The sequence below is a fragment of the Nocardia sp. NPDC059240 genome, assembly GCF_042753865.1.
Taxonomy (GTDB): Bacteria; Actinomycetota; Actinomycetes; order Mycobacteriales; family Mycobacteriaceae; genus Nocardia.
Genome location: NZ_JBHZAC010000010.1, coordinates 280,568 through 392,033, shown reverse-complemented (window position 1 = coordinate 392,033; position 111,466 = coordinate 280,568). Strand labels below are relative to the sequence as shown.

The 111,466-nt window shown below is 67.8% G+C and carries 115 protein-coding genes (2 of these 115 cut by a window edge); 67 read left to right on the top strand and 48 right to left on the bottom strand.

All coding sequences use genetic code 11. From position 1 onward, the window contains the following. From uvrC to kstD, 10 genes are all read left to right on the top strand, one after another. A protein-coding gene (gene uvrC, locus ACFXHA_RS33915; RefSeq protein WP_379363406.1) for an excinuclease ABC subunit UvrC crosses the window boundary here: on the top strand, positions 1-1,799 show its 3' portion. The gene continues 202 nt to the left of window position 1, outside the view; only the last 1,799 of its 2,001 coding nucleotides appear in the window; the start codon falls outside the window, past its left edge; it ends in the stop codon at positions 1,797-1,799. 244 nt (positions 1,800-2,043) lie between these two features. Further along, positions 2,044-3,024, top strand: coding sequence for an RNase adapter RapZ (gene rapZ, locus ACFXHA_RS33910; RefSeq protein WP_379363404.1), 981 nt, complete (start codon positions 2,044-2,046; stop codon positions 3,022-3,024). Continuing rightward, entirely contained in the window at positions 3,021-4,079 is a 1,059-nt protein-coding gene (gene yvcK / locus ACFXHA_RS33905; protein WP_379363402.1) for a uridine diphosphate-N-acetylglucosamine-binding protein YvcK, read from the top strand. Before rapZ ends, yvcK begins: the two co-directional genes overlap by 4 nt. Next, the gene (gene whiA, locus ACFXHA_RS33900) at positions 4,070-5,053 is read left to right on the top strand and encodes a DNA-binding protein WhiA (protein ID WP_120736392.1); all 984 of its coding nucleotides are present in this window, start codon (positions 4,070-4,072) and stop codon (positions 5,051-5,053) included. The genes yvcK and whiA overlap by 10 nt, the downstream gene beginning before the upstream one ends. Positions 5,054-5,265: 212 nt before the next feature. Next, on the top strand, positions 5,266-6,282 hold the full coding sequence (gene gap / locus ACFXHA_RS33895; protein WP_379363400.1) for a type I glyceraldehyde-3-phosphate dehydrogenase: 1,017 nt from the start codon (positions 5,266-5,268) through the stop codon (positions 6,280-6,282). Positions 6,283-6,288: 6 nt separating this feature from the next. Then, positions 6,289-7,500 (top strand): phosphoglycerate kinase, encoded by a 1,212-nt coding sequence (locus ACFXHA_RS33890; protein ID WP_379363398.1) that lies wholly within the window; start codon positions 6,289-6,291, stop codon positions 7,498-7,500. Between the two features lie 3 nt (positions 7,501-7,503). Then, on the top strand, positions 7,504-8,289 hold the full coding sequence (gene tpiA, locus ACFXHA_RS33885; protein WP_379363396.1) for a triose-phosphate isomerase: 786 nt from the start codon (positions 7,504-7,506) through the stop codon (positions 8,287-8,289). A 71-nt stretch (positions 8,290-8,360) separates the two neighbouring features. Further along, positions 8,361-8,783: a nitroreductase family deazaflavin-dependent oxidoreductase gene (locus ACFXHA_RS33880; protein ID WP_379363394.1), complete on the top strand. Its 423-nt coding sequence runs from the start codon at positions 8,361-8,363 to the stop codon at positions 8,781-8,783. Between the two features lie 136 nt (positions 8,784-8,919). After that, positions 8,920-9,513 carry a TetR/AcrR family transcriptional regulator gene (locus ACFXHA_RS33875; protein WP_379363392.1) on the top strand — a complete coding sequence of 198 codons (594 nt, stop codon included), beginning with the start codon at positions 8,920-8,922 and terminating at the stop codon, positions 9,511-9,513. Positions 9,514-9,564: 51 nt separating this feature from the next. Further along, positions 9,565-11,241, top strand: coding sequence for a 3-oxosteroid 1-dehydrogenase (gene kstD / locus ACFXHA_RS33870; RefSeq protein WP_379363390.1), 1,677 nt, complete (start codon positions 9,565-9,567; stop codon positions 11,239-11,241). Between the two features lie 141 nt (positions 11,242-11,382). Here kstD and ACFXHA_RS33865 read toward each other — a convergent pair whose 3' ends face one another. Beyond that, positions 11,383-12,099 (bottom strand): SDR family oxidoreductase, encoded by a 717-nt coding sequence (locus ACFXHA_RS33865; protein ID WP_379363388.1) that lies wholly within the window; start codon positions 12,097-12,099, stop codon positions 11,383-11,385. 111 nt (positions 12,100-12,210) lie between these two features. Between ACFXHA_RS33865 and ACFXHA_RS33860 the strand changes: the two genes are divergently transcribed. Both ACFXHA_RS33860 and ACFXHA_RS33855 read left to right on the top strand, forming a co-directional pair. Further along, a complete protein-coding gene (locus ACFXHA_RS33860) occupies positions 12,211-13,065 on the top strand; it encodes a LysR family transcriptional regulator (protein WP_379363386.1) in 855 nt (284 codons plus the stop codon). Positions 13,066-13,144: 79 nt separating this feature from the next. After that, positions 13,145-14,263, top strand: coding sequence for a DUF5685 family protein (locus ACFXHA_RS33855; RefSeq protein ID WP_379363384.1), 1,119 nt, complete (start codon positions 13,145-13,147; stop codon positions 14,261-14,263). A 114-nt stretch (positions 14,264-14,377) separates the two neighbouring features. Here ACFXHA_RS33855 and ACFXHA_RS33850 read toward each other — a convergent pair whose 3' ends face one another. Continuing rightward, entirely contained in the window at positions 14,378-14,800 is a 423-nt protein-coding gene (locus ACFXHA_RS33850) for a hypothetical protein (RefSeq protein ID WP_379363382.1), read from the bottom strand. A gap of 152 nt (positions 14,801-14,952) precedes the next feature. Between ACFXHA_RS33850 and ACFXHA_RS33845 the strand changes: the two genes are divergently transcribed. From ACFXHA_RS33845 to ACFXHA_RS33825, 5 genes are all read left to right on the top strand, one after another. Beyond that, positions 14,953-17,307 carry a galactose oxidase-like domain-containing protein gene (locus tag ACFXHA_RS33845; RefSeq protein ID WP_379363380.1) on the top strand — a complete coding sequence of 785 codons (2,355 nt, stop codon included), beginning with the start codon at positions 14,953-14,955 and terminating at the stop codon, positions 17,305-17,307. 70 nt (positions 17,308-17,377) lie between these two features. Further along, on the top strand, positions 17,378-18,154 hold the full coding sequence (locus ACFXHA_RS33840; RefSeq protein ID WP_379363378.1) for an enoyl-CoA hydratase-related protein: 777 nt from the start codon (positions 17,378-17,380) through the stop codon (positions 18,152-18,154). A 162-nt stretch (positions 18,155-18,316) separates the two neighbouring features. Next, a complete protein-coding gene (locus ACFXHA_RS33835; RefSeq protein WP_379363376.1) occupies positions 18,317-18,805 on the top strand; it encodes a hypothetical protein in 489 nt (162 codons plus the stop codon). Between the two features lie 5 nt (positions 18,806-18,810). Beyond that, on the top strand, positions 18,811-19,926 hold the full coding sequence (locus ACFXHA_RS33830) for a sensor histidine kinase (protein WP_379363374.1): 1,116 nt from the start codon (positions 18,811-18,813) through the stop codon (positions 19,924-19,926). Further along, the gene (locus ACFXHA_RS33825; RefSeq protein ID WP_379363372.1) at positions 19,893-20,549 is read left to right on the top strand and encodes a response regulator; all 657 of its coding nucleotides are present in this window, start codon (positions 19,893-19,895) and stop codon (positions 20,547-20,549) included. The genes ACFXHA_RS33830 and ACFXHA_RS33825 overlap by 34 nt, the downstream gene beginning before the upstream one ends. A gap of 133 nt (positions 20,550-20,682) precedes the next feature. Here the strand turns inward: ACFXHA_RS33825 and ACFXHA_RS33820 are convergent, their stop codons facing one another. Continuing rightward, positions 20,683-21,507 carry a TIGR02452 family protein gene (locus tag ACFXHA_RS33820; protein ID WP_379363370.1) on the bottom strand — a complete coding sequence of 275 codons (825 nt, stop codon included), beginning with the start codon at positions 21,505-21,507 and terminating at the stop codon, positions 20,683-20,685. A gap of 119 nt (positions 21,508-21,626) precedes the next feature. Here ACFXHA_RS33820 and ACFXHA_RS33815 point away from each other — a divergent pair, with 119 nt between their 5' ends. The 5 genes from ACFXHA_RS33815 (at position 21,627) to ACFXHA_RS33795 (ending at position 25,668) form a co-directional block, all read left to right on the top strand. Then, a complete protein-coding gene (locus tag ACFXHA_RS33815) occupies positions 21,627-21,989 on the top strand; it encodes an ACT domain-containing protein (protein ID WP_379363368.1) in 363 nt (120 codons plus the stop codon). Positions 21,990-22,229: 240 nt separating this feature from the next. After that, entirely contained in the window at positions 22,230-22,604 is a 375-nt protein-coding gene (locus tag ACFXHA_RS33810; RefSeq protein WP_379363366.1) for a BlaI/MecI/CopY family transcriptional regulator, read from the top strand. A 131-nt stretch (positions 22,605-22,735) separates the two neighbouring features. Further along, positions 22,736-23,140: a hypothetical protein gene (locus ACFXHA_RS33805; RefSeq protein WP_379363364.1), complete on the top strand. Its 405-nt coding sequence runs from the start codon at positions 22,736-22,738 to the stop codon at positions 23,138-23,140. A gap of 129 nt (positions 23,141-23,269) precedes the next feature. Further along, positions 23,270-24,367 (top strand): PLP-dependent cysteine synthase family protein, encoded by a 1,098-nt coding sequence (locus ACFXHA_RS33800; RefSeq protein ID WP_379363468.1) that lies wholly within the window; start codon positions 23,270-23,272, stop codon positions 24,365-24,367. Continuing rightward, on the top strand, positions 24,364-25,668 hold the full coding sequence (locus tag ACFXHA_RS33795) for an MFS transporter (protein WP_379363362.1): 1,305 nt from the start codon (positions 24,364-24,366) through the stop codon (positions 25,666-25,668). Before ACFXHA_RS33800 ends, ACFXHA_RS33795 begins: the two co-directional genes overlap by 4 nt. Here ACFXHA_RS33795 and ACFXHA_RS33790 read toward each other — a convergent pair. From ACFXHA_RS33790 to ACFXHA_RS33780, 3 genes are all read right to left on the bottom strand, one after another. Beyond that, the gene (locus ACFXHA_RS33790) at positions 25,564-26,505 is read right to left on the bottom strand and encodes a M56 family metallopeptidase (protein WP_379363360.1); all 942 of its coding nucleotides are present in this window, start codon (positions 26,503-26,505) and stop codon (positions 25,564-25,566) included. The two genes, ACFXHA_RS33795 and ACFXHA_RS33790, sit on opposite strands and share 105 nt — an antisense overlap. 318 nt (positions 26,506-26,823) lie before the next feature. Continuing rightward, positions 26,824-29,022: a thiamine pyrophosphate-dependent enzyme gene (locus tag ACFXHA_RS33785; RefSeq protein WP_379363358.1), complete on the bottom strand. Its 2,199-nt coding sequence runs from the start codon at positions 29,020-29,022 to the stop codon at positions 26,824-26,826. A 161-nt stretch (positions 29,023-29,183) separates the two neighbouring features. Next, positions 29,184-29,738 (bottom strand): exonuclease domain-containing protein, encoded by a 555-nt coding sequence (locus ACFXHA_RS33780; RefSeq protein WP_379363356.1) that lies wholly within the window; start codon positions 29,736-29,738, stop codon positions 29,184-29,186. Positions 29,739-30,118: 380 nt separating this feature from the next. Between ACFXHA_RS33780 and ACFXHA_RS33775 the strand changes: the two genes are divergently transcribed. The 3 genes from ACFXHA_RS33775 to ACFXHA_RS33765 all read left to right on the top strand — a co-directional run bounded on the left by ACFXHA_RS33775 (position 30,119) and on the right by ACFXHA_RS33765 (position 32,160). Continuing rightward, entirely contained in the window at positions 30,119-31,249 is a 1,131-nt protein-coding gene (locus ACFXHA_RS33775; RefSeq protein WP_379363354.1) for a serine/threonine-protein kinase, read from the top strand. 101 nt (positions 31,250-31,350) lie between these two features. Then, positions 31,351-31,785, top strand: a complete 435-nt coding sequence (locus tag ACFXHA_RS33770) for a TIGR03667 family PPOX class F420-dependent oxidoreductase (RefSeq protein WP_379363352.1) — start codon at positions 31,351-31,353, stop codon at positions 31,783-31,785. 3 nt (positions 31,786-31,788) lie between these two features. Then, positions 31,789-32,160, top strand: a complete 372-nt coding sequence (locus ACFXHA_RS33765; RefSeq protein ID WP_379363350.1) for a VOC family protein — start codon at positions 31,789-31,791, stop codon at positions 32,158-32,160. A 6-nt stretch (positions 32,161-32,166) separates the two neighbouring features. Here the strand turns inward: ACFXHA_RS33765 and ACFXHA_RS33760 are convergent, their stop codons facing one another. Together ACFXHA_RS33760 and ACFXHA_RS33755 are read right to left on the bottom strand one after the other, a co-directional pair. Further along, entirely contained in the window at positions 32,167-32,943 is a 777-nt protein-coding gene (locus ACFXHA_RS33760; protein ID WP_379363348.1) for an META domain-containing protein, read from the bottom strand. Between the two features lie 19 nt (positions 32,944-32,962). Beyond that, positions 32,963-34,366 (bottom strand): lipase family protein, encoded by a 1,404-nt coding sequence (locus tag ACFXHA_RS33755; RefSeq protein WP_379363346.1) that lies wholly within the window; start codon positions 34,364-34,366, stop codon positions 32,963-32,965. Between the two features lie 170 nt (positions 34,367-34,536). Between ACFXHA_RS33755 and ACFXHA_RS33750 the strand changes: the two genes are divergently transcribed. Beyond that, positions 34,537-35,163 (top strand): TetR/AcrR family transcriptional regulator, encoded by a 627-nt coding sequence (locus ACFXHA_RS33750; protein ID WP_379363344.1) that lies wholly within the window; start codon positions 34,537-34,539, stop codon positions 35,161-35,163. A gap of 61 nt (positions 35,164-35,224) precedes the next feature. On the opposite strand, the gene ACFXHA_RS33745 is transcribed toward ACFXHA_RS33750, so the two are convergent. Next, positions 35,225-35,767 carry a DUF4442 domain-containing protein gene (locus ACFXHA_RS33745; protein ID WP_379363342.1) on the bottom strand — a complete coding sequence of 181 codons (543 nt, stop codon included), beginning with the start codon at positions 35,765-35,767 and terminating at the stop codon, positions 35,225-35,227. A 428-nt stretch (positions 35,768-36,195) separates the two neighbouring features. On the opposite strand from ACFXHA_RS33745, the gene ACFXHA_RS33740 reads away from it, so the two are divergent. Further along, complete coding sequence (locus ACFXHA_RS33740) at positions 36,196-37,776, top strand: AMP-binding protein (RefSeq protein ID WP_379363340.1); 1,581 nt, start codon at positions 36,196-36,198, stop codon at positions 37,774-37,776. On the opposite strand, the gene ACFXHA_RS33735 is transcribed toward ACFXHA_RS33740, so the two are convergent. From ACFXHA_RS33735 to ACFXHA_RS33725, 3 genes are read right to left on the bottom strand one after another with little or no spacing between them, the layout of a single operon-like run. Continuing rightward, positions 37,731-38,537, bottom strand: coding sequence for a hypothetical protein (locus tag ACFXHA_RS33735; protein ID WP_379363338.1), 807 nt, complete (start codon positions 38,535-38,537; stop codon positions 37,731-37,733). The genes ACFXHA_RS33740 and ACFXHA_RS33735 overlap by 46 nt on opposite strands. A gap of 55 nt (positions 38,538-38,592) precedes the next feature. Continuing rightward, the gene (locus ACFXHA_RS33730; protein WP_379363336.1) at positions 38,593-39,036 is read right to left on the bottom strand and encodes a hypothetical protein; all 444 of its coding nucleotides are present in this window, start codon (positions 39,034-39,036) and stop codon (positions 38,593-38,595) included. After that, positions 39,037-39,438: a hypothetical protein gene (locus tag ACFXHA_RS33725; protein ID WP_379363334.1), complete on the bottom strand. Its 402-nt coding sequence runs from the start codon at positions 39,436-39,438 to the stop codon at positions 39,037-39,039. A gap of 301 nt (positions 39,439-39,739) precedes the next feature. Between ACFXHA_RS33725 and ACFXHA_RS33720 the strand changes: the two genes are divergently transcribed. Together ACFXHA_RS33720 and secG are read left to right on the top strand one after the other, a co-directional pair. Further along, the gene (locus tag ACFXHA_RS33720) at positions 39,740-39,871 is read left to right on the top strand and encodes a hypothetical protein (RefSeq protein ID WP_379363332.1); all 132 of its coding nucleotides are present in this window, start codon (positions 39,740-39,742) and stop codon (positions 39,869-39,871) included. Between the two features lie 118 nt (positions 39,872-39,989). Continuing rightward, positions 39,990-40,223, top strand: coding sequence for a preprotein translocase subunit SecG (gene secG, locus ACFXHA_RS33715; RefSeq protein WP_120736413.1), 234 nt, complete (start codon positions 39,990-39,992; stop codon positions 40,221-40,223). Positions 40,224-40,368: 145 nt separating this feature from the next. Here secG and ACFXHA_RS33710 read toward each other — a convergent pair whose 3' ends face one another. After that, complete coding sequence (locus tag ACFXHA_RS33710; protein ID WP_379363330.1) at positions 40,369-40,710, bottom strand: ribbon-helix-helix protein, CopG family; 342 nt, start codon at positions 40,708-40,710, stop codon at positions 40,369-40,371. Next, positions 40,703-40,990 carry a hypothetical protein gene (locus ACFXHA_RS33705; protein WP_379363328.1) on the bottom strand — a complete coding sequence of 96 codons (288 nt, stop codon included), beginning with the start codon at positions 40,988-40,990 and terminating at the stop codon, positions 40,703-40,705. Before ACFXHA_RS33705 ends, ACFXHA_RS33710 begins: the two co-directional genes overlap by 8 nt. Before the next feature lie 148 nt (positions 40,991-41,138). On the opposite strand from ACFXHA_RS33705, the gene ACFXHA_RS33700 reads away from it, so the two are divergent. Then, positions 41,139-41,804 (top strand): DUF1361 domain-containing protein, encoded by a 666-nt coding sequence (locus tag ACFXHA_RS33700; protein ID WP_379363326.1) that lies wholly within the window; start codon positions 41,139-41,141, stop codon positions 41,802-41,804. Positions 41,805-41,823: 19 nt separating this feature from the next. On the opposite strand, the gene fadD8 is transcribed toward ACFXHA_RS33700, so the two are convergent. Genes fadD8 through ACFXHA_RS33685 form a run of 3 tightly spaced genes read right to left on the bottom strand, consistent with a single transcriptional unit; the run spans position 41,824 to position 45,569 of the window. Continuing rightward, positions 41,824-43,443: a fatty-acid--CoA ligase FadD8 gene (gene fadD8 / locus ACFXHA_RS33695; protein WP_379363324.1), complete on the bottom strand. Its 1,620-nt coding sequence runs from the start codon at positions 43,441-43,443 to the stop codon at positions 41,824-41,826. Positions 43,444-43,485: 42 nt separating this feature from the next. Beyond that, positions 43,486-44,679, bottom strand: coding sequence for a Nonspecific lipid-transfer protein (locus ACFXHA_RS33690; protein WP_379363323.1), 1,194 nt, complete (start codon positions 44,677-44,679; stop codon positions 43,486-43,488). A 41-nt stretch (positions 44,680-44,720) separates the two neighbouring features. After that, positions 44,721-45,569 carry an SDR family NAD(P)-dependent oxidoreductase gene (locus ACFXHA_RS33685; protein WP_379363321.1) on the bottom strand — a complete coding sequence of 283 codons (849 nt, stop codon included), beginning with the start codon at positions 45,567-45,569 and terminating at the stop codon, positions 44,721-44,723. A gap of 53 nt (positions 45,570-45,622) precedes the next feature. Between ACFXHA_RS33685 and ACFXHA_RS33680 the strand changes: the two genes are divergently transcribed. Continuing rightward, positions 45,623-46,594: an alpha/beta fold hydrolase gene (locus tag ACFXHA_RS33680; RefSeq protein ID WP_379363319.1), complete on the top strand. Its 972-nt coding sequence runs from the start codon at positions 45,623-45,625 to the stop codon at positions 46,592-46,594. A 60-nt stretch (positions 46,595-46,654) separates the two neighbouring features. On the opposite strand, the gene ACFXHA_RS33675 is transcribed toward ACFXHA_RS33680, so the two are convergent. Continuing rightward, on the bottom strand, positions 46,655-48,235 hold the full coding sequence (locus tag ACFXHA_RS33675) for a protein kinase (protein WP_379363317.1): 1,581 nt from the start codon (positions 48,233-48,235) through the stop codon (positions 46,655-46,657). A gap of 195 nt (positions 48,236-48,430) precedes the next feature. On the opposite strand from ACFXHA_RS33675, the gene ACFXHA_RS33670 reads away from it, so the two are divergent. Continuing rightward, positions 48,431-49,828: an amidase gene (locus ACFXHA_RS33670; RefSeq protein WP_379363315.1), complete on the top strand. Its 1,398-nt coding sequence runs from the start codon at positions 48,431-48,433 to the stop codon at positions 49,826-49,828. Here ACFXHA_RS33670 and ACFXHA_RS33665 read toward each other — a convergent pair. Both ACFXHA_RS33665 and ACFXHA_RS33660 read right to left on the bottom strand, forming a co-directional pair. Continuing rightward, the gene (locus tag ACFXHA_RS33665; protein ID WP_379363313.1) at positions 49,825-50,760 is read right to left on the bottom strand and encodes an alpha/beta hydrolase; all 936 of its coding nucleotides are present in this window, start codon (positions 50,758-50,760) and stop codon (positions 49,825-49,827) included. The two genes, ACFXHA_RS33670 and ACFXHA_RS33665, sit on opposite strands and share 4 nt — an antisense overlap. A gap of 150 nt (positions 50,761-50,910) precedes the next feature. Beyond that, on the bottom strand, positions 50,911-52,056 hold the full coding sequence (locus ACFXHA_RS33660; protein ID WP_379363311.1) for an FG-GAP repeat domain-containing protein: 1,146 nt from the start codon (positions 52,054-52,056) through the stop codon (positions 50,911-50,913). A 235-nt stretch (positions 52,057-52,291) separates the two neighbouring features. Between ACFXHA_RS33660 and ACFXHA_RS33655 the strand changes: the two genes are divergently transcribed. Continuing rightward, positions 52,292-52,702 carry a DUF732 domain-containing protein gene (locus ACFXHA_RS33655; protein ID WP_379363309.1) on the top strand — a complete coding sequence of 137 codons (411 nt, stop codon included), beginning with the start codon at positions 52,292-52,294 and terminating at the stop codon, positions 52,700-52,702. Here ACFXHA_RS33655 and ACFXHA_RS33650 read toward each other — a convergent pair. After that, entirely contained in the window at positions 52,699-53,862 is a 1,164-nt protein-coding gene (locus ACFXHA_RS33650) for a lactate 2-monooxygenase (protein WP_379363307.1), read from the bottom strand. The genes ACFXHA_RS33655 and ACFXHA_RS33650 overlap by 4 nt on opposite strands. Positions 53,863-53,931: 69 nt before the next feature. Between ACFXHA_RS33650 and ACFXHA_RS33645 the strand changes: the two genes are divergently transcribed. Further along, positions 53,932-54,969 carry an Lrp/AsnC family transcriptional regulator gene (locus ACFXHA_RS33645; RefSeq protein ID WP_379363305.1) on the top strand — a complete coding sequence of 346 codons (1,038 nt, stop codon included), beginning with the start codon at positions 53,932-53,934 and terminating at the stop codon, positions 54,967-54,969. A 17-nt stretch (positions 54,970-54,986) separates the two neighbouring features. Here ACFXHA_RS33645 and ACFXHA_RS33640 read toward each other — a convergent pair whose 3' ends face one another. The 6 genes from ACFXHA_RS33640 to tkt form a co-directional block, all read right to left on the bottom strand. Further along, complete coding sequence (locus tag ACFXHA_RS33640) at positions 54,987-55,781, bottom strand: hypothetical protein (RefSeq protein WP_379363303.1); 795 nt, start codon at positions 55,779-55,781, stop codon at positions 54,987-54,989. Positions 55,782-55,965: 184 nt separating this feature from the next. Continuing rightward, positions 55,966-56,700, bottom strand: coding sequence for a 6-phosphogluconolactonase (gene pgl, locus ACFXHA_RS33635; RefSeq protein WP_379363301.1), 735 nt, complete (start codon positions 56,698-56,700; stop codon positions 55,966-55,968). Beyond that, positions 56,693-57,601, bottom strand: a complete 909-nt coding sequence (opcA, locus tag ACFXHA_RS33630) for a glucose-6-phosphate dehydrogenase assembly protein OpcA (protein WP_379363466.1) — start codon at positions 57,599-57,601, stop codon at positions 56,693-56,695. The genes pgl and opcA overlap by 8 nt, the downstream gene beginning before the upstream one ends. Beyond that, on the bottom strand, positions 57,598-59,160 hold the full coding sequence (gene zwf, locus ACFXHA_RS33625) for a glucose-6-phosphate dehydrogenase (protein WP_379363299.1): 1,563 nt from the start codon (positions 59,158-59,160) through the stop codon (positions 57,598-57,600). The genes opcA and zwf overlap by 4 nt, the downstream gene beginning before the upstream one ends. Positions 59,161-59,162: 2 nt before the next feature. Beyond that, entirely contained in the window at positions 59,163-60,296 is a 1,134-nt protein-coding gene (gene tal / locus ACFXHA_RS33620) for a transaldolase (RefSeq protein ID WP_379363297.1), read from the bottom strand. A gap of 5 nt (positions 60,297-60,301) precedes the next feature. Beyond that, positions 60,302-62,443 (bottom strand): transketolase, encoded by a 2,142-nt coding sequence (gene tkt / locus ACFXHA_RS33615; protein WP_379363295.1) that lies wholly within the window; start codon positions 62,441-62,443, stop codon positions 60,302-60,304. Positions 62,444-62,820: 377 nt separating this feature from the next. Here tkt and ACFXHA_RS33610 point away from each other — a divergent pair, with 377 nt between their 5' ends. After that, positions 62,821-63,768, top strand: a complete 948-nt coding sequence (locus ACFXHA_RS33610; protein WP_379363464.1) for a heme o synthase — start codon at positions 62,821-62,823, stop codon at positions 63,766-63,768. Between the two features lie 95 nt (positions 63,769-63,863). Next, the gene (locus ACFXHA_RS33605; RefSeq protein ID WP_379363293.1) at positions 63,864-64,505 is read left to right on the top strand and encodes a dihydrofolate reductase family protein; all 642 of its coding nucleotides are present in this window, start codon (positions 63,864-63,866) and stop codon (positions 64,503-64,505) included. 79 nt (positions 64,506-64,584) lie between these two features. On the opposite strand, the gene ACFXHA_RS33600 is transcribed toward ACFXHA_RS33605, so the two are convergent. Both ACFXHA_RS33600 and ACFXHA_RS33595 read right to left on the bottom strand, forming a co-directional pair. After that, a complete protein-coding gene (locus ACFXHA_RS33600) occupies positions 64,585-65,097 on the bottom strand; it encodes a GNAT family N-acetyltransferase (protein WP_379363291.1) in 513 nt (170 codons plus the stop codon). A gap of 275 nt (positions 65,098-65,372) precedes the next feature. Next, the gene (locus ACFXHA_RS33595) at positions 65,373-66,245 is read right to left on the bottom strand and encodes an alpha/beta fold hydrolase (RefSeq protein ID WP_379363289.1); all 873 of its coding nucleotides are present in this window, start codon (positions 66,243-66,245) and stop codon (positions 65,373-65,375) included. Positions 66,246-66,333: 88 nt separating this feature from the next. On the opposite strand from ACFXHA_RS33595, the gene ACFXHA_RS33590 reads away from it, so the two are divergent. Beyond that, complete coding sequence (locus ACFXHA_RS33590) at positions 66,334-67,593, top strand: PQQ-binding-like beta-propeller repeat protein (protein ID WP_379363287.1); 1,260 nt, start codon at positions 66,334-66,336, stop codon at positions 67,591-67,593. Between the two features lie 17 nt (positions 67,594-67,610). On the opposite strand, the gene ACFXHA_RS33585 is transcribed toward ACFXHA_RS33590, so the two are convergent. Continuing rightward, entirely contained in the window at positions 67,611-68,999 is a 1,389-nt protein-coding gene (locus tag ACFXHA_RS33585) for a hypothetical protein (RefSeq protein ID WP_379363285.1), read from the bottom strand. A gap of 267 nt (positions 69,000-69,266) precedes the next feature. Then, a complete protein-coding gene (locus ACFXHA_RS33580) occupies positions 69,267-70,748 on the bottom strand; it encodes an FAD-dependent monooxygenase (RefSeq protein ID WP_379363283.1) in 1,482 nt (493 codons plus the stop codon). An 81-nt stretch (positions 70,749-70,829) separates the two neighbouring features. Between ACFXHA_RS33580 and ACFXHA_RS33575 the strand changes: the two genes are divergently transcribed. Next, positions 70,830-71,438 (top strand): TetR/AcrR family transcriptional regulator, encoded by a 609-nt coding sequence (locus ACFXHA_RS33575; RefSeq protein WP_379363281.1) that lies wholly within the window; start codon positions 70,830-70,832, stop codon positions 71,436-71,438. A 119-nt stretch (positions 71,439-71,557) separates the two neighbouring features. Here ACFXHA_RS33575 and ACFXHA_RS33570 read toward each other — a convergent pair whose 3' ends face one another. Beyond that, positions 71,558-72,523, bottom strand: coding sequence for a quinone oxidoreductase family protein (locus ACFXHA_RS33570; protein WP_379363279.1), 966 nt, complete (start codon positions 72,521-72,523; stop codon positions 71,558-71,560). A 107-nt stretch (positions 72,524-72,630) separates the two neighbouring features. On the opposite strand from ACFXHA_RS33570, the gene ACFXHA_RS33565 reads away from it, so the two are divergent. Then, positions 72,631-72,981 (top strand): hypothetical protein, encoded by a 351-nt coding sequence (locus ACFXHA_RS33565; RefSeq protein WP_379363277.1) that lies wholly within the window; start codon positions 72,631-72,633, stop codon positions 72,979-72,981. A 53-nt stretch (positions 72,982-73,034) separates the two neighbouring features. Then, positions 73,035-73,733 (top strand): GntR family transcriptional regulator, encoded by a 699-nt coding sequence (locus tag ACFXHA_RS33560; protein ID WP_379363275.1) that lies wholly within the window; start codon positions 73,035-73,037, stop codon positions 73,731-73,733. Positions 73,734-73,795: 62 nt separating this feature from the next. Here the strand turns inward: ACFXHA_RS33560 and ACFXHA_RS33555 are convergent, their stop codons facing one another. Together ACFXHA_RS33555 and ACFXHA_RS33550 are read right to left on the bottom strand one after the other, a co-directional pair. Then, positions 73,796-74,245 (bottom strand): PTS glucose transporter subunit IIA, encoded by a 450-nt coding sequence (locus tag ACFXHA_RS33555; protein WP_379363274.1) that lies wholly within the window; start codon positions 74,243-74,245, stop codon positions 73,796-73,798. A 5-nt stretch (positions 74,246-74,250) separates the two neighbouring features. Further along, complete coding sequence (locus ACFXHA_RS33550) at positions 74,251-74,481, bottom strand: glucose PTS transporter subunit EIIB (protein ID WP_379363273.1); 231 nt, start codon at positions 74,479-74,481, stop codon at positions 74,251-74,253. 127 nt (positions 74,482-74,608) lie between these two features. On the opposite strand from ACFXHA_RS33550, the gene ACFXHA_RS33545 reads away from it, so the two are divergent. From ACFXHA_RS33545 to nagB, 5 genes are read left to right on the top strand one after another with little or no spacing between them, the layout of a single operon-like run. After that, positions 74,609-75,844: a PTS transporter subunit EIIC gene (locus tag ACFXHA_RS33545; RefSeq protein WP_379363272.1), complete on the top strand. Its 1,236-nt coding sequence runs from the start codon at positions 74,609-74,611 to the stop codon at positions 75,842-75,844. Then, complete coding sequence (locus ACFXHA_RS33540; RefSeq protein WP_379363271.1) at positions 75,841-76,104, top strand: HPr family phosphocarrier protein; 264 nt, start codon at positions 75,841-75,843, stop codon at positions 76,102-76,104. The genes ACFXHA_RS33545 and ACFXHA_RS33540 overlap by 4 nt, the downstream gene beginning before the upstream one ends. Beyond that, positions 76,094-77,749, top strand: a complete 1,656-nt coding sequence (ptsP, locus tag ACFXHA_RS33535) for a phosphoenolpyruvate--protein phosphotransferase (RefSeq protein WP_379363269.1) — start codon at positions 76,094-76,096, stop codon at positions 77,747-77,749. The genes ACFXHA_RS33540 and ptsP overlap by 11 nt, the downstream gene beginning before the upstream one ends. Further along, on the top strand, positions 77,746-78,912 hold the full coding sequence (locus ACFXHA_RS33530; protein WP_379363267.1) for an N-acetylglucosamine-6-phosphate deacetylase: 1,167 nt from the start codon (positions 77,746-77,748) through the stop codon (positions 78,910-78,912). Before ptsP ends, ACFXHA_RS33530 begins: the two co-directional genes overlap by 4 nt. Then, positions 78,900-79,682 (top strand): glucosamine-6-phosphate deaminase, encoded by a 783-nt coding sequence (nagB, locus tag ACFXHA_RS33525; protein WP_379363265.1) that lies wholly within the window; start codon positions 78,900-78,902, stop codon positions 79,680-79,682. The genes ACFXHA_RS33530 and nagB overlap by 13 nt, the downstream gene beginning before the upstream one ends. A gap of 18 nt (positions 79,683-79,700) precedes the next feature. On the opposite strand, the gene ACFXHA_RS33520 is transcribed toward nagB, so the two are convergent. Both ACFXHA_RS33520 and ACFXHA_RS33515 read right to left on the bottom strand, forming a co-directional pair. Next, positions 79,701-80,069, bottom strand: a complete 369-nt coding sequence (locus ACFXHA_RS33520; protein ID WP_379363463.1) for a limonene-1,2-epoxide hydrolase family protein — start codon at positions 80,067-80,069, stop codon at positions 79,701-79,703. Between the two features lie 156 nt (positions 80,070-80,225). Next, the gene (locus tag ACFXHA_RS33515; protein WP_379363263.1) at positions 80,226-80,816 is read right to left on the bottom strand and encodes a TetR/AcrR family transcriptional regulator; all 591 of its coding nucleotides are present in this window, start codon (positions 80,814-80,816) and stop codon (positions 80,226-80,228) included. Positions 80,817-80,887: 71 nt separating this feature from the next. Here ACFXHA_RS33515 and ACFXHA_RS33510 point away from each other — a divergent pair, with 71 nt between their 5' ends. Beyond that, entirely contained in the window at positions 80,888-81,712 is an 825-nt protein-coding gene (locus ACFXHA_RS33510) for a class I SAM-dependent methyltransferase (protein WP_379363261.1), read from the top strand. Here the strand turns inward: ACFXHA_RS33510 and ACFXHA_RS33505 are convergent. Then, entirely contained in the window at positions 81,705-82,637 is a 933-nt protein-coding gene (locus tag ACFXHA_RS33505; RefSeq protein WP_379363260.1) for a sigma-70 family RNA polymerase sigma factor, read from the bottom strand. The genes ACFXHA_RS33510 and ACFXHA_RS33505 overlap by 8 nt on opposite strands. 170 nt (positions 82,638-82,807) lie before the next feature. On the opposite strand from ACFXHA_RS33505, the gene ACFXHA_RS33500 reads away from it, so the two are divergent. Together ACFXHA_RS33500 and ACFXHA_RS33495 are read left to right on the top strand one after the other, a co-directional pair. Further along, a complete protein-coding gene (locus ACFXHA_RS33500; protein ID WP_379363258.1) occupies positions 82,808-83,329 on the top strand; it encodes a cupin domain-containing protein in 522 nt (173 codons plus the stop codon). 7 nt (positions 83,330-83,336) lie between these two features. Further along, the gene (locus tag ACFXHA_RS33495) at positions 83,337-84,209 is read left to right on the top strand and encodes a class I SAM-dependent methyltransferase (RefSeq protein WP_379363256.1); all 873 of its coding nucleotides are present in this window, start codon (positions 83,337-83,339) and stop codon (positions 84,207-84,209) included. Between the two features lie 18 nt (positions 84,210-84,227). On the opposite strand, the gene ACFXHA_RS33490 is transcribed toward ACFXHA_RS33495, so the two are convergent. From ACFXHA_RS33490 to ACFXHA_RS33480, 3 genes are all read right to left on the bottom strand, one after another. Further along, positions 84,228-84,614, bottom strand: coding sequence for a hypothetical protein (locus ACFXHA_RS33490; RefSeq protein WP_379363254.1), 387 nt, complete (start codon positions 84,612-84,614; stop codon positions 84,228-84,230). A gap of 83 nt (positions 84,615-84,697) precedes the next feature. After that, positions 84,698-85,855 (bottom strand): hypothetical protein, encoded by a 1,158-nt coding sequence (locus tag ACFXHA_RS33485; RefSeq protein WP_379363252.1) that lies wholly within the window; start codon positions 85,853-85,855, stop codon positions 84,698-84,700. A gap of 264 nt (positions 85,856-86,119) precedes the next feature. Continuing rightward, the gene (locus ACFXHA_RS33480) at positions 86,120-86,938 is read right to left on the bottom strand and encodes an alpha/beta fold hydrolase (RefSeq protein ID WP_379363250.1); all 819 of its coding nucleotides are present in this window, start codon (positions 86,936-86,938) and stop codon (positions 86,120-86,122) included. Between the two features lie 116 nt (positions 86,939-87,054). Here ACFXHA_RS33480 and ACFXHA_RS33475 point away from each other — a divergent pair, with 116 nt between their 5' ends. After that, entirely contained in the window at positions 87,055-87,603 is a 549-nt protein-coding gene (locus ACFXHA_RS33475; protein WP_379363248.1) for a TetR/AcrR family transcriptional regulator, read from the top strand. Positions 87,604-87,615: 12 nt separating this feature from the next. Further along, complete coding sequence (locus ACFXHA_RS33470) at positions 87,616-88,023, top strand: hypothetical protein (protein ID WP_379363246.1); 408 nt, start codon at positions 87,616-87,618, stop codon at positions 88,021-88,023. On the opposite strand, the gene ACFXHA_RS33465 is transcribed toward ACFXHA_RS33470, so the two are convergent. The 5 genes from ACFXHA_RS33465 to mptB form a co-directional block, all read right to left on the bottom strand. Beyond that, positions 88,011-88,661 (bottom strand): class I SAM-dependent methyltransferase, encoded by a 651-nt coding sequence (locus ACFXHA_RS33465; RefSeq protein ID WP_379363244.1) that lies wholly within the window; start codon positions 88,659-88,661, stop codon positions 88,011-88,013. The two genes, ACFXHA_RS33470 and ACFXHA_RS33465, sit on opposite strands and share 13 nt — an antisense overlap. Before the next feature lie 61 nt (positions 88,662-88,722). Beyond that, positions 88,723-89,700: a heme A synthase gene (locus tag ACFXHA_RS33460; RefSeq protein WP_379363242.1), complete on the bottom strand. Its 978-nt coding sequence runs from the start codon at positions 89,698-89,700 to the stop codon at positions 88,723-88,725. Between the two features lie 111 nt (positions 89,701-89,811). Continuing rightward, the gene (locus ACFXHA_RS33455) at positions 89,812-90,594 is read right to left on the bottom strand and encodes an ABC transporter permease (protein WP_379363240.1); all 783 of its coding nucleotides are present in this window, start codon (positions 90,592-90,594) and stop codon (positions 89,812-89,814) included. After that, positions 90,591-91,523 carry an ABC transporter ATP-binding protein gene (locus tag ACFXHA_RS33450; protein WP_379363238.1) on the bottom strand — a complete coding sequence of 311 codons (933 nt, stop codon included), beginning with the start codon at positions 91,521-91,523 and terminating at the stop codon, positions 90,591-90,593. The genes ACFXHA_RS33455 and ACFXHA_RS33450 overlap by 4 nt, the downstream gene beginning before the upstream one ends. After that, the gene (gene mptB, locus ACFXHA_RS33445) at positions 91,520-93,202 is read right to left on the bottom strand and encodes a polyprenol phosphomannose-dependent alpha 1,6 mannosyltransferase MptB (RefSeq protein WP_379363236.1); all 1,683 of its coding nucleotides are present in this window, start codon (positions 93,200-93,202) and stop codon (positions 91,520-91,522) included. The genes ACFXHA_RS33450 and mptB overlap by 4 nt, the downstream gene beginning before the upstream one ends. Before the next feature lie 163 nt (positions 93,203-93,365). On the opposite strand from mptB, the gene ACFXHA_RS33440 reads away from it, so the two are divergent. From ACFXHA_RS33440 to ACFXHA_RS33420, 5 genes are read left to right on the top strand one after another with little or no spacing between them, the layout of a single operon-like run. Then, on the top strand, positions 93,366-95,519 hold the full coding sequence (locus tag ACFXHA_RS33440) for an MMPL family transporter (RefSeq protein ID WP_379363234.1): 2,154 nt from the start codon (positions 93,366-93,368) through the stop codon (positions 95,517-95,519). Positions 95,520-95,568: 49 nt separating this feature from the next. Then, complete coding sequence (locus ACFXHA_RS33435; protein WP_379363232.1) at positions 95,569-95,838, top strand: metal-sensitive transcriptional regulator; 270 nt, start codon at positions 95,569-95,571, stop codon at positions 95,836-95,838. 11 nt (positions 95,839-95,849) lie between these two features. After that, positions 95,850-96,245, top strand: coding sequence for a DUF302 domain-containing protein (locus ACFXHA_RS33430; protein ID WP_379363230.1), 396 nt, complete (start codon positions 95,850-95,852; stop codon positions 96,243-96,245). Positions 96,246-96,304: 59 nt separating this feature from the next. After that, the gene (locus ACFXHA_RS33425; protein ID WP_379363228.1) at positions 96,305-96,898 is read left to right on the top strand and encodes a TetR/AcrR family transcriptional regulator; all 594 of its coding nucleotides are present in this window, start codon (positions 96,305-96,307) and stop codon (positions 96,896-96,898) included. A 42-nt stretch (positions 96,899-96,940) separates the two neighbouring features. Further along, positions 96,941-97,960 (top strand): zinc-binding dehydrogenase, encoded by a 1,020-nt coding sequence (locus tag ACFXHA_RS33420; RefSeq protein ID WP_379363226.1) that lies wholly within the window; start codon positions 96,941-96,943, stop codon positions 97,958-97,960. Positions 97,961-98,123: 163 nt separating this feature from the next. Here ACFXHA_RS33420 and ACFXHA_RS33415 read toward each other — a convergent pair whose 3' ends face one another. After that, positions 98,124-99,020 (bottom strand): sigma-70 family RNA polymerase sigma factor, encoded by an 897-nt coding sequence (locus ACFXHA_RS33415; RefSeq protein WP_379363224.1) that lies wholly within the window; start codon positions 99,018-99,020, stop codon positions 98,124-98,126. Between the two features lie 194 nt (positions 99,021-99,214). On the opposite strand from ACFXHA_RS33415, the gene ACFXHA_RS33410 reads away from it, so the two are divergent. From ACFXHA_RS33410 to ACFXHA_RS33400, 3 genes are all read left to right on the top strand, one after another. Beyond that, on the top strand, positions 99,215-100,534 hold the full coding sequence (locus ACFXHA_RS33410) for a cryptochrome/photolyase family protein (protein ID WP_379363222.1): 1,320 nt from the start codon (positions 99,215-99,217) through the stop codon (positions 100,532-100,534). A gap of 47 nt (positions 100,535-100,581) precedes the next feature. After that, positions 100,582-101,151, top strand: coding sequence for a peptide deformylase (locus ACFXHA_RS33405; protein WP_379363220.1), 570 nt, complete (start codon positions 100,582-100,584; stop codon positions 101,149-101,151). Positions 101,152-101,267: 116 nt separating this feature from the next. Next, complete coding sequence (locus ACFXHA_RS33400) at positions 101,268-102,575, top strand: glycosyltransferase 87 family protein (RefSeq protein ID WP_379363218.1); 1,308 nt, start codon at positions 101,268-101,270, stop codon at positions 102,573-102,575. Here ACFXHA_RS33400 and ACFXHA_RS33395 read toward each other — a convergent pair. Both ACFXHA_RS33395 and ACFXHA_RS33390 read right to left on the bottom strand, forming a co-directional pair. Continuing rightward, on the bottom strand, positions 102,481-103,488 hold the full coding sequence (locus tag ACFXHA_RS33395; RefSeq protein WP_379363216.1) for an LLM class flavin-dependent oxidoreductase: 1,008 nt from the start codon (positions 103,486-103,488) through the stop codon (positions 102,481-102,483). The two genes, ACFXHA_RS33400 and ACFXHA_RS33395, sit on opposite strands and share 95 nt — an antisense overlap. A gap of 135 nt (positions 103,489-103,623) precedes the next feature. Then, on the bottom strand, positions 103,624-104,448 hold the full coding sequence (locus ACFXHA_RS33390) for an NAD(P)H-binding protein (RefSeq protein WP_379363214.1): 825 nt from the start codon (positions 104,446-104,448) through the stop codon (positions 103,624-103,626). A 149-nt stretch (positions 104,449-104,597) separates the two neighbouring features. Here ACFXHA_RS33390 and ACFXHA_RS33385 point away from each other — a divergent pair, with 149 nt between their 5' ends. From ACFXHA_RS33385 to ACFXHA_RS33345, 9 genes are all read left to right on the top strand, one after another. Next, positions 104,598-105,398 carry a helix-turn-helix transcriptional regulator gene (locus tag ACFXHA_RS33385; protein WP_379363212.1) on the top strand — a complete coding sequence of 267 codons (801 nt, stop codon included), beginning with the start codon at positions 104,598-104,600 and terminating at the stop codon, positions 105,396-105,398. Further along, positions 105,395-106,831, top strand: a complete 1,437-nt coding sequence (gene sufB, locus ACFXHA_RS33380) for a Fe-S cluster assembly protein SufB (RefSeq protein WP_379363210.1) — start codon at positions 105,395-105,397, stop codon at positions 106,829-106,831. The genes ACFXHA_RS33385 and sufB overlap by 4 nt, the downstream gene beginning before the upstream one ends. Continuing rightward, on the top strand, positions 106,831-108,009 hold the full coding sequence (gene sufD / locus ACFXHA_RS33375; protein ID WP_379363208.1) for a Fe-S cluster assembly protein SufD: 1,179 nt from the start codon (positions 106,831-106,833) through the stop codon (positions 108,007-108,009). Before sufB ends, sufD begins: the two co-directional genes overlap by 1 nt. 37 nt (positions 108,010-108,046) lie before the next feature. Continuing rightward, complete coding sequence (gene sufC, locus ACFXHA_RS33370) at positions 108,047-108,820, top strand: Fe-S cluster assembly ATPase SufC (protein WP_379363206.1); 774 nt, start codon at positions 108,047-108,049, stop codon at positions 108,818-108,820. Further along, positions 108,821-110,074: a cysteine desulfurase gene (locus ACFXHA_RS33365; protein ID WP_379363204.1), complete on the top strand. Its 1,254-nt coding sequence runs from the start codon at positions 108,821-108,823 to the stop codon at positions 110,072-110,074. A 3-nt stretch (positions 110,075-110,077) separates the two neighbouring features. Next, a complete protein-coding gene (gene sufU / locus ACFXHA_RS33360) occupies positions 110,078-110,551 on the top strand; it encodes a Fe-S cluster assembly sulfur transfer protein SufU (protein ID WP_379363203.1) in 474 nt (157 codons plus the stop codon). 2 nt (positions 110,552-110,553) lie between these two features. Further along, positions 110,554-110,925, top strand: a complete 372-nt coding sequence (locus ACFXHA_RS33355) for a metal-sulfur cluster assembly factor (protein WP_379363201.1) — start codon at positions 110,554-110,556, stop codon at positions 110,923-110,925. Between the two features lie 103 nt (positions 110,926-111,028). After that, the gene (locus tag ACFXHA_RS33350) at positions 111,029-111,187 is read left to right on the top strand and encodes a hypothetical protein (RefSeq protein ID WP_379363200.1); all 159 of its coding nucleotides are present in this window, start codon (positions 111,029-111,031) and stop codon (positions 111,185-111,187) included. Beyond that, a protein-coding gene (locus ACFXHA_RS33345; RefSeq protein ID WP_379363461.1) for a PCRF domain-containing protein crosses the window boundary here: on the top strand, positions 111,188-111,466 show its beginning. 591 nt of this gene lie beyond the right edge of the window; the window shows 279 of its 870 coding nt (coding positions 1-279); it begins with the start codon at positions 111,188-111,190; the stop codon falls past the right edge of the window.

Genomic DNA, 111,466 nt, shown 5'->3' with positions numbered 1-111,466 from the left:
AGTGGACCGTGGTGTCCACCGAGGTGGAAGCGCTGCAGCTGGAATACAACTGGATCAAGGAATTCGATCCGCGCTTCAATGTCCGCTACCGCGACGACAAGTCGTATCCGGTGCTGGCGGTCAGCCTCGACGAGGAGTACCCCCGGGTGTTCGTCTACCGGGGCGCGCGCAAGAAGGGTGTCCGCTACTTCGGCCCCTACGCCCATGCCTGGGCCATTCGCGAAACCCTTGATCTGCTGTTGCGTGTCTTCCCGGTGCGCACCTGTTCGGCGGGAGTCTTCAAGCGGCACAGCCAGATCGGGCGTCCGTGCCTGCTCGGCTACATCGACAAGTGCTCCGCGCCCTGCATCGGCCGGGTGAGCGCGGCCGAGCATCGCGACATCGTGGACGACTTCTGCGACTTCCTCGCAGGCAAGACGGACCGCCTGGTCAAGCAGCTCGAACGGCGCATGCACGAGGCCGCCGACGAACTCGACTTCGAGAACGCCGCCCGCCTGCGCGACGACGTGCAGGCGCTCAAACGCGCGCTGGAGAAGCAGGCGGTGGTGCTCGGGACCGGCACCGATGCCGATGTCATCGATTTCGCTCTCGACGAACTCGAGGCGGCGGTGCAGATCTTCCACGTCCGCGACGGTCGCGTGCGCGGCCAGCGCGGCTGGGTGGTCGACAAGTCCGGCGACGCCATCGACGCGGTGGGGACCGGCGGCGAGCTCCCGGTCCTGGTCGAACAGTTCCTCACCCAGTTCTACGGCGAACAGACCGCGGTCGCCGCGCAGAGCGGCGAGTCCCAGCCCGGTGCCGTGGTCCCGCGTGAGGTGCTGGTCCCGGCGCTGCCGGATGACCATGAGCAGGTACAGGATTGGCTCTCCGGCCTGCGCGGCTCGGCCGTGCAGTTGCGGGTCCCGCAGCGCGGGGACAAGAAGGCCCTGGCCGAAACCGTCCAGCGCAACGCCCAGGAAGCGCTCGCCCAGCACAAGCTCAAGCGCGCCGGGGACTTGACTGCTCGCTCGGCCGCACTGCAGGAGCTGCAGGACGCCCTGGATCTCGACAGCGCCCCGCTGCGAATCGAATGTGTGGACATTTCGCACGTACAGGGCACCGATGTGGTGGCCTCGCTGGTCGTCTTCGAGGACGGGCTGGCCCGTAAATCCGAGTACCGCCACTACGGCATCAAGGAGGCCGCCGGTGACGGCCGCTCCGACGATGTCGGCAGCATCGCGGAGGTGACCCGGCGGCGCTTCGGGAAGCTGCGCCGGGATCTGGACGCCGCCGAGGCGGCCGAGCTCGAATCCGGTTCGGAGCCAATCGATTCCGACCTGCCCCCGGGCATCGACCCGAAGACCGGCCGCCCGCGCCGCTTCGCCTACCCACCCAACCTCTACGTCGTCGACGGTGGCGCACCCCAGGTGAACGCCGCCGCCGAGGTGCTCGACGAACTGGGCATCACCGATGTCGCGGTCATCGGCCTGGCCAAGCGCCTGGAAGAGGTGTGGGTGCCCAACGAGGCGGACCCGGTGATCATGCCGCGCACCAGCGAAGCCCTCTATCTGCTGCAGCGGGTACGCGACGAGGCGCACCGTTTCGCCATCACCTTCCACCGGTCCAAGCGGTCGCGGCGGATGACGGAATCGGTGCTGGATTCGGTGCCGGGTCTGGGAGCCACCCGAAAGACGGCGCTGGTTCAGCACTTCGGGTCGGTCGCCAAGCTCAAGCAGGCTACGGTGGAGCAGATCACCGAGGTCCCGGGCATCGGAGTGGCCACCGCGAAGGCGGTACTGGCCGCCCTGCAGGCCCAGTAGAGATCGTCCCCGGGCGCAGATCCAAGGTCGAATGCGGTGTGGCGCGTTGTCCGCGCGCCGTGGCGCGTCGAACGGTGACGCACCGGGTAGAGTGCGACACGCCGATCGGGAAATTTGCGACACGCCGCGTGTGCTGGTCGGGAGCAGAAATCACAGCTAGGTCTCGCTCCCTTCGTGCGCCTGCCGCGTTTCCGGACATCGGTGCAGGATGATCGAGGGAACCTCAGACACGAACCGGTAGGACATGACGCGCGTCGAAGCCAATACCCATACGGCCGAAAACAGCAAGACATCTCAAACAGGTGAGACCCAGCCGACGGCCCGGCGCGGACGGTCGGCATCCGAATCGACACCGGTGGAGGTCGTGATCGTGACCGGCCTGTCTGGTGCGGGTCGCGGTACCGCCGCCAAGGTGCTCGAAGACCTCGGCTACTACGTGGCCGACAACCTCCCGCCCGAATTGATCGGGCGCATGGTCGAACTCGGCGGCAGCGCCGAACCGCCCATCCGCAAACTCGCGCTCGTCATGGACGTGCGCAACCGCTTCTTCACCGGAAACCTCGCGGCGGTGGGCGAACAGCTACGGACCGCGGGTGTGCGCACCCGCATCCTGTTCCTGGAAGCCTCCGACGATGTGCTGATCCGTCGCTTCGGATTCGCGCGACGTCGGCATCCGCTGCAGAGCGACAGCGCCGACGGCACCCTGACCGCCGGCATCGCCGCGGAGCGGCGGCGACTATCCCCGGTGAAGACGGCAGCCGACGTGGTCATCGATACCACCGAGCTGTCGATCCACCAGCTGCACCGCAAGCTCGAGGAGGTCTACGGCGGCGACGCCGCCACCGTGCTGCAGCTGACCGTTCAATCGTTCGGTTTCAAATACGGAGTCCCGCTCGACGCCGACATGGTGTTCGATCTGCGATTCCTGCCGAATCCGCATTGGATTCCGGAACTCCGCGAAAAGACCGGACAGGACGCCCCGGTCAGTGAGTATGTGTTGTCGCGCCCCGGCGCTCAGGACTATCTGGGCACCGCGCGGCATCTCGTCGACCTGACGACCGAGGGCTACCGGCAAGAGGGGAAGCGATACATGACCGTGGCAGTGGGCTGCACCGGCGGCAAGCACCGCAGTGTGGCGATTTCGGAGGCGCTGGGAGACGCCCTGGCCGACAACGAGTCGGGTGACGTGGTGCGCGTGGTTCATCGGGATCTGGGGCGGGAATGAGTGAGAACGATTCCGGCCGGACCACCAATCCGGCCATCGTGGCGCTCGGTGGCGGCCACGGCCTGTACTCGACGCTGACCGCCATCCGGCGGTTGACTCGCAAGATCACCGCGGTGGTGACCGTCGCCGACGACGGCGGGTCCTCGGGCCGCCTACGTTCCGAGCTCGGCATGCTGCCCCCGGGCGATCTGCGAATGGCCTTGGCGGCCTTGGCCGAAGAGGCCGACGGCATCTGGGCGCGAACCTTGCAACATCGCTTCGGCGGCACCGGCGCACTGGCCGGGCATTCGGTCGGCAATCTGATTCTGGCCGGTCTCACCGAGGAGCTCGGCGATCCGGTCGCCGCCCTCGACGAGGCCGGAAAGATTCTGCGGATCACCGGCCGGGTGCTACCCATGTCGCCCATCGCGCTCACCATCGAGGCGGATGTCTCTGGCCTGGAAGGCGATCCGAGAGTCAGCCGCTGCATTCGCGGTCAGGTTGCGGTGGCGACCACGCCGGGCAAGGTGCGCCGGGTGCGGCTGATCCCGTCGGATCCACCCGCCTGTCCGGAGGCGACCTCGGCCATCGAGCACGCCGACGTGGTGGTGCTGGGCCCCGGTAGCTGGTTCACGAGTGTCATCCCGCATGTGCTCGTGCCCGAATTGCACGAAGCGCTGTTGCACACGCGTGCGCGGAAAGTGCTGGTGCTCAACCTCGCTGCCGAACCGGGCGAAACGGCCGGATTCTCCGCGGAGCGGCACCTGCATGTATTGTCCCAGCACGCACCGGATTTCACAGTCGACCATGTTTTGGTGGACTCGGGTTCCGTACCCGAGGGTAGGGAACGCGAACATCTGGCAAGAGCTGCCGAACAGCTGCGTGCGCGAGTAACCTTCGCTGATGTCGCCGAGGCGGGGACGGACCGGCACCACCCCGGAAAGCTTGCCGCCGCACTGGATCAGGTGATCCGGCAACCTCGGCCGGAATTGGCAGGGCTTCGAATCGAAGGACGGCATATGGGCCAACGCGTGCGGTCCGGGTTGGGTGGAAAGGAGCGCGTCTCGTGGCGATGACAGCGGAAGTGAAGGACGAGCTGAGCCGACTCTCTGTATCACAGGTGAGTTCGCGCAAGGCGGAACTGTCCGCGCTACTGCGGTTCGCCGGTGGATTGCACATCGTCGGCGGTCGCGTGATCGTCGAGGCCGAGGTGGACATGGGTTCCATCGCGCGCCGGCTGCGCCGGGAAATCTTCGAGCTGTACGGCTATGGCTCGGACGTGCATGTCCTAGGCGCGGGCGGACTCCGGAAAACCTCCCGGTATGTGGTGCGAGTTTCCAAGGAGGGCGAGGCGCTGGCGCGCCAGACCGGGTTACTCGATGTGCGTGGTCGGCCGGTGCGGGGTCTGCCCGCGCAGGTGGTCGGCGGCAGCATCGGTGACGCCGAAGCCGCTTGGCGCGGAGCGTTTCTCGCGCACGGCTCGCTCACCGAACCCGGTCGTTCCTCCGCGCTCGAGGTGAGCTGCCCGGGACCCGAGGCCGCACTGGCCCTCGTGGGTGCCGCCCGGCGCATGGGCATCTCGGCCAAGGCGCGCGAAGTGCGCGGCACCGATCGCGTGGTGGTACGCGACGGTGAGGCCATCGGCGCCCTGCTCACCCGCATGGGTGCGCAGGACACCCGGCTCACCTGGGAGGAGCGGCGCATGCGCCGCGAGGTCCGGGCGACGGCCAACCGGCTGGCCAACTTCGACGACGCGAACCTGCGTCGTTCGGCCCGCGCGGCCGTGGCCGCCGCGGCTCGCGTGGAGCGCGCCCTGGAAATACTGTCCGACGATGTACCCGACCACCTGGCGGCCGCGGGCAAGCTGCGCGTGCTGCATCGGCAGGCGTCACTGGAGGAGCTCGGCCAGCTGGCCGATCCGCCGATGACCAAAGACGCTGTGGCGGGCCGGATTCGGCGGCTGCTGTCGATGGCGGACCGGCGTGCCAAGGAACTCGGCGTGCCAGACACCGAAAGTGCGGTCACCGCAGAGCTGCTCGAAGAGGCGTGAATCACGCTCGCGCCTGAGTAAACTCGCTCACAACCGTCGAGTTATTCCGATCGGAAGCGTCGCAACCGTTGCGGTTGCGGCGCTTCCGTCGTGTGTGACGAAAGTGAACGTTTCGTAGTTCACCGTGGCGGGGGTGTGTCCGTGATGTTTCCGTTACAGGTCTAGGGTTAGACGCGCAACGGAAACGATCCGCAAAGCTGAGGAGCGAAAACGTGACTGTCCGGGTAGGGATCAACGGCTTCGGCCGCATCGGGCGCAACTTCTTCCGCGCCGTCGAGGCGCAGAAGGCCCTCGGCACCACAGACATCGAGATCGTGGCGGTCAATGACCTGACCGACAACAAGACCCTTGCCACCCTGCTGAAGTACGACTCGATCCTCGGCCGTCTGCCGCAGGACGTCTCCCTGGACGGCGAGTACATCGTCGTCGGCGATCAGCGCATCCGCGCGCTCGAGATCAAGGAAGGCCCGTCGGCCCTGCCGTGGGGCGACCTGGGTGTCGACGTGGTCGTCGAGTCCACCGGTATCTTCACCGCCGCCGCCAAGGCGAAGGGCCACCTGGCCGCCGGCGCCAAGAAGGTCATCATCTCCGCGCCCGCCTCGGACGAGGACATCACCATCGTGATGGGCGTCAACGACGACAAGTACGACGGCTCGCAGAACATCATCTCGAACGCCTCGTGCACCACCAACTGCCTGGGCCCGATTGCCAAGGTGCTCAACGACTCCTTCGGCATCGAGCGTGGCCTGATGACCACGGTTCACGCCTACACCCAGGACCAGAACCTGCAGGACGCGCCGCACAAGGATCTGCGTCGCGCCCGCGCCGCCGCGCTGAACATCGTGCCCACCGGCACCGGTGCCGCCAAGGCCATCGGCCTGGTGCTGCCCGAGCTGCTCGGCAAGCTCAACGGTTACGCGCTGCGCGTGCCGGTCCCGACGGGTTCGCTCACCGACCTGACCGTGGACCTGCGCAAGGCCGCGTCCGTCGACGAGGTCAACGCCGCCATGAAGGCCGCCGCCGAGGGCCCGATGAAGGGCATCCTGAAGTACAACGTCGACCCGATCGTCTCCTCGGACATCGTGACCGACCCGCACTCCTCGATCTACGACGCGCCGCTGACCCAGGTCATCGACAACCAGGTCAAGGTCGCCTCCTGGTACGACAATGAGTGGGGCTACTCCAACCGCCTCGCCGACCTCATCGGCCTCGTCGGCAAGTCCCTCTAAGCGCCGATGACGATCAAGACACTCCAGGATCTGCTGAACGAGGGTGTCGAGGGCCGGGGCGTACTCGTGCGCTCCGACCTCAACGTGCCCCTCGACAACGGCGTCATCACCGACCCGGGCCGCATCATCGCGTCCGCGCCGACCATCAAGGCGCTGGCCGAGGCCGGTGCCAAGGTCGTCGTGACCGCGCACCTGGGCCGCCCGAAGGGCGAGCCGGATCCGAAGTTCTCCCTTGCACCTGTCGCCGCGCGACTGGCCGAGGAGCTGGGCCGCAATGTCCAGCTGGCCGGTGACGTGGTGGGCTACGACGCGCTCTCGCGCTCGGAGGGCCTCACCGACGGCGACGTGATGCTGCTCGAGAACGTGCGTTTCGATCCGCGCGAGACCAGCAAGGACGAGGCCGAGCGGACCAAGCTCGCCAAGGCCCTGGTCGAACTCGTCGGCGACGACGGCGCTTTCGTGTCCGACGGCTTCGGTGTGGTGCACCGCAAGCAGGCGTCGGTCTACGACGTGGCCAAGCTGCTGCCGCATTACGCGGGCAACCTGGTCGCGGCCGAGACCGAGGTGCTGCGCAAGCTCACCACCGACACCGAGCGGCCGTACGCGGTCGTGCTCGGCGGTTCGAAGGTCTCCGACAAGCTGGCGGTCATCGAGGCGCTCGCGCCGAAGGTCGACACGCTGGTCATCGGTGGCGGCATGTGCTTCACCTTCCTTGCCGCACAGGGCCTTTCGGTGGGCACCTCGCTGCTGCAGGAGGAGATGATCGCAACCTGCCAGGACCTGCTGGACAAGTACGGCGACGTCATCCACCTGCCCGTCGACATCATCGTGGCCGACAAGTTCGCGGCCGACGCGGAGTCGAAGACGGTGGCGGCCAACGAGATTCCCGACGGCTGGATGGGTCTGGACATCGGTCCGGAGTCGACCAAGCGTTTCGCGGCGCTGCTGACCGAGGCCAAGACGGTGTTCTGGAACGGCCCGATGGGCGTGTTCGAGTTCGAGGCGTTCTCGGCCGGTACCTGCGGTGTCGCCGAGGCGATCGCCACGGCCACCGGCAAGGGCGCGTTCACGGTCGTCGGCGGCGGTGACTCCGCCGCGGCGGTGCGCACCCTCGGCCTGCCCGACGACGGTTTCTCGCACATCTCCACCGGCGGCGGCGCGTCGCTGGAATACCTGGAGGGCAAGGAACTTCCGGGCCTTTCGGTTCTGGAGGACTGAACCATGGCACGTAAGCCTTTGATCGCCGGCAACTGGAAGATGAATCTCAACCACCTCGAGGCCATCTCGCTGGTGCAGAAGATCGCCTTCGCGTTGCCGGAGAAGTACTTCGACAAGGTCGACGTCACGGTGATCCCGCCGTTCGTGGACCTGCGCAGCGTGCAGACGCTGGTCGAGGGTGACCGGCTGCTGCTCACCTACGGTGCGCAGGACGTGTCCACCCACGACGAGGGCGCCTACACCGGCGAGATCAGCGGTTCCATGCTGGCGAAGCTGGGCTGCTCGTTCGTCGTGGTCGGCCACTCCGAGCGGCGTCAGTACCATCTCGAGGACGACGCGACCGTGCTGGCCAAGACCAAGCAGGCGCTCAAGTACGGCATCACGCCGATCGTCTGCATCGGTGAGGGCCTGGGTGTGCGCGAGACCCAGACCCACGTGGCCTACAACCTCGAGCAGCTGCGCGGCTCGCTCAAGGGCCTGACCGCCGAGGAGATCTCCAAGGTCGTCATCGCCTACGAGCCGGTCTGGGCCATCGGCACCGGCAAGGTCGCCACCCCGGCCAATGCGCAGGAAGTCTGCGGCGCGATCCGCAAGGAACTTGCCGAGCTGGCGAATCCCGAAGTGGCCGCGGGCGTCCGCGTCCTCTACGGCGGTTCGGTCAATGCCAAGAACGTCGGCGAGCTGGTCGGCCAGACCGACATCGACGGCGCTCTGGTCGGCGGCGCGTCGCTCAAGGGCGACGAGTTCGCGACCCTCTCGGCGATCGCCGCGGGCGGTCCGCTGCCGTAACGGTCTCCGTTGCCAAGAATTAGGGCCGGGCATCCATCGGATGCCCGGCCCTTTTCGGCACAATGGCGATCATGAGCGACGACTGGAACACCAACATCATCAACGAGTTCCGCGCCAACGAGGGCCGCGTCGGCGGACCTTTCGAGGGAGCTCCCATGATCCTGGTCCACCACCGCGGCCGTAAGTCGGGCAAACAGGGCGTGACGCCCCTGATGTACCAGGCCGATGACCAGGACCCGAACCTGCTCTACATCTTCGCCTCGGCGGCGGGCGCACCGAACAACCCGGCCTGGTACTACAACCTCACCGACGCCGGGAAGACCGATGTCGAGGTCGGCACCGAGACTTTCCCGGTCGCCGTCTCCGAGGTCACCGGCTCGGACCGGGACCGCATCTACGACACCCAGGCCACCCGCTACCCGGGCTTCGCGGGCTACGCCGAGAAGACCGCGGGCATCCGGACCATCCCGGTGCTGGCCCTGCGCCGGTCCTAGCGCAACGCACGGGCGGTCGTGGCCGGAGGATTTCCGGCCGCGACCGCCTTTTTCATGCCCATGATCGCGACATTTCCTCGCTTCTTGACAGTAACTGTCATATCGGTAGACACTGGCAATGGATGAAGGAGGACGAATGTCATTGCGGGAGCGGCAACGTCGGCAGGTTCGGGACGAGATCCAGCGGGCGGCCTACGAGTTGTTCGCCGAGAAGGGCTTCGCCGAGGTGACCACCGAGCAGATCGCGGCGGCGGCCGGGGTTTCGGCAAGCACGTACTTCCGGCATGTGCGCAGCAAGGAAGATCTGCTGCTGGATCCCGTGCGCGAAGGTGGGGCGGGGATCGCGCCATTGCTCGAGGATCAGGACGCCGATCAACCGGCGGATGTGGCTCTGGCGCAGGCGATTCTGGCGCGCTCCACCACGCTGGCGGCGGCCGAACTCGAGCAGTGGCGGGCCGCGTTCGCGACGGCTCCGCATCTGCTGGAGCGGGTGGCGCTGATCAGCGCCGAGCATCGGGGACGACTGGTCGAGCTGGTGGGGGAGCGGATGGGGCGGGATCCGGGGGCGGACAGCACGCCCGGACTGCTCGTGCATCTGATGCTCGCGGCGGCGGAATTCGGCTACCTGCAATGGCTTCGGAACTCCGAGCATCCGGAGATGTCGCTGGCGGTATGCGTCGAGGGTGCCCTCGGCGCTGTCGTCGGTGAGCGCTGGCGGCACGTGGGCTGAAAAGCCCTCGGGCGCGGGGAAATACAAATGAATCACGGAGATAGAGGAAACATGCTGGACGACAGGGAAACTGCCGAGACGTTCGATTTGATCGTGGTGGGGTCGGGGGCGGCGGGCATGGCCGCGGCGCTGACAGCGGCCCACCACGGACTGTCGGCGGTCATCGTCGAGAAGGCGCGGCACTGGGGCGGTTCCACCGCGAGATCCGGTGGTGGCGTGTGGATTCCGGGCAACTCGGTGCTGCGGCGGGACGCGCCCGCCGATGACCTGGAGGCGGCCCGAACCTATCTGGAGGACATCATCGGGCCGGGCGTGGATCCGGCGCTGATCGACACCTATCTCGACCGTGGCGCGGAGGCCTTCGATTTCATGACCGAGCATTCGCCGTTGCGGATGCGCTGGGTACCAGGCTATTCCGACTACTACCCGGAAGCCCCCGGCGGCCGCGCGCACGGTCGGTCGATCGAGCCCGTGCCGTTCAACGCCAACGTCCTCGGTGCCGAAGCGGCCGCGCTGGAACCGGATTACGTGCGAGCGCCCAAGAACGTCGTGATCACCCAGGCCGAATTCCGGCACCTGAACCTGGGGTTGCGCACGGTGCGCGGCCCGCTCGCCGTGCTGGGGATCGCCGGTCGATGGCTGGCTGCGACGGTGCTGCGACGGCGTGTGCTCGTCCGTGGTCAAGCGCTCAGCGCCATGCTGCGGGCGGGTTTGCAATCGGCGAATGTGCCACTGTGGCTGGAGACTCCGCTGATCGAGCTGTGCACCGAGGGCGGACGGGTGACCGGTGTCGTGGTGCAACGGGACGGTCGCGAACAGGTGATCGTCGCCCGGCGCGGCGTGGTGATCGCCGCGGGCGGATTCGAGCACAACGAGGTGATGCGCAAGCAGTTCCAGCGCGAGCCGATCGGCACCGATTGGACGGTCGGTGTGCGAGCCAATACCGGCGACGGCATCCGCGCGGGTCAAACCGTCGGTGGTGCAGTCGGATTCATGGACGACGCCTGGTGGGGCCCGTCGATCCCGCTCCCCAGTAAGGCCTGGTTCTGTCTGGCCGAACGCAACCTGCCCGGCAGCCTGGTCGTCAACGATCGCGGCGAACGCTTCATGAACGAATGCCTGCCCTACGTCGAGGCCGTCCACAGCATGTACGGCGGCACGCACGGCCAGGGCGAGGGTCCCGGCGAAAACCTGCCCGCCTGGCTGATTTTCGACCAGCGCTACCGCAACCGTTACCAGTTCGCCGGCATCGCACCCCGGCAGGCCCTGCCCGGCCGGTGGTACAAGTCCGGCGCGCTGACCAAGGCCGACTCGCTCCCCGAACTCGCCGAGCAGATCGGCCTCCCGGTCGAGAAACTCACCGCGACGGTGACCCGCTTCAACGAATTCGCCCACGACGGTAAGGATCCCGACTTCGGCCGCGGCGACAGCGCCTACGACAACTACTACGGCGACCCCCGCAACCACCCGAACCCGAACCTCGGTGCACTCGAGGCGGGCCCGTTCTACGCGGCGAAACTGGTCCCCGGCGACCTGGGCACGAAGGGCGGCCTGACCACCGACGTCGACGCCCGTGTCCGGCGCGCCGACGGCTCGGTGATCGACGGCCTGTACGCCGCAGGCAATTCCGCCGCCCCCGTCATGGGCCACACCTACGCGGGCCCCGGCGCGACGATCGGCCCCGCGCTGGTCTTCGGTTACCTTGCTGCCCGCCACGCCGCACTGTAGGCGCGGTGTGAGCGAGGGCCCCCCGCTCGACGGCCTGCCCCGGACGCAGCGGGTAGCCGGGCCGGGATCGCGCCGGGCACAGTGAATTCCGGCCGGCCCGCCGGGCGGCGATCGTCGTGAAGCGGCTCGACATCGGCCGGCTCAGGCGAGAACCGCGCCGCCGTCGAGAGGAAGGATGGTGCCGGTGGCGTGGGGCTGGGTGAGGAAGAAGACGAATGCGGCGGCGATGTCGTCCACCTCGGCGATGCGGTGCAGGGGAGTGGCCGCGGCCGTGTCGGCGTAGAACTGCTCGCGCAGGTCCTCGGGGAAGTTCCACAGTGGCGAGCGGACCACGCCGGGCATCACGGCGTTGACCCGGATCGGGGCGAGTTCGACTGCCAGCGCCCGGGTCAGCGCCTCCACCGCGCCGCACACGCTGGAGGTGACCGAGGAGCCCGGCACCGGTCGGGGCCCGGCGGTGCCGGTGGTCAGGGTGATGGATCCGTTCTCCCGCAGGTGCGGGGCCGCCGCCTGGACGGCCGCCAGCACGCTGAAGTACCGGAGTTCGAAGAACTTCCGGGCCGCGTCGATATCCACATCGGCGACGGGGGAGAGCAGCAGCGCCTCGCCCGCGGTGTAGACGAGGTGGTCGATGGCCCCGAGTTCGTCGAACATCGAGCGAATCCGGTTGGTGTCGTTGAGGTCCGCGACCACGCCGGTGACACCGGTGGGCAGGTCGGCGACGGCCCGATCCACATTGGCCTGCCGACTGGAGACGACGGTGACCTTCGCGCCCCGGGTGGCGGTCGCATCGGCTACGGCATAGCCGATGCCGGAGGTGCCGCCGAGGATGACGATGCGCTGTCCGTCGAGAGACATTCTGATGTTCCTTTCGCGGAAATACTGTCTGCGTTTGCCTCTCTACCTTCGGTTTTGCGAGGGTCTCCCGTCCAAGACCTATCGCGCCGCCTGTAATACCCTGAGGGCATCATGAGCGATGTGGATCTGCGCAAGCTGCGCTATTTCGTGGCCGTGGCCGAACACCTGCACTTCGGTCGCGCGGCCGAGCTGCTGTTCATCGCGCAACCGGTGCTGTCGCGCCAGATCCGCGCGCTCGAAGAGGAGCTCGGCGCGCAGCTCTTCGCCCGGGATCGCCGCGGGACGGCGCTGACGGCGGCGGGGGAGCAGCTGCTGTTGGATGCGAAGCCGCTGCTGGCGTCGGCGGACGCCTTGCAGCGCAGGGTGATTCGCGCGGCCCAGGGCGGTGATACCTTCACCGTCGGATTCATGCCCGGCCTGATCGTGACCGCCGCCGTGCGCGCCCTCACCGACCGCCATCCCGGACTGCGCGTCGAGTTGGTCCGCACCGGCTGGTTCGACCAGGTCGAGGTGGTGCATGACGGTCAAGTGGACGTCAGTGTCGTGCGGCTGCCCATCGATCCGCACGGCCTCATCGTGCGCCCGCTCTACACGGAGCCGCGCGTGGTCGTTCTGCCCGCCGACCACCGGCTCGCGGGCAAGGACACGGTCTCCGTCGCGGATCTCGCGCACGAGCACCTGCTGCAGGATCCCGACACGATCCCCGAATGGCGCGCGCTGGCAGTCGAATTGCAAACCGACCGTCCGACCGTCCCGGTCTTCCGGAGTGTCGAGGAGAAGCTCGAACACGTCGCGGCGGGCAGCGGCATCATGTTCCTGCCGCTGTCGGTGATGACGTTCTACACTCGCCCGGACATTGCCTACATCCCGGTCCCCGACCTCGCACCCCTACAGGTGAGCCTGGCCTGGTCTGCCGACCGCCCGGTCCCGTTGGCCGAGGAATTCGCACTCCTTGCGGCCCAGTAACTTTCGATCTACACCGTCCAATCGTGTCTGATCTCGATTCCACGCGACGGATCCCGTAAGAGGGGTTACCGTCGATAGGGTGTTCGGCATCATCCGGCCCTGCCGTCATCGGTTGGGCGAGGAACTCGGGCGGGCTTGGCTGGCGCAACTGTGCGGGCTGTGTCTCGCATTGCGTGACGACCATGGTCAAAGTGCTCGCATGGCAACCAATTACGACGGGCTGATCGTCTCGGCCCTGGTGGAGGCGCAGTCGACCGCGCCGCCCACGCGCCGTGCGGCCGGGCCCTGCCCGTTGCGCGGTATGCGGCGCGCCGATGTCGCCACCGGCGACTGCGTGCGCCTGGCCGCGACGGTGTCGCTGGTGCTGGCCGCCGCGAAGGTTCGCGACCATGTCGACGACGGCGACGGCATGGCGGGTTCGCCGGGCTTCCGCCCGGCCGCGCGCCGGATCGCCGAGCGCTGGGCCCGGCAGGGCGAATCCACCGGCGCGGGACTGGGTTTCGACACCGGCGTGCTGGTGACGGCGGTGGACCGGCAGACCGCACTCGAGGCCGCGGCCGTGGTGGGCACGCCGGTGCTGGAGGTCACCGAACCCACCGAGACCGCGACGGCCGCCGCCTTCGGCCACACCGCGATCCTGGCCGGCCGACCGGGCAACCAGGTGGCGCTGACCGAGGTGGGCCGATTGTTCGGCCGGATAGCGCATCTCGTGGATGCCGTCGAAGACCTCGAGGAGGATCGGGCGCACGGCAAGTGGAATCCACTGACCGCCACGGGAACCGGGGTTGCCGAGGCGCATCGCCTGTGCACCGATGCCCTGCTGGGTATCGAATTGGCCTTGGCCGATACGGAATTCACCGACGGGCGGCTGATCCACAAACTGCTGAAGCATGAGCTGGGCCGATCGGTCACGCGCACCTTCGGTGGCAGTCACGGTCCCGCGTGTACGAATCATGTTGCGACCGCGCCGGTGAGCCGCTGGCGTCGCCGCGGCGGCCCACAGCCGTGGGGTCCGCCGCCGCCCGGTTACGGTCCGCCGCCGGGCTACGGCCCGGGTCCCGGCTACTACGGTCCCGCCCCGCGTCGCCGCGGTGGCGTGTGCCTGCCTTGCTGCGAAGGCTGCGTGTGCTGTGGCGAGGGTTGCTGCTGTTGTGAGGAATCCTGTTGTTGCTGTGAGGAATCCTGCTGCGACTGCTGACTCGGTGCCGAATCGGCTTCGGGGAACGCACCGCGAGGAGCGGGCAGGTGGTCTACCCGGCCCTCCCGGTGCCGAGGAACCGCCCCCTCCGGGTGGGCGATTCGCTCTCCGTGACTAGCTCGACAGGGTGCTCGAGCCGCCGCTGAGCAGTCCGCTGCCCGCGTTGAGCAGTCCGCTGCCGCTGCCCAGGCCCGAGGAGCCCGAGGTGGTCGTGGTGGTCTGCAGGGTCCAGGTGCCGCAGCCGCTGGTGAAGAACGCGACGTCGGTGGGCTTGATCTCGACGGTGACGGTGCCGTTGATCGCGCCGCCGGTCTGGATGGTGGCGCTGGCGTCGGGGGTGATGGCCGACAGTCGCGCCCACACGCAGGCCTGCACGGCGGTGCTGGTCTTGTAGACGCCGGGCTGGATGTCGATGCCGACCTTGAAGGTGGAGTCGCTGCCCATGGAGGTGGGGAGGGCGGCGTTGGCGGTGCCGGTGCTCGCCAGGACCGCGGCGGCGGTGAGCGCGAGGCCGTTGAGCACGATGGACTTGTTCATGGATGCCCCTCCTTTGAGTGAAATGAGAGCGTTTCGGAGGGTAGTGGGTGGGACAGTTCACCGGAGCGTTTTGGACAACCTGGCAAGATCGGACACCGCGACTATCCGGACATCGGATGCCGGAATCGCCGGTTGCGACCATGATTGACTGTGTGGCAGGACAATTCGTTCCGATTCCCGATTGGTTCTCACAGGACAACCAGGACTGCGGCATCGCCGTCGCGGACCTGAGCGGCAACGGCACCCTCGACATCGTCGTTCTCATGGTCGACAACCCACCCGGCCAGAACAGCGGCAACTATCGCGTCGGCCACGCCCTGGCCGCCGACGGCACGGTCGGGCAGTGGGGCCCCTGGCTGCAGGTGCCCGACTGGTGGGGCTGGGAGAACCAGGGCGCGGGCATCGCGATCGGCGACCTCAGCGGCAACGGCCGGCCGGATCTGGTGGTGTTCCTGGTCGATCACCCGCAGGGCGGTGACCACGGCTACTTCCGCATCGGCCGCGACCTCGCCGCCGACGGCACCGTCACCGGCGGTTGGACGGCGTGGCAGGAGATTCCGGACTGGTACGGGTGGGAGAACCAGGGCGCCGACATCTGCCTGACCCACCTGGACGGCCGGCCGGTGCTGGTGGTGATGACCGTCGACAATCCGGTCGGCCAGAACAGCGGCCAGTTCCGGCTGGGCAAGGGCATCACCGCCGACGGCACGATCGCGGAATGGACTCCGTGGGTGGAGATTCCGGACTGGTGGGGCTGGGAGAACCAGGGCGCGGGTATGACGATCGCCGATCTGGACGGCGACGGCCGCCCCGAGCTGATCGTGTTCACCATCGATCACCCGCAGAACGGGAATGCCGGGCTCTACACGATCGGCTGGGGCCTGGACGGCACCGGGCATTGCGTGGACGGGTGGAGCCGCTGGGAGCACGTGCCGGACTGGGGTTTCTGGGAGAACGAGGGCGCGGCGGTCGCCCTGCTGCCGGGTACGGGCGGGCTGCCGCGACTTGTGGTGTGCGCCATCGATCATCCGCAGGGCGGCAATGCCGGATACCTGCGGGTGCTCGATCTCGAGACCGATCTGGCCACCGCCGCCACCCAGGGCACCTGGCGCATCCTGGACTTCGGCACCGAGATCAATCCGGTGCACACCGCGCTGCTGCACACCGGTGACGTGCTGTTCTTCGCCGGTTCCGGCAACGATCCGGATCGCTTGAACGCGCACGACTTCCGTACGCGCGTCTGGCATTACCCGAATCCGGGGCTCGCCGCGCCCACCGCCCCGATCGATATGTTCTGTTCGGGGCAGGCGTACCTGCCCGACGGGCGGGTGCTGGCTGCCGGGGGCACCGGGCAGTACGACCCGTTCTTCGGGCTGCGCGACTCCCTACTGTTCGATCCGGCGACCCTCGCCTGGGAGACGCAGCCCGATATGACCTTCGGGCGTTGGTATCCGACGCTGGCGGCGCTGAAAAATGGTGCGGTGGTGGCAGTGTCGGGGCTGGGCACCGACGGATTCCTGTCCGAGACCCCCGAACTGTTCGATCCCGCCACCCTTACCTGGTCCAAACTGCCTGTCCCCGGACCGATTCCGACGTACGCACACCTGATCCTGCTCGCGGACGGCCGCGTGTTCTACACGGGCGGACAGTTCGGCACGAACAACGGTATGCACCCGTCGATCTGGGATACCGCCACCGGCGCGGTCACCGAGGTCGACGGACTCTACAACCCGGAATCGCGCAGCCAGTCGACGAGTGTGCTGCTGCCCCCGGCGCAGGCGCAGCGGGTCATGCTCCTCGGCGGCGGCACCGTCGACCCGCACGGCCCCGGAATGGCCTCGGCGGACACCCAGATCGTGGATCTGACCGCCGCCGCACCCACCTACAAGCCCGGCCCGGCCATGGCGTACGCGCGCATGCACGTGTGCGCGGTGATCCTGCCCGACCGCACGATCCTGGCTTCGGGTGGCTCGGGGATGGAGGAGATGGCCGACGCGGTGCCGCCCAACGGCGAGCTCTACGACCCGGTCGCCGGAACCTGGTCGCCCACCGCGCCGCAACGCGTGGCGCGGCTGTATCACTCGGTGGCCCTGGTGACCCCGGACGGCAAGGTGGTGACCGCCGGGTCCAATCCGCTGCGCAGGACCGAGGAGCTGCGCATCGAGATGTTCTGGCCGCCTTACCTTTTCAAGGGTGCTCGGCCGGAGTTCGAGATGTCCACGGGCACGGTCGAATACGGCGGTCCGGTCACCCTGACCACGACGGCCGCGGTGCGGGAGGTCAGCCTCATGCATCCGACCTCCTGCACCCACTCGTGCGACAACAATCAGCGCTTGATCGATCTGCCGTTCACCACGACCGCGCCCGGCACCCTGGCCGTATCGATGCCGTCGAATCCGGCGCTGGCCCCGCCCGGCTGGTATCTCGTGGTCGTGGTGGACACCGAGGGGATTCCGTCGACAGGCCGGTGGCTGCAACTGAATCCGGCGACGCCCTCGCCGGTCTGACATCGGGGAGGGCCGGCGAAGCCCGCACGAATGCGGCATCTGCCACGAGCTGCCGCATTACCGTGGACCCATGACCGCCGAATACCGCCACCTGCTTGTCAAGCGCGACGGCGACACCATCACCGTCACCATGAACCGCCCCGACCGCCGCAACGCCCTGTCGGCCGAGCATCTCGCCGAGCTGCTGGCGGCCTTCCGCACCGCCGGAGACACCGACGCCACCGGTCTCGTATTGGCTGCGGCCGGACCGGTTTTCAGCGCGGGCCACGACTTCGCCGATGTCGCGGCCCGCGACCTGCTCGGGGTGCGGGACCTGCTCACCCTGTGCCAGGAGGTGATGACCACCCTGGAATCGATTCCGCAGGTAGTCATCGCTCGCGTGCACGGCCTGGCCACCGCCGCGGGCTGTCAGCTGGTCGCCTCCTGCGATCTGGCCGTCGCCGCCGAATCCGCCGGTTTCGCCCTGCCCGGCGGCAAGGGCGGCTGGTTCTGCCACACCCCGGCCGTCCCCGTCGCCCGGTCCATCGGCCGCAAACGCCTGATGGAACTGGCCCTCACCGGCGATGTCGTCGACGCCCGCACCGCCGTGGACTGGGGCCTGATCAACTACGCGGTCCCCGACGCCGACCTCGACACCGCGGTCGCCGACCTGCTGGCCCGCGCCACCCGTGGCAGCCGGGCGAGCAAGGCCCTGGGCAAACGCACCCTCTACGCCCAACTCGACCGCCCCGAGGCCGACGCCTACACCCTGGCCCGCGAGGTCATGGCCGCCGCCTCCCAATTGCCCGGCGCGCGTGAGGGAATGGCCGCCTTCCTCGACAAGCGCCACCCGGTCTGGACCGACTGACTCTCCCGCTACGGCACTCCTGCGGCGGCCGTCCCGGTCTCGGCGCGGATCGATCCGTCCTGGTGCCGCTCGCGTTCGGGTGGAGAGCGAGGGGCGCGGAATCCACCCGGAATCCACCCTCGGGTGGTGGGTCGAAGACCGCCGAAACGCGACCTTATAAGCATGAACTTGCAGAATGCGGTGGTCGAGGGTGGGGTCGCGGTACTGGTGATCGGATGGATCATGTACCGGCAGACGCAGTGGCAGGCGCTGGACCAGACCAAGCTGTGGCGGGGGCCGATCGTGCTCGGGCTGGTCGGGTTCCTGCAGATGAAGTCGGTGCTCACCGGTGGGGGTCTCGGTGTGCTCGCGGTGGTGCTGCTCGCGCTCTCGGCGGCCCTGGGACTGACCTTCGGACTGGTGATGGGTCAGCTGTCGCAGGTGCGCGTCGGTGCGGCGGGCCTGGAGGCGCGGACCGGCTGGGTCGGTTCGCTGCTGTGGCTGGTGCTGCTGGCCGTGCGGATCGGCATCGATGTGGTGGCGCACGCGAACGGGGCCGCGGTGGTCACCTCGATCGGCGCGATCCTGCTGATGGTGGCGCTGAATCGGGTCGGACGCGCGGTGGTGCTGGCCCGGCGTGCCGAGCAGGCGCACGCGGTTGCGGCACACTGAGACCGATGATCCTCGATCCCTCCTCGGGCCTGTCCAGGTTGCTGCGCCTGGTCGGGCTCGTCGCCGTGGTGTCGGCCTCGGCGAACGCCGCGCTGTGGCATCGCCCGTGGGTGGCCGCGCTGGTGGTGCTGTCGTGGCTGGGCTGGCTGGGCTGGGCGGCGTCGCCGCTCGGGTCGAGGATGGAGCGAATCTGCGTGGCTGCCATGGGCATCGGCGGGGGATTGACCGTTGCCCAGTCTTCCGGGTCGGCGATCACCGCGCTGGCGACGGTGTTCGTCGCGCTGAGCCTGATGAGCGATCCGCTGCGGGTCGGGCTGGTGATCGCGCTGGGCACCGCCGCGCTGATGTGCGTGTCGATCCTGTTGGACGGCGGCCGGCCACGGGCCATGCTGGGGCTGATGGTCGGCGTGGTGGTGATCGGCCTGGGTGGCTGGAGCCGCCGGCAGGCCCGGGTGGCCGCCGAACGCAATCGGCTACTGGTGGAACAGAATCGGATCATTCGCGCCGAGCGTGATCGGGCCGCCGCCCTGGCCGAACGCGGCCGCATCGCCCGCGACATCCACGATGTTCTGGCGCACACCCTGGGCGGTCTGGTGCTGCAACTCGACGCCGCCGACGCGCTGCTGGAGGCGGGGGAGGTGGAGCAGGCCGCCGAACGGGTCAAGGCGTCACACGGATTGGCGGTATCCGGGCTGGCCGACGCCCGGCGGGTGGTGGGCACGCTGCGCTCGGACCGCTTCGACACGGCCGTCGAGCTGCGCCGTGTCGTCGACGAACATCGCAGTGCCGGTGGGGAACTGGCCGAACGCCTGGATATCGCGGTGAACCCGGCGAGCGAGCAGACCGCGGTCGCGCTCATCCGCGCCGTGCAGGAGGCGCTCACCAATGCCCGCAAACACGCTCCCGGGCAGCCGGTTACGCTCACCCTCCGGGACAATGCCGGGCGCATCGAAACGGTGATCTCGAATCCGATGGTCGCGCCGGGATTCCTGCTCGGCGCCAGCGGCTCCGGTGCGGGTCTGCTCGGTATGCGGGAACGGGTCGAAGCGGTCGGCGGGAAGCTGACCGCAGGGAAGGAGGACGGTCGATGGACGGTGCGAATCCTGCTGCCGCGGACGTGATCACGGTCGTCGTGGCCGATGATCAGACCACGGTGCGCGACGGGCTCACCACGGTGCTGTCGCTGCTGCCCGATATGCGGGTGGTGGGGGAGGCCCGCGACGGCGCGGAAGCGGTGGAACTGGTCGCCCGCGTGAAACCCCTTGTGGTGCTGATGGATCTGCGCATGCCCGGCGTCGACGGGGTCGCCGCCACGGCCGCCATCACCGCACATCATCCCGGGACCGCGGTGCTGGTGCTCACTACCTACGCCGATGACGCCTCCATCGCGGGCGCGCTGCGGGCCGGCGCGCGCGGTTATCTCACCAAGGACGCGGGCCGCGCCGAGATCGCGGCCGCCATCCGCTCGGTCGCCAGCGGCCACACCACGCTGGCCGCCGATGTCGGCCGCCGCCTGCTCTCGGCGCTGGATGCCCCGCCGGAATCACCCGTCGACCTCACCGATCGGGAACGCGACGTGCTGCGGTTGATGGCGCAGGGCCGCAACAACACCGAGATCGCCAAGGAGTTGTTCATCGGCGTCAGCACGGTGAAGACGCACATCAATTCGCTGTTCGCGAAGCTCGGTGTGCGTGATCGCGGGCAGGCCATCGCCTATGCGCATCGCACCGGCCTGGCCCGCTGAACGCGGTGTGGGGCCATCGTCGCCGGGGCACTCAGGACTATCTGAGTCTGTAGATATTGCAATCTGAGCATGTATTTTTGGGATGTCGCCGCTGCCGCAAAACCCAGCACGGAGTCGGACGGCAGCGGGGGTTTCAGAAGACGGGGGTCTTTCCGAAGCGGGCTTCGAAAGCGGCGCGATTGGCCGAGACGGGGGAGCGGTCCCAGACCGCGAAGACCACTCGTTCGAAGGCTGCGCCGTGGTTCTGCAGCGCCTGCTCGAACGCCTCCGCGACCTCGTGCGGGTCATTGCGGAACACACCGCATCCCCATGCGCCGAGTACGAGTTCGCGCACACCGTGTCGAGCGGCGACGGCCAATACCCGGTCGGCGCGTTCGACGAGAATCTCGGCCACCGGGACCGGCCGGCCCGAATGGTTCGCGAGTGCACCGGCGTTGGGTGCGGGCGAGGTCAGGAACGACACCGGGAAGGGGCGCGGGTCGAGCGCGTTGCGGTCGTCCCGGATGACCGGTACGCCGGGGGAGTAGATGACGCGGTGGCTGTAGCGCAGATCGTCGGAGGCGCGGTGCGCGGCATAGTAATCGGGGGCCTCGAGCAGGCAGCGGTAGAGCAGGGCGCTGCGGCAGAGGTCCTCTTCCTGGGCGCGGGCACCACGCAGGTAACCGCCGCCGGGATTGCGGGCGGAGGCGAAATTCAGTACGGCGATGGCTTTTCCGCCGTCCGCGTGCAGTCGTCGTGCGGCCTGGATGCTGCCCTCGGCCGTGGTCTCGGGGATGCCGGTGAAGGGTCCGCGTGGTCCGCCGGTGACGTCGCCCTCGGGTGTGTAGGAGATGGTTCCGGCGGCGGCGGCAGCGAGTGCGGCGGTGATATCCACGGTTGTTCCGTCATTGGCGGTGTAGCTGCCGGTGTCGGCGATGTGCTCGTTCTCGGTGGCGATTTGTCTTGGGCTGGTTGTCATTTCCCAGACCTTACGGCCGATCGTGTTCGCGGGCATCCTATTTTAGTAACTACGACTAATTCAGCTTTCGGGGTGTCCGCGTGGCGGTATCTGTCACCCGTCCGGCCTACGATGTCGCCATGACCGGCTCTCAGCGCTTGCGCGTCGTCCCCTCCCAGTTCGCGGTCGACCATCTACCGAACTCCACCTTCCCGGAGGATGACGAGTGGATCGCGCTGGTGCGTGCCCCGGAGGGGCTCACCGTGATTCGGGAGGCCCCGGCGTGGGCGGAGGGTGAGACCTGGAAGGGCTTCTACGGTGTGGACGCGGGCAGCCTGAATTCGCCCGGCACCCTCGCCGCCCTGGTCGGCCCGTTGGCCGAGTCGGCGATTCCGGTGTTCGTCGCCTCGACCTTCCATGCCGACCTGATCCTGGTCCCGGCGCATCGCCTGGAGGAGGCGTCGTCGGCGTTGCGCGATGCCGGGCATCGTGTCGCGGACTAGTCCGGCGCGTCGTCTTGCCTGGTAAATACCCATGGCGGAGTGTGATTGAGTCGGGTTGCGTCGCGGGCTGCGCAGGATAATACTGTCTACGTACGTAGGACGTATGTATGGGCGCGTCCCGGCGCCCAGTACGGCCCGAGTCCTCACCGGTGATCATCCGATGGCCGGTAGCACCCCCAGGACGGTTGGCCGAAACGCGATGCGGCCGCGGCACAGCCGTGAGGTGAGGAGACGTCAGAGATGAGTTCGCGAGGCTTCGGCGATCTGGAAGCGGTCGTCATCGAACGGATCTGGGACCGAGACGAGAAGACGACGGTGCGCGAGTTGTTCGACGAACTCGCCGCCGAACGTGACATCGCCTATACGACGGTGATGTCCACGATGGATAATCTGCACCGCAAGGGCTGGCTCGAGCGTGAGCGCATCGGCAAGGCCTACCGCTACTGGCCCACCCTCACCCGTGAGGAGTACAGCGCCCGGCTGATGCGCGAGGCGCTCGGCAGCGGCGGTCGTTCGGAGTTGGTGCTCGCCCATTTCGTGGAGCAGATGAGCGCCGAGGAATCCGAGGGCCTGCGTGCGGCCCTGCGCAAACTCACGCGCCCCAAGTCGCGCTAGCCACGCCCCGAATCGCGCCAGCCACGCCGCTGCCCCGAGTCCGCGCAATCTACGTAGTTGGATAGTAGATTGGTGGCCGGGCGATCGGAGTATCGCTCGGACAAGTGGATTCGAGGCGGGAGGCGGCAACGGTGAACCGTGCGGGCGGCAGGCGTCATCGATGCCGCAACCTCGTGTGGTCACTGCTGGGCGCGGCGCTGCTGGTACTGATACCGGTGGCCGATTGCGCGCTCGTCGGTGCCGGAACCCACGGGCAGCCGATCGCGATGATGCGGGCCGCCGTCACACCCGTCCCGTCGGCGGACCTACCGCCCATCGAATCCGCGCACTGCGCACCGCAGCTCGTCGATGTCATCCGATCGAGCGGCTGCGCGGAGCCGACGGACCGGGTAGTTCCCGCCACGACGGACGGCACCGCCGCCGACCTCCGGGTATCCGCGCTCGCTGTTGCGCCGTGTGGCGTGCGCGGTCCGCCACCACAATTCGCCGGCGGCGGCCGTGAGTTGCTGACGCGCCTGTGTATCGCCCGACGCTGATCGGTCAGCGCCAGGCCGGTTCGCCCGAACCGGCCGGTGTTCGCTGCCCGCGTACGTCAGACGGCCGCTGCGGCGGCCTGCGATACGAAAGCGACTGTCATGGACAAGAGTCTGCTCGGCGAATTCCGCATGCTCGCAACCGCTTCCGGCGTGGCCCGTGAGCCGCGCGCCCTGGTGGGCAATACCCCGGTGCTGTGGGTCGGGGAGCCGTTCGCGCCTGCGGGCCGGGGCTTCTGGGCGAAGCTCGAGGGCCGCAATCCCGGTGGGATGAAGGATCGGCCGGCCCTGCACATGGTGCGGCGGGCCCGCGAGCGCGGTGTGCTCGCACCGGGGGCGAGGATCGTCGAATCCTCCAGCGGCACGTTGGGATTGGGTCTGGCACTGGCCGGACTCGCGTATGGGCATCCGGTCACGGTGGTGACCGATCCGGGCCTGGAACCCATGGTCGCGCAGCTGCTCGCGGCCTACGGTGCCGTGGTGGAGTCGGTGACCCGGGCGCATCCGGTCGGCGGCTGGCAGCAGGCCCGCCGGGAGCGAGTCGCCGAACTGCTGGCCGCCGAGCCCGATGCGTGGTGCCCCGACCAATACAGCAATCCCGACAATGCCGATGGCTACGAGTCGCTGGCCCGGGAGCTGATCGAACAGCTCGGGGGCGTGGACGTGCTGGTGTGCGCGGTCGGCACGGGCGGGCATTCCTCGGGTGTGGCCCGGGCGCTGCGCCGCACCGAGCCGGGCCTGCGCCTGATCGGCGTGGACACCGTCGCCTCGACGATCTTCGGGCAGCAGGCCGGTCCCCGGCTCATGCGCGGGCTGGGGTCGAGCATTCACCCGGCCAATGTCGACTACGGTGCGTTCACCGAAATCCATTGGGTCGCACCGGCCGAAGCCGTCTGGTCGTGCCGCACGCTGGCCGCGACGCATCTTGCCAGTGGCGGATGGAGCGTCGGCGCGGTGGCGCTGGTCGCGGGCTGGGTGGCCCGGACCCACGCGCCCGGCACCCGCATCGCCGCCGTCTTCCCCGACGGCCCGCACCGCTACTTCGACACCATCTACAACGATTCCTATTGCGCCGCACACGGTCTGCTCGATGCGGTGCCGCCCGTCGAGCCCGATGTGATCGCCCACCCGCGTGAACGTCAGGTCGAGCGCTGGACGCGGTGCACGACGGTGATCGACCCCCGGATTCCGGGCGGATCGGCGGGGGCTACGCCGGTGGTGTCGGCATGAGCGTGCTGGTGAAATTCCGTGGCTTCGACCGGGCCGCACAGCTGTTGATGGTCAACCAGTTCGGCATCAACCTGGGCTTCTACATGCTGATGCCCTATCTGGCCGGGTACCTGTCGGGTCCCCTGGGTTTGGCGGCGTGGGCGGTCGGGCTGGTGCTGGGGGTGCGCAATTTCTCGCAGCAGGGCATGTTCCTGCTGGGCGGCACACTGGCCGACCGGCTCGGCTACAAGCCGCTGATCGTGGCCGGATGCCTCTTGCGGACAGCGGGTTTCGCGCTGCTGGTGTTCGCCTCGTCGCTGCCTGGGCTGCTGATCGCCTCGGCGGCCACGGGATTCGCGGGTGCGCTGTTCAATCCGGCGGTCCGCGCCTATCTCGCCGCCGAGGCGGGTGAGCGCCGGGTGGAGGCGTTCGCGGTGTTCAACGTCTTCTACCAGGCGGGCATGCTGGCCGGGCCGCTGGTGGGACTCGCCTTGCTGGCCTTGGATTTCCGGGTCACCGCGGGAGCGGCGGCGGTGGTGTTCGCGGCGTTGACGATCGCGCAGTTGTGCGCGTTGCCGTCGCGTCGGTCGGTCGCGCCCGCCGTGCGCACCTCGGTGCTCGAGGATTGGCGGACGGTCGCGGGCAACCGGCGTTTCGTGGCGTTCGCGGTGGCGATGATCGGCTCGTATGTGCTGTCGTTCCAGGTGTATCTGGCGCTGCCGTTGCAGGCGAGGTATATGGCGGCCGATCGCGCGCAGGCGGTCACGTCGGCGTTGTTCGTCATCTCGGGTCTGGTGGCGGTGGCGGGGCAGTTGCGCATTACCGCCTGGTTCCGGCGGCGGTGGGGGACCGGGCGCGGCCTGATCGTCGGTGTGGCGCTGCTGGGTGTCGCGTTCGTGCCGTTGGCGATGGTGCCCGGAGGTGGACGGTTCGGTGCGGCCGCCGGGATCGGCGCGCTGCTGCTGGGGGCGGCGGTGCTGGCGGTCGGGACGGCCGCGGTGTTCCCGTTCGAAATGGATACCGTGGTTTCACTGTCGGGAAATCGGCTGGTCGCAACCCATTACGGCTTCTACAACACGGTCGTCGGTGTCGGGATTCTGCTCGGCAATCTCGCCACCGGCGCGCTGCTGGGGGCCGCGCACGCGGCGGGCATGGATTCGCTGGTGTGGCTCGGGCTGGCGGTGATCGGCGGGTGTGCGGCGCTGGCGTTGTACCGACTAGAGCGCGCAGACCTCGATGCCGATCCCCGCGGCGATGATGGCGGCCACCGGGATGGCGACCGCCGTGAGCGCGCCCACGGTGGCCGCCACCCGGGTAGGTAGCCGGGGCGGGTCGAGCGGTTCGGCGAGGCGGCGCAGGCGCGGGAGCAGCGCCGCCTCGGCGGTCGCGGGCGGGGTGGGCAGGGTGGAGAGGGTGAGCAGGGCCGCCAGTACGGTGGCGCGGCCGTGGATGCGGGCGGCGGCGTCGTCGGCGAGCATCTCGAGCAGCCGCGCCACTTCGGTGGCGCCGACGGTGAACAGGTCGATGCGCGGCAGCACGGTGGCCAGGCCGCGGGTGAGGGTGAGCAGCAGGTGGTGGCGGCCCTCGAGGTGGGCGCGTTCATGGGCGAGGACGGCGTCGACGTGATGGTCGTCGAGCGCGGTGAGCACGCCGCGGCTCACGACGATCGTATGGGGTTTGCCCGCAACGCAATACGCGGCGGGATGGTCGACGTCGAGGACGACCGCGTCGAGGTCGGGGTGGTGGCGTCCGGCGACGCGTGCCATACGCGCGTGCTCGAGGGTGCGCCGGCGCGAGTGCAGCAGGGTGACGATGAGCCGGTAGGCCACGAGAGTCGCTGCGAGCGAAGCGAATCCGGACAGCACCAGCAGCCCGGTCTGCAGCGGTCCGCCGTAGTCGCCGACGGCGGCGTCGTGCAGATGCAGCAGGCAGCTGTCCATGAATCGGGCGGGGAACAGTGAGATCCGGTGTGTGACAAGGTCGATGACGAGGATCGCGAGGGTCACCGTCCAGGCCAGCAGGGTGGAGATCATGGCGGCGATCCAGGCGGCGACGGCCATGCGCGGCGCGGCCCCTTCGACGCTGAAGCCGCGCAGTAGCCGGGGTGCGAGCACCGCGACGGCGAATCCGTAGAGCATGAGGCAGAGGGCGACGCTCATGGCCGCACCCGCGCTGCTCGCATTCGTTGTTCCTCCCGTGACGTGCGCTCGAGTGTAGAGGCCAAAACTGAGGGCAGGCTTACCGTTGGCCCGGTGACTGGCTTGAGGGTGGCGGATGGCACGGCATCCGGTGACTGTGACCTTGGTGCGCTGCGTGAGGTCGGGTATTGCGCCGGGGCCGAATCTCGGGTATCTACGTAGTTGTTACGTAGATAGGCTTGGTGTCGTTCCCTCGACGGCACCGGGACGCCGACCGGACCGGCGTCGATGGTGGGTGGGGCCGGGTGCTTCCGCGAGCAGGCCCGGCTCCACCCCTCATTACCGGCTCACGGGCGTCGCCAGCAGTGCGCGGGCGGCTGCCTCGATAGCCGCCTCGTCCAGCAGCACGGTCGCCGCCGCGGGACCCAGCGGCACGAAACTGTCGGCACTGGTGACCCGGGCGAGCGGGCCGTCGAATCCGGCATCCAGCAGCGCGGTGCACACCGCCTCGGAAACGCCACCGCTGCGGCGGGTCTCATCCGCGATGAGCACCCTGCCGGTGGCCCGCGCATGGTCGAGGAGATCCTCCACCGGCAGCGGGGCCAGCCAGCGCAGATCCAGCACCCGGGCGTGAATGCCGTGGCTCGTCAGCCGCCGCGCCACCCGCAGGCTCATGGGCACGCCGTTGGCGAAGCTGACGATGGTGAGATGCGCGCCGGTCCCGTGCACCCGGGCCCGGCCGATATCGGCATGGCGCACACCGGAAATCGGGGCCAGCCACCCGCCGTCACCGGCGCGATACAGGTCGCGGGTGTGATAGAGCGCGATCGGTTCGAGGAATACGCACACCCGCCCGTCCACGCGTGCGGCCGACACGCAGGTGCGCAGCATGGCCGCCGCGTCGTCGGCGCGGGAGGGGGTGGCGATCACCACGCCGGGGATATCCCGCAGTGCGGCAATGGAATTGTCATTGTGGAAGTGCCCGCCGAAACCCTTCTGATAGGCGAGCCCCGCGATCCGCACGACCAGCGGATTGCGGTAGCGGCCGCCGGAGAAGAACGACAGCGTCGCCGCCTCGCCGCGCAACTGGTCGGCGGCATTGTGGACGTAGGCCAGGTACTGGATCTCCGGAATCGGCACGAACCCCGCCAGCGCCGCCCCGAGCGCGGTGCCCAGCACGCTCTGCTCGTCGAGCAGTGTGTCGAAAACCCTTCGGACACCATAGGTTTGCTGCAATCCCTTGGTGACGCCGTAGACGCCGCCCTTGCGGCCCACATCCTCACCGAAGACCAGCACATCCGGGTCCCGGGTCAGCAACTGTGCCAGGGTCTGATTCACCGCCTGCGCGAGAGTCAGACCCTCACCCGCCGAAACCGGCTGTCCGGCAGCGGTATCGGCGATTGCATCGGACGCGCCGCCATTGCGATCCCCGTCCGCGCGGGAGCGCAGCGTATCGGTGCGCACCACGGTCGGGCGGGCCGGCGCCAACGGTGCCATGACTGCTGCCGCGGTCGTGAGTTTCGGTTCGTTCCAGGCACTTTCGGCGGCCGCGGCGACCTGCTCGCCGATCTCGTCGTAGCGTCGGCCCATCTCGGCCGGGGTGAGCACGCCCGCGGCGACCAGCAGCCGGGCGGTGGCGGTGACGGGATCACGGCGCAGATCGGCCGCGATCTCGGCCGGACGGCGATAGGCCGACTCCACATCCGAACCCGCATGACCCAGCAGCCGCACCGTGCGCAGACGCAGGAAGGCCGGTTTACGGTGTGTCCGTACATATTCGGCGGCCTGGGTCGCCGTGGCCAGGGCGGCGGGCAGGTCCGCGCCGTCGGCATCGAAGAAGGCCAGCCCCGGGCGCGCCCCGTAGGCCTGGGCGATCCAGGTACGCGGGGTCGGCACGCTGATGCCGAGCCCGTTGTCCTCGCACACGAACAGGATCGGCATCGGCACGCCCTGATGCGCGGTGTGCACGGCGGTATTGATCGCCCCGGTCGCGGTGGAATGGTTGGCCGAGGCATCCCCGAAGCTGCACACCACCACCGCGTCGCCGGGCCATTCACAGCCCAGGCGCAGGTGCGCGGCGCGTTCGATGGCGAAGGCCAGCCCGACCGCGCGCGGCAGATGCGAGGCGATGGTGGAGGTCTGCGGAATGATGTGGGCGGGCTTGCTGCCGAAAACCTTGTGCCGCCCACCGGAAATCGGGTCCGCGGCCGCGGCGGCCACCCCCAGCATCACATCGCGGATGGGGTCGAGTCCGGGCACCTGCCGGACCCGGTGCACGAAGAACGCGCCCGAGCGGTAGTGCAGCAGCGCCGGATCGGTGACCCGCAGCGCGGCCGCGACCACGACATTGCCCTCGTGTCCGGAGGACCCGATGCTGTAGTAGCCGTGGCCTTCCCGGGTCAGTCGCCGCGCGGCCAGGTCGAGGTGCCGCGAGGCGGCCTGGGCGTCGAACAGTTCCAGGCCGCGGGCTCCGGTGAGCCCGGTGGCGTCGAGGGGTTCGTGTGCTGGGCGGGTGGGACCCGGCGTCGTCGCGGCCACTTCCGCGCGAAACCACTGGTCGAGATCCGCTTCCCGGTCGTTGATGACGCCCTCCCATATGTCGCATATGTCGCGTACGCCGGGATGTCAGCGTAGTTGTGAAACAGCGCTATCCACGGCAACTTCCGATCCCTCGGCCAGTCCACCCGCCCGCATCCGAATCAGCCCGGCCACAGCTCCTTGTCCAGCATGTCGGCGATCAACGCCGCGATGTTCCAGGCATCGTCCCCGCCCCGATGATGGGTGCCCTCCAACGGCAAACCCGCCACCCGCAACGCGTCCGCCATCCCGAACCGGCGGCGCGCCGCCCGCGCCTCGGAGAACACCCGCTTGGCATTGGTGTGCCGGCTCCCGAACGGATACGCCGTCCCGGTCCCCGTGCACTGCGCCTGAAACTGCTTGCGGTCGTAGTCACCCCAACTGGCCCACGGCCGCGAATCCGCCCGGAACTCCGCGCGCAACAGGGCACACGCCTCGGCGAAGGTGATCCCGCCCGCCACCTGCTCCGGTGTCAACGTCGTCAACCGCGTACAGAACTCACTGACCTGTGAATGCTCGGGCCGCACCAAGATACTGTGCCTGCCCACCCGCTCCCGCGTCCCCAGATCGAGCACACACACCCCGATCTCGATGATCTCGTTGGGCTGCCCAGGCGGATTGGCCCCCTCCCAGCAGGTGGCCTCCACATCCACCACATTCAAGTAATTGCTCTCCATACCCCGGCACGCTAGCCCGCCTGCTCCCCGCCGCGACAACGATTTTCGCCCGCCCTCGCCGATCCGCCGTCACCGGCGAACCCGCCGGGTGACAATCGAAGACGCAACACCACCCCCGACGGGGTCGAACGCGATGGAGAGTGCACCATGACTTCTCAAACATCGATCTATCCGTTCAACCCGATCCTCGCCCTGCTGGCATTACTCGTGACCGTGATCGCCTCGGTAGCGGTCTGGTACATGTACCACGAGAAATAACTCGCGTCCCCGAGCATGCAGCTGGGACAACGAGTTTCGAGACCGACTGCACTGCCGGTGCCGGCGCGTCAAGTCACGTATGGTTCACGCTCGACTGGCGAAACGCGGGGGAGGAGTCGCGGGTGGGCGACACGTTGCGAGCCGGCGAGGTTTTCGCCGGCTACCGGATCGAGGGGCGGCTCGGTGCGGGAGGGATGGGGGAGGTGTACCTGGCGCGTGACCGTGACCTGCCGCGCCCGGTCGCGTTGAAACTGCTGACCGACACGGCAAGCCGGGATTACGCACTGCGACAACGATTTCGGCGCGAGGCGGATACAGTTTCCCTGCTCGACCACCCCAATATCGTCACCGTCTTCGCGCGCGGGGAGGAAGACGGTCGGCTATGGATCGCGATGTCCTTCGTGAACGGCACCGACGTGGCGCGGGAGATCCACGGTGGACCGCTCGAGGTGTCGCGCGCGAGGTACATTCTCGCCGAAGCCGGCAAGGCATTGGACTATGCGCACTCCGCCGGTGTCGTGCATCGCGATGTGAAGCCCGCCAACATCCTGCTGGCGACCACCACGCCGGAACGGGTCGTTCTCACCGACTTCGGCATCGCGAAATCCCTCGGCGAGACGACCTCGGTCACCGTGAAGGGACAGCTGCTGGCGAGCTTCCTGTACGCGGCGCCCGAACGGCTGGAGGAGTCGACCGAGGTCGACCATCGCGCCGACATCTACAGCCTGGGTTGCACGTTGTTCCACATGCTGACCGGCATGCCACCCTACGGCGGGACCAGTATCGCGCAGGTGATCGCCGGGCACGTGCACGCGCCGATTCCCCGCGCGGGCCAACGGAATCCGGCGCTGCCACCGGCGATCGAGAGCGTCCTCGCCACCGCGATGGCCAAACGCCCCGAGGATCGATACTCGACGTGCGCGGACATGGCCGCAGATCTGACAGCGCGGCTCCGAGTTCGGCGCACGGTGGTGACAGCCGCTCCCGCTCCCGCACCCACGCTTTCGCCACCGGCGTCCGATCGGCCGGACGCACCCGCACCGCGCCACCGGCGCTGGCTGGTGGGTGCTCTCATCGCCGCGGTCACGGTGCTCGTGATCGGGTCGGCGGCCTACAGCGCCCACTTGCTCCACGATCCCGGGACGGGTTCGCCCTCGGCCTCGACTACGGCAACAACCCGGACCTCGGTGGATCCGACCATTCCAATCACCACCGCTACCGCCAACTGTTTCCCTTTGGCGCCGTGCCCTTAGCGTGAATCTGGGCGCGGCTGCGATGGTCGTGGAATACGAACGGAGAGTTGGCTGTTCCGCAAGATCGGACCTGTTCGAGCACTATCTCACCGGGAGACGGTATGCCCAGTTCCGCCCTGCTCATCGATACGACCACCGATTTCGGCATCCAGGCGACCCAGCGGCTGGCTCGGGAGACGATCATCTGGCTGACCACGGTGACCCCGGCCAGGGTGCCGCAGCCCAATCCGGTGTGGTTCTTGTGGGTAGAGGGGGAATTCCTGCTCTTCACGCGGCCGGGCACACCGAAACTGCGCAATATCGCGGCCGAACCGCAGGTTTCGCTGAACTTGAACACCAACGCCACCGGCGGTGAGGTCGTGGTTCTCACCGGGACCGCGCGGATCGATCAGGCCGGTGCCGACGGCGCCGAACGCGACGCGTTCGTCGCGAAGTACGCCGAGGGCCTGGTCGATATCGGGATGACGAGGGAGCAGTTCTTCGACGACTACGCCGTGACGGTGCGGATCAGGCCTGATCGGCTGCGGGGGTTCTGAGCCGTGGCCATCGCACGGCTGGGGGCGATCGCGCTCGACAGTGACGATCCGAAGCGGCTCGCGGGGTTCTATCGGGAATTGCTGGACCTGGAAGTTCTCGTCGAATCCGAGGAATTGGTTGCGTTGCGGGCGCGCGGGGTGATGATCACGTTCGAACGGGTGGAGAATTACCGGCCGCCGGACTGGCCGGGGGACAGCGTGCCCAAACAGTTGCACCTGGATCTGTTCGTCGAGGATCTCGACGCGGCGGAGGCTGCGGCCCTGGCGATCGAGGCAAGCAAGCCTGCGACACAGCCCAAGCCTGATGAATGGCGGGTGCTGTTGGATCCGGCCGGGCATCCGTTCTGTTTGGTCGTGCCTGAGACCACCGGATAGTGCGGCTTACTCTGCGCGGAGTCTGAGTCCGGTGTTGTTGCCGCTGTTGCGCAGGGTCAGTTCGTCGGAATCGATGGTGGCCTTGGTTTTTCCGTCGAGTGCCTGCAGCACCTGCGATTCGACGTCCATGACCGCCGGGTCGCAGGCCATGCGGGTGGTGGCGAGCTGGAAGGTGACCGTGTCGCCGTCGATGGCGGCGGTGCCGGTCAGGGTGTTGCAGCCCGCGCTGCCGGACACCTTGCCGTCGGGGGTGATGGTCAGCGCGGGACGGTTCTCGTCGAGAGTGGCGGAGCGGACCTCGGCGTCGGGGCGCAGCAGCGCGGTGACGATCCAGGTGGTGCCCGTCAGCGGTTTGTCCGGGTGAGCGGCCTTGCGGTCGAGCATGGTCACCGTCGAGCCGTTGCCCTTCACCGTGAGGGTGTCACCGACCAGCGTCCAAGTGGGTTGGGAACGCAGCAGCCCGTCCTGCCAGCCGTCCGCGCCCGCCGTATCGCCCGGACACGCCATCAAGGTCGAGGCCAGCTCGCCGACCTGCAGCGTATTGCCTTGCAGGTCAACGGGTCCGGTCATGGTGTTGCAGCCCGACGTGGCGCTGATGCGGCCGTCGGCGAAACTCAGCGTCAGCGGCCCGCCGCCGGGGATCGCGGTGCCCGACACCGCGGTCGAGACGAACGAATGACCCATGAGCGCCGCCGACGGGGTCCCGGATTCACTGCCGGTGGCCGAACATCCGACGGCGAGCACCGACAGTGCGAGCAGAACCCCTGCGCGAGTTGCTGGCATGATGCCGATCGTACGGCGACTACACCGGCATCCCGAGCGCCGACGCGAGCGTCTGCCCGATCACATTGACGAAGGTACCGATCGCACCCGGATCCAGGATCCCGGAGTACACGTCACGGTTGTGACAGCCCGCGGGCGCGGGCACACCATTGAGCCGGTCGTCGAGCCACATCGCCGCACTGGCCGTATTCGACACGGCCGCGATCCCGTGCTCGCTGAACAGGTCCCGGGTGTACTGCACGCGCGCGTTCGGGTCCTGACAGTAGATGTCGTAGGTGTTGTTCACCGCGTTGAGCGGCATCACCTCGTCGAAGGTGCCCTCGTAGATGTAGAGCGGCGAAGTCGGCGTGCCCCGATGGCCGAGGCTGAGCTCGTCGAGGACGGGCTGCACCTGCGGGGCCAGCATCGGATCGCCCGGATAGTCGAACAATCCCTTGATGTTCACGAACGGAAACGCCGCGAACTGCAAAGCCACGCACTGGTTTTCGTGCACCAGCCGAGCCGCCTTGCCCAGCGGATTCATATGCTCGTCGATGAATTGATCGACCTGCGGGTACTCCCGCGCCACCCCGAACAACCCGCCCAGCACCGCGCCGCCGAAGGTGGAGGTGCCGTTGTTGTAGTCGATGGCGGTGCGGATGTCGGCCATCAGCCCGCCGGTCGCGGACCCGACCAGATTCAGTTCCGGCGCATACGTCGGCTGCAGTTCGGCGGCGTGCGCGGTGGGAATCGCGCCCCCGGAATACCCCCACATGGTGACGCGGGTATCGGTGCCGGGCAGCCCCGCCGGATCGAAGCCCTCCGCGGCGCGGATCCCGTCGAGGGTGATCCGCCCGCCCAGCGGCCCGACCGCGTACGCCGCGTTCGGGCCCTCGTGATCGGGAATCACGACGGCGTGCCCGAGTTGCAGCATCGCCTGCACCTCGACGAATTCGGCCTCGGTCACCGGATTGAGCGGATTGGGCAGCGACCCCATCTGCAACGAGTAGGACGGCGCACAGTTGACCGACAGCGAATCCTCGGCCATCTGGAACGACACCAGCCCGCGCTGCCCGCTCGGCGCTGCCCGATGCGGCACGACCAGGGTGGCCACCGCCGCGATCGGCTCCCCGCGGGTATTGGTGCTGCGATAGGACAGTTGCCAGGCATTCGCGTTGAGCGGCAGCAGCCACACGTTCGCCAGATTCACCTGCCGCGCGGCGAGGATCTCCCCGGGCGCCGCGGCCGCGACCCGAGCCGAATCGGGTTGGTAGAAGCCGGGATCCAGATACGGCGGGGCAGGCGGTGTCGGGAACGGCAGCGCCGGCTGCACCACGACCGGATCCGCGGCCGCCGATCCGGTCAGCGCCGGGCATACCGCCACGGTCAGCCCGGTCACGACCACCGCGCACGCCTGGGCGATGGTCCTGGTCGCGCCTGTCATATCGAACTCCTCCGGGCCGCTGCGGCGGCCGAGCACCCGCCCCCGAAGTTAGGAAGCGATTGTTTTCTAAGTGACTGGCCCAGACAATATGATGCGGGAATGCGATGTGTCAACGGTCACGTCGGGCCGGATGTTTGCTGCCCGCCGCGCAGCGGGCAGGATGGTCGCTCGTGAGTGAAGTTTCCCGCCCGCGGCGCACTCAACAGGAGCGCCGGGCAGCCACCGTGGCCAAGCTGGTCGACGCGACCATCGCCGCCATCGGAGAAGTCGGCTATCAACGCACCACCGTGCAGGAGATCTGCGGCCGCGCGGGCCTCTCGGCCGGGGCCATGTTCCGTCAGTTCGACACCCGCCTCGACCTGATCGTGCGCACCGCCGAGGAGGTCTTCGACCGTCAACTCATCGGCTACGCCGTCACCATGGAACACCTTGGCGCCCAAGACAACCCACTCGACGTCGCACTGCGCTTCCTACGCCACGCCCAGCAGTCCAACCTCACCCACGCGCTGCGCGAAATCTTCCTCGCCGCCCGCTCCGACGCCGACCTACGCGACCGCATCGCCCCCATTGCCGACGCCTACTACCGCGAAATAGTCGCCACCCTCGAACGCACCGGCCTGCTGGCCGACTTCCCCGCCCACGTCCGGGAACCCCTGTTCTTCATGCTCCTGCACGTCTTCTCCGGTGAAGCCGTAGTCCGCGGCGTCTACCCCCGCCCCGACCTCGACGCCTCCGTCCTGCGCCTGGTCGAAGACATGCTGGCGGTCTACTCCGCCCACACCACCCCCGGGGCTTGACCTCGCCGGAGCGCGCGATCCTGGCTGTGCCCCCGTCGAGAATCAATGTCCCGCGATCATCTCAACCGGAGCGAACATCGATTCCGGTGCGGAGCCGGCGGACGTAGACGTCCTGTGTCGCCCGCGCGACCACATTGCCGTCGGCGTCGCTGATCGTGGTCGAATGCGTGGTGATCGATTTCGCGCCGTCGCGGGTGCCCTGCCGGATCTCTTCCGCCTGCGCGGCGTCGAGTTCCATGGTCGCGGTGACGACCCCGTACCCGGGTGCGACGAACTCGATCCCGGATCTGACACTCCACACCCGATAGCCCTCGCCCAACTGGCCACGCGCCATGATCCCGAAGAACGGGTCGGTCATCGAGTACAGGGTGCCGCCGAAGGCCGCACCGTTGATATTGCGGTTCCACGGACGAACCCGATGCGATACCCGGATCGACGTCCAGTCCTCGGCCACCTGCTCGACCCGAACGCCGGCGAAAAACAGCGGCGGATACATGCTCATCAAATACCGAAACGCACGTGCCGACGGCAACCGCACCGAATCCCCCCGAATCTGCTCATCCTCAGCCCGTGTGCCCGGGCGGCCTATCAGTATGCCCGCCATCGGCGGGACGGTCCTAGGCGACCTGGATCAGCACCGTAGAGCTCGTGCAGCAATCTGTGGCACAAGGGAATTCGGAAATTCGAGCCGCCTCTCGCCCGGAAGAGGGGCTGGATGGCTGCGTAAGACCTTGTCGCGTAAGGTCATTGCTGTCGGCCCATCCCCCCGGGCCGATCTTCTGCGGGCCTCGGCTGACTCCCCCCCCTTCGCTGAGGCCCGCACTCATATGTCCGGCCGGTCTCGTGCGGAGCAGTCACGGGTGGGGAACCGAGCCACTCCCCTCCTTCTGGCCCGATTCCCCACCACCCTCCGCGCCGGGCAACTCCTGTTGTGCGGCAGCTGGTTTCGCGATCATTTCTGATCGTTGAGGGAAGTAAATCATAAGATCTGCGGAGGGGAAAGTTCGGCGCCGTAATGGCAGACTCGGCGGCATGACCGATGCTTCGCCGAAGGCCCCCACCCTGACCTGCGGTAGTAGACACCGCACCCAAGCCGACGTGCTCGCGCGTGCGGGACAGCTCGGATCGGCGATTCTGGCAACCGATCTCGGGCGTGGCGCCAAGTGTGTGATCATGGCCCGCAACGACATCGAGTTCCTCGAGGTCTCCGTCGGTATCGCCGCCACGGGCGCGAACCCACTGCCGATCAACACCCGCTGGACCGCCCCCGAGGTGGCGCACGTCCTGACCGACGCCAAGGTGCGAATGATCTTCGCGCACACCGAATTCGTGCCGATCGTCGAGGCGGCACGCGAACTGGCCGCCAGCGACGCGCGCATCGTCGAGATCGCCATGCCCGCCGAACTGCTCGCCGAGGGCGGATGGGATCAGCGGCTGGCCGAGCCCACCGGCCGCCACGAACTGCTCGAGGAGCTGATCGTCGCGCATCCCGAGCCGGTCGGTCACATCGAAGGCGCGATCGCCGACAGCATGGGCGTCATCTACACCTCCGGCACCACCGGAAAGCCCAAAGGTGTTGCGCGCGAGAAGATGACGCAGCAGCAGCTGCTCACGCTGGCCGGCGCGAACGCACAGCGCGCGGGCCTGGCTCCCGGAGTCTCGATGCTGGTGGCCGGGCCGCTGTATCACACCAGCCCGAACGCGCTGGCCGTGCTCGGGCTGCGCATGGGCGCGAACATCGTGATCATGCCCCGATGGGATGCCCGCAAGTTCCTGAAACTGGTTGACACACACCGCATTCAGCAGGTGAAGATTGTGCCCACCATGATCTCTCGCATCCTGAGCGTGCCCGCCGCGGAACGAGCGACCTACGATCTGTCCAGCCTGACCCATGTCATCCATTCCGCGGCACCGTGTCCGCCCGAGCTCAAACGGGCCGCCATCGAGCTGTTCGGCGACGCGCTGGGGGAGTTCTACGGGTGCAGCGAAGCGGGCACCATCACCTGGATCGGCGCGAGTGAATGGCTCGCCCATCCGGGAAGCGTGGGACTGCCCGCCGACGGGTCGGCCGTCGTGATCGCCGACGAGCACGGAAACCCGTTGCCCGCCGGGGAGACCGGGCGCGTCTACGTGCGCGGTGCGGACTACTGGCCCGCGTTCGAATACCTCAACCAGGGCGTGCCGAGCTCGCCGGTGCCGGGTCTGCTGTGGGTCGGGGACCTGGGCTACCTCGACGGTGACGGCTACCTGTTCCTGATCGGACGCGACTCGGAGGTGGTGATCCGGGGCGGCGTCAACATCTATCCCGCCGAGATCGAGAACGCGATCATCGCGCTCGACGGCGTCGAGGACGTCGCCGTGTTCGGGATTCCCGACGCCGGCGATCTCGGTGAAGCGGTCGTCGCGCACATTCAACCGCGTCCCGGTGCGAGCCTCACCGCGGCGACGGTGCGCGAGGCGCTGGCCTCGCAACTGGCCGATTACAAGGTCCCCGCCCACATCCGTATCGTCGAGGCGCTGCCCCGCGACGACAGCGGCAAGGTCTACAAGCGGCAGATCCAGACCGCTTACGCCGCAGGCGAATTCGTGGAATCGGGTGCCGGGGTGGCGTGACGTTCGTCGTCGGCGCGGCGAGCCAGCGTGTACTCCCGGGTTTCGCGGGCTCGCCGCAACGCACCACCGATCTGTCCGCTGAGCAGCCCGCCGATCAGCAAGGTCAGCGCCGTCAACGCCGTCGCGACGCTGACCGGCGATTCCAACGGGATGGCATCGCCGGTGCAATATCGGACCGCCGTCCCGGCGACCTTCCACCCCGCCCAGCCCACGCCGAGCACGCAGCCGACCACCGTCGCCCACCGCGTGAATCCGCGCTGGAACCGGAACACGAACATCCCCAGGGCTCCCAGCGGCAAGCCCAGCCACGCCGCGAAGATGAGTTCATAGCCGACGACGCGCAGATCGCCGCCGTACGCATTGAGAAAATCGTTGCTGGGCGGCCACTCCGGTCCCGGCAGCCAGGTGATCGTGCGCAGCGCGACCGTGCTCGCGACGGCCGCCGCGCACAGTGCGGCCAACCGCCGCCGGTGCGTCCTGAGCGAGTCCTGCTGCTCCTTGAGAATGACCAGCAGCAGTGCCAGCATCGCGGTTCCCGCGGCCACGGCGAAGGTCGCGGCCCACACGCGTTCCTCGGTGTCCATCGGCTGCCGGACGCCCGAGACTCCGAGCCGGGCGAAAAGCCGCATGGTCAACGCGTAGAACGCGATTCCGATCCCCAGCAGCTGTTGGGTCTTGCGGCCGTGCCACATCCCGCGCCCGAACACCACCGTCCCGACGAGGAACCCGAGCCAGGAAACCCCCGCGATCGTCTCACCCATTGCCCCGCGATCCCGAATCTCGATACTTCTTGTCCCGCAACGCCGAAAGCTACGGCTACACCGTGCCGAACGCTTCTGCGAGGCCACGCGCGGCGTCCGGCATCGGCATCGTCGTGCCCGCCCGCTGCCGCTTGATCTCCAGCCCGACCTTGCGTGCGAAACGCTCGCACATCGCTTCCTGGAGACGCGCTTTCATGGTGGCACGGTAGCCGACCAGCTGCTGTTGCGTGCAGTGGTGTCCCTGCGCCAGATGCCAGAGTTCGTGCGCGAGAATGTGAATCTGGAATTCTTCGGTCGCGTCGTCGGGCACCAGGATGATCCCGCGATCGCCCTCTCGCACCACCATTCCGGTCAGCGGGGTGCCGCGCCGCACCTTCGGGAGCACGATCAGTCGCATGCCGAGGATCTCGCCGGCTCGAGCCGTCAGGCCTGCCATCGTGTACGGCGTGGGCACGATCCGCGCTGCGAGATCATCCATACGATATCGCCGCACGTGCATCTAACTCTCCGGTTCAGCCTCGTCGTTCAGCACATGACGCGCGATTTCCAGCAGCCCACGCAATTCGGTGTGCGCTTCGGGCGTCAGATCGCCCATGGTACGCAAACCGGCCAAGTGCAGCCGGGACTCCCGCAGCACCGCCGCCATCTCGTCGTCGCTGGCGGCGGAGAAATGCCCCAGCGGCTTGCCGAAGAACTGCGCGATCGCCTCGAGCACCGCGCCATCGACCTTGCGCACCTTGCCCGCACGTATCCGATAGATGTACTGCCGGTCGATGTCTCGCCCGGTCACCTCGGCGACGAACAGCGCCACCTCGCCGGTCGCGGTGCGGCTTCCGCCGGGCCAGCGTTCGGAGAACAGCGCGTCGATCTTGTCGGCGACCGACCTGCGATCACGCCCCATACGACCACGCTCCGAACACCATCGACCTCCGCCTCTCCACCATTCCCGCGGCCCATCCACACCCGAATACCGTGCCAACGCTTCCGGCCGAGGCGCAATGCTTACCAACCTTAACGATCCGGCCGGATCGAGGGAACCCGACTTCTCGTCAGCTCGGGCCGCGCAGCCCGTTCAGCGACAGCGGCGAGGTGCGGTGCGCCCAAGCCGCTTTCGGCGGCAGGGTGATCACATCCAACTGCGTCCTCGCCGAAACATAATCGGCTTCACTGATTTTCAGCTTGCATCGCGTCGACCCGAATTGATGAGCGGTCGCGTAATTATCGTCGGCGGCAGTGCTCGCTTGGTGGTGCCGGGCGGCGGCGGGGGAGCGGTACTCGGTGGAGTCGTCTCGGTGGGCCCTGTGCGCACCGACGGCGTGGTCGCTGCGCTGTGATCCAGGCCACCGATAGTGCGTCGGCGCAGCCGAGTTCGCCGGTGTCGAAGCTGTGAATCGGGCCGTCGGGCATGGGCTGATTCGGGTACTGGGGTACCAACCCCTTACACTGACGCCCATGCGGATGTTCCTGGATATCCTCCTCGTTATCACCAGCGTGCTGCTGGTGCTGCTGGTGCTGTTGCACCGCGCCAAGGGCGGAGGTCTGTCCAGCCTCTTCGGTGGTGGCGTGCAGTCGAGCCTGTCGGGTTCGACGGTGGTGGAGAAGAATCTCGATCGAATCACCATCTTCCTCGGCCTGATCTGGTTTATCTCGATTCTCGGTATCGGGCTCGAGATCAAGTTCGCCTAAGTTCACACGTTCCTGTAATCGCCCGGGCACCCCACCAGGTGCCCGGGCGATTCGTCGTGTCCAGACCGAGTGGGTGTCCAGACCGAGTGGGTGTCCAGACCGAGTGGGTATCCAGGCCGGGTGGGTGTCTAGGCCGGGTGGGTGTCTAGGCCGGGTTGCGGTGCAGGGGTGAGAGGTTGGCCAGGGCGGCGGACAGGGCGCGGCGGGCGTCGGCGCGGCTGATGGGGGTGTCGTCGTCGAGGGCGGCCAGTTCGATGGTCAGGAAGTCACGGATCAGATCCGACATGCTGACCCCGCGTCCCTCGGCCTCCGCGCGGATGCGCTGATCCATGGCATACGGCAGCCGCACGGTGCGCAACACGGTGACGGGGGTGTCGGGACCGGGGAGGTCGGGTTCGGGGGCGTCCTCGTCGAAGGTCAGGTTCGCGAGGAAATCCCGGGCTTCGTCGGCCGTGTGCGGGTACCCGTGGTCGGGATAGTCATTCATGGTCCGCCTCCCATTGTTCGAACTGGGCGAGGAGCCTGCCCGTCACCGGCGTGACGCCGACGACCTGCTGGTCCCACTGCGACAGCGGTCGTACCACCACCGCCAGCGGCTGCCCGCCGCCGGTGCGGCCGATGATCATGAGGGCGGGCAACCCGCCCGTCCCGCGCACCGACCGCGGCCAGCGTCGGCCCGGACCGGTCAGGACCCGCATGATCTCCTCGGGCGCAATGCCGAGTCGGTCCGCGACGTCCAGGGCCCACTCGGGAATCTCATATCCCACGGCCGCATAATACGATCGTAAAACAGCTGGTCGCCACCTGTCGACCAGGGTTTCCCGAAAACGCCGCCCGAGCGGGCGAAATGTGTGGATTCGGTGAAGGTGCGGGCGACCGCGTGACGGCGTGGCTAACGGTCTGCATCATGAACGAATGGACCCGGTGAAGACGGTCGCGCCGAGCCTCGCGGGGGTGCTGGACCGAGACTTGCTCTGGATGGTGTGGAACACCGTATTGGCGTGGATCCCGGTGGCATTGGCCCTGCTGGTGTTCCGCAGCGAGCCCGAGGACGAACGCGGGCTGTCGCTGTCGCCCTTCCGGTGGGCCGGGGTGGCGCTGCTGCTGTTGTTCCTCCCGAACGCGCCGTACGTGGTGACCGATCTGGTGCACCTGCGCGACGACATCCGCGCCGCGGGCAACGGCCCGGTGGTGACGACGATCCTGCCCGTGTACGGGGCGTTCATCATCTCCGGATTCGTGGCCTACTACCTGGTGCTGGCCGAGTTGGACCGGTTCCTGACCGCGCGGGGACTGGGCGTGTGGCGCTTCCCGGCACGGCTGACGGTCCATTTGCTGTGTGCGGTCGGCGTTTTCCTGGGCCGTTGGGTGCGCTTGAACAGTTGGGAGCCGGTGGTGCAGCCGCGTGGCACCCTCGATCGGATGCTGCTGGCGTTGAGTTGGCATTGGGCGCCGGTGGTGATCACGGCCATGTTCGTGGCAACGGCGGTGGGGCACTTCGTGACCCGGGCGGTCATCGAGTCCGGTGTGGACGCCGTGCGCAAGGGCGCTCGGCTGTTGCGAACCCGGAAGTTCGCGTAGCCGAGCGCCTTCGCGGCTATCAGAGACCCAGTCGCTCGGCGGCGAGCACCCGAATCGCCTTCTTGTCCGGCTTGCCGAGACCGGTCAACGGCAGCTCCTCGATCACGAGGACGTGCTTGGGCACCTGCACCGAACCCTTGCGCTGCTTGACCGCGGCCTGGATCTCGGCGGTGACCACCTCGATCGCGGCGGGATCGGCGGCGGTCTCGGCGTCCAGGACCAGCACGGCGGTGACGGCCTCACCCCAGTGCGCGTCGGGCACCCCGACCACCGCGACGGTCAGCACCTTCGGATGTTCGGAGACAACGTCTTCCACCTCACGCGGGAAGACGTTGAACCCGCCGGTGACCACCATGTCCTTGGAACGGCCGACGATGAACAGGAACCCGTCCTCGTCCTGCCGCGCCAGATCGCCGGTGCGCAGCCAGCCGTTCTTGAACGTATCCGCGGTGACCTCGGGCAGATTCAGGTACCCGGCCGCCAGAAGCGGTCCGGAGACACAGATCTCGCCGACCTCACCCTGCGCGACCTGATTGTCCTCGGGATCGAGCAGCGCGACCCGCACGGCCGTTGACGGCCGCCCGCAGGAGGTGAGCCGCTCCTTGTCGTGCTCGTCCTTGGCCAGGTAGCTGATCGCCATCGGCGCTTCGGACTGCCCGAAGTACTGCGCGAAGATCGGCCCGAACCGATCGATGGCCTCCTGCAACCGATTCGGGTCGATCGCGGCCGCACCGTAGTAGACGGTCTCGAGCGAGGACAGGTCCCGGGTGTGCGAATCCGGGTGATCCAGCAGCGCGTACAGCATCGACGGCACCAGCATGGTCGAGGAGATCTTGTGTTCCTCGATGGCGCGCAACACTTCACCGGCCTCGAAGCGCGGCAGCACCACGCACTGCCCGCCCAGCAGCACCGTCGGCAGGAAGAACGCCGCACCCGCGTGCGAGAGCGGCGTGCAGATGAGGAACTTCGGATGCCGCGGCCACTCCCACTCCGAGAGCTGGATCTGCGTCATGGTGTTCATGGTGAGCGCGGTGCCGATGACACCCTTGGGCTTGCCGGTGGTGCCGCCGGTGTAGCTGATCGAAATGACGTCCGAGGGAAGCAGTTCGACCGCTTTCACCTCGCGCGGCTCGTACTTGTCCGCGGTGGCGAGGATGTCGACGCCGCAATCGGCGAGCAGTTCGGGCACCGGGCCCAGCACCAGGATCTTGGTCAGGCCCGGCACCATGTCGACCAGGTCGCGGGCGCGCTGCACGAACGCGGGCACCGGATCCAGGATGAGCGTCGAAATACCGGCGTCGGCAAGCACATACGCGTGATCGTCGAGGCCGCCGATCGGGTGCAGCGCGGTGCGACGCGACCCCACGATCTGACCCGCGCCGATGGTGAACAGCACCTCGGGCCGGTTGAGCGCCAGCACGCCGACGGGGGTGCCGGTGGTGACGCCGTGCTCGGCGAAGGCGTCGATGTAGCGGCTCATCCCGTCGAGAACCTCACCGCCGGTGAGGATGTGGTCGCCGAGGGTCAGCACCGGACGGTTGCGGTGCCGCTTGAGGCCCGCCACCAGGGCGTGCCCATTGTGCACGGGCAGCCGCAGCATGGTGTCGGGATCGAATGTGGTCATGGTTTCCTCCTCCATCCGGAGAGGGGTTCGGGGACTGAGTCCCCGAACCCCCTTGTGTCACAGGGTGTTGGCGCCGTAGAGGGTGACGGCGACCGCGCCGCCCAAGCCGAGGTTGTGCGCGAGCGCCGTGCGTGCGCCCGCGACCTGGCGATCGCCCGCGAGTCCGCGCAGCTGCCAGCTCAATTCGGTGCACTGCGCCAGGCCGGTCGCACCCAGCGGATGGCCCTTGGAGATGAGCCCGCCCGACGGGTTGACCACCCAGGTGCCGCCGTAGGTGGTCGCACCCGACTCCACCAGCGCACCGGATTCGCCTTCACCGCACAGGCCCAGCGCCTCGTAGGTGATGAGCTCGTTGATGGAGAAGCAGTCGTGCAACTCGATCACATCGACGTCCGCGACACCGATTCCCGCGCGCGAGAACACCTTCGAGGCGGCCGCGCGGGTCATGGGCGCGCCCACCACGTCGATCATCGAGCCGGTGGAGAAGGAGGTGCAGTCATCGGTGGCCAGCTCCTGCGCCAGGATCTCGATGGCCTGCGCCTCGAGCCCGTGGGCCTTCACGTACTCCTCGCTCACCACGACCGCCGCGGCCGCACCGTCGGACATGGGCGAGCACTGCGACCGCGTCAGCGGACCGTGCACCGGCTTGTCACCCAGCACCTGCTCGAGAGTGTAGGCATCCTGGAACTGCGCGAGGGGGTTTCGCGTGGAGTGCTGGTGGTTCTTGACCGCGACCGCGGCCAGCTGCTCGGCCGTGGTGCCGTAGCGCTTCATGTGCTCGATCGCGGCATTGCCGAAGAACTGGGTGGTGATCGGGGCCGCGGAGAACTCGAAGTGCTCGCGGTTGACCTTCAGGTGCGCGTCCACGGTGGTGACCTTGGGCTTGGTGGCCGGACCGGCCATCGCCTCCTTGGTCATCTGCTCGAACCCGACCGCCAGCGCGACATCGGTGATGCCGGCCGCGACCCATTCGCGGGCGAACATGAGCGCGGTCGAACCGGTCGCGCAGTTGTTGTTCACGTTCACGATCGGGATACCGGTCAGGCCGATGTCGTAGAGGGCGCGCTGCCCGGCCGCCGAGGGCTGGAAGACGTAGCCGACCGCCGCGCGCTGCACCTGGTCGTAGGTGACACCTGCGTCCTTCAGTGCACCGTTGACCGCTTCGGCGACCATCTCCGGGTAGGTCCACTCGCGGGAACCGATCTTGACGAACGGCGTCATGTTCACGCCGACGACGAAAACGCGTCGCATAGGGTTGTCCACTCCTGTTCTTCGGGAACGTAATTCGATGTCTAGTCGGCGCGCGGGATGCGGCCGTCGAGGTCGGTGAAGCCGTAGGATTCGGCGAGGTCGGCGACCTTCCAGGCTTTTCCGGTGCGCGCCAGGCGATTCGGGTCCGCGGCGAGGGCGACCACGGCGCGGCCGGGGAAGCGCGGGGTCTCGGCTTGATCGAGGTCGTAGGTGCCTTCACCGGGCAGGGTGACCAGGCGGCGGCCGTCCTTGTCGGGCGGAACCATTTGCAGCAGTTCGGTATTGACGATGCCCGGCCAGATCGAGACCGCGGTCGCACCGGTCCCCTCGAGGTCGTGCGCCATATCGGCGGTCAGCCGGTCCACGGCCGCCTTGCCGACACCGTAGACGGCATTGTGCATCTGACGGATCGCGCCCGGTGAGGACACGCTCACGATCAGACCCTGTGATTCGATGATCAGCGGTGCGGCGAAAACGCTTGCCACGTAATGCGATCGCACCCCGATGTCGATGCCCGCGTCCCACGCTTTGGGCGGTACCTCCCAGAACTTGCGTCCGATCCAGCGTGCCGAACCCGGCGCGTCGTAGACGTTGTTGACCAGTACGTCCAGGCGGCCCTGCTCGTCGCGGATCTGCGCGAAGAGTTTCTCCACCGCGGCATCGTCGCGGTGATCGCACACCACCGCGATACCGGTCCCGCCGAGTTCGTCGATCTCGGCGGCGGTCGCGGACACCGTGCCCGGCAGGTGTCCGGCCGTGACGGTGCGCCCGGTGACGTACACGGTCGCCCCGGCCGCGCCCAGCTCCAGGGCGATGCCCTTGCCGATGCCACGGCTGGCCCCGGTCACCACGGCGACCTTTCCGGCGAGAATCTTGGGTATTTCGCTCACGACCTCTGGACATTACCTTGAAATAGGAACGTGTTCTAGAAATTGGAGGCGGAGTGGAACTGACGCATCGGACGATCGACACCGGAGAGGTCCGGATGCACGTCGCGGACACGGGGGAGGGCTACCCGGTTGTCTTCTGTCACGGGTTCCCGCACACCTGGTTCATGTGGCATCACCAGCTCGACGCGCTCGCGGCTGCCGGTTACCGTGCCCTGGCCCCCGACCTGCGCGGATACGGTCGCACGGACGCTCCCGAGGACCCCGCGGCCTACACCAACGAGGCTGTCATCGGCGACCTCACGGCCCTGCTCGACGACATCGGCGCGGAGAAGGCGGTCTTCGTCGGCCTCGATTTCGGCGCGCAACTCGTCTGGGAACTGAGCCTGCGCAAGCCCGAACGAGTAGCCGCGGCCATGGTCCTGAACAACCCGTTCGCCCCCCGCCCGCCGAAACCACCGTCGGCGTTCTGGACCCGCGCGGCCGAACGCCACTTCCTGCACCTGTCCTACTTCCAGGAACCCGGCATCGCCGACGCCGAACTCGCCGCCGACCCCCGCGGCTTCCTCGCCCGCGTCTACTACTCCCTCTCCGGCGACTACCACTACCTCGACACCTGGAAGAACCCACCCGGCATCGGCTACCTCGACGCCCTCCCACAGGCCCCCGCCCTACCCTGGCCGTGGCTCACCCAAGCCGAATTCGACACCCTGGCAGCCGATTTCGAACGCACCGGCTTCACCGGCGGCCTCAACTGGTACCGCAACCTCGACCGCAACTGGGAACTCACCACCCCCTACGCCGACGCCAAAGTAGAGGTCCCCACCTTCTTCCTCTACGGCGAAAACGACCCCGACATGGAAGGTTTCAGCGGCCGCGACCCCCTCGCCACCCTCCGAGCCAACGTCACCGACCTCCGCGACGTGGTGGAAATCCCCAAGGCCGGCCACCTCGTCCAACTCGAACGCCCCGACGCCGTCAACGCCTTCCTACTGGCAAACCTGAAGAGCCTCGCCCTCGCCGACTGAACCGACCGCTGACGCGATCGCGACCGCGCAGCCGTTCGGCCGCGATCGTGTCACGCGAATTCAGTTGCCCATCCGGCAGTTCTGACCCGGAGACTGTGGCGCGACAGTGGTCGGCGGCGAACCCAGCGGTGGTGCCGTCGGTGCCACGCTGGTCGGCGCTGCGGTCGCCGCGGTGGCGGGCTTCTCGCAGGTTGGCAACAGGTCCCCTTTGATCAAGATCCACAGGTCTCGCAACGATTGGTCGCGACTTCCATCTGGCAGGCCCGCATTCACGCTTGCTCGCTCTCCTGCCTGTAGATCCGATACCGAGAGCACCCGACAGCCACTGGGGAAGTCGGAATCAGGCGCACTTAGTCCCGCATCGCCATTGGCCGTGACACAGGCGCGCTGGTCCACCTCCCGAACGGTAAACCCCAGCACGCTCCGTTTGCGGAACACCGCCACATGCCCGTTGTCCGCGCCGACGTAGTAGCTCGGGTGAATCGAGCTGTACGCCAAGAAAATCCCGCCTGTCACCAGTGCGACGACGCCGACGGCGGCGAACATGAGCCGACGGCGGCGACGTGACCCGGAGCCGCCGAGAGGCGTCGATGTTTCAGAACCCGGTGGCCGTGGCGAAACGGGTGGTCGTGACGCCGGGGACTGATCGGGCTGCGGTGTGAACGCGGCTGCCGGACCGGTGGGTTGCGGCGTGTGATGGGGGTCTGGGTCGGCTGGGTTGGCGCTGAAACGCGCGCGTTGAGTTGAGCGGGAGCGGGAATCGGATTGTGATGCACGTAGAGGAGGAGGTGAGGCGGGGGTCCGGAGGGCGGCGGTGGCGGCCTCGGCGAACTCGCGGGCGGTGAGGTAGCGCTGGGCGGGGTGTTTGGCCAGGGCTCGCGTGAGGATCGGGGTGAGGCTGGTGGGGAGAGCGGGGCAGAGGTCGGTGACGGTGGGGATGGGGTCGTGCAGGTGGGCGTGCATCACTGCGGCGGGGGTGGGTCGGGGGTAAGGGACTGTACCGGTGAGCATTTCGAAGAAGGTGACGGCCAGGGAGTAGACGTCGGCTCGGGCGTCCAGATCGTCGGCGGTGAAGGTTTCGGGGGCGGCGTAGGCGATGGTGGCGACGAAGGCGCCGGTGCTGGTGAGGCCCGTGGATTCGTCGACGCTGCGGGCGATGCCGAAGTCGGAGAGCAGGACTCGGTCGCGTTCGCCCGGATCACCCGCGGCCAAAAGGATGTTGGCGGGTTTGATGTCGCGGTGCAGCAGGCCCTGGCGGTGCGCGTGGTCGAGACCGGCGGCCGCCTCGGCGAGAATGTAGAGCGCCTGGTCGACCGGTAACCCGGAGCGGTGGCGGCGCAATAGGGCCGAAAGGTCGCTGCCGGGCACATATTCCATACAGATCCACGGCCGCCCGGCATCGATGCCGCGGTCGTAGACGGTGACGATATTGCGGTGGTTGGTGCGCGCCGCGAGATCGGCCTCGCGGTCGAAGCGAAGGCGGAAGGACTCGTCCTGTGCGGCGATGTCGGTGAGCACCTTCACCGCTACCTGCCGGGGCAGGCGCGGATGGCGGGCGCGATACACCTCACCCATGCCGCCTCGACCCAACAGTTCTTCGACAATGAACCCGGCGAAGTCCGCCCCCGGTACCAACACCATGCGCACAGTCTCGCTTGTTGGGCGTGAGCGCACAATTTCCTGTGAGCCGCGGGACGAGTTCCGTGCGTGCCATGGGCGATGTTCGCGGCTGACCGCAAGCGGCAGGGGCCGCGAGCCCGAACTCTTCTGTGCACTCGTCCAGTTTGTGTAGGGTCGGCAGCAGTCGGGTGCACGAATTCGATGAGGAGGCCGGTTATGGCAGTGCGAGTCCACGCCTTCGGCGATGACGCGCTCGGCGAGCACGACGGGGTCGCGATCGCCGGGCTGATCCGTCGTGGTGAGCTCAGTGCGGCCGAAGTCGCCAAGGCTGCCCGGGAACGCGCGGCCAGTGTGAATCCGGAGTTGAATGCGATTGTGGTGGAACCGGATTCGCCACGCATCCCGGTCGATCGTGATGCGCTGCTGTTCGGGGTGCCGACCTATGTCAAGGACAACACCGACTTGGCCGGGTTGCCCACCCAGCACGGCAGTGTGGCCTGGAGGGCGCGGCCCGCGAAAGCCGATGGGCCCTATACGAAACAGTTGCTGGCCACCGGGTTGACCGTGCTCGGCAAGTCCACCCTGCCTGAGTTCGGGTTGAACGCGACCACGGAATTCGCCGGGGCCGCGCCGACGCGCAATCCGTGGGACACGGAGTTCTCCTCGGGTGCTTCCTCGGGCGGGTCGGCGGCGCTGGTCGCGGCCGGGGTGGTGCCGATCGCGCACGGGAACGACGGCGGTGGGTCTATTCGCATCCCGGCCGCCTGCTGTGGATTGGTCGGGTTGAAGCCGACGCGGGGCCGTCATATCGACGGCCCGCAGGCTCGCTCGATGCCGATCAATCTGGTCTCGGAGGGTGTGCTGACCCGCACCGTCCGCGATACCGCCACGTATTTCGCTGCCGCCGAACGGTTCTGGCGTAATCCGGACCTGCCACCGGTCGGCCTGGTGGAGGGGCCCGCCAACCGGCGACTGCGGATCGGTGTGCTCACCGAACCCATCACCGGTGCACCTCTGGATCCGCAGATCCGCGCCACGCTCGACGACACCATCGCCCTGCTGGAAAGCCTCGGCCACGAGGTGAAGCCCATCGGCTACCCGGTGGATCGCGGTTTCGCCGAGGACTTCGCCACCTACTGGGCGATGCTGGCGTTCCTGCTCGGTATCACCGGCAAGCTGAGCTTCGACCGCTCCTTCGACCCTTCGCGCCTGGACCCCTTCACTCGAGGCCTGGGCGGTCGTTTCAAGGGTTCGGCGTTGCGCGCACCCGCTGTCCTGTACCGCCTTTCGCGTCTCCGTCACGCCTACGCCGCCTCCTTCCGCGATGTCGAACTCGTGGTGTCCCCGGTGCTGGCGTCACTGACCCCGCAGCTGGGCTACCTGAGCCCCGAGCAGCCCTTCGACGAGGTCTTCGAACGCCTGCTGGCCTACGTCACCTACACCCCGCTGGCGAATGTGACCGGCGCACCGGCGCTTTCACTACCGATGGGTGCGTCCGCCGCAGGGATGCCGATCGGAATGATGTTCTCCGCGGCTCACGGCGACGAACGCACCCTGCTCGAAATCGCCTACGCCCTGGAATCCGCCCGACCGTTCCGCCGCCTGGGCGCTTAGGCGGCGGCCGGGCCGAGGTGGCGGCTGAACCAGCCGGTGATCTGGATGATCGCCGGATCGATCGCCTCGGGCACATCGTAGAAGGCCAGGTGCGGGGTTTCCGGGCGTAGATGCAGCTTGTCGATGGCGGGCACCACCGCGAAATGGCGTTCGGCCTGATCGGGCAGTGCGCAGTTCGGGCCGTGAATCAGCAGGAACGGTTTCGTCAATCGTGCTGCGGCGCTGAGACTTTCATAACGGAGCAGGCCGTCGTCGCTCAGCACCGCGTACCGGTTGTCCCAGATGCCGCGGTCAGCCTGAGGCTGATACCACGACCACGGCACCATCCCGGGCATACCCGCGCCGGGATCGGTCGAGGAGACACCCGGCACGTACCGCACTTCACCGGTGGCCTGGTACTTCTCGAGAGCTTCCCGGCCACGAGCACGGCGATCGGCCACCACCCGCGTCCCACCCAGCCACAGCGCATCGGCCCGGGCATTGCGGAAATGCGGGGTCACCGCTGCCACCGAACGGATCAACGGATCATCGGCGGCCGCGTGGACCGCGGAGTTACCGCCCATGCAGATCCCGACCACGCCGATCCGCTCGGCATCGACCTCGCTACGACCCGCCAAGAACGCCACCGCCGCACGCAAGTCCGCCACCTTGGCCACCGGGTCCTCCACACACCGTGGCTCACCGCCGCTCTCACCGCGATAGCGTGGATCGAAAATCAGTGTGGTGAAACCGTTGTCGGCCAACCGTCGCGCGTACTGGACAGGCGCCTGCTCCTTGACGAAGGTTTCCGGACCGATGATCGCCACCGCAGGCGTGGGCCCGTTGGAGAATGCCGCGCTGTACAGCCGACCCACCAGCGTCTCGCCACCACTGACGAAGCTCACCCGCTCACCATCGTCCACACCCGCGGTCTCGGTAGCGATCTCGAACATTGAAAACCTCCCGCACCAAGCGAACTCGTATCCTGCGGCCGCATGCTCTCCCGGACGGCTGGCAACACGCTGGCAGCACACCGAGACGAGCATGCACCGGTGCACGTATCGCCCGAGAAGGCTGGTGCACCGGTGCATTCCGGTGGGGTACTAAGAGATGTTCTTCAGGAACGACACCGCGTTGGCGTCGCCCGCCACGGCGATGTCGAGTTTGCCGTCGCGGTTGAAGTCGGCCAGGACGGGCGTCTGCGGCTGAGTCGTCACATCGTATTCGCCGGTCTTGGTGAGGGTTCCGTCGCCGTTGCCGGTGAAGATGACGATCTTCGAGTTGAGTACCGCGGACATCGCGGCATCCATCTTGCCGTCATGGTTGAAGTCACCGACCGCGATGCTGGTCGGGCCCAGCCCCGAGAGATTGATGCGGTTGGTCTTCTTGAACCCGCCGTTGCCGTCGGAGATCAGCACCGTGGTGCTGAAGGAGAACGAGTCGGCGGTGATGATGTCGTCGATGCCGTCGCCGTCGAAATCGGCGGCTCGAATGTCCTCGGTGATCAGGCCGCTGGTGCTGGCTCCCTTGTGGGTGAAGCTGCCGTCACCGTTGCCGAAGAACACCTCGACCTGTTGGGACACATCGTTGTTGATCGCCATGTCGAGCTTGGAGCCGGTGTGGAACTTGCCGAGCGTGAACGCGCCGGGCGTGCCGCCGAAGGTGGTCACCGGACCCGCCTTCAAGGTCCCGTCGCCGGCGTTGAGCCAGGTCTGCACGCCGGTCGGCAGCAGGCTCAGCACATCGGGTTTGCCGTCCCCGTTCACATCACCGACCAGCACCTCCTGCTGCGCGCCCTCGAGGGTGGTGTAGGTCTTGGCCGGGGCGAAGGTGCCGTCGCCCTTGTTCAGGAACACCGCGATCTGCGTCCACGACTGGGCGATGACATCGGGCTTGCCGTCCCCGTTGAGATCGGCGACCGCGATCGCGCCGAACCCGATGCCGGGCGTCCCCACTCGCGTGCCGGGCGCGAACGTGCCATCACCCTTGCCTTTCATGACGATCGGCCCACTGCCCTGGAAGTCGGCGGCCACGATATCGGGGATGCCGTCCCCGTCGATGTCGGCGGCGACCATGCCGATCGGCGCGGGCCCCGGACCCCACGATGGGAACGAGCCACCCGACGGTGAATTCACCGCGGGTGCGAAGGTAATGGCTCCGGCCGCCCACGCCGCACTGGGCAGCGTGAGCACGACGGCCGAAACGGCGGCGGCGGTGACGAGGAAACGACGAAAAACGCGTGCGTGCATAGGAATTCCTGTGTCGCGGTAACACCACCGAACGGTGGTGGGCACGGACTCTAGGACACCGTGTAACAGGAAACCCTGCGCTTCAACGCTTTTCGGCCGATTGCCGCACCCGGACCGAGCTGTCTAGTGCACTTTGCCGAAAACCCGCCCCCACCACGGCATTGGCCATTCGGGTCGAATTCACTTGATCCGCACATGATGTGATCATGATGAGGCCAGGTGTACGTTCCGGTTCATGTACAGGATTGCGATAGGGATTGTTCTCCTGATTCTCGCCGCGGGGTGCGAGAGAACCGAGGATGCCCAGGTACTTCCGTCCACCACCTCCCGCAAACCCATTAAACCGGTCATACCTCGCATTACCGATCTGCTGGACGGACCGGCCGCTGAGAACCTGTACATTTCCACCTTGCAGCAGGCCGGCGTGCGTTTCCAGGACCGCCCACGAACGGTGTCGATGGGCCGAACAGTGTGTGCTTCGCTGCAGACGAATACCGTCCTGGGTGCGACCGCGGATTCGAGCCTGCTCGACCATATTTCGGATCGAATCACCATGGGCACAGAATTCACGGTCGACCAGTCGGGTGCCATTATCGGGGCGTCAATCGGCGCCTTCTGTCCCGAATTCTCCTATTTGGGGAATTAGACCGAGACGGGGCGAAGCGCGTCGGGCGTCAGGTCTTTCAGCGTCGGGTACCCGTCCACGGCCATGATCAGGTCGGCCTCGGCGAGGAGGGTGCGCAGTACGTGCACGATGCCGTCGGCGCCGCCGAGGGCGAGGCCGTAGGCGTAGGGGCGGCCGATGCCGACTGCGCTGGCCCCCAGGGCGAGGGCCTTGACGATGTCCGCGCCGGAGCGGACGCCGGAGTCGAAGAGGACTGGGAGGCCGTCGGCGGCGGCGACTACCTCGGGCAGGACGTCCAGGGCGGGGAGGCCGCCGTTGGCTTGGCGGCCACCGTGATTGGAGCAGTAGATGCCGTCGACGCCCAGGTCCTTGGCGCGGCGGGCGTCCTCGGGGTGGCAGATGCCCTTCACGATCAGGGGCAGGGTGGTCAGGGACCGCAGCCACGGCAGGTCGGCCCAGGTGAGCGGGTTGCCGAAGACTTGGATCCATTTCAGGATCGCCGACTGCGGATCCTGCTCCGGCGATTGGGCCAGGCTCGCTCGGAAGACCGGATCGGTGAAGTAGTTGGCGAGGCAGTGTCCGCGTAGCTGCGGGAAGTTGCCGGTCGACAGGTCCCGGGGCCGCCATCCGGTCACCCAGGTGTCGAGGGTGACCACGATGCCCTTGAATCCTGCCCGCTCCGCGCGCTCGACCAGGCTGGCGGCGAGGTCTCGGTCGGTGGGGGTGTAGAGCTGGAAAAAGCCTGGGGTGTCACCGAATTCGGCCGCCACGTCCTCCATCGGATCCACCGTCAGCGTGGAGGCCACCATCGGGACTCCGGTGCGCGCGGCCGCTTTCGCAGTCGCCAGATCGCCGTGCCCGTCCTGCGCGCACAAGCCGATCACGCCGACCGGGGCCATGAAAACCGGTGCGGGCCAGGTTGTTCCGAACAGCTCCACCGACAGGTCGCGCTGCTTGGCGCCGACGAACATGCGCGGCACCACGCCCCACTGATCGAAGGCGGCCACGTTCGCGTTCTGTGTGCGCTCATCCCCGGCCCCGCCGGCCACATACGAGTACACCGACGGCGGCATTGCCGCCTTCGCCCGCTCGGCCAGCTCCGCGTAACTCACCGGATAGGCGGGCACCACCCCGCGCAGTCCGTTGAAGTAGATCTCGTTCTGAAAGTCACCGAATGCCATCCTGAAATTGTGCGAGACTGGGCCGGGAAGGCCGGTCGATCGCAGGATACGGGCAGAGGATGCGGGACTGTGCAGGATGACGTCAGGTTGCTGAGCGAGGACGACCTCGCGCTGATCCATGCGCTACAACTGCGGCCCCGCGCGTCCTGGACCGAACTCGGGGAGGTGCTCGGCGTGGACGCGGTGACGGTGGCGCGTCGCTGGCAGCGGCTGCGCGAGCGCGGCGAAGCCTGGGTCTGTGTCTCACCCGGCCCCGCCGTGTTCGACCAGCTGTGCGCCGCCTACATCGACATCGACTGCGCCGCAGGCGAAACCGACACCGTCGTGGCAGCCCTGGTCGCCCACCCGCACATGTTGACCCTGGAACGCGCCGGTGGCAGCAACCGCATCCTGGCCACCGTCGGCACCCGCGATTTCGACCAGATCTCCCGGTATACCCTCGACATCCTGCCCGCCCTACCCCATATTGCGGCCGTACGCGCCCGCATCGTCACCCACTGGTTCACCGAGGGCGGCAGCTGGCGCATCGACGCGCTCGCCCCTGAGCAACAGCAGCGCCTGCGCACCACCCCCACCCGCACCACCCAGGATCGCGGCCTGCCCCTGACCTCCCTGGACCAGGCGCTCATCGCCGAACTCTCCCGCGACGGCCGCGCCGCCCACACCGCCCTGGCCGCCACTCTCGACACCAGTCCCTCCACCATCAAACGCCGCATCGACGACCTGACCCGCCTCGGATTGCTCAGCTTCCGTTGCGATTTCGCGCGCCCAATGGGCGGCTGGCCGGTGGCGGTCACCTTCTGGGCGACCGCACCCACCGCCGCCCTCCCCGAGATCGGTCACGCCCTCATCGGACTACCGCAAACCCGCAACTGTGCCGCCGTCAGCGGCCCCCACAATCTGGTGGTCCAGGCCGGTCTGCACTCGGTGGCGGAGGTGACGCGCTTCGAAAACCAGCTCGCCACCACGCATCCCGGCCTCACCATCACCGACCGCACCATCACCCTGCGCCACGAGAAACTCCTCGGCCGCATCCTCGACCGCCACGGCCGCTCTCGCGCCGTCGTACCCCCCGACGTCTGGCGCGACACCGCCACGGCACCCTGACCGGTCCGCGACCGGACTCAGTAGGTGGCGTTCAGGTAGTCCGCCGCATGCGTCGTCCACAGCACGTCGGTGCCGGGCATGTTGTGCCCGGAATACAGCACATGCTGGCCGTCGGGCCACGGCGTGAGATAGCCCAGCAGGCCCCGCACGGCTGCCGTGTAGCGATCCAGATTCACCGCCGGGTTCAGCAGCAGGAAATTCAGCAGCTCATGGAAGATCACCGGGGTGAGGTTCCCGATCCGCGCCCCCTCCACCAGTGAGAACGGTGAGATCGCGGTGTCGATGGCCCGCAGGGGTGAATCGTCGGGTGAGGAGGTGATGATGTCGTCGGGGTTGGCGTACTCGCGCACGTCCAGTCCCCACGGCCACTTGCCGCGTCGCCCGTGCAGGCCGTAAGTCGTTTGCGGGCAGAGGTTTCCCACCGACTGGCCTGCACGCCGCATCGGATTGGCGATGTTCACGACGAACGCGATTTCGAGGGGTGAATCATCGGTGTTGGTGTAGACACCCGCGCGCACCCCTTCGAGGATCGTGCTGGCCACGATCCCGCCGAGCGAATAGCTCAGCAGTCCACAGACATTCGGTGAATCCTGCAATGCCTTCACCCCGGTGGCGACCCCCAACCGCACCGAGGTATCCAGTGACGGCCCCCAGGTATTCGGATCCGGCCCGATCGAAGCGGGCCAATCCGGTTCGAAACAACTGAATTTGGTGACGTCCAGCAATTTGGTGACATCGTGGAGCATCCCCGCCGGTGTCCCGTCGTCATTGCGCTGCTCCCCGGTGCCGCGCAACGTGATGATGTCGATCATTTCTTTCCCCTCCGCGCGCCGAACCTTTCGCCGCCGATACCGACGTTAAGCCGGTCCCACCTGCGAATCGTGAGTAGTGAACTACCCGTTTACCTGCGGTGGTCGCCGCATTCTCGCCAGGAGCGGGGCAAAACAGAGGGCCGCGATCGAGTATCGATCGCGGCCCTCCCGGGGGTTTCGAATGTCAGCGTGGGAGATCCGCCGCGGCTGCCTCGTCGAGCAGCCAGGTGGTGGATTCCGTGCCGATCGCGCCCGCCGCCGGGATATCCAGCGGAGACGCGCCGTTGAGGGCCGCTGCCACGGCGGCGGCCTTGGCCTCGCCCGACACGATCAGCAGCACGTGCCGGGATTTGCGGATGGCCGGCAGCGTCAGGGTGATGCGCACGGCCGGGGGCTTGGGCGAATTGGTTTCGGCGACCACCAGTTCGTGTTCCTCACGGGTGGCGTCCGTGTGCGGGAACAGCGAATTGATGTGGCCTTCGCCGCCCATGCCGAGCAGATGCAGGTCGAAGGCGCCGTGTTCGGCCAGGTGGGCGTGCACCGTGGCCGAGTACTCGCCTGCTGCCTCGAGCGGGTCGGGGTAGTCGCCGCTGGAGGTCTCGGTGGGGTGCACCCGGGACGGGTCGACCGGGACGTGGTCCAGCAGCGCCTGGCGGGCCTGCAACTCGTTGCGGTCGGCGTCGCCGGTGGGGACGAAACGTTCGTCACCCCAGAAGACGTCGAGCTTGGCCCAGTCGATATCGCCCGGGGCCTTGCGGACCAACTCCAGCAATGCGACACCGGTGCCGCCGCCGGTCAGCACCACCGACGCCGAGCCGCGCAGCCGCTGCGCCTCCACCACTTCGGCGACGAAGCGGGCGGCCGCGGCCATCACGAGTTCGTCGGTGCCGGTGTAGGTTTCGACCGTCGGCTTACTCATAGGTCACCCTTTCGATGCCGGTGAGCGCCTCGGCGTAGATGTCGTCGGCGTCGAGATGCCGCAACTCCTCGGCCAGACAGTCCTTGGTCTCGCGCCGAGCCAGCGCGAAACGCTGGTCGGGTTCACCGGTGCGGGTGAGGGTCGCGGTGCGGCCGTGCTGCGGGCGGGAAATGGAGATCGCCACCGAGGACCGGTGCAACTCCACCTTCAGCTCGCCGGTGCGCCGCACCACCGGGCAGTCCAGCCGGGCGGCCAGCCAGCCGGCCAGCATGTCCAGTGCCGGTTCCTCTTTCAGCCCCGAGATTGTCACCGATTCCACGGCGTCGAAGGGGGCTTCATCGAGTGCCGCCGCCAGCAGTGCCCGCCAGTAGGTGACCCGGCTCCACGCCAGATCGGTGTCGCCGGGCGCGTAGGACTGCCGCCTGCCCTTGATGGTCGACTGCGGATCCGACGCGAAGGTGGCATCGGTGATGCGGCGGGTCGCCAGGCGGCCCACCGAATCCTTGGACGGGAACTCCGGGGCCCCGCGCGGCCACCACGCCACCACGGGGGTGTCGGGCAGCAGGAACGGGATCACCACACTGGACTCGTGGGGCACCAGGTCCCCTTGCAGCCGAAGCACTATCACCTCGGCCGCCCCCGCGTCGCCGCCGACGCGGATCTGCGCGTCCAGCCGGGTCGGAGCCATCCGGTCACCGCGCGCCAGCACTATCACCCGGCACGGGTGCTCGCGGCTGGCATCGTTGGCGGCGTCGATGGCGTCCTCGGCCTCGGAGCTGTCGAGGGTGCACACCACCAGGGTGAGCACCCGGCCCATCGTCACCACGCCATTGGATTCCCGCAGTTGCACAAGACGTTTCGACACCTCGCGGGTGTCGGTGTCGGGCATGTCGATGATCACGGTCGCCGCCATTCCCGCCCGCTGCGCGCGAGCATCTCGTCTGCGGAATCCGGACCCCAGCCACCGGCCTCGTACGGGTCGGGTTTGCCGGTCTCGGCCCAGTGCGCCAGCGCGGGATCGAGGATGCGCCAGGACAATTCGACTTCCTCGTTGACCGGGAACAGCGACGGCACCCCGAGCAACACATCCAGAATGAGCCGCTCGTACGCCTCGGGTGAGTCCTCGGTGAACGCTTCGCCGTAGCTGAAGTCCATGTTCACGTCGCGCACCTCCATCGACGATCCGGGCACCTTGGACCCGAATCGCATGGTGATGCCCTCATCCGGCTGCACCCGCACGACCAGCGCGTTCTGCCCGAGCTCCTCGGTCATGGTCTGATCGAAGGGCAGATGCGGGGCACGCTTGAACACGACCGCGATCTCGGTGACGCGGCGGCCCAGGCGCTTTCCGGTGCGCAGATAGAACGGCACACCCGCCCAGCGTCGCGTCTCCACGGCCAGGGTGATCGCCGCGTAGGTCTCGGTGCGGGAGTTGGGGTCGAAACCCTCCTCCTGCAACAGGCCCACCACCGGCTCGCTACCCTGCCAGCCTGCGGTGTACTGCCCGCGCGCCGTCGTCTCGTCCAGTGGCGCAACGAGTTTGGTTGCCGAGAGCACCTTGATCTTCTCGATCTGCAACTGCTTGGGCTGGAAGCTGACCGGCTCTTCCATCGCGGTCAACGCCAGCAGCTGCAGCAGGTGGTTCTGGATGACGTCGCGCGCCGCGCCGATGCCGTCGTAATAGCCCGCGCGCCCGCCCAATCCGATGTCCTCGGCCATGGTGATCTGGACATGGTCGACATAGTTGGCGTTCCAGATCGGATCCCACAGCTGGTTGGCGAAGCGCAGCGCCAGAATGTTCTGCACCGTCTCCTTGCCCAGATAGTGGTCGATGCGGAACACCGACCGCTCCGGGAACACCGTGTTCACCAGCGAATTGAGCGCCTGTGCGCTCTCCAGGTCGTGACCGAAGGGCTTCTCGATCACCACCCGCCGCCACGGATCCACCTGTCCGGCAGGCGAATCCGTCGGCTTGGCCAACCCGTTCTTGGACAGCTGCTCGAGCACGATCGGGAAGTCACTGGGCGGAATCGACAGGTAGAAGGCGGTATTGCCGCCCGTCCCGCGATCCCGGTCCAGATCCTTGAGCGTGGTGGCCAGCTTGTTGAAGGCCTCGTCGTCCTCGAACGTGCCGTGCACGAACCGCAGGCCCTCCTTGAGCTGCTGCCACACCTCCTCCCGGAAGGGAGTGCGCGAGGACGCCGTCACCGAATCGTGGACCAGTTTCGCGAAGTCCTCGTCGGTCCAGTCCCGGCGTGCGAACCCGACCAGGGAGAAGCCCGGGGGCAGCAGCCCCCGGTTCGCCAGGTCATAGATGGCCGGCAGCACCTTGCGCCGCGACAGGTCACCGGTAACGCCGAATATCACCACGTTGCACGGTCCAGCGATGCGTGGAACCCGGCTGTCGCGCCCATCGCGCAACGGGTTCTGCGTCGCGACCGTTGTCGCTGCGCCTGCCACCGTCAGTTTCCTCCCGCCACCTGCAGCTTTTCGGTGGTGGCCTCGAGCAGTTCAGCCCAGGACGCGACGAATTTGTCGACACCCTCGGTCTCGAGGACACCGAATACGTCGGTCAGGTCGATGCCCGCCGCCGCCAGATCGTCGAACACCTTTTGCGCGTCCGCGGCCAGTCCGGAGAGGCGATTGCCTTCCAGCACACCGTGATCGGCGAAGGCCTCGAGGGTCTTCTCCGGCAGCGTGTTGACCGTGTTGGGGCCCACCAGTTGCGTGATGTACATGGTGTCGGGGTAATCCGGGTTCTTCACACCGGTCGACGCCCACAGCGGCCGCTGCAGGTTGCCGCCCACGCCCGCCAGCTTGGCGTAGAGGTCGATGTGCGCGCCGCCCGCGGTGAAGATGTCCTCGTAGGCGGCATAGGCCAAGCGCGCGTTGGCGATTCCGGCCTTACCGCGCAGCCCCAGGGCCTCCGGGGTACCGAGGGCGTCGAGGCGTTTGTCGATCTCGGTGTCCACGCGGGAGACGAAGAACGAAGCGACGGAATGGATCTTGGCGATGTCGTGCCCGGCGGTGTGCGCGTTGCGCAGGCCGTCGAGGTAGGCGCCCATCACCGAGACGTAGCGCTGCACCGAGAAGATCAGCGTCACGTTCACGCTGATGCCCTCGGAGATCACCCGGGTGATGGCGGGCAGGCCCGCCTCCGTCGCCGGGATCTTGATCAGCAGGTTGGGCCGGTCCACGATCTTCCACAGCTCGATGGCCTGCGCCACGGTGCCGTCGGTGTCGAAGGCCAGACGCGGATCCACCTCGATGGAGACGCGACCGTCGACGCCCTTGGAGGCGGCGAACACATCGGCGAACACGTCGCAGGCGGCGCGCACGTCATCGGTGGTGATGGTGCGGATCGCCGAATCCACGTCCGCGCCGCGCGCGGCGAGCTCGTTGACCTGCTCGTCGTAGGCGTGGCCCTTGGACAGCGCGCCCTGGAAGATGGTCGGGTTGGTGGTGACACCGACGACATTGCGGGAATCGATCAGGCCCTGAAGGTTTCCGGACTTGATGCGGTCACGCGACAGATCGTCCAGCCACACCGAAACCCCGGCGGCCGACAGGGCCGCGGTGTTCGTGTTCTGGGTCATGAAAACTATCCCTTCACCTTGGCAAGCGAGCGGGTGGCAGCGGCGACGACGGCGTCGGCGGTGATGCCGAACTCGCGGAACAGCGTCTTGAAATCGGCCGAGGCACCGAAGTGCTCGATCGACACGTTCTCACCGGCGTCACCGGTGAAACGGTGCCACGGCATGGCGATACCGGCCTCGACGGTGACTCGCGCCCGCACCGACGGCGGCAGCACCTCGTCGCGGTAGGACTGCTCCTGCGCGTCGAACCACTCCACACACGGCATGGACACCACCCGGGTGCCGACGCCGCTTGCCTCGAGGGTAGCGCGCGCGTCCACCGCGAGCTGCAGTTCCGAGCCGGTCGCGATCAGGATTACCTGCGGTGTGCCGGTGGAGGATTCGGCCAGCACGTAACCGCCCTTGCGGACGCCCTCGTAGCTGGTGCCCTCCTGGATCGGCAGGTCCTGACGGGTCAGCGCCAGCGCGGACGGGCCGTCCTGATGCGGGGCCTCCGAGACCAGGAAGTGCGAATGCCGTTCGGCGCTATCGCGTTCCAGGATGGTGCGCCAGGCGTGGGTGGTTTCGTTGGCGTCGCCGGGGCGAACGACATTGAGGCCCGGGATGGCGCGCAGCGCGGCCAGGTGCTCGATCGGCTGGTGCGTCGGGCCGTCCTCGCCCAGGCCGATGGAGTCGTGGGTCCACACGTAGGTGACCGGGGTGCGCATGAGCGCGGCCAGGCGCACGGCCGGGCGCATGTAGTCGGAGAACACGAGGAACGTGCCACCGTACGGACGAGTCGGTCCGTGCAGTGCGATGCCGTTGAGGATCGAGCCCATCGCGTGCTCACGCACACCGAAGTGCAGGGTCCGCCCGTACGGGTTGGCCTTCCACGCGCCGGTGGAGATGTCCTCCGGTCCGAAGGACGCCGCACCCGGCATGGTGGTGTTGTTGGATTCCGCGAGGTCGGCCGAACCGCCCCACAGCTCCGGCAGCACCGGGGCCAGCGCCGCCAGCACCTGACCGGACGCCTTACGGGTGGCCATCGCCTTGCCGGCCTCGTGCACCGGCAGGGTCTCGGTCCAGCCCTCGGGCAGCGCCCGGGTCTGCAGGCGATCGAAGAGCGCCTTGTTCTCTGGGTTGGCCGCGGCCCACGCGTCGAACTGCTCCTGCCACACGGCACGGGCGGCCTTGGCACGGTCGGCGGCATTGCCGCGCGAATGCGCCAGCACCGCACCGTCAACGTCGAAGCTCTTGTCCGGGTCGAAGCCCAGGATCTTCTTGGTGGCCGCGACCTCGTCCTTGCCCAGCGCCGCGCCGTGCGCGCCACCGGTGTTCATCTTGGTCGGGGCCGGGTAGCCGATGATGGTGCGCAGCAGGATGATCGACGGCTTGTCGGTCACCGCCTGCGCGGCGGCCACGGCGGCCTCGATGGCCGTCACGTTCTCGCCACCCTCGACGGTCTGCACGTGCCAGCCGTAGGCGGCGTAACGCGCGGCGACGTCCTCGGTGAAGGCGATGCGGGTGTCGTCCTCGATGGAGATCTTGTTGTCGTCGTAGAAGACGACCAGGTTGCCCAGCTGCTGGGTGCCCGCCAGCGAGGACGCCTCGGAGGTGACGCCCTCTTCCATGTCGCCGTCGGAGGCGATCACGTAGATGAAGTGGTCGAACGCGCTGCCGCCCTGCGCCGCCGCGGGATCGAACAGGCCACGCTCACGACGCGACGCCATCGCCATGCCGACCGCGGAGGCCAGACCCTGACCCAGCGGGCCGGTGGTGATCTCGACGTGGTCGGTGTGGCGGTACTCCGGGTGGCCCGGGGTCAGCGCGCCCCAGGTGCGCAGCGCCTCCAGGTCGCTCAGCTCGAGACCCATGCCCGCCAGATACAGCTGCACGTACAGCGTCAGGCTGGAGTGCCCGCAGGACAGCACGAAACGGTCGCGTCCCACCCACTCCGGATCGGTCGGGTCGTGGCGCATCACACGCTGAAACAGCGTGTACGCCAACGGCGCCAGGCTCATCGCGGTGCCGGGATGGCCGTTGCCGACCTTCTGCACAGCGTCGGCGGCGAGGACCCTGGCCGTATCGACGGCTCTCGTGTCCAGATCGGTCCAGTCGGTGGGGTGGTTCGGCTGAGTGAGCGCGCGGATGTCGTCTGTGACTGACACGACCGAGGTTCTCCTGACCTGTTCGTCAACGATGCGGTTGTGGGCGGCGGGATGATTCGCTGCGGTTGATCCCTGGTGCGCCGCCTGCGGGGACATGCGGCGCACCGATCTACGTCCACCCTAAAGGGCGGCGTTTCCTCGTCCTACGGGAACCCGGATTCACCGGCGGATGTGTCACTGGATAGAAGCCGCCCGCCGACCTGTTCGTGACTACCCGGTGTACGCGTCGCCAACCGGTCTCGCCGCGCCCCACGGGTGGACCTGGTCGGGAGCATGGTCGCCGTGGGTCTACCATGCTCTGTAGTAGTCACGGCGTGCGAGGAGAAACAGTGGGGATTGGGCAACAGCCGGGTGGCGCTCACGGCTCCTCCGGGGCAGTGCTCGCCGACCGTGTCACGGGCAGTGGCCCGCTTTCGGCGGCGCTCAGGCGAGTGCTCGCCTATATCGCGCTCACCAAGCCGCGGGTCATCGAGTTGCTGCTCGTCGCAACGATTCCCACCATGTTGCTGGCACACCGCGGCACCCACATTCAGATCGGTCTCATCCTGGCCACGCTCTTCGGCGGCTGGATGGGGGCGGCGAGTGCCAACACGCTGAACTGTGTTGCGGACGCAGATATCGACAAGGTGATGAAGCGGACCTCGAAGCGTCCGCTCGCCCGTGAGGCGGTGCCGACCCGCAACGCCTTCATTTTCGGTGTCAGCCTCGGGCTGGCGTCCTTCGCGTGGCTGTGGTGGCAGGCCAACCTGCTCTCGGGCGCGCTGGTGGTGGCGACGATTCTGTTCTACGTCTTCGTCTACACCCTCGGCCTCAAGCGCCGCACCTCGCAGAACGTGGTGTGGGGTGGCGCGGCCGGGTGTATGCCGGTGCTGGTCGGCTGGTCGGCGGTGACCGGCACCATCGGGTGGCCCTCGATCGTGCTGTTCCTGGTCATCTTCTTCTGGACGCCCCCGCACACCTGGGCGCTGGCCATGCGCTACAAGGAGGACTACAAGGCCGCGGGCGTCCCGATGCTCCCGGTCGTGGCCACCGAAGAGGTCGTCACCAAGCAGATCGTCCTCTACACCTGGGCCACCGTCCTGGCCACCTTCGCGCTGGCCCCCGCCGCCGGCGTCATCTACGCCGCCACCGTTCTGGTCGCCGGCGCCTGGTTCCTGCTGATGGCCCACCAGCTGTATTCCGGTGTCCGCAAGGGCGAATCCGTCAAGCCCCTGCGACTGTTCCTGCAGTCCAACAACTATCTCGCCGTCGTCTTCTGCGGCCTCGCCGTCGACTCCGTCCTCGGCTACCACACCCTCGGCCACACCCTCTTCGGCTGGTCCTGACCCGCGCCACGCTCGGCCGTGTCGATCCGGCCGAGCGCCATTCGATGTCAGAGTAGGGGCGGAACTGCCGCCCGCTCGGTCGAGAGGAACGCACCATGCCGAAACTTCGTGTCCACAACTTCGCCGTGTCGCTCGACGGGTTCGGGGCCGGACCCGATCAGACCGCTGACGCGCCGATGGGGGCCGGGGGAGAACGTCTGCACGAGTGGGTGTTCCGGACCCGCTACGGCAGCGACATGCTCGGCACGGAGGGTGGGGAGATCGGCGCCGACAACGACCTGCTTGCCGCCGGGAACCGCAATATCGGCGCGACCATCATGGGCCGCAATATGTTCGGACCCGTACGGGGCGAGTGGCCTGATCACGACTGGACCGGCTGGTGGGGCGAGATTCCGCCTTATCGCCACGACACGTTCGTCATGACCCACCACCCTCGGCCCACGCTGACCATGAAGGGTGGCACCACTTTTCACTTCGTCGCCGACACTCCCGAAGCGGTGCTGAAACGCGCTGTCGATGCCGCGGGCGGGGAGGACGTGCGGTTGGGTGGGGGAGTGGGGACCGTGCGGCGATTCCTGGCCGCGGGGCTCGTCGACGAACTCCATTTGGCGATCGTGCCGATTCTGCTGGGTGCCGGGGAGCGGCTCTTCGACGGCCTCGGCAGTCTGCCCGGCTACCGGGTCGTCGAGATGCAGAGCACCAACACCGTCACCCATGTGTGGATGAGCAGGCAGTAGGGGCTCGTCGGGGAGGTCCGCGGCGTCCTCCGCGCTGTGAGTGATCCCGCAGCGCGGAGGACGATCCGAGGGGTTTCGGTCAGATGCCGAATGGTGTTGCGTAGCGGACGGTTCCGCTCGGCAGCTGCTCAGCGGTGAGCGACAGAGCCATCAGGGCCTCGTCGGGGACCTCGATGCTGAGGCGGATGCCGTGTGCGCTCGCGCGGCCGAAACCGAAGCGCGGGTAGTACTCCGGGTGTCCGAGTACTACGACGAAGGACTCGCCCTGGTCGCGGGCCGCGTTCAAGACCGCGCGGATGGCGGCGGAACCTGCTCCGGTGCGCTGATATTCGGGCCGTACCGAGCACGGTGCCAGGCACAGTGCCGGGGTGGTGTCGATGTGGCAGCGGGTGAGCAGGGCGTGGCCGATGATGGTGCCCTCGGTGTCGGTGGTGATCATCGACAGGCCGTCGAGCCAGGCGGAATCGGCACGCAGGGCGTCTACGAGGTCGGCTTCCTCGGCGGTGTCGAAGGCCGCGAGGGTGATCGCGCGAATGTCGTCGATATCGGTGGCGATCTCGGCGCGGGTCAGCCAGGTGTTGTTGCTGGACATGGTCGAAACTCCTGAATTGTCATGTGGGACAAGGGGGATACAGGAGTGACCGCTGTCGCACTGCGGGCACGAAGGCCCGGAGCCGGTCGAGGGGACCGGGTGGCGCGTGGATGGGTCAGTTCGCGATGCGAAGGGTGAGGAGACCCTGGATGCCACCGGCAACAGCGGTCTTCGGCGCGGTCATCAACTCACCTCCGGTCATGTACAGCTGACTGCGAACCCCCGCAGCCTATCGAACTGGACATTCGACCGGCAAGCGGGGGTTGCTCGGATCACTACTCGGCGTTGTTGTCGAGGACCTCACGCAGGGTGCGGGCGAAGGGCTCTGGCTGACCCGGGTAACCGGAGTCGGGACCGGTGAAACCGCCGTGGTGACTGGGGAATACGACGGGATCGATACCCAGCAGGGCGGCGGTGGCCACCGAGGTGCGGGCGGTCAGCTCACCCGTGGATTCCTCACCGACGGCGATCACAACCCGGGTCGGCGCGGCGAGCAGCGCGGCGACGTCGGGGGAGTAGTCGGTGACGGCCCACGAGCTGTCCGACAGCAGCGGGTCGTCGCGGGTGCCGTCGTCCTCGGTCGGCATGCCGAACATCGCGGGGTCGGCGGGCAGCTGCGCAAACAGGGCGTCGGTGAACTCGCCCTGCCACGACGACCAGGCGATGAAGCTGGCCATGCCGGCGAAGGAACCCTTGGCCTCGTAGGCGTCGCGGACCGCGGCGCGAGCGCGGAAGGCGGCCTCGGCGTCGGGCAGCACCGGCAGCATGGGCGGTTCGTGCGCGACCAGGGTTGCCAGGTCGTTCGGGTGGGCGGCGACCAGGGCCAGCGCGGTGACCGCGCCGCCGCTACTGGCGAACATATCGACCGGGCCGAGACCCAGGGCGGTCAGCAGGGTGTGGATGTCCTCGGCCTGCACGGTCGGCGAATTGTCGGTGCGGCCGTCCTTGCGGACACTGCGGCCCAGCCCGCGCGGGTCGTAGGTGATGACCGTCCGCTCCGGGAAATAGGAAGCCAGCGTGGCGAATCCGGCTGCCGTCATCGGCTGGCCGATCATCAGCAGCGGCCGTTGGGCACTGTCGGCGGGCGTGGGACCCAGCACGTCGTAGGCGAGGTCGACGTCGGCGGTTTCGAGGATGTGTTCGCTCATATCGGTACAGACGGTACGGCGCAGCAGAATTCATCGGTGGATCTGTGACAGCATGTCGGGGAACCAGCCCAACGGCAGGTAGGCGGCCATGAGGATACCTGCGATTCGCAACCTCCTGACGGTGATCGTCTGCGCCGTCGTGCTCGCCGCCTGTGCCGGGACCTCCAGCGCACCCCCGGCCCCGACCGGAGTGCCTGCGACGGGGACGCTCACCCTCGACGGTGCCGTGTACGGCCGCCCGATCCCCGTGGGCGACACCGTGATCGCGTCCACCGAGAACGATTCCGTGTACGCGGTGGCCGGTGACACGGTCCGCTGGCGCACCCATCTCGCCGAACCGATGCCCGGCAAGGACCTGCCGTGCGGGGATATCGATCCGGTCGGCATCACGGGCGCACCCGCCTACGATGCGGACGCCCACCGTGTCTACGTGGTCGCCGAATCGAGTGGCGCGCACAAAACTCTCTACGGACTCGACGCGGCGACCGGCACGATCACCCTGCAGGTCCCCGTCGACCCACCCTTCGGTGCTGCGCCGTCCTACCTGCAACGCCCCGCCCTGACCGTCCGTGACGGCCACGTCTACGCCGCCTTCGGCGGCAACTACGGTGACTGCGGCACCTACACGGGAGCGGTTGCGGCCGTCGATGTCTCGACCTCTGCCGTCGCCTGGTACCGGGCCTCCTCGGGTGGCCGCGGCGGCATCTGGGCACCCGGCGCACCCGCGCAGACCGACGGGCTGCTGTACTACTCGGTCGGCAACGGTGACGCCGAGCCGGGCGCAACCTACGACAACACCGACGCCGTCATCGCCCTCACCCCGGACCTGCAACGCCGCGACTTCTTCGCGCCCACCGGTTGGGCACAGGACAATGCCGCCGACCGCGATCTGGGCACCATGAATCCGGCCCTGGTCGACGGCCACCTCGTCATCGCGGGCAAATCCGGCGACGGTTACGTTCTGGATCCCGCCCACCTGGGCGGAATCTCTTCCATGGCACCGGCTTTCACCGGCTGCAAGGCCTACGGCGCGGCCGCGGTCGACGGTGACGCGGCCTATCTGCCCTGCTCTCGAGGCACGTGGGCGGTCCGCGTCACGGCAACGGGCGCGGCCACCGTGTCATGGCGAGCCGGCGTGCACGCCAACGGCCCGCCGCTGATGGCGGCCGGTCGGGTCTGGGCGACCGACTGGCACGCCGCGACGCTCTACGCGCTGGACCCGGCGACCGGAAATGTCCTCGCCCAGTACGCAACCGGCCCGCTCCCGCACTTCGCCACCCCCACCCTCGCCGGGGACATGCTGGTGCTCGGCACCCTCGCAGGGCTCGAGTACTTCCGCCTGCCCTGACCCATGCCCGACCGCGATCACGGGCAGGGTGCGAGCGGGAAGCAGGCGGGTGCGTCGCTGGTGTGCGGGATGGTCGGATCGGTGGTGTGCGTCGTCGTGGTCGCCTCGACCACCGCCGATTGCTTCTGCTGCGGCTGCTTGCTCGGCGTCGAGGTGGTTTTCCCCGTGCAGGCGATGGCGATCACCAGGATGATGGCAGCCAAAATCAGCCCCGCGATGATCGGCAGATCCTTGCGTCGCCGCTTGGGTTCGTTGCCGCGAGTGGCGCGCTGCTCCGACCACAGCGGGAATCCGGTCTGCTGCTGCGGTGGTTGCTGATGCTGTTGCTGGGGTGGCGGCGCGAAAGTGCCCGCCGGTGCACCGGATTGCGGTCCAGGTCCAGCCCCGGGTCCAGGTCCGGTTGCCGGTGGCCGCTGAGGCTGCCCGACGGGCAGGGGTTGCGTCGGCCGGGCTCCCGGCATCGGGGTGGGCGGCGGCGGATTGCCCCGTCCCTGTCGTCCACCGGCGGGCGGCGATTGGGGTGGCATCCCGGTGACCGCCGCATACGCCGCAGCCGCTGCGGCTGCCGAGGTCGCGGCGGGAATCGCCGCCTTGGCCGCCGACCCGGCCCCGCGGGTGGGCGCGACAGGTTCTTGCTGCACGACCGGACGTGTGTCGTCGTCCGGTCCCGCCGCACCACCGGAGGCCGCGCCCGCCGCGCGTCCGCCCGGCCCGCCCAGCGGTTCGGTCGGGTACGAGGTCGGCACCGAGAGCACTTCGGTGGCCCGGCTCGAGAACGGCAGTGGTGCGTCCCGTGCCGAGTCCGGCACCGGGAATCCCTCGGTGACCAGATCGGAATAGCTTGCGGCGGCGGCGAATCCGAGCGCACCGAGCGCCTGCCCGACCTGCGCGGCATCCCAGGACGCCGGCGCGCCCTCGGCCAGTTTGGTGAAGTACGCGCGCAGCGAGGAGGGCCCGTCGCCGATGAGCACATCGATTCCGGTGGGCAGGTCACCCTTTTCGAGCTTCACCCGGCTGCCCAGTTGCGGCACCAGCAACACCAGCCCGCTGACCGGCACCCGCTCGCGCCCCGGCGCGGAACGCAACTGCCCGGCCAGATCGACGGTCTGCCGCCGCACCCGTTCGAGCGGATCGGCGTCCCCGTCGATCGGCGCGGGTTTGCCGTCGACGGTCCAGGGCTGATCCTGCGCACACGTGAGGGTCCCGGTGACCCGATCGGTGAAGCCGTGCACACCCACCACCACGCAGGTCTGCGGAGTCCACACCACCACATCGGCGTCCTGGCACTGCACGACCGCGATGCCCGGCACCGCTTGCGGTCCGCTCCAGGATTTGAGCCAGTTCACCACCGTGCGCTCGGTGTTCGACAACCGCGACGGGTCGTCGTTACGGACCTTCACCAACATCCCAGACCACCTCTGACCGATGCGCCTCTACCTGCCGGCCGCCCGAACCCTTCGCCGCGACCACCTTACGGGGTCGCGGCGTCCTCGCGTGGCCGAAAATGTTCGGTCAGGGTGAATCGTCTTGCGCGGCAGCATGATCATTCTGCACGGTGGGGGCAACTCTCGGGCTCTCAGGGGCTTCCCCTGAAACCCCTTCTCGCACCAGCCCCTACGCAACCCCTCCCTGTGCAGTCGCCTGCCCTCGTGAATCCCCTTATCTGTGGGGCTTCAGCCCTGGCGAATCCCCTGCCCGTCGTGGCCTGAGTCGTCGATGAATCCGATGTATCCGTCCGGGCGGACGTAGACGCGGGTGCCGGAGGCTGCCGAGTAGGCGTGCTGCGCATGGCCGTTGGAATCGGTGAATTCGCCCGTACCGGGCTCGGATCCCGGTGCGAGGATTCGAACCACCTTGGTGTCGAGTGCGATCGGCGGCACGTCGTGGCCGTCGGTGTCCGGGCCGAACAGCAGCAGCGTGGCGTGCGGTCCGGCGAAGAGTTCGAACATCCGGACGGTTTTGCCGTTGGCGTCGGTGAGGGGAGCGTCCGGGGCGCGATCACCCGCCCGGAGTCCGGCTCCCGCCTCGGTCCGGTAGCTGATGTCGAGTTGGTGGGTGCCCTCGCGATCCATGGCGTCGGGATCACCCTTGACGGTCCGGTCGAGCAGTTCGCTGCTCAGGCCCAGCACCCGCGCGGCGGTGGTGCGCCGCTCGGTCTCGTAGGTGTCCAGCAGCGCCTCGCTCGCCGCACTCGGATCGCGCAGTGCGACTTCGAGTTTCCAGCCCAGGTTGAACGCATCCTGGACGCCGGTATTGAGCCCCTGCCCGCCGGTCGGCGGATGCACGTGCGCGGCGTCCCCGGCCAGGAACACTCGGCCCACCCGATATCGCTGTGCCAGCCGCACATTCGGCCGCCACACGGTCGACCAGGTCAACTCCGACAGGATGATGTCGTCGCGGTGCGAGCGCCGGGTGATGTGCTCCTGCAGCACCGCGATGTCGGTGCCGGAATCCGTGTCCAGCCCGGTGGCGAATTGGAACCTGCGCCCGCCGGGCAGCGGCATCAGCGCGATGCCGTCCATCGGCGCGCTCGAATCCGAGAACCAGTATCCGACCGAATGATCGAGCACGTCCGCGCGGACGTCCCCCAGCAGCATGCGGATCGACTCGTCCGTGCTGCCCTCGAAGGCGATGCCGAGGGTCTTGCGCACGGTGCTGCGCCCGCCGTCCGCGCCGACCAGGTAGTCCACCCGCACGGTCTCCCGCGTCCCGGCGTGCTCGAGGGTCGCGGTCACCGCGTCGGCGTCACCGCTGAATTCCACCAGCGCCGTTCCGGATTCGACCCGCACCCCGAATTCGGCGAGCCGCTCGCGCAGCACCCGCTCGGTGTCGGCCTGCGCTAGCACCCACGGATTCGGGTGCGGCACTTCCGCGCTGGGCTCACGCCACTGGCTCATCCGCCGCTCCATCACGAACTGCCCGTCCACGTGGATCAGCAACGGCGCCTGCGGCGCACCCTGGGCGAGCACCGCGTCGAGCACGCCCAGGTCCTCGAACACCTCGAGGGTGCGCGGCTGGATGCCGTCGCCGCGCGATCCCGCGAAGAATTCCTCGGCCTTGTCGACGATGCGTACGCCGACCCCGCGCCGGGCCAGATCGATGGCGAGGGTGAGCCCGGTGGGACCGGCTCCCGCGATGAGGACCTGCGTGTTCATGCCAACTCCGAAAACTGAATAGATATTCACTGAATGTGGATTCAGTATTGAGGGTGGTACCTTCCGCTGTCAAGGAGGTGGATGGTGGCAGCCCGCCGCAGCGAGAAATCGGCCGAGACCGAACAGGCACTCAAACACGCCGCCCGGAAGTTGTTCGCCGAGCGCGGCTACCTGAACACCAAGATCACCGACATCACCGCGGCCGCCGGACGGGCCGCGGGCTCGTTCTACAACCACTTCGCGAGCAAGGAAGAGCTGCTCCAGTCGCTACTGAAAGACCTTGCCGACGAAAGCGACAACTCCGCCGAAGACCCCGCGCACACCGCCGACTTCACCGACCCGGAATCGGTCCGCTACCACGTCGCGGCCTACTGGAACTTCGGCCGCAAGAACTGGCCGGTACTGCGCTCGGTCGGTCAGGCCGCCCTGGTCAACGCCGACTTCGCCCGCATCGCAGCACGATTCGCCACCGAGCAACGCGAAGAGGTGGCCGACCACCTCGACGGCTTCACCGCCGCCGGACTGCGCCTACCCGGCTCCGCCGAGGTCAGCCTGGCCATGATGTTCCTATCGGCCACCGGCCTGCTGCAGGCCGTCGAGGAAGGCGGACTCACCCTCACCGACGAGCAAGCCGTCGACGCCCTGACCAGCTTTGTCTACCGCGGCCTCACCGGCCGGGACGTCGACTAGCGCGCAGTTGTCGCCACGTCGACCAGCGCGCGGCCGCCGGGCCGTCGGCGGGTGCGCACTGAAAAGCCCTGGGCGCGAAGATGGTCGCGGCCAGGGTCGAGATGATCAGGTGTGTGTGCTCAGGGCACCAGCACGATCGAGCCGGTGGTCTTGCGGCCTTCCAGGTCGCGGTGGGCCTGCTCGGCCTGCGTGAGCGGGTAGCTGCCGCCGATGCGCAGGTGCAGGGTGCCGTCGGCGACGGCGTTCATGATGTCGCCTGCGCGCCACAGCAATTCGGCCCGGTCGCGGGTGTAGTGCGCGAGGGTCGGCCGGGTCACGAAGAGGGATCCGAGCGGGTTGAGCCGTTGCAGGTCGAATGGTGGCACCGGCCCGCTCGCTCCGCCGAACAATGCCACCATGCCGCGAATTCGCGTGGCCGCCAAGCTCGATTCGAACGTCGAGGCGCCCACCCCGTCATAGGTGGCGGCCACCCCGACCCCGCCGGTGAGCTCACGCACCCGTGCGGCGACGTCCTCCTCGTAGCGCAGCACTTCGGCAGCCCCCGCGTCCCGCGACAGTTTCTCCTTGTCGTCGGTGGACACCGTGGTGATCACTCGCACCCCGCGCGCCGAAAGCAGTTGCGTCAGAATCAATCCCACGCCGCCCGCGCCCGCGTGCACCAGCACCGCGTCGTCCGGGGACGGCTTGAAGATCGATTCGATCAGATAGTGCGCCGTCATGCCCTGCAGCAGCGCTGACGCGGCAATCTCGGGATTCACCCCGTCGGGCACCGGAATCGCCACAGCGGCAGGCACGATCACCTGCTCGGCGTAACTGCCGGGAGCCGCCGCCCACGCCACCCGATCGCCGACGCTGAAATCGGTGACATCGGCCCCCACGGCGATGACCTCGCCGCTACCCTCTGAGCCGGGGATGTACGGAACCGGCGTCGGGTAGCGCCCGGTGCGAATGTAGGTGTCGATGAAGTTGATTCCGGCGGCCTGCGTCTTCACCAGCAGCTGCCCGGCCCCGACCTGCGGGTCGGGCACCTCCACGTACCGCAGGACCTCGGGACCGCCGTGCTCGGAAACCTGGATGGCGCGCATTCTTCCAGTTCTACACCCGGCCCTCGAGCCGAGATCGAATGCCTCGTCGGATGTGAGATGCGCGGCGCTTCATGGACGCTGAAATACCGGTGGGTAAACTCCAGACCATGAGCGCTACTGCCGCCCCGGCATCCGAGAAAGTCTCGCCGTCCGTCGTGGATTCCGTGAAGGGATTCGTGGCCGAGCACGGGGGTTCCGCGACCGCGGTGCTGCAGCCCATCGGCCGCATCGGCGTCCGCGTCACGCTGGTCGGCGCCGACGGCATCATGGGTGACCGCGTCGTCGGTTCGCTGGACGCCGCCAAGGCCCTCGTCGAGACGGTCGACGGCCTCACCGAAGCCGACGAGTGGGACCGCGAGCTCATCTCGAAGGTCACCCCGGCGAAGGGCCACTGGGCCAAGATGGCAGGCTGGGTGGCCAAGCAGAAGCGATTCCCCAAGGCGCGCAACGAGAAGTGACCGCGCCCGCAGCCAGCGGGGGCGGAAAGGACCGGATCGACGTGTCAGGGCGCGTGACCAAACAAGCGCAGCTCCGTTCGGCGCTGACCACCCTGTGCGCGAATCTGCGTCCCGGCGAGATGCTGCCGAGTGAACGGCAGCTCTGCGACGACTACCGGGTCAGCCGCATGACGGTGCGCGAGGTGCTGGGCCAGCTCGAATCCGAGGGCACCATCACCCGTATCCCGGGCAAGGGCACCTTCGTGGCCGAGCGGGTGGCCCGCTCGCGCCTGCACATGGCGTCGTTCTCCGATGACATGCGCCGGCTGGGCCGCACGCCGAGCACCGTCGTGCTGCACACCGACCACGCCGTGCCGCCCCCGTCCTCGGCGACCGCGCTCGGTCTGGCCGCGAATGTGAAGGCGTTCCACCTGGTTCGGCTGCGGCTGGCCGACGGTTTGCCGATGTCCATCGATGACGGCTGGTACCGCGAGGATCTGCTGCCGGACCTGCTCGATCACGAACTGACGCAGTCGCTCTACGCGCTGTTCGCCCGCGAATACGACTGCCCGATCGACCGCGCCGAGCAGAGCGTGCGCGCGGTGGCCGCCGACGAGCGGCACGCGGGCTGGCTGGGCACCGAAACCGGTTCGCCGCTGCTGGCTTTCGACCGCATCTCGTATTCGCGCGATCGCGCCGTCGAGCACGCGCAGTCGTGGTACCGGGCCGATCGCTACCAGGTCTACATGACGGTGTCGGCCGCCGACAGCTGAGCGCCTCCGAAAACGATTGAGCCGCCGCCCGATCGGGCGGCGGCTCGTTTCGTCTCAGGCGGTCACATCGAGAACAGGACCGAACCCGTGGTGACCGGCCCGGTGGCCGTGTTCTGTGCCGAACCCGGCGCGGTGTCCATGACCACGACCGGCACGGCCGCGCTCAAACCCAGGCGGCGAACGGCGTTGGGGGAGAAGGTGATCAGCGGATCGCCCTCGGTGACGTGCATACCTTCGGCGGCCACGACGGTGAACAGGTCGGCCTTGCCGACGGTGTCGATGCCGACGTGCAGCAGCACCCCGGTGCCGTCGGCGGTGACGATGACGGCGGCATGGGGATGCAGCTTCACGATGTCACCGGTGACCGGCGCGACGACCGTGGTCGCGTCGTCGGTGTCGAGGGGTTCGATGGCCACGCCCGCGCCCACCATCTCGGCCGAGAAGACCGGATCGGGAACTTCGGACAGGGGCATGGCGCGGCCGTCCAGCGGCGCGGTGATCTGAATACCCATGGCGATCAGAGCATGTCGTTGATGTCTTCGGCCAGGGCGTCGGCCGTCGGCCCGACCACGACCTGAACCGCGGCACCCGCCTTGACAACGCCGTGCGCGCCGGCGGCCTTGAGGGCCTTCTCGTCAACCTTGGTGGCGTCCTTGATTTCGCAGCGTAGACGGGTGATACAGCCTTCCACCTCGATGATGTTGTCGAGACCACCCAGGCCGGCGACGATTTGATCCGCTTTCGACATATTTCCTCCGAGCGTGTCGAGTAGACAAAACTGGTTATAACCAGTATATGTCTGGTTATAACCAGTCACGGTAACTGACGCTGAACAGTTCGCGTGACTCCATTCACAGACTGACTGAGGACCACCCATGGCCGATGCCGTCGAGAGCTCTCGCAAGAAGCTCGATCTATCGGGACTGCAGAAGCTCGGCCGCAGCTTGATGCTGCCGATCGCCACGCTACCCGCTGCCGGACTGTTGCTGCGACTGGGACAGGACGACATGCTCGGCCGCTGGTCGGCACTCAAGACCGTCGCTGACGTGCTCGCCGCCGCCGGCGGCGCGCTCATCGACAACCTGCCCCTACTCTTTGCCGTGGGCATCGCCATCGGCTGGGCCAAGAAGGCCGACGGCTCGACCGCACTCGCGGCCGTGGTCGGCTACCTGGCTTTCAACGGCGTGCTCAAGGCCATGTCGCCGGTCGTGCTCGAGGGCAAGGTCGACGCCAAAGGTGCTCAGGCACTGGTTAATTTCGGTGTCCTCGGCGGCATCGTCATCGGTCTGACCGCCGCGTACCTGTGGCAGCGCTTCCATCGCACGGCGTTGCCCGACTACCTCGGCTTCTTCTCCGGTCGCCGCCTGGTGCCGATCCTGACGGCCTGCGCGGCCGTCGTCATCGGCGTGCTCATGTCGTTCATCTATCCGGCCTTCAACTCCGGATTGACCTCGCTGGGCAACTTCGTCGCCGACAACTCGGTCGTCGGTGGCGGCATCTTCGGGTTTGCCAATCGGATGCTGTTGCCGCTGGGTCTGCACCACATCATCAACTCGGTGGTCTGGTTCGTGCTGGGCGACTACACCAGTGGTGGCCAGACCTACCACGGCGACATCGCCATGTTCCTGCACGGTGATCCGCATGCGGGCACCTTCATGACCGGCTTCTTCCCGATCATGATGTTCGGCCTGCCGGCTGCGGCCCTGGCCATCTGGCGGCATGCCAAGCCGGAGAACCGCAAGATGATCGGCGGTATCATGCTGTCGACCGGTCTGACCGCGTTCCTGACCGGTATCACCGAGCCGCTGGAGTTCTCGTTCATCTTCGTGGCTTGGCCGCTGCTGCTGATCCACGCGATTTTCACGGGCACGTCGCTGGCGCTGACCAATGCGCTGGGTATCCATGACGGATTCACCTTCTCGGCAGGCGCCATCGACTACCTACTCAACTTCGGCAAGGCGACGCATCCGCTGCTGCTCCTCCCGATCGGCCTCGGCTACGCCGCCCTGTACTACGTCACCTTCAGCTTCATCATCAAGCGCTGGAACCTGAAGACTCCGGGTCGTGAAGACGATGAGGCGGAAACCGAAAAGGAGAATGTCGCCGCATGATCACTCGCACCGCCGTCGTTGCGTCCAAGACCGGGTTGCATGCCCGCCCCGCCGCATTGTTCGCCAAGGCCGCCGGGGAAGCCGGTGTCCCGGTGAAGATCTCGGTCGAGGGTAAGGACCCGATCGCCGCCAACAGCCTGCTGCAGGTGATGACTCTCGGCGCGAAGCAGGGTGACACCGTCACCCTGCACGCCGAGGACGGGGCCGATGCGGCCCTGGAGAAGCTGGTCGCGATGCTGGAGACCGATCTTGACGCGTGAGGTGCGTGGCGTCGCCGCCGCTCCCGGGATCGCGGTCGGTGCGGTGAAGTGGCTGGCGCCCGCGCCGGTCACCAGCCGCACCGACGCCCCCGGGAGCGACGTCGAAGCCGAAATCGCTCGCGCGCAGGCCGCTTTCGAGACGGTCGCCGCCCGCTACTCGGCTCAGGCCCTGGATGCCAAGGGCCCGGCCGCGGACATCCTGTTCATGACCTCGGCGCTGGCCGCCGATCCGGCGCTGCTGGATCAGGTTCAGACCGAGATCCGCGGCGGGACGCCGACCGCGCACGCGGTCACCGAGGCGGTCGCGCACTTCGGTGCGCAGCTGGCCGCCCTCGGCGGCATGATGGCCGAGCGCGCCACCGACCTGAAGGATGTCGGGCAGCGCGTGGTGGCCGAACTGCTGGGGGTGGAGCCGCCCGGAATCCCGGACAGCGCCACACCTTTCGTGCTCGCCGCGCATGACCTGGCACCGGCGGATACCGCCACGCTGGATCCGCAGCGGGTCCTGGGCCTGCTCACGGTGGCGGGCGGGCCGACCTCGCACACCGCGATTCTGGCCAAGGCCCTGGGCATTCCGGCCGTCGTGGCCGCCCCGGACGCGGTGCAGATCGCCGAGAACACCGAGGTCGTGCTCGACGGCACGTCCGGCGTGGTCGAGCTGGAACCCACCGCCGGGCGTCGCGAGGAAGTGCTCGCCCTGCGGGCGCGTCTGACGGACGCACCGACCGGTCCGGGCCGCACCGCCGACGGCCACGCCGTGCCCCTGCTCGCGAATGTGGGCTCGGTGGCCGATGCGCAGCTCGCGGTCGAACTCGGGGCCGAGGGCGTCGGCCTGTTCCGGACCGAATTCCTGTTCCTGGACCGCCAATCGGCCCCCACGGTGGCCGAGCAGACGGCCCAGTACGCCGAGATCTTCCGGGTCATGGGCGACCGTCCCGTCACGGTCCGCACCCTGGACGCCGGATCCGACAAGCCGCTGCCGTTCCTGAACCTGCCGACGGAAGAGAATCCGGCGCTGGGAGTGCGCGGCCTGCGGTTGAGCAGCGTCGATGAGGGGGCGCTGCTCGACCAGCTCACGGCGATCGAGGCCGCGGCCAAGGAATCGGGTACTCCGGTCAAGGTCATGGCCCCGATGGTCGCCACCGCCGAGGAGGCGAACTACTTCGCCGCCCGCGCCGCCGACGCCGGGCTCGCCACCCGCGGCGTCATGGTCGAAATCCCCGCCGCCGCAATCCGTTCCGAACAGCTCGGCGCGGAGGTGGACTTCTTCTCCATCGGCACCAACGACCTGTCGCAGTACCTCTTCGGCGCGGACCGCATGTCCGCCACGCTGGCGGCACTGCACAATCCGTGGCAGCCCGCCCTCGCGGTGACCATCGCCATGGTGGTGTCGGGCGCGAACAAGCACGAGGTGAAGGTGGGGGTGTGCGGGGAATCCGCGTCCAACCCCGAATTCGCCTGTGTGCTGGTTGGTCTCGGCGTGGAGACGCTGTCGATGGCACCACGCTCGATCGCCGGGGTCCGTGCGCAACTCGCCGAAGTGACGCTCGACCAGTGTCGAGCGGCGGCGTCGGCGGTGCTGTCGGCGCGCACGGCCGACGACGCCCTGCGGGCCGCCCGGCAAGCATTGGGGCGAGATAAGTGACGACCACCCTGCGCGGCCGGGTCGTCACCCTCACGGAGGCGGGCGAACTCGCCGACGGGGTGGTCTCCTTCACCGGCCCGCGACTGGACTATGTCGGCCCCGCAACAGGATTCGACGGTGAGTTGCCCGAGTTCAGTGGGCGGCCGCCGATCATCCTGCCCGGCCTGATCGATGTGCACTGCCACGGCGGTGGTGGATTCGGTTTCCCCGAAACCGATCCCGAGGGCGTCGCCGTCGCCGCGAATTTCCATCGCGCGCGCGGAACGACCACCCTCGTCGCCTCCCTCGTCTCGGCCACCGAAGCCGAACTGCGCGAACGCATCGACGTGCTCGGTAAGGCCATCGACGACGGCCTGCTCGCGGGCATCCACCTCGAGGGCCCGTTCATCAGCGAGCATCGGCGCGGCGCCCACGACCCGGCGCGCATCCTGCCCGGCGACCCCGCCCTGCTGGAGCGTCTCGTCGACTATGCGGGCGGGCGCATCGTGTCGGTGACGATCGCCCCGGAAACCGAGAACTTCGATGCCCTCGCCGATGTGCTCGCCGACGCGAATGTGATTCTCTCCCTGGGACACACCGTCGCCGACTACGAGCGGTCCGTACACGCCATGCGCCGCGGTTGGCGGGTGTCGATCACCCACCTGTTCAACGCCATGCCCGAATTGGCGCATCGTGACGCCAACTTCCTCACAGCCGCCATGGCCGCGGCCGGGCGCGGCGATGTGGTGGCCGAGGTGATCGGCGACGGTGTGCACCTCGCCGACGGCACCGTGCGCATGGTCTTCGACACCATCGGTCCCGATAACCTGGCGCTGATCACCGACGCCATGGCCGCCGCCGGTCAACCCGACGGCCGCTACCAGCTCGGTAGCCTGGACGTCGTGGTCGCCGACGGGATCTCGCGCATCTACGACCCGAACGGTGAGGGCCCCATCGCCGGCGGCACCGCCACCGCCTCGGAGGTGCTGCGCCGCACCGTCTTCGACGCCGGCGTCGAGCTCACCGCGGCCGCCACCGCCGCCTGTGCCACCCCCGCCCGCTTGTTGGGCATGGCCGACGAGATCGGCGCGTTGCATGCGGGCATGCGTGCGGACGTGCTGGTCACCGACCATCGGTTGAATCCCGTTGATATTTACAAGGATGGAGTGCAATGGAACTCGTGATCACCGAGACCGCGGCCGAGGCGGGTGTGCTGGCCGGACGCATCATGGCCGACCATGTGCGCCGGGGTGCGCGCGCCATCGGGCTGGCCACGGGATCCTCGCCGCTGGGTGCGTACGGTGAGCTGATTCGCCAGTACCGCGAGGAGAAGCTGAGTTTCGCGGGCGTGCAGGCGTTCCTGCTCGACGAGTACATCGGGCTGCCGCCGGGGCACCCGCAGTCCTACCGGCAGTTCATTCGTGACGAGTTCACCTCGCACGTGGATTTCGACGATGCGAACGTCAACAGCCCCGACGGCAATGCCGCCGACATTCCTGCCGCCGCAGCCGATTACGAGAAGCGCATCGCCGCGAACGGTCCGGTCTCGGTGCAGATTCTGGGCATCGGAGCCAACGGACACATCGGGTTCAACGAGCCCGGCTCCTCGCTGCGCTCGCGCACCCGCGTCAAGACGCTGACCCCGAAGACCCGCGAGGACAATGCGCGGTTCTTCGAGGACGACCTGTCACAGGTGCCCACCCACGTGCTCACCCAGGGGCTCGGAACCATCAGCGACGCCGACCATCTGCTCATGATCGCCACCGGCGCGGGCAAGGCCGAGGCGGTCGCCGCCGCGGTGGAGGGCCCGCTCTCCGCCTTCTGCCCGGCCTCGATCCTGCAGATGCACCCGCACGTCACCGTCATCGTCGATCCGGACGCGGCGGCGAATTTGAAGGCGGTCGACTACTACCGGTTCGCGGTGGCGAACAAGCCCTCCTGGCAGAGCTTCTAACCCTGCCCTTCTCGAGCGTCAGCCCTGCTGCAATGCGGTGAACGGGGCCATGTCGAAGTAGTCGCGCCAGGCCGAGATCAGGCCGTCGCGGACTTCGAACACCCCGGTCACCGGCAACTCGATGTGCTTGTCGCCCAAGGTGAATCGGTCGGTGCGCTCATTGAGCACCACGTTGCCGGTGACGGCCTGATGATGCACGGTGAAATCGATACCCCCGAAGGTGCCGATGAAGCCGCGCAGGAACTCCAGGATCGCGGCCTTGCCGACGAACGGATCCATCGGGATGTTGTGGTAGACGGCATCCTCGGTGAAGAACTCGGCAATGGATTCCGGTGTGCCGCTGCGCCATTCGGCGCATAGGGCGGTGACGACCGCGGCGGGGGACAGGGTGGTGTGGTCGATGCTCACTGCGGTGGGAGACCTTTCCTGTGATGGATATGCCCTGCCGAGCGAACTGTCCGGGTCAGTCGGTGTCAAGACCGGTCTCGCACTGAGATTTTCACCGGCGAATGTCTCGTCTCGTCGTGCCGTCGGTCCTCGTCGTCAGGCCGTCAGCGTGCCGCCCAGCACCGTGCTCACCATGGCGTGCACGGCCTCGGTCTCGGGGCGCGGCAAGGTCCGATCGGCGAACAGCAGGTGCGCCGAGCCGATAAGGGTCGGCGCCAGGATGGTGATGTCGACGGTCGCCACGATGCGCCCCGCCTCGACCTCCGCGGCCAGATAGTCCGCGATCAGCGTGGTCGCCTCGCCCAGTATCGGAATCCCGACCGGACGGGTCTGCTGCAGCCGTGCCCGCAACTCGTCGCGGAACGTCACCAGGCTGACGATCGCCACCGCCACGGTCTCGAACACCCCGATCAGCGCCTCGGTGAGATTCGCGGCCACGGTCCCCGACCCCGACCCCTCCCGCAGCGCCGCGCCCAGCCGCTCGACTCGGACGATCCGGTCCTCCACCAGCTCGGCCAGGAATCCGTCGAAGTCGGTGAAATGCCGGTGCAGCACACCCTTCGCGCACCCCGCCTCGGTCGTCACCGACCGGCTTGTGAGCCCGCTGGGCCCGTCCCGCAACAGAATTCGCTCGGCGGCATCGAAGAGCTGTTCCCGCACATCCCGTATGGCGACCCCGGTGGGCACCCGCACTCCTTCGTGTTGATCGAACCCGAATCCGATTGCGGAGTGGGCACTTGCCCACTTAAAGTGGGCGCATGGTCACTCTACCGTCTTCGCAGCCCGAACCTGCCGATCAGAGCCCACATCAATACCGGGAAACCGCCGAATCGTTCGGTGTCGACGCCGCCCGTTACGACCGCACCCGCCCGCCCTATCCCGCCGCCATGATCGAGCGGATTCTCGCGGCCACGTCCGGCAAGGAACTCCTCGACGTCGGCTGCGGCACCGGCATCGAGGCCCGGCAGTTCCGCGACGCCGGTGCCACGGTGCTCGGCGTCGAACCGGACGCCCGCATGGCCGAATTCGCCCGTACCACCGGAATCGAAGTCGAGACCGGCACTTTCGAAACCTGGGATCCCTCCGGCCGCACCTTCGACGGGGTGATCTCCGGAACCGCCTGGCACTGGGTCGATCCCGTCGCCGGTGCCGCGCAGGCAGCACGCGTGCTGCGACCGGGCGGCCGGTTGTCGGCGTTCTGGCATGTGCCCCAGCTGCCCCCGGAGGTGGTCGCCTCCTTCGCCGACGCCTACCGCCGCTGGCTCCCCGACTCGCCCGCATCCCTGATCGCCGACCGCCCAGCACTGGAGTTGTACGAAACCATCCTCGGCAATGCCGAGCGCGGCATCCGCAACAGCGGCGGATTCGAACATCCGCAGCGGTGGCAATTCGATTGGCAGCGCACCTATTCCCGAGCCGAATGGCTCGACCAAATCCCCACCCACGGCGCCCTCACCCAAGTCGATCCAGACACCCTCGCGGCGGTCTCGGACGCAGTCGGCGCAGCCATCGACGCCCTCGGCGGCCAGTTCACCATCGCCTACGCCACCGTGGTAGTCACCGCCACCCGCGCCCTCACCTGACCCCGGACAGCTTGTGCGGGTTGGTGATCGAATAGATCGTCTGGATCCGGCTGCCTGCGGCATCGAGGTCGACGACTACCGCGGCAATCGGGCTGTTGTCGGAGAACACCAGTACGCACGGATCTTCGGCCACCCAGCGGTAGCTGATGGCTAGGTCGCCGTCCGGGAGGTCGGCGGCCACCGCCATGAAGACCGCGGCCACCCGCTCGCGGCCGTGCACGGGCGCGGAACTCTGCGCCGGGCCGACTCCGCCACTGTCGGTCCACAGGGTGACATCGGGGGCGAGTATCTCCAGCATTGTGGTGAGATCGCCGCGCATGGTGGCGTCGGCCAGCCGTTCGCTCACGCCCGCTCGAAAGTCCTTGTCGCCCTGGCGGGGATGACGTGTCTCGAGGTGTTTGCGCGCGCGGGAGGCGAGTTGGCGGACGGCGGCGGGGGAGCGGTCGAGCATGGCCGCGATCTCGGGGTGCCCGAAGCCGAAGACATCGTGCAGCACGAAGACCGCACGCTCCAGCGGTGTGAGCGTTTCGAGTACGACGAGCACGGCCATCGACAGTGATTCCTTGCGCTCCACCAGCGCGGCGGCGTCCTCGGCGGCGAGGACGAGCGGTTCGGGAAGCCAAGGGCCGAGATAGGTCTCGCGTCGCCGCCCGATCTCGGTTCGCCGCGCGAGCGCCTGATTGGCCACGACTCGGACCAGGTACGCCCGCGCATTGTCCACCGGCGGCGCATGCGGATCGCGATGGCGGGCCGCCCACGCGAGCCACGCCTCCTGCAATACGTCTTCGGTGTCGGCAACGGTGCCGAGCATGTTGTAACCGACCGCGAACAGCAGCTCGCGGTAGTCCAGGAAGCGCGCCGTGATCTCCGCAGTCGGGTTGGCTGTGGCGGTCGCCGTTTCCGAGGTCGATGGTGATGTCGTCATGATCTCTCTCCCCTCTCTCACCACCGCAGAGCCCTGCGCCGCCGAAACTGTGACATGCCGGCCCGGATCGTGTTCCACGTCACCGAATTTCGCGCCGATGTCACCATTCGCCGTCCTCGTGCCTCTGTGGTGTCGGGCCGGGGAGAGTCCCCGGAGCGAGGAGCCCAGCCATGACCACCACGCCGTCCAACCCGGACCGCGCCCTGCTCATCCGTCACGACGAGGCCGAATACCTGCCCGGCCTGGGCGTGCGCCTCTATGCCGACCACGATATGACCGGCGGAAAGCTCAGTGCCAACCGCGCCACCCTGCCTGCCGGAACCGACGGGCCGCCACCGCATTTCCACACCGGCTCCGCCGAACTGTTCTATCTGCTCGACGGCAGCCTGACCGTGTTGGCGGGCGAGGACATCCACACGCTGCACGGCGGTGACTTCCTGCTGGTCCCAGCAGGAATGGTGCATGCCTGGGCCGCTCCGGCGGACGCGTCGGCCGACGTACTGATCGTGTTCACGCCCGGCATCGAGCGTTTCGACTACTTCCGCATGGGTGAACGCCTGCGGCGCGGCGACGGCGATCCGATGGAAATCCTGCGCACCCAGGAACGATTCGACAATCACTTCGTCGACAGCCCCCGCTGGCGCGCGTCACGCTCGGACGCGGCGGGCGGGAACACGGCGCAGCATCGATAATGGCGAGGTGACCGAGCGGGCAGCGAGTCGGACGGCAATCCTGGTGTGTCAGGGTCGAGCGGTGGCCGACGGGCGATTGGGGGTCGGGCGCTTCACCGATCCCGTCGCGGTCGAGCTGCTGCTCGACAGTGAGCGTGGCCTCGTCGAGCAGGTGCGCGGCGGGCAGGTGCCCAAGGCCGTCGGTGCCCGTATCGAATACGAATTGCTTTCCGCCACTTCCGAAGTGCTCGCCGCACGTACCGTCGCGATCGACGAGGCGGTGCGGGAGTCGGGAAATCCGCAACTGGTGATTCTCGGCGCGGGGCTCGATGCCCGCGCCTGGCGTATGCCGGAATTGACGGATACCGCCGTGTTCGAGGTGGATCATCCGGCTTCGCAGGCCGAGAAACGGGCGCGGCTGGGGGAGCGGAAACCGTTGGGCGCCATACGGTTCGTGCCGGTCGACTTCGGCACGGACTCGCTCGGTGCCGCGCTCATCGCGGCGGGTCACGACGAATCGCGGCCCACCACCTGGATCTGGGAGGGTGTCGTGCCGTACCTGACGCCTGCCGAGGTAGGGGAGACGGTCTCGGAGGTGGCGAAACGCAGCGCCCCCGGGAGTCGGTTGATCACCACCTACCCGACGCCGAATCGCCTGTACCGCTACGGACGTCGCGGCATGGAACTGCTGCTGTCGTTGAGCGGGCGGACCAATCCGATGGCGCGCGAACCTCAGCGTTCGAGCTGGACTCCCGCGGCGATGGCCGCCGTGATGACCGAACGAGGATTCACCGTGACCGGCGACCGCGACATGCTCAGTGTGGCCCTCGACTCCGGTGTCGCGGGGCGGCGGGAATCGTTCCTCAGCACCGGTCGGCTCCTGGTGGCCGACCGACACTGATCATCGCCACGGCGGACCTCAGGCGTTGAGGGTGACGACCCACGAGCCGTTGCAGCCCTTGTCGTGATCGCGGTTGGCCTCGTAGTTCCACACGGCCTGCAGGTCGGAGTCCTTCTGGATATTGAAGTCGCCGGTCGGGGACTTGATCGCGACACCGTTGTAGAGCAGCACGCTCAGATCGTTGGGGTAGATGGTCCATTCGCCGTTGTAGCCGGCCGGGTAGTTCATGCTGACATTGGTGGTCCGGCCCGCGTGGTTCTGCACCACGAGGCAGGCCCCGGCCGGAGCCTGAGCCTGGGCGGGCGCGGCCGCGAACACGACGGCCGAGAGACCCACCGCGGCGGCCGCGAGCGGGACGCCGATCTTCGCGACGGTGGTGCGCTTGACGTTGGTGATATTCGACATGAGAGACAACCTCCAGTGGAATCCGGTTGGCCCGGATCGGTGCTTCGATGTACTGAAGGTAGGCAGCCTCACCAGCGGGTTTCTTAAATTTTCCTTACAGCCGCGGCCCGCCGATTGTCCTCGTCCTCCATCGCATCCCGGGCAATTCGGGTTAACCGCTCCCGCGCCTGCGGCCGCGAAAGATCAACCTGCGCGATCCCGATCGCTCGAATCCCGGACTCGGCGTCGGTGAGACATTCGAACGCCCGATCGTGCGCGAAACTCATTGAGAGAAGGCTCAATCCGCGCGCACAACGCTCACGGAGGTAGGAGTACACGGTGGTGTCGAAGAGCGATTCGAACATCGGCACCGCCGGTGCGTACGCCAGGCGCGTCAGCCCGCTGACCAGCGTGCACTGAGCGTAGATGTCGTCATCGGACGCGGTCCGGGTCCCCACGAGGTAGTCCGACAGCCGCGCGGCATCGCTGCCTTCCCCGATCTCGCACAGCAGAGACAGGGCCTGAAAGGCGAAATCCGTATCCATCCCGGCGTTTGCCCTGGCCCAGGCCAGCGCACGCGGTGATCGGAGTTGTCGCAGGTGCCTGCGGACGGCGATTCGCACGCGCAGCGGGGTGAAGGCATCCTCGAGGAGCACGGGCGCGATTGCCAATAGTGTTGCCTCCCACTGTGCATCGGAGAGGTCGGTGGCGGTGACCGGCTGGATGAGTGCGGCGTCGACGGCAACATCGAGAATCCGTTCTCGCTCTGCTGCCGCCCGTACCGCCCGTGGGGTCGGCCTCGGCTCAGGCGCCCGCCGGCACTGCTCCTCGGCCATCAGCACCCTCTCGATGCGTGCGCTCTCGGCTCGCCATTGCGGCCAGGGCATTGCCGCACAGTCGTCGATCGCCCGGCGGAGGTCGTCATCATCTGCCACCGCGAGTACCTCGTCGAGCAGACCTCGCGCCTCAGGACGGTCGTGGAACGGCAGCAGCGCATTCAATGCCAGGTAGGTGTCGCGTCTCGTCCGCAGGTAGTGCCGCAATTCGCTGACACTGCCCTCGATCCCGGCTCGGGCGAGGTCCTCGAGCACGCCGACGGCGAGCCAGGCATTCGAGTCGTCCATTGGGTCCGCAGGCCCGGCATATGCCGCCCGGAACCGCTGCAGGTCCACGCCCAATTCCGCAACGAGACTCGCGTACAGCCAGCTCCGGTGCTCGACCTGATGATCCCAGCGCGGATCGTCGACGATGCAGTCCACCACGAACTCTCGCGCCTGATCGCGGTGCGCCAAAGCCTGTTCATAGCAAGCTCCCCGCCCGCGCTGAATCAACCCGAGCAGCGAATCCGCTTCCGCCCATGTCCGTTCCACTCGCACATCAGATCAGCCACCCCGCGCCGCGACCATCGCATTTCGCGCGCGGGTGGCCGCACGGTTCGCTCCCACCCCTCTCGATCAAGGTCAAGGTGTACTCAGTGCGGTGAAGCGGACGAAATTCCTCGCTGAGTACACCTTGATCTTGGTCTGCTAGCGGGCGGCGGGGCCGTCGCCGGTCGTGGGCGTGAGGGCGGTGGTGAGGAATGGGAGGAGCAGGTCGAGGAATTCTGTTGGGGTGGAGGAGAAGGGGAGGTGGCCGGTGGGGAGGACGTGGAGTTGGGAGTTGGGGATGAGGCGGTGGGCGAGTTTGCCGTAGCGCGGGGGGAGGACCGGGTCGCGGCCGCCCCACACGATGAGGGTCGGTGCGGTGATGGATGCGGCGCGGGTGGTGAGGTCGTAGGCGGGGTCGTTGAAGCTGTGCCAGAGGGAGCGGTAGGTGGCGCGGCCTGCGGCGGTGGCGGCGAAGCGAATCGCACGGTCGATGGCTGCGTCGTCGGCGGGGGAGACGGCCTTCATGTAGGCGCGGACGCTGCGCGGGATGAGGTAGCGGGCTACCGCGGCGGAGCCGTAGAGGTTGCAGTAGGCGCGGGTCAGGGGGGATTGGTGGACGAAGCCGCCGGTGTTGACCAGCACCAGTCCGGCGACGTGGTCCGGGTGGTCGATGGCCAGGCGGGCCGCGGCGTATCCGCCGACCGAATTGCCCAGGAACACAGCGCGATCCAGCTCGAGTGCGGTGACGAATTCGACGAGCGTATCGGCGAAGCCGACGGCGGTGGCGGTCGGATTCGGTTCGGACGCACCGTGTCCCGGCCAATCCAGCGTGATAACGCGATGCTCGGCGGCCAGGGCCGGAACGATCGGATCGAAGTCGTGATGGTCGTGCAGGTTCGCGTGCAGGAGGACGATCGCCGGACCGGTCCCGGTGTCCTCGTAGGCCAATTGCCCGGCTGTGGTGTGCAGGGTGTGCATCCGCGATCTCCTGGATTCGGATCGAGTTGACCGTCCGGTCATTCACTGACCAGTCGGTCGGTCATATACTTCGACCATACGACCGGTCCGAAACGCATGCAAGGGGTTCGAATCCGATGAATCTGCGGGAGGATTCCGCCGCACGCACCCGCGCGGCCCTCGTCGACAGCGGCCTGCAGTTGGCCGAACGCCTCGGCCTGGCCGGGGTCAGCGTCAATGTCCTGGTGACCGAACTCGGCGTCTCGAAGGGCACCTTCTTCCACCATTTCGGCAACCGCGCCAACTACCTGCTGGCTTTGCACCGCGAATTCCACGACCGTCTGCAAGGCGAGATCGAAACCTCCATCGAGGGCCTGGCTCCCGGCCGCGACCGCCTGCTCGCGGCGTCGACCGCCTACCTCGACGCCTGCCTGCGTGACCGCGGCGTCAAAGCCCTGCTGCTCGAGGCCCGCGCTGAACCGCTGATCACCGACGAGGTGAGTGGCCGCAACGCCCACAACGCCGCCCTCATCGAGCCGGACTTCGAACTCCTCGGCTGGACTCATCCCACGCAGGCGGCCAGGCTGTGGGTGGGCTTGGTCGCCGAGGCCGCGCTGCTGGAACTGCACGCCGGGCACGCGCAACCCTCGGTGCGAGAGGCTCTGTGGCAGTTCCTCGATCGGTAAGGCGGCACGGATGTGAGTTCAGCCCGGTCGCGACGCGGAGCGTTGGCGATTCTGATGGTGCTGGCTGTGCTGATGGCAGGCATAGCGGTGACTGCGCTCGTCACAGGAACCCGCCACCTGACCCGGCCGGTCACCTGCGCCGGTGTCGTGATGGGCGCGCTGGACGGCTGCGACGTGACAGCGGGAAGCCGACGCCACCCCGGCGAGGTGCAGGTCTACCGGCCAGGTGGATTCACCGCCGGTATGGCACAGATCAATCCGGCTGATCGACCACTGCGGAGCCGGGATCAGATGCGGGACAGGGCGCACACCAACGGTGTCATCGGGCTGCTCGTCGGTGCCGCGACGGTGATCGCCCTCATCCCCGTGGGGCGGAAGATCATTCGCAGGTGGCCGCAGCCACGCGATCACCGAACGTAGTGTGAGGCGACCGCGTCCTGGCCGGTGTAGTTCGGGCCCGAATACGGATCGGCACCCAGATAGCGGAAGTCCCACGCGGGCACCCCGCAGCCGGTCCGGGTGAGTCGCCGCGCGCGGGGGTTGTACTGGAATCCATTGCCGCGCAAGGCGGCGGTGAAGGGGCGACCCAGGGGCGTGCCGTCGGGTGCGCGGACCGCGGTGGCATCGAAATTGGCGGCGAGGTGGCCGTCGACCGTGAGCCAGGAGGTCATGCGGGTCAGCGCGCCGAGTTTGTCACCGACATAGTGCAGTGCGTGAACGCTCGTGATCAGGTCCACGGGTTCGTCGGGCTGCCAGGTCAGCACCGACCCGGTGACCAGGTCGAGGCCGCCGCCCGGTGGGACGCCGAAGTAGCCGACCAGGTCGAGGCCGATGATGGTGGCATGACCGGCGAGGTGAGTCGTGGCGTCGGAAAGGGCTCGGGCGCTACCGCATCCGATATCGAGCCAGCGCTGTGGTCCCGGCCGCGCCAGCAACCACGCCACCGGATCGAACCCGAGCTCGCGGCGATAGGCGGGCAGCCGCCGGTCCCGGTTCATCGCGGTATTCGCCACTACCGCAGTCTGTTCCAGGTGCGCGTCGTCGATCAACTCGGTCACGCCGTCCATTCTTCCGGGAACGGGTGTACGCGGCGAGCCGACCGCATCTCGCGTCAGTCAGCTAGATGCTGACCTTCCCCGCGGAGACCGATGCGTTGGCGGGCAAGGGTTCGCGGGTGCGCAGGGCGGCCCAGAGGGCGGCGGTGGCGGCGGTGCAGGCGGCCGCGCCGCCGACGTGGAAGGCGACCAGTGCGGCGGGCACGTGCGTGAAGTACTGGACGATGCCGATCAGCGCTTGCGCGCAGACGAGGGCGATGACCACGATCAGCCGGGTCCGGATGGACTTGTTCATGCCGACGGCGGCCAGTCCGCAGGCCAATCCGACCAGCAGCGCCAGATAGGCGACGAGGAGTTCGGCGTGCAGGTGGACCAGCGTGGTGATCTCGACCTGCAGGCGTTCCACCGGCTTCGCGGCGCTCTTGTCGCCCGCGTGCGGGCCCGCACCGGTGACCAGGGTGCCCGCGATGAGGGTCGCGGTGAGAGCCAGGCCGCACAGCGCGGTCAGCAGGCGCAGGGGCTTGGGGGCCTGCACGGTGTCGATGCCGTCGTCGGGTTCGCCGACCTTGACCCACAGCAGCGCGGCCAGCCAGACCATCAGCATCGAGGCCAGCAGATGCAGCGAGACCGTCCACCACAGCAATCCGGTGCGCACGGTGATACCGCCGAGCACGGCCTGCAGCACGGTGCCGCCGGGCATGAGCCAGGCGTAGACGAGTACTTCGCGTCGGCGTCGCGCCCGGGTCACGGCCAGCACGATCACGGCCGCCGCGAGCACGACCACGAAAGTCAGCATGCGATTGCTGAATTCGACGACCTGGTGCACGACGGGCACCTCGGCCACGGTGGTCGGCGTGAAACTGCCGGGGAAGCACTGCGGCCAGGTGGGGCAGCCGAGGCCCGAGGCGGTGACGCGGACGACGGCACCGGTCACCGAGATTCCGGCCTGGGTCAGCAGGACCACGAAGGCGATGAGGCGCTGCACCCGCAACGAAGGCATCGGGAACAGATCGGCAAGTCGCTGGAAGGCGCGATTCAGCACGGACAAGATGGTAGCGGGGACGCATTTCGCCCCGTCACCCGCCCTACTACAACGTGTCGTTAAACACGTGGGCCGCTCGACCTTTCGAGGTCGGTCGAGCTTCTCTCGAGGTCAGTCGAATTTGAAGAAGCGGGTGGCCAGCCATCCGGCCAGCCCACCCCATCCGGCGAGCACCGCCAGGCCGTACCAGTCGACGCTGGTGCGCATCGCCTGTTCCAGGCATTCCGACAGCGCCCCGGACGGAATGATCCGCGCGATCAGGCTCACCGCGTGCGGCAGATCATCGGACATGAACACCAGGCTCGCGGTCCCGAGCATGACGAACCACAGGATGTTCGCCAGAGCCAGCACCACTTCGGCCTTGAGCGTCCCGCCCAGCAGCAGGCCCAGCGCCGCGAAGGTCGCCGTCCCCAGCGCGATCACGACAGCGCCCAGCAGCAACCCGCTCAGCGAGGGCCGCCAGCCCAGCGCGAACCCGATGGCCCCCAGCAGAATCGACTGCAGCACCACCACGATCAGCACCGCCGAGCACTTGCCCGCGACAATGCCCCAGCGCGGAAGTGGCGTCGCCCCCAGCCGCTTCAACGCCCCGTAGCGCCGATCGAACCCGACCGCGATGGCCTGCCCGGTGAACGCGGTTGACATGATCGCCACCATCATCACCGCCGGCACCACCCGGTTCACCCGATGCTCGCCGAGCCCGCTCATCGGCAGCAGCGTCAACCCGATCAGCAGCGTGATCGGAATGAACATGGTCAGCAGCAGCTGTTCCCCGTTGCGCAGCAACAGGATCAGTTCCATGCGGGTCTGCGCCGCCAGCATCTTCGCGCGTGTGGTCGGCTGCGGGGCGGGGGAGAAGGTGCCCGCCGCGAATCGGTTCACGGTCTCGGTCACCCGCGCAACTCCCGTCCGGTCAGTTCCAGGAACACGTCTTCCAGTCGGCGCTGGTCGATGCGAATGTCGGTGGGCAGCACGTCGATTCGCGCGCACCAGGCGGTCATGGTGGCCAGCACCTGCGGGGTGATGTCGCCTTGCAGCAGGTAGGAGCCGGGCGCGGTCTCGCGCGGCGTGAACCCTTCCGGCAGTGCGGCTTCCAGCAGGGAGAGGTCGAGTTTGGGTGGCGCGGTGAACGCCAGCCGCCCCTCGGCCCCGTGTGAGGTGACTTCGGCGGGTGTGCCTTGGGCGACCACCCGGCCGTGGTCGATGATGACCAGCTGGTCGGCGAGCTGTTCGGCCTCGTCCATCATGTGGGTGGTGAGCAGCACGCTGACCCCGTCGCGGCGCAGCGCGTCGATGAGCTCCCACACCAGATGCCGTGCCTGCGCGTCCAATCCGGCGGTCGGCTCGTCGAGGAACACGATCTCGGGCCGGCCGACCAGCGCGCAGGCCAAGGCCAGGCGCTGCTGCTGCCCGCCGGAGAGTCGCCGATAGGGCGTGCGCCGAGCGTCTTTGAGCCCGAGCGTGTCCAGCAGCCAGGTCGGGTCGAGGGGGTTGGCGGAGTAGGAGGCGACGAGATCCAGCATCTCCCCGGCCTTGGAGCCGGGGTACGCGCCGCCGCCCTGCAACATCACGCCGATGCGCGGCCGCAGCTGGTCGGAGTCGGCGATCGGGTCCAGGCCCAGCACCCGCACGCTCCCGGCGTCGGGGGTCACGAAGCCCTCGCACATCTCGGTGGTGGTGGTCTTGCCCGCGCCGTTGGGCCCGAGCAGCGCCAATACCTGCGCGCGTTCGATATCGAAGCTGATGCCGTCGACCGCGGTGGTCTCGCCGTAGCGTTTCACGACGCCGTCGACGCGTACGGCGGGTCCGGAGGCTGCGGTCACGATGAGACACCGTAGGGCGTGGGTCGCTGTGACGGAGCCGACACCCCCGGCTGATTGCGCCACGGCAGCACATTTCGGGTCAGGAAGATGAGCGTCAGACCGACGATCACGGTGGCGATGGCGGATTCGACGATCTGGAAAACGTAGAAGTCCGCACCGCGCGGCATCACGATCATGCTCACCACGACGGACAGCACCACCGCCGGAACCCGGAAGGCCGGCCGGTTGGCCCAGGCGGCGAGCGGCACGATCGCCCACAGCAGATACCAGGGCTGCACCACCGGGAAGAACAGCACGATCGCGCCGAGTGAAACCCCCAGCGCGCCGATCGGATTCAAGCGTCCGGTCCAGGTGGCGATGAGCATGCGCACGGTGATGAACGCGGCGACCAGTTCCGCGATGGGCCGGGTGATGTCGAGCAGCGCGGTGGTGTGATCGCCCAATCCGAGCAGTACGCCGCCGAATCCGGTGATGATCCCGATCGCGGTGGGCAGCGACAGGTAGCTGCGGACCGAGGTGGCCGCGCCGAGCGTGTTCATCCACCCGAATCCGAGGCCGCTGGCCCCGCTGATGAGCAGGGTGACGACCACGGCGATGCCGACGAGCACGGCCCCGGCTATCAGGACGTCCCGTAATCGTCCGCCCAGCCTTCTGGCCAGGGCCATGCCGACGAATCCCAGCGAGACCAGCGAAATGATCTTGATCGAGGAGGACAGCGTGATCACCACCGCCCCGAAGACCAGCAGCGCCCACGCTTTTCGATCGAAGGGATGGATATCGTCGAGCGCCCGCATGCAGAACTCGACACCGGCCATCATCAGCCCGAGCATGATCGCGTCATTGTGCACGCCGCCGACCAGGTGGAACAGCACCAGCGGATTGGCCGCCCCCAGCCACAGCGCGCTCACCGGCGCGACACCGCAGCGCCGCGACAACCGCGGCAGTGCCCACACGATCAAGGCGACGCCCGCCAGCGCGAGCAGCCGGTGCAGCCACACTCCGGCGATGATGTTGTCGCCCGCGACCGAGGAGATCCCGCGTCCCATCCACAGGAACAGCGGCCCGTAGGGCGCGGGGGTCAGCCGCCAGATATTGGGCACGTTGTTGGTCAGCACATTGTCGAGCCCGAGTCCCTCGACCGGCCCGACCTTGTACGGGTCCAGCCCGCGCGCGGAGATCTCGCTCTGTGCCAGATACGAATACACGTCATTGCTGAACATGGGCGGCGCGACGCTGAGCGGAATGATCCACAGCAGCAGCGTGCGATCCATCTGTGAGCGGGTGAGCCGGTGGCGGGGATTGCCGCCCCAGCCGCCGATGGCGAAGCGCCCCAGCAGCAGCCAGGCCATCACCACCAGCACGGTCCCGATCAGGCACATGGCCAGCGTCGAAGTGCCCGCGCGCGCGAAGAATCCGAGCACCCGCAGTCCGGAGGTCGGATTCTGGTGCACCGGTTGCGCGCCCACGCCCAGCGCCGCGATCGCCATGATGACGGCCCCGGTCGCGCCCAGCAGCCGGATTCGCATCAGCTGCAGGGTTTCTCGCCGGTCCAGTCCCGGCACGTCGTGATCGATGCTGTGCAGCACGGCGACGGTGTGATCGGCGGCTGGGACGTCCAGGCCCAGGGCCCGGCGTCCTATTTCGATGACTCTGCGCCGTGCGCCTTCCACTACCGCCACAGCTGCGCAGCCTAGTCCGGCGGCCGGGTCGCGACGCCGATCGCATGGCCGTAGCGCGGGTTCGCCGGTGTGCCCGGTGGTTGCCGTGAGGCATTCCACATGGTTCTTGATACCCCCAGGGGTATAGGCTTCAGATACCCCGGGGGGTATGGAAGGAATTCAGATGCGAAGTACCACAGTCGGCGTCGCCGACGCCGCTGCGATCACGGCCGCACCCGCGGGCCTGTTGGGTCGGCTCGGCGCCCTCATGGCCGATCACGCCCGCTGGGTGTTCGGTTTCTGGCTGATCCTGTCGGTCGCCCTGGGTGCGGCCGCGCCGGCCGTGTTCAACTCCCTCGCGGGCGCGGGCTGGCAGGCCGACGGCTCCGAATCCGTGCGGGTGCGTGAGCTCGCACAACAGCACTTCGGCGGGAACTCCGCGGCGGCGGTGCAGGTGGTGATCCACTCCGACACCGCGACCATGGACAGCCCCGCCGCCCAGCGCCTGGTCACCGATATTGGCGCAATCCTGCGGGGCGACAGCCGATTCGGGGCGATCGTCGCGCCCACGCCGGGGCAATCGATCAGCCGCGACGGCCACACCGGCATCGTGCTGGCAGGCGCGAACGCGAGCACCGACGACATGGTGGCGGCGGTGACCGATAACGGCCCGAAACTGCAGGCCCTCGGAACCGATGGCTTCCAGGTCTATCCGACCGGGGCGTCAGCGCTGTGGAGCGACTTCAACAAGGCCAACCACGAGGCCATGATGCAGGCCGAGATGTTCTCCTGGCCGGTCACGCTGGCGATCATGGTGCTGGCCTTCGGCTCACTGGTCGCCGCCGGACTGCCATTGCTGCTGACGCTGACCGGTCTCATCGCCTCGGCGGGCGGACTGGTGTTGCTGAACCACCTCACGCCGATCTCGGTCTGGGCCATGAACTTCGCGATGATGTTCGCCCTGGCGCTGGGCATCGACTACGCGCTGTTCCTGGTCTCCCGCTTCCGCGACGCCATTCGCGGTGACACCGCGCCACGTCAGGCGGTTGCGGTCACCATGGCCACGGCCGGCAAGGCGGTACTGCTGTCGGGTCTGACCGTGCTGGTCAGTCTGTCCGCGGTCCTGGTGGTCCCCGCACCCGCGGTCCGGACCATGGCCGTCGGCATCATGTTCGCGGTCGCCTTCGTCCTGCTGGCGACGTTGACCCTGCTGCCCGCGGTCCTCGGCGCGCTCGGGAAGCGGGTGAACAAGGGTTCACTGCCGTATGCGGCTCGCCAGCAGCATCGTTCACCGGTGTTCGCGGCCTGGGGAAAGCTGCTGCATCGGCACCCGTGGCCGTTTGCCATCGGTTCGCTGCTGATCCTTGTCGGGCTTGCCGCACCCATCACCGGGCTCAAAGTCGCCATGCCGTCGATCCAGGTGGTGCCCGCCGATGCCGCCGTGCGTCAGGGGTACGAACTGGTCCAGCGTGAGTTCGGGCTCGGTGCGCCGGGCACACTCCAGATCGTGGCCCCGGCCGCGCAGGCGCAGGATGCCGTGCGAATTGCGGCCTCGGACAGTCGAATCGCGATGGTCTCGCCGCCGCAGTCCGCCGCCGACGGCAGCGACCTGGTCATGATCCAGGCGACCCCCGCGGTCGATCCGTCCGATCCCGCCATGGGCGACATCGTGCACACCTTGCGTGCCGCGCTCCCCGCCGGCGTCCTCGTCGGCGGCGCCGTCGCCGAGAATCTGGACCTGCAACAGGCGTTGAACGACTACCTGCCCTTGGTCGTCGGCATCATCCTGGTGCTCGGTTTCCTGTTGCTACTCGTGGCCCTGCGCGCTCCACTCATCGCCCTGCTCGGCGCGGGCGTCAGCCTGCTGTCCACCGCGGCCGCGTTCGGCGTCGCCAAGCTGATCTTCCAGGACGGCCACGGCGCGAGCCTGCTCGGCTTCACCCCGCAGGGCTTCCTGGACGGCTGGGGGCCGGTGTTCTTCTTCGCCATGATCTTCGCGATCGCCATGGACTACACGGTCTTCCTGCTGGCCACCGCGAAGGAACACTACGAGCGCTCGGGCGACCCGGCCGTCGCGCACATCGACGGCCTCGCCCACTCGGGCCGGGTGATCGCGGCCGCCGCGGCGGTCATGGTGGCCGTGTTCTTCACCTTCGCCCTGGCCGACCCGCTGCCGCCCAAGGAGATGGGCATCATCCTCGGCGTGGCCGTCCTGCTGGACGCCGTGCTGATCCGCCTGATCCTGCTGCCGGTGCTGCTGCGCCTGACCGGGCACGCCGCCTGGTGGTCGCCGCGCTGGCTGCGCAAGGTGCTGCCGGACATCACCTTCGCCCACTGATATACCCCCAGGGGTATAGTGAGATCATCGACCAGGGAAGGAATCCACCATGATCGGCAATGAAGAGGCCGTAGCGCAGGTCCTCAACCGCTTGCGCCGCGCGCACGGTCAGCTGGCCGGGGTCATCTCCATGATCGAGCAGGGACGTGACTGCAAGGACGTCGTCACCCAGCTGGCCGCGGTCTCGCGGGCGATCGACCGGGCCGGGTTCAAGATCGTCGCCACCGGTCTGCGCGACTGCCTCAGTGGCGAGCAGCCCGAGAACTCCGAACCCATGACCGTGGAGGAGCTCGAGAAGCTCTTCCTGGCCCTGGCCTAGAAAGGAATGCCATGACCATGGCCCTGTCCACCACCCTGCGCACCGATTTCGCCGACGCGGTGGCGCGCACCCGGAAAGCCCTGTCCGAGCAGGGTTTCGGGGTGCTCACCGAGATCGACGTGACCGCGACCATGAAGACGAAGCTGGACGCGGACATGGAGGACTACCTCATCCTGGGTGCCTGCAATCCGCCGCTGGCGCACGCCGCGCTCGGCGTGGACCGGCGGATCGGGCTGCTGCTGCCGTGCAATGTCGTGGTGCGCAGCGATCCTTCGCAGGCGGGCACCGTCCTGGTGGAGGCGATGAATCCCGAGCTGATGGTGCAGGTCGCGGGCGATCCTGCGCTGAAAACCGTCGCCGATTCGGCCGCCGCCAAGCTGCGCGCGGCCCTCGCGACGCTCGGTTGATCCACTGCGCGAACACCATTCGCGCTGCCGCTGTCGGACCCCGCTCATACTCTGGATGAATGGTGTCCGATTCGAAACGGCGAATCGAGGTCGCCGCGGCCGGGCTACTCGCCCGGCACGGCTATCACGGATTCGGGCTGAAGAAGCTGAGCGAGGCGGCCGGGCTGCCGTATGGGTCGATCTACCACCACTTTCCGGGCGGGAAGGAGGAGATCGCGGTCTCGGCCATCACCGGCACGGGGGTGCTGGTGGGTCGGATGATCCGGCAGGCCCCGGGGGATGTGTTCGGTACGGCCGCAACCCTGTTCGATTTCATGGCCACCAAACTGGCCGAGACCGACTGGACGGATGGGTGTCCGGTGGGCACGCCCGCCCTCGACGGCGGCAGCGATGTCGACTCGGTGCGCGCGGCGTGCGTCGCGGCATTCGACGCCATGGCACACGGTTTCGCCGAGATGCTCACCGAACTGGGCATGGAGCCGGGGGAGGCGCGCGGGCTGGCCACCACCCTGGTGGCGGCCTACGAGGGCGCCACCATCCTGGCCCGGGTGCGCCGCACCGACGAGCCGCTGCACACGGTCTCGGCGGCGATGGCCCGGCTGATCCGATTGAGCTTGGCGGAATCCGCTGCTGCCGAGGCGAATTCACCCTAGGGTGGGGTTGACTAGAAAGAACGTTCTAGCAAGGATCGGATGATGCAGCGACTCGTACTCGACGGACCGAACGCCCTGCACTGGGAGGACACCGCCGAACCCGCCCTCGACGGCCCGGGCCAGGCACTGGTCCGCCCGATCGCCGTGGCCACCTGTGATATCGATCCCGCCATCCTGCAGGGCCGGTTTCCCCTGCCCGGCCCGTACGCCTTCGGTCACGAGGGCGTGGCCGAGGTGATCGCCGTCGGTGCCGAGGTGACCTCGGTCCTCCCGGGCGACCGTGTCGTGGTCCCCTTCCAAATCTCCTGTGGCGCCTGCGATTCCTGTCGGCGCGGCCGCACCGGCAACTGCACCAGCCATCCCCTCATGTCCAGCTACGGTCTCGGACCGATGGGTGGTCTGGAGTGGGGCGGCTTCTGGTCGGACCTGGTCGTGGTCCCGCACGCGGACGCCATGCTGGTACCGCTCCCCGCCGGCGTCGATCCCGCCACCGTCGCCAGCGCCAGCGACAATATCGCCGACGCCTACCGGACCGTGGCCCCGCACCTGGCGGCCGACCCGGGCGCGGAGGTGCTCGTGCTGGGCGGCCCGGCCGCGGCCTCGATCGGCCTGTACGCGGCGGGCCTGGCGGTCGCCCTCGGCTCGGCGCGGGCCGTCTACCTCGACACCGATCCCGAAAGGCTCGCCATCGCAGCGAAACTCGGTGCCGACCCGATCGAGGGCACGCCGACCGAACGCGTCGGCCGCTTCCCGGTGACGGTCGAGGCCGCGGGCGGCGCCAAGGCCCTGGTCGCCGCCATCCGGGCCACCGCCAACGACGGTCACTGCACCAGCGTCAGCGTCCAAACCCAGGATGTCGCCCTGCCCATGCTCGAAATGTATTCGCGCTGTTGCACTTTCCACACCGGCCGCGCCCACGCCCGCCCGACCATCCCGCCCATCCTCGACCTGGTCGCCACCGGCCGCTTCGACCCGAGCCTGGTCACCACCCGCACCGTGGCCTGGGACGACTCCATCGAAGCCCTGCTCGAGAGCCCGGTCAAACTGGTCGCCACCCGCTGAATTCGTCGGCCGGGGAGCGAATTCGGCCATTCGGGCTGAACCTGTCGCACCGCGGCAAGGTGTGTTCCTGCCTGCGTTGGCCGGGCACTGCCGCTTCATCCTGCACTGCACCTCTTGTCACGCGGAGAGGTCGGCGGACAGCCTCGCCAGTGGTCAGGGCCTCCTATTCGGTGAAGTCGGGGATGGTGAGGGGGAGCCGCGCAAGAATTTCCGGCTCGGCGAGGAGCCCGATGTGGGTGATCCGCTCGCCGTCGATGGTGAACGCCATGACGGCGGGTGCTTCGTCGCCGGCGGCGACCAACACGCCGGGGCGTCCATCCACGAGCACCATGGCCGCGAACTCCGCGCGGGCCGCGAATCCGATGGCCAGTCGAGCGGCTTGGTGTGGTCCGGTGATCGTGACGCCGGTGCGTCCGGTCGCGGCAACGCCGTCGGCCGACACCCCGATGTCGGGGGCGAGCAGGGTGAGCACCGCGTCGAGGTCACCGGCTAGGACTGAGGCCAGGAAAACCCGCACGATCCGCTGCTCACGCAACGTGTCCGGTTGAATGCCATCCGTTTCACCGATCATCCGGTGCCGGGCTCGGCCGGCGAGCAGCCTTACGGCATTGGGTGAACGGCGCAGGATCTCCGCGATCTCGTAGAACGGCACCTCGAACATGTCGTGCAGGACGAAGGCGACGCGTTCGGCGGGGTGCAGTCGATGTAGCAGCACCAGCACCGCGCGTTCCAGGTCCACGCCGAGCATCGCCTGCTCTTCGGGACCACCGATGGTCGGGGTATAGGGAAGTCGTTCCGGCACAACGATTCCCAACGGTTGTTCGGGCCGGGCCCGCCGGGCGCGCAGCACCTCGAGGCAGTGGCGCGACAGCACGGTGGTCAGCCAGCCGTCCAGATTGCGAATGCTGTGCGGGTCCGTGCGGCTCAGGCGCAGGCAGGTCTCCTGCACCGCATCCTCGGCCTCGCCGGAGGCCCCGAGCATGCGGAAGGCCAGGGCGGTGAGCCATGCGCGCCGCCGTTCGAAATGTCGGGTCGCGGAATCGGAGTCGTGGTCAGACATAGTGCGTGCCCGCCGAACGTCCCAGTGTCGTGACTACTCACACCATCGTCACACGAATCGTTCCCGCGCGCGTGGTCCGGTGCTGGTCGGCGACCGAACTGGTGGTCGGCGGCAAACCGATGGGGTGATCGTCGCGAACCCCTTGGGGACGACCCCGTGTTCGCTCCCAATCCCCCTCCGAAAGCGAGTCCCGCATGCCGGTGACGATTGCCCTGTTCACCCGTGATCTACGGGTGCACGACAACCCGATGCTCGCGGCAGCCGCCGCGTGCGGGCCGGTGGTGCCGCTGTTCGTGCTGGACCCGGGGATCATCGAACGAACCCCGATCGCGCCCAACCGGCTTCGCTTCCTGACCGCCGCGCTCGCCGACCTGGACGCCGAATTACGCGAGCTGGGCACGCCATTGGTGATCCGGCGGGGTGCCGTCGTCGCCGAAGTCGCGCGGGTGATCGCTGAAACCGGTGCGTGCGCCGTGCATATCGCCGCGGATGTCAGCCGCTACAGCCGGATTCGCGAGACCGAACTGCGAGCCGTTGCGCGCGCGGCGCGCTGCCACCTGATCGCGCATCCCGCGTCGGTGACCGTGGCCGACCCGGCGGAGCTGCGTCCCGCCACCGGTCGTGGCCATTTCTCGGTGTTCACACCGTATTTCCGCCGCTGGCTCGAGACGCCCCTGCGACCGGAGGCCGCCCGCCCGCGACAGCTCACCGGCCCGGAGGTGACGGCGGCACCGCTGCCCGCCTACGCCGAACTGTGCGCCGAGCCCGTCCCGCCCGGCCTGTCCGTCGGTGGTGAGCGGACCGGCCGGAAACTGTTGTCCGAGTGGCTCTCCGGCCCGGTGGCGACCTACCACACCGACAACGACGTGCTGGCGGGCACGACCTCCGGGCTGTCGCCCTACCTGCACTTCGGCTGCCTCTCGCCGGGTGAGGTGCTGCGCCGCACCGACCTGTCGACCCCGGGCGGCGCGGCCTTCGCCCGCCAACTGGCCTGGCGCGACTTCCACCACCAGATCCTCGCGGCCCGGCCGGAACTGGCCCACACCGACTTTCGTCGACCCCCCACCGCACCGCGCGCGGACCCGCAGGCCTTCGCCGCCTGGTGCGACGGGCGCACCGGCTACCCGGTCATCGACGCGGCCATGCGGCAACTGCGCACCGAGGGCTGGATGCCCGGCCGCGCCCGCCTGCTGACCGCGGGTTTCCTCACCAAATCCCTCGGCGTGGACTGGCGAGTTGGCGCGGACCACTTCCTGACCTGGCTGGTCGACGGCGACATCGCCAACAATCAGATGAACTGGCAGTGGGCGGCCGGCACCGGCACCGATACCCGCCCCAACCGGGTCCTCAACCCGATTCGCCAGGCCGAACGCTTCGACCCCGGCGGCGACTACGTCCGCCGCCACCTCCCCGAACTCGCGCATCTGCCCGGTGCCCGCATCCACAAGCCTTGGCGCGCAACCCCTCCCGTCCCCGGCTATCCCGCGCCACTGGTCGAGTTCAATGGCATGTGACCGACCCCGGCGGCAATCTCCCGGCAGCCTTCTGGAAGAAATAGTGCATGGCTGTTCTACCGATCTTGATCTGTGGTGACCCGCGCCTGAACGCAGTGGCAGTGCCCGTCACCGAATTCGATGCCGAGCTGGCCGGTTTCGTCGAGAACCTCTTCGAGACGAATACCGCGGCGCGGGGTGCGGGCCTGGCCGCCAACCAGATCGGCGATCCGCGTGCGGTTTTCGTCTACGACCTGCTCGATGGTGCGGGCCGCCAACGCGGTTACGTCGTCAACCCGGTCCTCGAGACCTCCGAGATCCCCGAAACGATGCCCGACCCCGACGACAACACCGAAGGCTGCCTCTCGGTGCCGGGGGAGTGGTTCCCGACCGGTCGCGCCGATTGGGCCCGGGTGTCGGGTGTCGACATCCACAATCAGCCCGTCTCGGTCGAAGGCACCGGCTATCTGGCCCGCTGCCTGCAGCACGAGACCGATCACCTGCGCGGCCACCTCTACCTGGACCGGCTCATCGGACGCAATCAGCGGGCGGCGAAGAAGGCGATCAAGGCGCACGGTTGGACCGAACCGGGTCGCTCGTGGCTCCCGGGCCAGGACATCGACCCCTTTCACGGCTGAGCACACATCCGGCCCGATATGTGAAACGCAAGCGCCTAAAATTCGGGGCACGCGCCCCGGAGGTTCGCTCACTACGGTGAGCGGGCAACCGGAACCCGGAGCTCGAGGGGTGCGTCATGCCGTTGCCGGTGATCGACGAGGCGGCGGCCGCGAACGGGGATGCGTCACAACGACGCTCGATCCCCTTGGTCGTGGTGTGGCTGGTCGTGGTGGTGGGGACCCTCGCGGGACTGCAATGGCTCGGGCAGGCGGTGATGAACCCGCGCGCGATGCTGCACCTGGAAGATCTCGACGCCTACCGCATCGCCGCCGATCGGGTGCTGCACGGCATCCCGGTGTACGACACGCCCCTGCACCCGCAGGCGCGCACCGGCTGGGATTTCGTCTACACCCCGTTCGCCGCACTGCTTTTCGTGCCCCTCACGCTGATGCACGGGACGGTCTTCACCTGGTTCGGCGGGCTGGCGAACTTCGCGATGCTCACCGGCTCGGTCTGGGCGCCGCTGTCGATCCTCGGCTACCGGGGCGACCGTCGGATGCTGATCGTGAGCCCGACCGCCGCCGGACTGCTGCTGTTGTGCGAGCCGATCCGCTCGACCATGGCCTTCGGGCAGATCAACATCCTGCTCCTGCTGCTGATCCTGGCCGATACGGCCCTGCCGGATTCCGCACGCGGCAAAGGCATTGCGACCGGGATCGCGGCGGGCATCAAGCTGACACCGGCCTTCTTCATCCTGTATCTGCTGGTGACCCGCCGATACCGGGCCGCTGCCACCGCGGCCGGTGCCCTGCTCGCCACCATGGCGATCGGATCGGCGATGCTGCCACGGGATTCGCTGACCTTCTGGGGCGGCACCTTCGCCGATTCCTCCCGGATCGGTGCACCCGAGACCTTCTACAACGAATCCCTGCGCGGCCTGCTGGCCCGCACGTTCGGCTGGGATTCTGATCGGCAATTATTGTGGGCGGCAGCGGTTCTCGCTATCACAGTGGCTTGCCTGTACCTCGCTCGTCGCCTGTCGGAATCCGGCCGTGAACTCCCCGCCGTGGTGCTGTGCGGTCTCACCGGCACCGTGGTGTCGCCGTTCAGCTGGGTCCACCACTGGGTCTGGCTGGCGCCCTTGCTGATCTACCTCGCCCACCTGGTGAACCGCCACCGCTCACTCGTGGCCGCGGTGGCGTTGCTCGTCGTCTTCGTTCTCTGCTCCGGCGGATTACTGCTGCTGTTGGGTGTGCCCAGCGAGGGCCTCCTGGACCTCAGGAACCGCGGAGTCACCGCCCTGATCGTCCACAACGCCTACGTCTGGCTGACCCTGGCAGCGCTGGCCGTCAGCGCGGCACGGATTCGCGCGCGGCCATCGCCGCACCGGTCAGCTCCACCGACCGCACCCGATCCTCGACCTGCTGGGCGTGATGCGCGGTGATGAGTTCGTCCGCCTGGATATCGGAGGCGAAATCCTCCAGGTACGCAACGACTTCGGCCGGGGTACCGACCGCCGTGTAAGTGGTCATCTTCGCGAGGTGACGCCCGTTCGGTGAGGTCAGGAACGCGTCGATCTCCTCATCGGAGAACTCCACCCCCTGCGTCCCGCGCTTGATGAACGCCCGCGTCCGCGCCCGGTAGGAAATGACCTTCTGCGCCTCCGCCGTCTCGTGATCCTCGGCGGCGAACACATTCACACCCGCGATCACATACGGCTCGGCCAGCTGCTCCGACGGCTGGAACCGGTCGCGATACTCACGCACCGCGTCCCGCAGCGAGTCCGGCGCGAAGTGCGAAGCGAACGCATACGGCAGCCCGAGATGCGCGGCCAGCTGCGCACCGAACAGCGACGACCCCAGAATGTAGAGCGGCACAATGCCTTCCGCCCGCGGTACCGCCTTGATCCCCGGAATCCGGGAATTCCCGCTCAGATACCCCTGCAGTTCGAGCACATCCTGCGGGAACGTATCCGCCGAGGACGGATTGCGCCGCAGCGCCCGCATGGTCTCCTGATCGCTACCCGGCGCGCGACCCAGCCCCAGGTCGATGCGCCCCGGATACAGCGATTCCAGCGTCCCGAACTGCTCCGCGATCACCAGCGGCGAATGATTGGGCAGCATGATCCCGCCCGAGCCCAGCCGAATCGACTCGGTATGCCCGGCCACATACCCGATCAACACGCTGGTCGCACTCGACGCGATCGACCCCATGTTGTGGTGCTCGGCATACCAAACCCGCTCGTAGCCACTGCGTTCCGCCGCCTGCGCCAGCGCGACACTGTTGTGGAAGCTGTCGCGCGCGGTCTGACCGGGCGCGATCGCGGCGAGATCGAGAAGGGACAGGGCGACGGGCATGCTGACACCGGCTTTCCGTGGATCGGCTCTCGTGGTCTGCGGCGGGCGCTGCGGCACCCGCACCCCAGGTGTAATTCGATCGGCGTCGAACTTATGCCCCACCCGGTCGAGCACTCGTCCTCGGCGACCGTCCGGCTATCGAAAATCCTCGACGTGCTCGACCGACCACTCGCGGATATCGCGGGCTGGACGCCCGGTGAACGCGGCAACCGTGTCGGTGATCAGATCCGAGCGCGGCCGCAATTCCGTCATCGACACCAGCGACTCGATCTGCGGTGCCGGCAGCCCGGCCGCCGTCATCATCTCCCGGGCCACCTCGACCGGCAGCGTCTCGAACCGCAGCGAACGACCCAATGCCGCACCGATGGCCTCGACCCGCTCAGCGCGCCCCACGACCCGCGGCCCGGTTACGAGATAGGTCCGCCCGACGTGGCCCGCCTCGGTCAGCAGCCGGACCGCCACCGCGGCGACATCACCCTCGTGCACCACCGCGCTCGGGGCGACCTCGGTCCCGCGCACCACGTCACCCGCACGAACCTGTCGCGCCAAGCTCAATGAATTGGAGGCGAGCGCATCGGCCCGCAATATCGCCCACTGCGTTGTCGCCGCAGTCACCAACGCCTCCATCTCGGCATGCAGCAACGGAATCAGATCCGACTGCGGCCCAGCGTCATTCACGGCCGTCGAGGACAGATACACCACGCGCCGCCCCTGCGCCGCGAGCGCCGCCACCACCTCGGCGGCCGCTGCCGTGCTGTGGAACGGCCACACCAGAAACACGGAGTCGATCCCGTCGGCCGCGGCCACCAGCGACTCCGGCGCGGTCAGATCCCCGCCCGCGACCTCGACCCCCGGCGGAAATACGGTGGTCTCCGGATCCCGGGCCAACGCCCGGGTCGGCACGCCCGCCGCGACCAGTTGGGCCACCACCTGTCGTCCGACGTTTCCCGTCGCACCCACTACCAGTACCTTGTTCACTCCATCGGAAACCCGCCCCGAACTGGCGTAATTTCCGGAATTGTCCCAGATATATGGTGGCCCAGCTCACACCCGCCGCCATCGCCCCAGGTCGCGAAGATCAGGTCAGGGAACCCTTACTGGATCGCGGAATGGAATTCCGTCACACTTGTGTTGTGAAAACCGTGGGTTTGCGGAATGCGCAACAGACCGGGCACCAGAGCGAGGGTGCCCGGTCCGTTGCTGCGTCCGGACCGGCGGGTGAGGGGCACACCCGGGAAGCCGTCATCAAGCTGCTGCTGGAGGAGGGCCCGATCACCGCGACCGCCATCGGCGAGCGGCTCGGCCTGAGCCCGGCGGGAGTGCGTCGGCACTTGGATGCGCTCATCGAATCCGGGGAAGCGCGGGCCACCCGGTCCGCGTCCTGGCAGCAGAAGGGCCGCGGGCGTCCCGCCAAGCAGTTCCAGCTGACGGCCACCGGCCGCGGCAAGCTGGGGCACGCCTACGATGACCTCGCCGGAGCCGCCATGCGGCAGATCCGGGAGCTCGGCGGCGACGCGGCCATCACCGATTTCGCCCGCAAGCGGGTCCAGGCGATCGTCGCCGGGGTCGGTGAGCTCGCCGGGCACACCCCGGCCGAGACCGAGGCCAAGGCGGAGGAGATCGCGGAAGCGTTCACCGATGCCGGATTCGCGGCCTCGACCCGGAAAGTCGGTGCGGGCGTACAGATCTGCCAGCATCACTGCCCGGTTTCGCACGTCGCCGAGGAATTCCCGGAGCTGTGCGCGGCCGAGCTCGAAGCCTTCCGAGAGATTCTCGGGACCCATGTGCAGCGCTTGGCGACCATCGCCAACGGCGACTGTGCTTGCACCACCCACGTTCCCCTTGTAGTACCGCCCGTTGCACAGCCCGCAACGACTTCTACACACGACTCCGGAAGGAGTGTCGAATGACGACGACCACCGACCAGGTGCAGCCGCTGACCCAGGAAGAGACCATCGCGTCCCTGGGTAAGTACGGGTACGGCTGGGCCGACAAGGATGTCGCCGGTGCCAGTGCCAAGCGCGGCCTGTCCGAGGAGGTCGTTCGCGACATCTCGGCCAAGAAGAGCGAGCCCGAATGGATGCTCGACTTCCGCCTGAAGGCACTGCGCATCTTCGACAAGAAGCCCATGCCGAACTGGGGCTCCAACCTCGAGGGCATCGACTTCGACAACATCAAGTACTTCGTGCGCTCCTCGGAGAAGCAGGCGGCCACCTGGGACGACCTGCCCGAGGACATCAAGAACACCTACGACAAGCTGGGCATCCCGGAAGCGGAGAAGCAGCGGCTGGTCTCGGGTGTCGCGGCACAGTACGAGTCCGAGGTCGTCTACCACTCGATCCGTGAGGATCTCGAGAAGCAGGGCGTCATCTTCCTGGACACCGACACGGCGCTCAAGGAGCACCCGGAGCTGTTCCAGCAGTACTTCGGCTCGGTCATCCCGTCGGGTGACAACAAGTTCTCCGCGCTGAATTCCGCGACCTGGTCGGGTGGTTCGTTCATCTACGTGCCGAAGGGCGTGCACGTGGACATCCCGCTGCAGGCGTACTTCCGCATCAATACCGAGAACATGGGTCAGTTCGAGCGGACGCTGATCATCGTCGACGAGGACGCCTACGTCCACTACGTCGAGGGTTGCACCGCGCCGATCTACTCCTCGGATTCGCTGCACTCCGCGGTGGTCGAGATCATCGTGAAGAAGGGCGGCCGCTGCCGCTACACCACGATCCAGAACTGGTCGAACAACGTCTACAACCTGGTGACCAAGCGCGCCAAGGCCGAGGCGGGCGCGACCATGGAATGGGTCGACGGCAATATCGGCTCCAAGGTCACCATGAAGTACCCGGCCGTGTGGATGACCGGTGAGCACGCCAAGGGCGAGGTGCTCTCCATCGCGTTCGCCGGTGAGGGCCAGCACCAGGACACCGGTGCGAAGATGCTGCACCTGGCGCCGCACACCTCCTCGAACATCATCTCCAAGTCGGTGGCGCGCGGCGGTGGCCGTGCCTCCTACCGCGGCCTGGTGCAGGTGAACAAGGGTGCGTACGGCTCGAAGTCGACCGTGAAGTGCGATGCGCTGTTGGTGGACAACATCTCTCGCTCCGACACCTACCCCTACGTCGACATCCGCGAGGACGACGTGACCATGGGTCACGAGGCCACGGTCTCGAAGGTGTCCGCGGACCAGCTGTTCTACCTCATGTCCCGCGGTCTGACCGAGGACGAGGCCATGGCGATGGTGGTGCGCGGCTTCGTGGAGCCCATCGCCAAGGAGCTCCCGATGGAGTACGCCCTGGAGCTGAACCGCCTGATCGAACTTCAGATGGAAGGAGCCGTCGGCTGATGGCCGTCGAGAACGTTGCCGAGGCCGCTGAGGCTCGTACCCCTGCGCTCAACAAGGGTGAGGTGTTCGCTTCTTTCGATGTGAACGCCTTCGAAATCCCTTCCGGGCGTGACGAAGCGTGGCGCTTCACCCCGATGCGTCGCCTGAACGGACTGCACGACGGCACCGCCGTGCGGGACGGGCAGGCGACCGTCGAGGTGACCGCGCCCGCGGGTGTCACCGCGGAAACCGTGGAGCGCACCGACTCTCGCCTCGGCGAGGGCGGCACCCCCACCGATCGTGTTGCCGCGCAGGCGTACTCCGGTTTCGAGCAGGCGACCGTCGTGTCGGTCGCCGCGGAAACCGAAGTGGCCGAGCCGGTCACGATCACCATCACCGGTCCGGGCGAGGGCAAGGTTGCTTACGGGCACCTGCAGATCCGCCTGGGCAATTTCGCGCGTGCCACCGTGGTCATCGACCAGCGTGGCAGCGGAACCTACGCCGAGAACGTGGAATTCATCCTCGGTGACAGTGCCGCGTTGAGCGTGATCGCCGTGCAGGACTGGGCCGATGACGCCGTGCACGTCACCGCGCACCACGCCAAGCTGGGTCGCGACGCCAACCTGCGCCACACCAATGTCACCCTCGGTGGCGATCTGGTGCGGCTCATCGGCAATATCCGCTACGCGGGTCCCGGCGGTGACGCCGAACTACTGGGCGTGTACTTCGCCGATGACGGCCAGTTCTTCGAGCAGCGTCTGCTGGTGGATCACTCGCAGCCCAACTGCAAGTCGAACGTGCAGTACAAGGGTGCGCTGCAGGGCGATCCGAACTCCAGCAAGCCGGACGCGCACACCGTGTGGGTCGGCGACGTGCTGATCCGCGCTGCCGCGGAGGGCACCGACACCTACGAGGTGAACCGCAACCTGGTGCTCACCGATGGCGCGCGCGCCGACTCGGTGCCGAACCTGGAGATCGAGACCGGCGAGATCGTCGGGGCCGGGCACGCTGCTGCCACCGGTCGTTTCGACGACGAGCAGCTGTTCTACCTGCGCTCGCGTGGCATTCCGGAGGAGGTCGCCCGCCGTCTCGTCGTGCGTGGCTTCTTCTTCGAGATCCTGCAGAAGATCACCGTCCCCGAGATCCGGGAGCGGCTCGAGGCGGCCATCGAGGCCGAGCTCGCCGCTGTCGGCGTCTGACACCAACTTCCCAATCCCGCAAAGGAATCCGAATCCGATGACCACCCTGGAAATCAAGGACCTGCACGTCGAGGTCGCCAACCCGGACGAGACCGGCGAGCCCATCAAGATCCTCAAGGGCGTGAACCTGACCATCAAGTCGGGTGAGACCCACGCGATCATGGGCCCCAACGGTTCCGGCAAGTCGACCCTGTCCTACGCCATCGCCGGCCACCCGAAGTACACCGTCACCAGCGGCACCATCACCCTCGACGGTGAGGACGTGCTGGAGATGTCGGTCGACGAGCGCGCGCGTGCGGGCCTGTTCCTGGCCATGCAGTACCCGGTCGAGGTTCCGGGTGTCTCGGTTTCCAACTTCCTGCGCACCGCCGCCACCGCCATCCGCGGCGAGGCCCCCAAGCTGCGCACCTGGGTCAAGGAAGTCAAGGAGGCGATGGGCGAGCTGGAGATCGACTCCGCGTTCGGCGACCGCTCCGTCAACGAGGGTTTCTCCGGCGGTGAGAAGAAGCGCCAGGAGATCCTGCAGCTGGGCCTGCTCAAGCCGAAGATCGCCATTCTCGACGAGACCGACTCGGGCCTCGATGTCGATGCGCTGCGGATTGTTTCCGAGGGTGTGAATCGTTACAAGGAGCGGGAGAACGGCGGCATCCTGCTGATCACCCACTACACCCGCATCCTGCGCTACATCCAGCCCGACTTCGTCCACGTGTTCGTCAACGGCAAGATCGTCGCCGAGGGTGGCGCCGAACTGGCCGAGGAACTCGATTCGAATGGCTACGTGCGCTTCACCTCCGCATCTGTAGGAGCCTAAATGACCAGCACCCTGGGGACTCTCGACCTCGCCAGGATCAGGGCCGACTTCCCGATCCTGAGCCGGACGGTGCGCGACGGGAAACCGTTGGCGTACTTGGATTCCGGTGCGACGTCGCAACGTCCTTTGCAGGTGCTCGACGCCGAGCGGAACTTCCTGCTCGAACACAACGCGGCCGTGCATCGCAGCGCGCACCAGCTCGCCGAGGAAGCCAATGAGGCTTACGAGGCGGCGCGCGCGGCGATCGCGGCGTTCGTCGGCGTCGGCGCGGACGAGATCGTGTACACCAAGAACGCGACCGAGTCGCTGAACCTGGTGGCCTACGCCTTCTCCGACGACCGATTCCCGCACCGTGTCGGGCCCGGCGACGAGATCGTCATCACCGAGCTCGAACACCACGCGAATCTCGTTCCGTGGCAGGAACTCGCGCGCCGCACCGGTGCGCGCCTGAAGTGGTACGGGATCACCGACGACGGCCGCATCGATCTCGATTCGATCGAATTGTCCTCGGCCACCAAGGTTGTCGCCTTCACCCACCAGTCGAATGTGACCGGTGCGGTCGCGGATGTCGCCGAATTGGTGCGCCGCGCCAAGGAAGTCGGCGCGATCGTGGTGCTCGACGCCTGCCAGTCGGTGCCGCACATGCCGGTGAACTTCAAGGAGCTGGGCGTCGACTTCGCCGCCTTCTCCGGCCACAAGATGCTGGGCCCCTCGGGGATCGGCGTTCTGTACGGCCGCCGCGCGCTGCTCGAGGACACCCCGCCGTTCATCACCGGCGGCTCCATGATCGAGACGGTCTACATGGATCACTCGACCTTCGCCGCACCGCCGCAGCGGTTCGAGGCGGGCTCGATGATGATCTCGCAGGCCATCGGATTGGGTGCTGCCGTCGATTATTTGAACAAGATCGGTATGGACGCTGTTGCGGCGCACGAGCATTCGCTCGTCGGCGCGGCCCTGGACGGTCTCGGCGCGATCGACGGTGTGCGCATCGTCGGACCGACCGAGAACGTGAATCGCGGTGGCGCGGTGTCGTTCGTGGTGGACGGGATCCACGCCCACGATGTCGGCCAGATCCTCGACGATCAGGGTGTCGCCATCCGCGTCGGCCACCACTGCGCGTGGCCGCTGCACCGGTACTTCGGTGTCGCCGCGACCGCGCGCGCCTCGTTCGCGGTGTACAACACCCTCGACGAGGTCGATCAGCTGGTTTCCGCGGTGCGGAAGGCCCAGAGCTTCTTCGGAGTTGCATAGACCATGCGCATGGAGCAGATGTACCAGGAAGTCATCCTGGACCACTACAAGCACCCGCACCACCGAGGGCTGCGCGAGCCCTTCGGTGCGGAAGTGCACCACGTCAACCCGACCTGCGGTGACGAGGTGACGCTGCGCGTACACATCAACGACAACGGTGATGTGGCCGACGTGTCCTATGACGGCCAGGGCTGCTCGATCAGCCAGGCCTCCACCTCGGTGCTGGCCGACCAGGTCATCGGCCTGCCGTTGCAGCAGGCGCTGAAGGTGGTCGAGGCGTTCGACGAGATGATCACCTCGCGCGGCACCCTCGAGGGTGACGAGGACGTGATCGGCGACGGCGTCGCCTTCGTCGGCGTCTCGAAATACCCGGCCCGCGTGAAGTGCGCGCTGCTGGGCTGGATGGCGTTCAAGGACGCCGTCGTGCGGATAGCCTCGGCGGAAGAAGCCAAGAAGACGATGGGTAACGGGGAGTAGAGATGAGCGAATCCGAGCAGCAGGCCGTCGAAGCGGCCCCGGTCGAGTTGACCCCCGAGGAGATCCAGCACCTCGAGGACATGGAAGAGGCGATGCGCGACGTCGTCGACCCCGAACTCGGCATCAATGTCGTCGACCTCGGCCTGGTCTACGGCCTCAAGTTCGAGGACGGCATCGCCAAACTCGACATGACCCTGACCTCCCCGGCCTGCCCCCTGACCGACGTCATCGAAGACCAGTCCCGCAACGCCCTGGTGCGTTCCGGCCTGGCCGAGGACCTCCAGATCAACTGGGTCTGGATGCCCCCGTGGGGCCCGGACAAGATCACCGACGACGGCCGCGAACAGCTCCGCGCGCTGGGCTTCACGGTCTGACGAAATACCCCGCAACACCTTTCGACGGTGGGGACCGATCCGAAAATGGATCGGTCCCCACCGTTGTCGTATGCCATAGTCGGTTCCGGACGGGGTGGTCCCGATGGATCTCGACGACGCGCTACTGCACGATCTGCTCACCGAATACCGTGAGCTGACAACACAACTGGCCGATCCGGCGGTCTATCGGCACCCGGCCGAGTCCCGCCGCGTCAACGAGCGCCTGATCGACCTCGAACCGATCGCTGCCGCATACACCTGACTGCGCGACGCGCATGCCGACCTGATCGCCGCCGAGGAACTGGCGGCCGAAGATCCGTCGTTCGCCGTCGAAGCCGCCGAATTGCGCTGTCGTGTCACGGAATTCGAGACGCGGCTGGCGGAACTGCTCACCCGTGACCCGCACCATCGGGACGATACGGTGCTCGAGGTGCGTGCCCCCGGCAGGGCCGAGGGATCCGCCGCCATGGCCGAGGCCCTGGTGAATCTCTACCGCGGGTACGCGGAGAGCCGCGGCTGGCACACCGAGATGCTGACGGCG

Bases quoted from the DNA above. Each gene is read 5' to 3' on its own strand.
- ACFXHA_RS33590 (WP_379363287.1), top strand. From the start codon at position 66,334: ATGAGGATACCTGCGATTCGCAACCTCCTGACGGTGATCGTCTGCGCC.
- ACFXHA_RS33545 (WP_379363272.1), top strand. From the start codon at position 74,609: ATGGCCGATGCCGTCGAGAGCTCTCGCAAGAAGCTCGATCTATCGGGA.
- ACFXHA_RS33510 (WP_379363261.1), top strand. From the start codon at position 80,888: ATGGTCACTCTACCGTCTTCGCAGCCCGAACCTGCCGATCAGAGCCCA.
- ACFXHA_RS33410 (WP_379363222.1), top strand. From the start codon at position 99,215: ATGCCGGTGACGATTGCCCTGTTCACCCGTGATCTACGGGTGCACGAC.
- ACFXHA_RS33730 (WP_379363336.1), bottom strand. From the start codon at position 39,036: ATGCACGTGCGGCGATATCGTATGGATGATCTCGCAGCGCGGATCGTG.
- ACFXHA_RS33605 (WP_379363293.1), top strand. From the start codon at position 63,864: ATGCCGAAACTTCGTGTCCACAACTTCGCCGTGTCGCTCGACGGGTTC.
- ACFXHA_RS33790 (WP_379363360.1), bottom strand. From the start codon at position 26,505: ATGAGCGTCGCCCTCTGCCTCATGCTCTACGGATTCGCCGTCGCGGTG.
- tpiA (WP_379363396.1), top strand. From the start codon at position 7,504: ATGGCACGTAAGCCTTTGATCGCCGGCAACTGGAAGATGAATCTCAAC.
- ACFXHA_RS33860 (WP_379363386.1), top strand. From the start codon at position 12,211: ATGAGCGATGTGGATCTGCGCAAGCTGCGCTATTTCGTGGCCGTGGCC.
- ACFXHA_RS33600 (WP_379363291.1), bottom strand. From the start codon at position 65,097: ATGTCCAGCAACAACACCTGGCTGACCCGCGCCGAGATCGCCACCGAT.
- rapZ (WP_379363404.1), top strand. From the start codon at position 2,044: ATGACGCGCGTCGAAGCCAATACCCATACGGCCGAAAACAGCAAGACA.
- ACFXHA_RS33670 (WP_379363315.1), top strand. From the start codon at position 48,431: ATGGCAGTGCGAGTCCACGCCTTCGGCGATGACGCGCTCGGCGAGCAC.
- ACFXHA_RS33570 (WP_379363279.1), bottom strand. From the start codon at position 72,523: ATGCGCGCCATCCAGGTTTCCGAGCACGGCGGTCCCGAGGTCCTGCGG.
- ACFXHA_RS33660 (WP_379363311.1), bottom strand. From the start codon at position 52,056: ATGCACGCACGCGTTTTTCGTCGTTTCCTCGTCACCGCCGCCGCCGTT.
- ACFXHA_RS33350 (WP_379363200.1), top strand. From the start codon at position 111,029: ATGGATCTCGACGACGCGCTACTGCACGATCTGCTCACCGAATACCGT.
- ACFXHA_RS33555 (WP_379363274.1), bottom strand. From the start codon at position 74,245: ATGGGTATTCAGATCACCGCGCCGCTGGACGGCCGCGCCATGCCCCTG.
- sufB (WP_379363210.1), top strand. From the start codon at position 105,395: ATGACGACGACCACCGACCAGGTGCAGCCGCTGACCCAGGAAGAGACC.
- ACFXHA_RS33800 (WP_379363468.1), top strand. From the start codon at position 23,270: ATGCTCGCAACCGCTTCCGGCGTGGCCCGTGAGCCGCGCGCCCTGGTG.
- ACFXHA_RS33825 (WP_379363372.1), top strand. From the start codon at position 19,893: ATGGACGGTGCGAATCCTGCTGCCGCGGACGTGATCACGGTCGTCGTG.
- ACFXHA_RS33415 (WP_379363224.1), bottom strand. From the start codon at position 99,020: ATGTCTGACCACGACTCCGATTCCGCGACCCGACATTTCGAACGGCGG.
- ACFXHA_RS33665 (WP_379363313.1), bottom strand. From the start codon at position 50,760: ATGTTCGAGATCGCTACCGAGACCGCGGGTGTGGACGATGGTGAGCGG.
- ACFXHA_RS33710 (WP_379363330.1), bottom strand. From the start codon at position 40,710: ATGAATGACTATCCCGACCACGGGTACCCGCACACGGCCGACGAAGCC.
- ACFXHA_RS33580 (WP_379363283.1), bottom strand. From the start codon at position 70,748: ATGAACACGCAGGTCCTCATCGCGGGAGCCGGTCCCACCGGGCTCACC.
- ACFXHA_RS33385 (WP_379363212.1), top strand. From the start codon at position 104,598: ATGGAATTCCGTCACACTTGTGTTGTGAAAACCGTGGGTTTGCGGAAT.
- ACFXHA_RS33770 (WP_379363352.1), top strand. From the start codon at position 31,351: ATGCCCAGTTCCGCCCTGCTCATCGATACGACCACCGATTTCGGCATC.
- ACFXHA_RS33420 (WP_379363226.1), top strand. From the start codon at position 96,941: ATGCAGCGACTCGTACTCGACGGACCGAACGCCCTGCACTGGGAGGAC.
- ACFXHA_RS33840 (WP_379363378.1), top strand. From the start codon at position 17,378: ATGACCGCCGAATACCGCCACCTGCTTGTCAAGCGCGACGGCGACACC.
- ACFXHA_RS33395 (WP_379363216.1), bottom strand. From the start codon at position 103,488: ATGCCCGTCGCCCTGTCCCTTCTCGATCTCGCCGCGATCGCGCCCGGT.
- ACFXHA_RS33575 (WP_379363281.1), top strand. From the start codon at position 70,830: ATGGTGGCAGCCCGCCGCAGCGAGAAATCGGCCGAGACCGAACAGGCA.
- ACFXHA_RS33400 (WP_379363218.1), top strand. From the start codon at position 101,268: ATGCCGTTGCCGGTGATCGACGAGGCGGCGGCCGCGAACGGGGATGCG.
- ACFXHA_RS33475 (WP_379363248.1), top strand. From the start codon at position 87,055: ATGAATCTGCGGGAGGATTCCGCCGCACGCACCCGCGCGGCCCTCGTC.
- kstD (WP_379363390.1), top strand. From the start codon at position 9,565: ATGCTGGACGACAGGGAAACTGCCGAGACGTTCGATTTGATCGTGGTG.
- secG (WP_120736413.1), top strand. From the start codon at position 39,990: ATGCGGATGTTCCTGGATATCCTCCTCGTTATCACCAGCGTGCTGCTG.
- ACFXHA_RS33810 (WP_379363366.1), top strand. From the start codon at position 22,230: ATGAGTTCGCGAGGCTTCGGCGATCTGGAAGCGGTCGTCATCGAACGG.
- pgl (WP_379363301.1), bottom strand. From the start codon at position 56,700: ATGAGTAAGCCGACGGTCGAAACCTACACCGGCACCGACGAACTCGTG.
- ACFXHA_RS33655 (WP_379363309.1), top strand. From the start codon at position 52,292: ATGTACAGGATTGCGATAGGGATTGTTCTCCTGATTCTCGCCGCGGGG.
- ACFXHA_RS33760 (WP_379363348.1), bottom strand. From the start codon at position 32,943: ATGCCAGCAACTCGCGCAGGGGTTCTGCTCGCACTGTCGGTGCTCGCC.
- ACFXHA_RS33430 (WP_379363230.1), top strand. From the start codon at position 95,850: ATGACCATGGCCCTGTCCACCACCCTGCGCACCGATTTCGCCGACGCG.
- sufD (WP_379363208.1), top strand. From the start codon at position 106,831: ATGGCCGTCGAGAACGTTGCCGAGGCCGCTGAGGCTCGTACCCCTGCG.
- ACFXHA_RS33830 (WP_379363374.1), top strand. From the start codon at position 18,811: ATGATCCTCGATCCCTCCTCGGGCCTGTCCAGGTTGCTGCGCCTGGTC.
- ACFXHA_RS33440 (WP_379363234.1), top strand. From the start codon at position 93,366: ATGCGAAGTACCACAGTCGGCGTCGCCGACGCCGCTGCGATCACGGCC.
- ACFXHA_RS33425 (WP_379363228.1), top strand. From the start codon at position 96,305: ATGGTGTCCGATTCGAAACGGCGAATCGAGGTCGCCGCGGCCGGGCTA.
- ACFXHA_RS33500 (WP_379363258.1), top strand. From the start codon at position 82,808: ATGACCACCACGCCGTCCAACCCGGACCGCGCCCTGCTCATCCGTCAC.
- ACFXHA_RS33490 (WP_379363254.1), bottom strand. From the start codon at position 84,614: ATGTCGAATATCACCAACGTCAAGCGCACCACCGTCGCGAAGATCGGC.
- sufU (WP_379363203.1), top strand. From the start codon at position 110,078: ATGCGCATGGAGCAGATGTACCAGGAAGTCATCCTGGACCACTACAAG.
- ACFXHA_RS33585 (WP_379363285.1), bottom strand. From the start codon at position 68,999: ATGTTGGTGAAGGTCCGTAACGACGACCCGTCGCGGTTGTCGAACACC.
- ACFXHA_RS33550 (WP_379363273.1), bottom strand. From the start codon at position 74,481: ATGTCGAAAGCGGATCAAATCGTCGCCGGCCTGGGTGGTCTCGACAAC.
- ACFXHA_RS33815 (WP_379363368.1), top strand. From the start codon at position 21,627: ATGACCGGCTCTCAGCGCTTGCGCGTCGTCCCCTCCCAGTTCGCGGTC.
- ACFXHA_RS33405 (WP_379363220.1), top strand. From the start codon at position 100,582: ATGGCTGTTCTACCGATCTTGATCTGTGGTGACCCGCGCCTGAACGCA.
- ACFXHA_RS33820 (WP_379363370.1), bottom strand. From the start codon at position 21,507: ATGACAACCAGCCCAAGACAAATCGCCACCGAGAACGAGCACATCGCC.
- ACFXHA_RS33505 (WP_379363260.1), bottom strand. From the start codon at position 82,637: ATGACGACATCACCATCGACCTCGGAAACGGCGACCGCCACAGCCAAC.
- ACFXHA_RS33795 (WP_379363362.1), top strand. From the start codon at position 24,364: ATGAGCGTGCTGGTGAAATTCCGTGGCTTCGACCGGGCCGCACAGCTG.
- ACFXHA_RS33675 (WP_379363317.1), bottom strand. From the start codon at position 48,235: ATGGTGTTGGTACCGGGGGCGGACTTCGCCGGGTTCATTGTCGAAGAA.
- ACFXHA_RS33640 (WP_379363303.1), bottom strand. From the start codon at position 55,781: ATGATCGACATCATCACGTTGCGCGGCACCGGGGAGCAGCGCAATGAC.
- ACFXHA_RS33780 (WP_379363356.1), bottom strand. From the start codon at position 29,738: ATGGAGAGCAATTACTTGAATGTGGTGGATGTGGAGGCCACCTGCTGG.
- sufC (WP_379363206.1), top strand. From the start codon at position 108,047: ATGACCACCCTGGAAATCAAGGACCTGCACGTCGAGGTCGCCAACCCG.
- ACFXHA_RS33740 (WP_379363340.1), top strand. From the start codon at position 36,196: ATGACCGATGCTTCGCCGAAGGCCCCCACCCTGACCTGCGGTAGTAGA.
- ACFXHA_RS33365 (WP_379363204.1), top strand. From the start codon at position 108,821: ATGACCAGCACCCTGGGGACTCTCGACCTCGCCAGGATCAGGGCCGAC.
- ACFXHA_RS33540 (WP_379363271.1), top strand. From the start codon at position 75,841: ATGATCACTCGCACCGCCGTCGTTGCGTCCAAGACCGGGTTGCATGCC.
- ACFXHA_RS33850 (WP_379363382.1), bottom strand. From the start codon at position 14,800: ATGAACAAGTCCATCGTGCTCAACGGCCTCGCGCTCACCGCCGCCGCG.
- ACFXHA_RS33735 (WP_379363338.1), bottom strand. From the start codon at position 38,537: ATGGGTGAGACGATCGCGGGGGTTTCCTGGCTCGGGTTCCTCGTCGGG.
- ACFXHA_RS33565 (WP_379363277.1), top strand. From the start codon at position 72,631: ATGAGCGCTACTGCCGCCCCGGCATCCGAGAAAGTCTCGCCGTCCGTC.
- ACFXHA_RS33865 (WP_379363388.1), bottom strand. From the start codon at position 12,099: ATGTCTCTCGACGGACAGCGCATCGTCATCCTCGGCGGCACCTCCGGC.
- ACFXHA_RS33435 (WP_379363232.1), top strand. From the start codon at position 95,569: ATGATCGGCAATGAAGAGGCCGTAGCGCAGGTCCTCAACCGCTTGCGC.
- tal (WP_379363297.1), bottom strand. From the start codon at position 60,296: ATGACCCAGAACACGAACACCGCGGCCCTGTCGGCCGCCGGGGTTTCG.
- nagB (WP_379363265.1), top strand. From the start codon at position 78,900: ATGGAACTCGTGATCACCGAGACCGCGGCCGAGGCGGGTGTGCTGGCC.
- ACFXHA_RS33650 (WP_379363307.1), bottom strand. From the start codon at position 53,862: ATGGCATTCGGTGACTTTCAGAACGAGATCTACTTCAACGGACTGCGC.
- ACFXHA_RS33720 (WP_379363332.1), top strand. From the start codon at position 39,740: ATGAGCGGTCGCGTAATTATCGTCGGCGGCAGTGCTCGCTTGGTGGTG.
- ACFXHA_RS33755 (WP_379363346.1), bottom strand. From the start codon at position 34,366: ATGACAGGCGCGACCAGGACCATCGCCCAGGCGTGCGCGGTGGTCGTG.
- ACFXHA_RS33875 (WP_379363392.1), top strand. From the start codon at position 8,920: ATGTCATTGCGGGAGCGGCAACGTCGGCAGGTTCGGGACGAGATCCAG.
- ACFXHA_RS33725 (WP_379363334.1), bottom strand. From the start codon at position 39,438: ATGGGGCGTGATCGCAGGTCGGTCGCCGACAAGATCGACGCGCTGTTC.
- ACFXHA_RS33700 (WP_379363326.1), top strand. From the start codon at position 41,139: ATGGACCCGGTGAAGACGGTCGCGCCGAGCCTCGCGGGGGTGCTGGAC.
- yvcK (WP_379363402.1), top strand. From the start codon at position 3,021: ATGAGTGAGAACGATTCCGGCCGGACCACCAATCCGGCCATCGTGGCG.
- ACFXHA_RS33355 (WP_379363201.1), top strand. From the start codon at position 110,554: ATGAGCGAATCCGAGCAGCAGGCCGTCGAAGCGGCCCCGGTCGAGTTG.
- ACFXHA_RS33880 (WP_379363394.1), top strand. From the start codon at position 8,361: ATGAGCGACGACTGGAACACCAACATCATCAACGAGTTCCGCGCCAAC.
- ACFXHA_RS33480 (WP_379363250.1), bottom strand. From the start codon at position 86,938: ATGCACACCCTGCACACCACAGCCGGGCAATTGGCCTACGAGGACACC.
- ACFXHA_RS33595 (WP_379363289.1), bottom strand. From the start codon at position 66,245: ATGAGCGAACACATCCTCGAAACCGCCGACGTCGACCTCGCCTACGAC.
- fadD8 (WP_379363324.1), bottom strand. From the start codon at position 43,443: ATGGAGGAGGAAACCATGACCACATTCGATCCCGACACCATGCTGCGG.
- ACFXHA_RS33835 (WP_379363376.1), top strand. From the start codon at position 18,317: ATGAACTTGCAGAATGCGGTGGTCGAGGGTGGGGTCGCGGTACTGGTG.
- ACFXHA_RS33690 (WP_379363323.1), bottom strand. From the start codon at position 44,679: ATGCGACGCGTTTTCGTCGTCGGCGTGAACATGACGCCGTTCGTCAAG.
- ACFXHA_RS33890 (WP_379363398.1), top strand. From the start codon at position 6,289: ATGACGATCAAGACACTCCAGGATCTGCTGAACGAGGGTGTCGAGGGC.
- ACFXHA_RS33745 (WP_379363342.1), bottom strand. From the start codon at position 35,767: ATGGCGGGCATACTGATAGGCCGCCCGGGCACACGGGCTGAGGATGAG.